This window comes from Flagellimonas yonaguniensis (assembly GCF_029193885.1).
GTDB lineage: Bacteria > Bacteroidota > Bacteroidia > Flavobacteriales > Flavobacteriaceae > Flagellimonas > Flagellimonas yonaguniensis.
This window is the reverse complement of sequence record NZ_JARFVB010000011.1, coordinates 1-115,343: the sequence shown is the minus strand read 5'-3', so window position 1 is coordinate 115,343 and position 115,343 is coordinate 1. Positions and strand designations below refer to the sequence as shown.

Sequence of the window (115,343 nt, the reverse complement as noted above, 5' to 3'; positions counted from 1 at the left end):
ATGGAATTTTACACATACAAAACCGTGACCAAACTTCGGCTGATTTCAAATGAAGATATGTTATCAGCCATCACACAGATAGGCAGTTATCTTAGAACGGAAAATTCAAACGGTTTAACCACTCGAGAAGCAGGGAAAAACAATAAGAATAAGTTTGAAAAATTTTTTTTGCTTGCTTGTAAAATTTTAATGCATAATTTGAAGTAAGTTGTCCCATTTTATAGTTGTCACGATCATCAGTATTGGTTCAGGTATAGGTGTTTGGGGCGCATGCAGCGCAAATCAAGGTGTCACTCGCCAGTTGAATAATATTATAATTTAAACACAATTCTGACAAGTTCCGGTTACCACGCAGTTTGCCTTTTCCATTACAAATCCCGGAGGTAAGTTAAGTTGTACTTCTTGATCCAAACAAGATATGGTCTTACACTTGGTGCAACTAAAATGGAAGTGAAACCCTGATGGGGCAATTTCGGAATTATTGCATAAGGCAAAATAATGTTTACCGTCATTTGCAACGATAGTATGGACCATGCCATCCTCACAAAATTGGTTTAATATTCTGTAAATGGTGGCTCTGTTGATGTCCATTTCCAATTGACCTTCAATGGCATCATGGCTCATTGCCTGTCCAGACTGTATCAAAACATCCAATACAGCTTGTTTTGATGGGGTGTTCCTTCTTTTCATAAAAATATTAATGCGACATTGTTGCAATAATATAAATTATTCATAAGTTTGGCAAATATTTCAATGTAATTGCCCAATATGAAAAAGAAAAAGACATACGATGTTATCATAATAGGAGGGAGCTATGCCGGCCTTTCTGCGGCTTTGGCCTTAGGGAGGTCCTTAAGGAGGACATTGGTCATCGATGGCGGTAAGCCGTGCAATAAACAAACCCCTCATTCCCATAATTTCTTGACACAGGACGGAAAGCCCCCCAATGAAATTGCCGCTTTAGCCAAAAAACAGGTAGCACGTTATGGGAGTGTTGAGTTTATTGACGGTTTCGCCTCAAAAATAACCGCCTCCGATTATGGTTTTTCCGTTAATGTTGGTAGTGGAGATGAATTTGAGGGACATAAAATAATTTTGGCCACCGGCGTCAAAGATTTGATGCCTGAAATCCCTGGGTTTAAGGAATGTTGGGGGATTTCCGTGATACATTGCCCTTATTGTCACGGATATGAATACCGTAGTGAAAAAGTGGGTCTGATGGCTCCTCCTGAAAAGGCATTTCATTTGGCTTCCCTATTGCTCAATCTAGGCAACGACATTACTATTTTGCAAGAAGAGCCTTCAAGTTTTACCAAAGAGGAGTTGAAGTCGCTACATAAGTACAACGTTAAAATCCTGAACCATAAAGTAGTCTCGATCGAGCATAAGGATGGATACCTTGAACAGGTACAGCTTGATAATGGAGAACTACTTTCTTTCACAGCTATTTATGCAGGAATACCTTTTGAGCAAGATTCAAATATTTCCATTGACTTAGGCTGCGAGTTGACGGAACAGGGGTATATTCAAACAGATCATTTTCAAAAGACCTCCGTGCAAGGTGTCTTTGCCTGTGGTGACAACTGTATCCCCATGCGATCTGTGGCACAAGCGGTGGCATCTGGTAACATAGCGGGTGCCATGGCCAATATGGAACTTTCCCAAGAATTATTTTAAACAAAAAACATGAAGATAAAAACACCGACATTTGACATAATCGCCCTTACAAGTTCACTTATCTGTGCCATACATTGTGCGGCAGTTCCCATTGTACTTTCATTTTCATCCTTATCAAGTCTTCATTTTTTGCACAACCCACTTATCGAATGGTCGTTTATTGGACTTGGTGTTGTATTTGTATTTGTTTCCCTATGGCCAAGCTACAGAAAAGCACATCATAGATCAAGACCTTTGCTCATTGCTGCCATTGGGTTTGGTTTAATTGCCTTGGGCAGATTGGATTTGAATGAAGCATGGGAAATCATAAATACAGTTGGGGGAGCACTAATGGTTTCGGTTGCCCATTTTGTGAACTGGAAACTGTTGAGGTCTTCCTGCAAGCACAAACATTGAATTAATAAGTTATAAATATTGACTGGCCATGTGATTTTTTACGATAACTTTACGGTACGATGAAACGAAGTTCCCTCAAAGTCAGTATCTCCATCCTGTTCCTTGCCTTATTTTTAATGGCAAGAGTAGGGAGTGGCATCCATCATTTGGCCCATCATGGGGAAAAAGGCCATATATCTCATTGTGACGTTTGCGAGTTGGTCATGGCCAATCATTATTTTCCAATAGCCCCGCTGGAGTTTTATGAATACACCTATAAAAATCTAGAAATCCCCAATCACAGGGACAGATTTGAAGGGTATACATCTGTTCATCACAACAAAATTTTGATAAACCGCCTTTTTTCAAGGCCTCCTCCTTTCCGTATATAATCCCACTCTATTTTTCCAGAAGCAATGAAAGCGTCTTATGGGTTTCTTTCGTCACTTTTTTGGCGTAAAAGAAATTCACTTAAGGGCTATCATAAACTTAAAATCCAGTTGGGACTTTCATTTCCAATAGTTCAACATAATATAGTAATTACCTGCTAGCATGTTAAAAAGGATTCTGGGACATGTAGCAAAACTTATTATCACGTGCGATAATAAACTTTAATCCAACAAAAAAATGAACCAAATAAAACATTGCCTTTTATTATTAATCATATTTCCATTTATCACATTCACTGAACTTTATGCTCAAGATGATACAGCTGTGGTATCTGGTACGGTCAGCTCCAACGGAAATGCCGTTGCCTTTGCGGCTGTTTATGTAAAAAACGGAACCATTGGGGTGAACACGGACATCGATGGACATTATCAACTTCAAGTACCCATTGGGACCCAAACGTTGGAAGTAACCTCACAAGGGTACAGGAAGATATCAAACACCATTACAATCCATAAAAATGAAAGTGTTACGTTGAACTTTGAATTGGTTGAAGACGCTCTTGGCCTTAATGAAGTAGTAATAAGTGCGACCCGTAATCGAGTGGAACGTAGGGACGCGCCCGTCGTGGTTTCTTCTTTAAAACCACGATTATTGAATGCCACACAATCTGTTTCTGTTGCAGATGGACTCAATTTTTCACCAGGGGTTCGAGTTGAGACCAATTGTCAGAATTGCGGTTTTACCCAAGTTCGTTTGAATGGACTTGAGGGTGCCTATACCCAAATATTGCTCAACAGTAGACCTGTATTTTCATCCTTACTAGGTGTGTATGGTTTGGAACAAATTCCAACAAATATTATCGAACGTATCGAAGTTGTACGAAGTGGGGGTTCCGCATTATATGGATCTAATGCCATTGCCGGTACCGTGAACATTATTACGAAGGATCCAATTCTAAACACATGGGAAATTGGAAGCACATTGGCCTCGGTAGATGGAAAATCAGCCGACCGAATCCTTACCTTCAACACTTCCATAGTAGCCGATGACCTGAAGAGCGGGGTCACCCTTTTTGGAAATTACCGAAACAGACAATCCTATGATGCCAATGGTGATGGATTTACCGAAATGGTTGAATTGCACAATAATACCGTTGGGGCCAAAGCATTTTTAAGGCCCAATGACCTCAGCCGTATTTCGGTTAACCTGAATGCCATAAGAGAAACGCGTAGAGGTGGGGACAAATTAGATCTTGCGCCGCATTTTACCGACATTACCGAGCAATTGGATCACGATACTTTTCTAGGAGGAGCCGATTACGAATTGTACAACAAGGACAGAAGTGCCCAATACCAAGTGTACACCTCTGCCTCCAACACCGATCGAGACAGCTATTATGGTGGACTTGGTGGAGAAAGAACCTACCAGGACAGTATCTCGGCCAACAATGCCTATGGGAATACCAAAGATTTGGCATGGGTAAACGGGTTTCACTACACCAAGAACTTTAAAAAGGATGTCCTTACCACAGGGGTGGAATATAACCACTCCAACACTGAAGATGAAATTAAAGGGTATGACCGATTGATCGATCAACAAGTGAATTCCCTTGGTGTTTATGCCCAATATGAATGGAAGCCCAGCGATACGTTTACGGCCTTGATAGGTGCTAGGTTGGACAATGTTTCCGTAGACGGTGAATATGCCATCGGAGGAATCAATAGAGATGTTGACCTTACTCAAACCGCTTTTTCCCCAAGATTGACCCTATCCTACCAATTTACGGAGGAGTTGAAATTTAGAGGTGGTTATGCCCGTGGATTCAGGGCTCCTCAAGCTTTTAACGAGGACCTGCATATTTCCAGCGTAGGTGGTGAGCCTATGTTCGTGATTCTTTCCGAAGACTTGGAAACGGAATATTCCAATGCTTACACAGGATCGTTCAATTATGCTGTCACCAAAGGATTGTTGCAGATGGATATCCTTTTGGAAGGGTTTTATACCGATATTGAAGATCCCTTTACCACCGTAAGTACAGGGTCCACTTTGGAAAATGGTTCCATTTTGGAAGAAGTACGAAACGGTTCCGGGGCACAGGTGTATGGATCTAATTTTGAATTTGGTATTTCCCCCGACCCAAAATGGCAAATGCAGTTGGGGGGCACCCTGCAAAAATCCAAATACAAGGAGCCCCAGACCCTTTTCGAATCTGATGGAACTCCGGGTGAGGACGACATCATTATTGAAGAGTTTGTTCGTAACCCTAACCTCTATGGCTACTTGAACGTTACTTGGTTGCCAAGTGAAAAATTCAATATGGATATTACCAGTACGTATACCGGTGGCATGACGGTTCCCCATGTGATCAGCGATTCAGGATTTATGGATTTGGTGGAAACGGATGCATTTTATGATCTGAACCTAAAATTGGAGACCCACTTTGACGTGAACGATAGTTTCGCGATTACACTGTCAGGTGGGGCCAAGAACATTTTCAACAGTTACCAAGATGATTTTGATATGGGTGCCGGAAGGGATTCCGACTATATTTATGGGCCAAGTGCACCAAGAACATTCTTTATAGGATTAAAGTTTGGAAAATTGCACTGAATTAAACGTATGGAATTTAATTATAAGACCACATTCCTTAGAGAATTTAAATTCTGGTAATTCAAAAAACAAAAAGGGAAGGTCTTTTCTAAATCATGTTATGTTAGTAAAAAAAATTCTTTTATCCATCTGTTCCATTTTCATGGGGACAGCAACTTTTTTTGCACAAAGCGAAGAAATTCGTTGGATCAAATTTGAGCAATTGGAAGACTCTCTTTTTGTTAAACCCAAAAAAGTATTCATTTTTTTCAATGCCGAATGGTGTGGTTATTGCAAAAAGATGGAACAAGCGGCATTTAAGGACCCCAAGATTGTTTCCTTGCTCAATTCAAACTACCATACTGTTAAAATGGATGTTGAAACAGCGGATACCATAGTTTTTGATGGGCAACGTTATATAAATAATGAGCTTGGCAAAAAAAGAGCACCTATCCATCAAATACCCAAATTGTTGGCCTCTAGGGAGACTTTGCCATTTTCAATACCGGCAATTATACTATTGGATGCCGAATTTATCGTCCAAAGCCGATATTTCGAATATATGTCACCCAAGCAATTGTATTCTATACTGGCAAAACGTAAAACAGGTTATTCGCGAGCAAAATAATCAGCAATAGAGAATATTACATCAAAGGTTTTAACTCTTTTTTAAGACATCTAAAATTTTGGCCAACCACGTTTTTTAATAAGTTTATGACTAAATGAGATTGAGCTACATTCAAAATAGCATTTCGTTCCTGTTTCTCGCTCTTTTCCTTCTGGTGAAAATGGCTGGACTCCATGTACTTGCTCATGACGGTGACCTAGACCACTACGCCCATTGTATAGTTTGTGACCATATTGTAAAAAACCAACATGCCCCAGAAACACCTCCTGTGGATTCTGAATTCTTGGTTTTGATTGTTGAACCAAAACCACAAGAGCGAATTTCCAAGGAATATGAATCTCTTTCTGATAGTATACAGGACCCATATCAGTTATTCTCCAGGCCTCCTCCACTTTCTTAGCCACTTACCTTATTTATTTGTTTTTTGATTTAAAAGAGAACCTATACATCTGACTCGGTGTATTGTATATCGGCTGTCTGACAAAATCAAATTTGTAAAGAAAATGAGGATATTGTTTTTCTTGGGAACACATTAAGGTTTGGAGGTCAAGCACATACTCCACGACTTATATCTTTTCCAAGGTAAAACAACAAATCCTTAGCTACTTATTTCCATCAAAAGCGTATAGGCCTTACGTGATCAAAAATCAACACTTAGTTCATTCTTGAATATTAGCCTAGATAAATGGATGCTATCCAAAATCAAGATTGATTACTTAAAACTTTAAAATGACCACTATGATAATTACAAACAACCTAACCAAACAATTCGGTGACTTTACGGCAGTGGACAATCTTTCCCTTTCGGTAAAGGAAGGTGAAATATTATGTCTGCTCGGAGCTAATGGTGCCGGAAAATCCACTACCATCAACATGCTTTTGGGTTTTTTAAAGCCAACCTCTGGAGCGGCCACCATAAACGGTCTGGATGTGGTGAAAAACGAATTAAAGACCAAAGAGTTCATTACCTATATCCCCGAAAACTTGATGCTGTACCCGACCTTAACTGCAATTGAAAACTTGGATTATTTTTCAGGGATAGCAGGCAAAAAACTATCCACAGAAACATTGATTGGGTTTTTAAGGGAAGCAGGTTTACAGGAAGATGCTTTCCAAAAACGGATTTCAACCTTTTCCAAAGGAATGCGACAAAAAGTGGGTATTGCCCTTGCCCTCGCTAAGGACACAAAAGTCCTATTGTTGGACGAACCCACTTCTGGCCTAGATCCAAAAGCAAGCAACGAATTTGGTGAATTGCTTCAAAAATTGAAAAACAAAGGGGTGGCCGTCTTGATGGCCACCCACGATTTGTTCCGTGCCAAAGAAGTGGCCACTCATATTGGAATTATGAAAAACGGTAAGCTGCGACAACAGTTTGTTGCCGAAGATATTTCGCTTCCTCAATTGGAGAAGGCTTATCTGGATACCATGAACCATTTAGAAGTCATGTCATGATTTTAAAAACCTTTTTCAAAGAATCAAAAGAGCTTTTGCGAGATGGCAGGGTTCGAGCTGCTTTTGCCATTGTTATCATACTTTTGGGCATTGCCGTTTGGATCAGTGCCCGGCAATATCAAAATACAAATGAGCAATATCTTGTGGCCGAAGCTGCCGAAAGGGAAGTTTGGGATAATCAAGGTGAAAAAAATCCACATTCCGCATCCCATTACGGAACCTATGCATTCAAGCCCAAATACCCACTCTCCTTGATGGATCAAGGAGTTGATAAGTATATGGGGGCATCCATATTTTTGGAGTCCCACAAACGAAACGAAGCACAGTTCAGCGCAGCAGCGGATCAAACTGGGTTGGCCAGATTTGGCGACCTTACCCCAGATTTCATTTTACTTTTCATTATTCCCTTGCTTATTATCCTTTTGGGGTACAACAGTTTTACCAAAGAGCGGGAAATGGGTACGCTGACCTTATTGAAAAGTCAAGGTGTTCGACCTTGGAAATGGGCCGTTGGCAAATGGTTGTCGCTGTTCTTTCCTATTTTTATGGTAACGGCCATTTTATTTTTGATAGCAGGAATCCTTTTATCCAATTTACAGGATTTTGGAGTGTTCAAATGGGGATCTTTACTTGCCATGTTCATCGTTTATGTAGGCTACTACATCATTTTCATCAATATCATACTGTTTATTTCGGCCAAGGTGGAAAAGTCGGGAATTGCCTTGGTACTTTCCCTGTCCGTTTGGATTTTGGCCTGTTTGGCCGCTCCAAAGGCTGCCAGTAACCTAGCCGAAACAAAACATCCATTTCCTACCCGCCAAGAGTTTGCTGCCAATATTTCAAAGGACAAGCAAGAAGGTTTGAATGGACATAACCCATGGAGCAAGGAATCCAAACTGTTGGAACAAAAAGTATTGGCAGAACATGGGGTGGACAGTATACACCAACTCCCTTTCAATTTTGATGGGTACAGAATGCAAAAAGGCGAGGAACATGAAGCGGAAATTTATTTTAAGCACTACAACTATTTAAAGGAGCAGTATGCACAACAATCGGATGTTTATAAAGGTTTGGCGGTCATATCGCCCTATCTGCCCACCCGGTTTTTGAGTATGGCGATTGCGCAGACCGATTATGGCACCCATTGGGATTTTTCCGATGCGGCAGAAGAGTATAGAATAGCCACACAAAAATTTCTGAACGATGACTTTGCCCAAAACTCTACTTATGGGGATTGGTCATACCAAGCCGACTCCGATTTCTGGAAAAAACTGCCCCAATTTGAATATGAGCCACCACAATTAGGTAGCATCATACGCTCGAATGCTTCCAGTATATGGATTTTGGGAGTATGGATTGTTCTTTCTTTCAGCATATTTCTCTTAACCACCAAAACCATTTAAGCCATGTTTCGATATAACTTTATTTATGAATTGAAACTCTTGTTGCGAAGTCGTTGGATCCAACTATTGAGCATATTATTATTATTACTTTTTGGTTTTTCCACCATAAATGGTAAAAGTAAGGTAGTAAAAAGAGAGGTGGATATATCAGTGGCCAAGCAAGAAGTTGAAGAAACGGACAAAGCCATGTTAAAACTCTTGGATTCCGTGGAACAGGGACTTGAAGTTAGTGTCCCTTCTTGGACCATTCCCTCCAGTCCCATGGCAGTGGGGAATTACCACCCAAGGGTAGCGGCTATGGACCCGCAGCCCATGGCGTTTATTTCTACGGGACAGGCCGATCTTTTCACCCACTACATCAAACCAACGGTTTCCGGGGATGATTTTGCCCTAAACTTTACGGAAATGACCAGTCCCGTCCAGCTACTGTTCGGTTCTTTTGATCTGGCTTTTGTAATTGTTTATCTCTTGCCTTTGCTCATCATCGCATTTACCTATAATGTATTGTCATCAGAAAAGGAGCAAGGTTCGCTGCGCTTGTTGGCTTCCCAACCTATTTCCCTCCGTAAATGGGTCTTTCAAAAATTGATGCTGCGCTTCTTTTGGCTTTCCTTGTTGGTAACACTTTCCTTGGTCGTTGTTATTTTAGTGGCAGGTGTACAACCATTGCAATGGAGTGGCATTTTGATTTTGTTGGGATTGGCCCTTTGCTATATGCTATTTTGGTTTGCATTGGCATTCTTGGTCAATATTTTTGTGGATAGTTCTGCGAAAAATGCGGTTTCCCTGATTATGCTTTGGGTTGTTTTTGTCCTCTTGATGCCATCCGTGCTCAACCAAGTGGGAAATACTTTGTATCCAATACCATCACGAACGCTTATGATCAACGAAATGCGTGAGCATAAGGCAGAGGCTACCAAAAGACAAGATGAAATTTTGGATAACTTTCTTCGGGACCATCCAGAATATGCCATTAATGATTCTACCCAATCCAGAAACTTCTACCATAGGTACATGGCCTCACAAAAAGTAGTGAAGGAGGAATTGAAACCTATTGTTGATGCCTATGAAACCCAATTGCAAAAACAACAATCCTGGGCACAGAAACTCCAATGGATATCACCGACCATTGTGGTACAGGAATCGTTGAGCCAATTAGCTGGAACCTCAACAGCGGATTATGGGAATTATCGAAAACAGGTCATGGCTTTTGCAGGGCAATGGAGGGCGTATTTAACGACATTTCTGTACAACAACACTCCATTTAGCCAAAAAGATTATTTGTCTTTACCACAATTCAATTACCAAGCAGCTAAAAGCAACTCGGTTTTTACGTCCATGCTTGTACTGCTTTTGATTGCAATACTCTTGATAGGATTTGGATTTGCGGTTCAAGGTAAAACCCAACAAAAAGGAATTTTAAGCAATTAGATAAATGAAAAAACTACCAGTAACAGTACTCAGTGGTTTTCTCGGGGCGGGAAAAACCACCTTGCTCAACCACATATTGCACAATAAAGAAGGTTTAAAGGTAGCCGTGATCGTCAACGATATGAGTGAGGTAAATATTGATGCCCAATTGGTCGAAAATGAAAACACGCTCTCTCGAACGGACGAAAAATTGGTGGAAATGAGCAATGGCTGTATCTGCTGTACCCTTCGAGAAGATTTGATGATTGAAGTGGAGCGGCTGGCCGCCCAGAACAGGTTCGATTATTTGCTGATCGAGAGCACTGGAATCAGCGAGCCAATTCCCGTGGCTCAAACCTTTACATTTGAAAGTGCCGATGGCAATATAGACTTAAGCCGATTCAGTTACATCGACACCATGGTCACTGTGGTGGATGCGTTCAATTTCTTGAAGGATTTTTCAAGTTCGGACTACTTGGCCACTCGTGAACTCACTGATATTGAAGGAGACGATAGAACCATTGTCAACTTATTAACAGATCAGGTGGAATTCGCCAACGTCATTATACTGAACAAAGTTGATTTAATAACCGAGGAAGAACTCAAGGAACTGTATGCCATTCTTCAAAAACTGAATCCAGAGGCCCGTATTCTCCCAGCCAAAGAGAGCAATGTTCCTCTAAGCGAAGTAATACATACGGGTATGTTCGATTATGAAAAGGCAGAAGCCTCTGCTGGGTGGATCAAAGAGCTTGAAAATGAGCATGTTCCCGAAACAGAAGAATATGGTATTGGTTCAATGACCTTTAGGAGCAAGAGACCTTTCCATGCTGAACGGTTTCTAGATTTTGTCAATAAGCAATTCCCGCAAAATATAATCCGTAGCAAAGGACTTTTTTGGTTGGCCTCTAGACCTGACCAAGCCTTGGTATGGAGTTCGGCCGGGGGGTCCTGCAAAGTGGATGCAGCTGGTGTTTGGTGGGCATCAATGCCATTTGGCGACCGTATCGGGAACCCGACTTTTGTTCAAAACCAAAAGCAGATAGAGTCAAATTGGGATACCGCTTTCGGGGATAGAAAGAATGAACTGGTTTTTATTGGCCAGTATTTACAAAAGGATAAACTGGAACAGGAACTGAAGGATTGCCTTCTGACGGATATGGAAGTGGAATTTTGGAAAAACGGCCTTTTGGAACAAGAAGATCAATGGCCCGTTCCTGTCTATAAGTAGTATAATATGATAAGGACAAAGCGCCTCACATTTAAATATAATAACGAAGACACCGTCTTCAAGTTTCCGGATATTTCCCTGAACAAAGGCCAAAACCTTTTGGTTCTTGGAAAATCAGGCATAGGAAAAACAACTTTGCTGCATCTGTTAGGGGGATTGTTACGACCAATGGATGGTAGTATCGAAATTGACCAGGTTCCTGTCCATTCACTGTCAAATAAAGAGCTGGATAGATTTAGAGGGCGGAATATTGGACTTGTGTTCCAGAGCAACCATGCCATACAATCGCTCAATGTCATAGAAAACTTGAAGGCCAGGTTGTTCTTCGGTAAAAAAACCATTTCCCAAACTGTTATCATAGACTTGCTGGAACAGCTTGATATCTTGGAATGCAAAAACAAGAAGGTCAGGGAATTAAGCGAAGGGCAATTACAACGGCTAGGTATCGCCATGGCCATGGTGCACCGGCCAGGGATTATTTTGGCCGATGAGCCCACTTCAAGTCTGGACGACGACAACTGCAATAAGGTAATACAACTTTTGATTGAACAGGCAGAGATAAACAAGGCCAATTTGATTGTTATAACACATGATCAGCGGATAAAACCTTTGTTCACAAACAAACTGGAGCTATGAACATTTGGAAAATCAGCATACGAAATTTTAGGTTCAAGCCCCTTTACACCTTTTTGGGCATCCTTACGCTTTCAGTAAGTATAGCGCTTCTTGTCGGAATCCAGCAAATGGACAAATCTTTCAGGAACCAGTTGGACAATAATTTAGGAGAAATCGATATGGTCGTAGGGGCAAAGGGAAGCCCCTTGCAATTGGTACTTGCATCTGTGCTCCATATAGACAATCCTACGGGGAATATTCCTTTTGAAGAAGCCAAAGGTTTGATGAACAATCCAATGATTGATAAAGCCGTGCCCATCTCATACGGTGATAATTATAAAGGATATAGAATTGTAGGTACCACCCATGATTTCCCAGTGTTTTACAATGCGGTCATAAAAGAGGGTAGATCGATGGAAAACCCCATGGAAGTGGTTCTTGGAGCTACAGTGGCCGAAAAATTCGGATTTCAGATAGGGGATACGTTCCAAAGCTCCCATGGACTGGCAGAAACGGGTGGTCACGAACATGCAGCACCTTTGACCGTTGTGGGCGTCTATGAACCAACGCATAAGGTAATGGACCGTTTGATCATTACAGGACTGGAAACGATTTGGGAAGTACATCATCATGAAGAGGGGCCTATTGATAATGAACATGAAGTTAATGATGATCATGAGGAGGATGACCACCACGAAGCCAAAGAGGAACATCACCATGATGAAGAGAACGGAGTTCACGAAAATAATGAAAAGGAACACCATGACGATCAAGGGCCCGGGCAAGAAATCACATCATTGCTGGTTTCGTTCAGGAACCCCATGGCCCTTTTGAACATTCCCAGGACCATTAACGAAAACACAAATATGCAGGCGGCATTGCCCAAATTTGAATTGGAACGATTGTACCAGTTCACGGGTGTTGGGGTAAAAACGATTACTTGGATAGCCTATGCGATTCTGGTCATTTCCTGCATTACCATATTTATAAGCCTTTATAGAATGGTACGTGATCGGGCTTTTGATCTTGCTCTGATGCGCAGCTATGGAGCCAACAGGTTCCAATTGGTCAAAATGATGGTGTACGAAGGCTTTATGATTGCAGGGACGGCTTTCATCATAGGGGTGTTGCTTTCACAAATTGGGGTCTACTTCATTTTTGAAATGATAACGGACCAGTACAAGCAAACAATGTCGCTCCAACTTGAATACAAAGAACTGTTTCAAACGGCAGGTCTTGTAGTCCTTATGGTTCTATTGTCAATTGCGCTTGCGATTTATCCTATCACTAAAATGAACATATCAAAAATACTGAGTCATGAAAAATAACATATTGATAGCTTTTTTCTTTTTATCCTCTGTGGCCTGTTTCTCACAAACAGAAATAAATTGGTGGGATTTGTCCAGAATCGATTATACAGAGAAGTTTTTCCCGGCCTATGGGGAAAATTTTTTGTATCCGGAATTCAGTGATTACTTGAAATCCCTTGAAGGCGAAAAAGTGGCCATTATGGGATATTTTTTAAACATTGACCCTAGTGGCAAAATATTCATCCTGTCCAAAAACCCTATGGCCTCTTGCTTTTTTTGCGGAATGGGAGGTCCGGAGACTGCCATGGAACTTCAATTTAAATCGAAACCTGATTTTACCACGGATGATATTTTGTACGTCACGGGCACGCTAAAACTCAATGCTGATGATGTACAGCATTTTAATTACATCTTAACCGATTGTGTAGCTCAAAAAATGGATTGAGAATCAATAACAAAAATAAAATGAACAGAAGAAAATTTTTTAGAAATGGGGCCTTATCGGCTTTAGGGGCTTCCCTTTTTACTCCTTTTGAATCTATAAGGGCATCAGATTTTGAGAGTGTTTGGAAACGTAAAAAGGCCAAGAACATCATTATGCTCGTTAGCGATGGAATGAGCACGGGCACCCTGAATATGGCCGACCTCTATCTTTCCAGAAAAAAGGGAAAAGGTAGTAACTGGCTAAACCTGTACCGAGAAGATAAAGTCTCCCGTGCCCTTATGGATATGGCATCGGCCAGTTCCATCGTTACCGATTCCGCAGCGGCGAGCTCATCTTGGGGAGGAGGGACCAGAATCAAGAATGGTGGGCTCAACATTGGTCTCAATGGTGAACCACACCTTCCCATTTGGCAAAAGTTCAAAGCTGCGGGCAAAAAAGCAGGTTGTGTTACCACGGTCCCTATTACCCATGCCACACCCGCAGGATTTTGTGTCAATCAAAAATCCAGAAATGATCAGGAATCCATCGCAGAAAAATACTTGGAGCACGGTTTTGATGTGTTGATGGGAGGTGGCAACGAATACTTTTCAGCAGATAAACGAAAGGACCGAAAGGATATGTACGCAGCCTTTGAGGGTAAAGGCTATTATGTGGCCCGAACCAGAAGAGAAATGTCAACCGCTCCGAAAGGAAAATCCATCTTGGGAGTTTTTAACGATAACGGTCTCCCATATGCCAAAGACAGGGAAAACAATGGTGAGTTAAAGGAAAATACACCCAGCCTAGCCGAAATGACCAGCAAGGCCATTGAAATTTTGAAAGACAGTTCCCAAGGATTTGTACTTCAGGTAGAAGGTGGTAAAGTGGATTGGGCAGCCCATGCAAACGATATTGCGGGATTGATCTATGATCAAGTCGCTTTCGATGAAGCTGTACAAGCTGCGATGGATTTTGCGGAAAAGGATGGGGAAACCCTGGTGATCATCACAACCGACCATGGAAATGCCAATCCTGGGGTGATTTATGGAAAATATGCGAACGATGAATTTGACTCCATCCAAAATTATAAGCATACCAACGAATGGATTTTGAACGGCATCGGTAAGGAAACATCGATAAATAGTGTAAAAGAACGGGTCGAATATGCCAATGGATTTGCATTGACGGATGAGGAAGCCACTACACTTTTGGGCTACTACGGCTCCCTCGATGCTGAAGATGGCCTTTATAATCCGAAGCATTTGCCCTTCAGTGTCTTGGCAGAGATTCAAAAACAGCACAATTCGGTCGGTTGGATCAGTATGCAACATTCCGCGGACTACGTGGAACTTGCCATGTATGGTCCCGGAAGCCAATTATTGAAACCTTTTGTGAAGAATACAGATCTGCATTATCTCATGCTTGAAGCTGCCGAAGTGGAAAATGCTTTTTGAAACTAACCGACTAATATCAACCACCAATTTTGAAACCATCAAAACCATTGCTCAAAGTCCATTTCCTTTGGATTTTTGCTTTGATCATACCTGGGCCCATGTTTGCACAGGAGGAAAAATCCAATTTTCCCCCTCCTGAAAACCCAATTGCCATATCCGCAACAAAGGTCAAGGGAAAAATATCCATTGATGGCAGGTTAAGTGAGCCTGATTGGGAAAAAGCGGAAATCGTTTCAGATTTTTTTCGGGTAGAGCCCGTTCAAGGCGGGAATATTAAAAACTCGACATCGGTTAGGATTCTCTATGATGACCGAAACCTTTATTTTGGTGTTTTTTGTATGGATTCACTTGGAAAGAAAGGTATTCGGATGCAAGATCTTCGTCGAGATTTTGACAATGGAGAAAATGATGTTTTCGGTATTCAGATTGATGCACAGAACACGAGGCAATACGCAATTTCGTTTCAAACTACTCCCTACGGAAATCAATTAGATCAGCAGAGTTTTAACGACTCCAATACAGATTCCGATTGGAATGCCTTATGGAGCGTACGAACACAACGGACCGATGAGGGGTATTACGCAGAATTTGCCATTCCGTTCAAGTCGATTCGTTTCGATAAACCTATTCAAGGAATGCCCAGTGAATGGGGCATTACATTTTATCGAATGGCCCGAAAAGATTTTGAAAAAACGGTGTTTCCGGCCATTCCCCAATCATTTTCCGAAAATAGAATGACATATGCGGCCAAATTGACCAATCTTGATGTTCCACCTCCTTCTGCAAATATTAGGGTAGAACCCTACACGCTTTATCAGTACGAAGAACTAAAATCTGGAGAACAGATTACGGAGAAATCCAGTGAACCAAAAGTTGGTGGCGATGTCAAGTGGGCCATAAACCCAAATACTGTTCTAGATCTCACGATCAATACTGATTTTGCCCAAGCTGATGTGGATAGGGCTGTAAATAACTTGGAGCGATTCAACATTTTTTTTCCGGAAAGGCGACAGTTCTTTTTGGAAAACTCGGGAATTTGGGCTGGTGCGAGCAATGTTCGGGTACGCCCATTTTTTAGCAGAACCATTGGTCTTTCCAATAATTTTAATGCAGCACCGGCACCTCTGGATGTGGGAGCACGCTATACCGATAGAGATGAGAACCGAACCCTTGCCGCTTTAGCTGTTCGTCAAAGGGGAACCGATAATGGTCCGGGCAGTACATTTGGAGTGGCCCGCTATACTAAAAACTATGGCAAAGAAAACAATATAGGGGCTATGGTAACCCATCGATTGGATGATTCTTTTGGGGATTTGGGGTTGCAAAGCCAAAACAACACCACAATTTCTATTGATGGGTTGATTCGTCCAAAACCGAATATTACGTTGACCTACTTGTTATCCTCATCGCTGGATAGTGAAACTGGCAATACTGGTTTTGCGGGAAGAATATCTGCAACATCTCAGACTAATGCCTACTACATAGGCTATGTTTCTGATATAGTGAGTTCGGATTATATCCCAGGGATGGGATTTATTTTTCAGAAAGATGTCGTGACACACAGTCCAGGAGGTTATGCCATTGTCAGGCCAGAGAAGTCGACCTTTGTCCGACGTTGGGATCCAGGAATCTTTTTTGACTATAACCATGATTTTGAGGATTTTGGGAGGTTTCAACAGGCGAGTCTATATATTTTTCCCATTTATACATGGTTCAAGGACAATAGTTTTTTGGAAATATCATTTACACCTACATGGCAGAACATCAATTTTGATTTTGCCCCATTGGGGTTAGAGTTAGGGAGAGGAGATTATAGATATACCCGTTATTTGATGCGTTATAATACGGATCAATCCAAAAAAATTTCTGGATTGGTAAGTTATGATCTAGGGAAATTTTATAATGGATCTAGAAATACCCTTACGCTCGGAATGCGCTATGCACCATCTCCACATATTGCTCTTTCTGCCAATTATGAACGCAACAACATCAATAATCTCGGTATCTTGGAAGAAGATTTGGATACCGATCTATGTTCCGTCAATTTGAGATTGGCCCTCAACCCGAGAGTGCAATTGTCCACATTCTATCAATACAATAGTTTTGATCGACAGGGGCGTTGGAATGTTCGTTTTAGTTGGGAATACCTGCCCTTATCCTTTATCTATCTTGTTTTTAATGATACCCAAGTGGATATTTTTGATCCTGTCCAACGTTCTACACAGTTTATAAGCAAAATCACTTTTTTAAAGCAGTTTTAAGTAATGCTTGAAAAGTTATTATATGGCAGAACTGCATTTGTCATGTTCAGCCTGAGAAAATTATGGAAAGAAAAGGCCGGAATTTCTAGTTTTCTTTATTCTTGTGATATTCCAATGCACATAAGGGTTTCTCCTTGGTTCACGGGTGGGGTGCCAATTTTATATAAGATGGTGCCAGTTTCAGGGGCTTGGATTTTTTCGAGGACTTTACCGTATTCGTTGGTTATATGGCCAACAACTTGTCCTTTGGAAACCGAATCCCCTGCTCTCAATTCACTATAAAGTATCCCGGTCACAGGAACCTTTAGGTAAGCCTGATTATTGTATTTTACCAGTTTTTTGGGTAGGTCTAATTGGCTAGTGTACATCCCCAATTGGTCAAGAACCTGATAAATGCCATTTTTGTTCAGTCTAACCGCCTCCTCTTGCACATTTCCCAGTGCACCAGCTTCAAAGCTAATACCAATTTTACCATCTTGTACCGCTTGTTTGAAGGCATATTTAGCGGGTTCATTATCTTTTAGGTGGTATGGATAGGAAACCACATTTGTGAAACCACTTGACTCAGATAAAAGTTTTGCATGTGCAGTGGCATCGGGTAGAGCTTCATTATTGTAGTAGCAAACAAAAGGAATCAAATCTTCACTGGCATCTCCTCCATGGATGTCCAGGAAAACATCAGAAATTGGGATAATGTTCTGCGTAATGTAATATGCAATTTGTTCGGTAACCGTTCCGTCCAGTTTTCCAGGGAATGCGTTGTTCAGATTGACCTCATCCTGCGGATTTTTAAAAGGAGACCTGCCATAAAAAGAAGCTTTGTTGGCAATGGGTATCACAATGAGATTCCCCATTAGTCTTTCAGGTTCTATTTCTTTGAGTAACGCCTGAACGGCCATAATGGGAGGGTATTCATAACCGTGTACACCGGCCAATATGGTTAAGGTCTTTCCTATTTCCTTTCCTTTGATGATTACCATGGGCAGGTTGGTGGAATTACCCAAGGTGTCTTTAAAACCAATACTGTTCTTTAAAATCGTTGCTGATGGTAATTGCATTATTTTGTCATCTAAATTGTTTTGGGCATTCCCATAAAATGCCAGACAAAAAACCATACAACCGAGATAATGATGTAAATATTGGGTCTTTCTCATTCTTCTATAATTAAAGATCATACAAAATTAGACAATTGCTGAAGTAATCTAAAACTATAGTAAATCGGAACCGTTTTTAAAAAAACTTGGGTGGATGTGCCAAAATCATTAAAAAGTACTGAATAGTATCCAAAAGTTTCAACTCTTAGATATTTTCAACAAACAATTTTTGATTCTACTGCAAATACTATACTGAGTCTGTTTGGTACATCATAATCCGTAATTGTAATCGTTCTAACAAATTTTGGAATTCAATTTGATTTGAATATTGCGTTATTGTTACTTGGTTAAATTTGATTCTACGAAGTAAGATTACAAAAAGTGGTCTGGATTCGGTCAATAACAAAAATATGGGCAATGATAAACCTAGTGAGCATAAGGTTGGCGAGTTGGGTTTGAATCCTTCTGCAATTTCAAAAAAAAGCCCCTTTTTGAAGGGGCTTTTTCATTCACTATAAAAACCTAGAACTTACATTTTCAACCGCATAAAAAGTTCATGGGTATTGTTGTCCAAACCGTCAATGGGGTTTTGGATGGAAGTTTCGTAGGCGTAGCCCAAATTGAAGCCATTACTAATATTGAATAGGAACAATCCACTGATGCTCTCGTCGTACCTATAGCTTGCCCCGAACTCAAAGCGTTCGCCAAAATCCAATATTCCTGTCACTTCCATGGATATGGGCGATGCGTCCACATAGCGAAACATGCCCATGGTCTTCAGGTCCAAGGTCCTACCCAATAGAAAGGTATAACCACCGCTCAAGTAGGCGTGCATACGGTCCACACCAAGGTAGGCATTACCATCACGTTCTTGGAGACGTTCCGGGGTCAATAACTTTGGGGCGGACAGGGATGCAAAATACCTATCGTGTTTTAAATAGATGCCGGCACCTACATTGGGGGTAAAACGGCTATCATAATCCACCAAGGCTCCATCCTGGCCCACACCATAGGTCACAAGACCCTGGGTATTGGCATCATAGGAGTTGGCGCTTCCCTTGATCCCGAAATAGAGCATGTGCTCATCATCCAATTGAATGTTATATGAGACATCAATGGCCACCCATGTTTGCTGTTCAATAAAGGTCTTGTCATTGAGTATGGAAGCTCCAAGTCCTATGTTCTTGCCTACGGGCATTCCAAAAATGGCGCTTTGGCTCTCAGGTGCCCCTTCGATTCCCGCCCATTGGCTGCGAATTCCCAAAGAGAACTCAGCAGCCTCTGAACTCCCCGCAAAGGCAGGGTTGTAAATGTTCATATTGTAGCGGTAAAAGGTATAGTTCGGGTCCTGTTGTGCACTTACCGAGACGGAAAGTACAAGGAACATGACCAGTATTTGTATGTTATTGAAAAGTTTCATCTGTTTTGTATGGTGTTTTTTGTTTTGTTGGGATTAATAGTTGATGAATATCCATCCTTGTAAAGGTGCACTGCCATCGCCTAAGTTGATGATGTACATATACGATCCTGCAGGTAACTTCTCGTTTCTGTTTTTATAGAAACCTTCCCAGTTGTTTCGGTACGATTTGGTGCCAAATACTTCGTGGCCCCATCGGTTGTAAACCTTGACCACATTGTTGGGATAGTTGTCTATCCCTGGTATGACCCAAGCATCGTTGTTGCCATCACCATTAGGGGTAAAAGCCTGTGCAGGTACCAATGAAGGCTCTTCACTTGTAGGGAATGCATCATCAACGTCTGCAACACCATCATTGTCGTCATCCTCATCCGTGCTGTCAGGGATACCATCGCCATCGGTATCCAATGGGGTGCTGGATGCATCCGTAGGGTCGGTTCCTTCGGTCAATTCCACTTCGTCGGAATAGCCATCGCCATCGTCATCAGTATCGGCATTGTCACCTGTTCCGTCTCCATCTGTATCGATGGTCTCGGAGGCATCATTTGGGAAATCATCCTGATTATCCGGTATGCCGTCGTTGTCATCATCGTTGTCAACGTTGTCGCCAAGACCGTCTCCGTCCGTATCGGTATCAGTAACTCCATCATTGTCGTCATCAGTATCGGAATTATCCCCAACACCATCACCATCAATATCGGAATCTTCGTTTGGATCATACGGGAAAGCGTCCTCATTATCCGGGGTACCATCATTATCGGCATCATCATCGGCATTGTCGCCGGTTCCGTCGCCGTCGGTATCGGTGTCCTCTGAATCATCCTTAGGGAATGCATCCTCGGAGTCGGGAGTACCATCGTTGTCATCATCCTCGTCGGCATTGTCGCCTGTTCCATCGCCATCGGTGTCTGTATCCTCTGAATCATCCTTGGGGAATGCATCCTCGGAGTCGGGCGTACCATCGTTGTCATCATCCTCGTCGGCATTGTCGCCTGTTCCATCGCCGTCCGTGTCTGTATCCTCTGAATCATCCTTGGGGAATGCATCCTCGGAATCAGGGGTACCATCGTTGTCATCATCCTCGTCGGCATTGTCGCCTGTTCCATCGCCGTCCGTGTCTGTATCCTCTGAATCATCCTTGGGGAATGCATCCTCGGAGTCGGGGGTACCATCGTTGTCATCATCCTCGTCGGCATTGTCGCCTGTTCCATCGCCATCGGTGTCGGTATCTTCGGAAGGATCCAATGGAAAGTCATCTTCATCATCAGGTGTACCATCCCCATCATCGTCCTCATCGTCTTCATTGGGTATGCCGTCACCATCAGTATCCTGGGCGGCATTGATGCCCGCTGTGTGTGTAGTCGAGCTTAGAGCATCATTTCCATCCTTTACTTTGAAGGAGAAGGAGGTATAGTCTTCGCCGTATCCTCCATTTGCCGTGGTAAAAACAAGTAAGGTTACGTCATCGATCATATCATTTGCTTGAACAGGGGATCCATTGTATACCAAAGTACCCTCCGTTGGAAGTGTGATGATTTGGATACCATTGAACGCATCTCCTGCATCATCATCGGAGAAGGTAAAATCAGTCGTTTTGAACATATATCCTGCATCTTGAAGTACGTCCAAGGTAATGTCCCCCCCTTCAGGAGCATCGTTCACATTGGTAACGTTCAATGTGACAGTGACGGTTTCCGAGAAGGAAACAGCATCTTCGAAATTATAGGTAAAGCTGTCCGTTGCGGATTCATCGCCATTATGCTCATAGTTAAAAGTACCATCAGTATTAAAGATAAAAGAGGTTGCATAGGATGGGTTTGTAATGATGTGATAGACTCTTTCATCATCATCCACTTCAATATCGTTTGTGGATACATCCTCGTTCAAGGTGGCATTTTCATCCAAAATGAAGGAATCCGCTACAGCTGTTGGAGTATCATCCACAGCGGTAATGGACAAGGTAAGTGTTGCAGTTACCTTGGTTCCTGCATCATCCAGTTCATAGATGACGGCATCACTTCCGAATTCATTCTCATTTGGGGTGTAGATGATTTGGTTGTTTTCATCCACCACAGCGGAACCTTTGGCTCCTTGAGTAGTGATACTAACTGTTGGTGTATTGTTGGTATCGTACACATCATTGTACAGCACATCGATGGGGTCGGAAACGGTATCCTCATCCAATACAGCCAAATCGTTCTTTGCACCGACCACCAGGGCTAGGTCAAACGGACCAAAGGAGGCGGTTCCTGTATTCCCTGCATTGTCCTTCGCCTCTGCATGGATGTACCATCCGGTACCACCACTGGAAAACGAAGTGGTTTTGGATTGACTATTGCTCCAAGAGGACCAAAGGTTGCTATCCGTTGCGGGTGGATTGCTATTCTGAATCAACACATAGCGTTGAACGTCAAATCCACTTCCGTCATTTTCATCTTGAAAGGTCAATAAAATATTGGTGTCCGTATCAATGGACCCATTATTTGGTGTGGCCGATAAGGTAGGTTCGGTCGTATCGTGGGTAATGGTCAATGTTCTGAAGAACGGCTCTGACCAAACCCCTGTACTGGTCTGTACCCGCAAACTAATGATGTATTCTGCGGTTAAATTGTTGTAACCGGAGAAATCCGTCATCTCGGTAGTGGAGTTGTGGATTTCTGTGTCCGTCGGATTTCCTTCGCTATCGTACACTCTTTGGGTTACAATCCATTCCTCATTGGAAAGTGTTCTTCCGTAGGGGTCGATGGAATTGTTTTCTATATTGATGTACATGGAACCAGAATAGGTAAACAGTGCATCTGGTTGAATATTGAATTGTGCCACAGGCAGATCTTCATTTGTGGAAGAACTACTGCTGTCCACTAATATATAGGCACTTGATGGGCTACTCCATACCCCTTGATGGTCCTGTACGTTCAGCATGACCAAATACTCTCCATCTGCAACTGAATTCTTATCGAACATTCCGGTGGTCCAGCCTGCGGTTGAAGCTGCATCCACAGACTTCCATTTCCATTCGGCTTGTGCAATACCATTGTTGGCACCGCCATCCAAATCATAAGAGGTATCGTTGAATACTCCAGTATCCGAACTGTAGGAGAAGCTTGCCACGGGTTTTCTGTGGAAATAGAGGGTAGTGGGGGAGGTAGGTAGATCTTCGAAGGTAAAGGAGTATTTCCCAGGTTTTTCATAGAATTCCGGAACATCTTCCAAATAAAGGTCGCTCCATGAAACTCTTCCTTGGTTATTGGGGAAGAAGGTTTCATCATGTGTTATTTTCCATCTACCACTTGGGTAGCTTGCATTTGCCGTACTGGTTTTCATTTCGGAAGGATCTACCGCTATTTCGACACTGGTCCCGGCAATAAAATAGTCTCCTTCGGTCACGGTAAGGAACTGGTACTGCTCATAAATATACTGGGCGATATCGTCCATCCAGCTCGACCAGCTTCCCATATCACGGTTTACAAAGGTTCCTTTATTGTTGTTTTGCTGTACAAAACGCTCGAACTGTGCCTGATTGTCGTTAAGTCCCCACCCGATATAATGGATGTCCTCATTGATGGTACGCATCAAAATCTCGGCCAGATCCTGATCGTTGTCGAAATCGGCCACTTCTTGATCGTCAAGGTTCACGTTGAACCGCATGGCACTGTTTCGCCATTGTGGTTCCCTAAGTACATCTTTGAATTTTTTAAGGCTCAAAGAGGTCACTTCAATGTTTTTGAAGGTGGCATAAGGCTGACTGTTGGAAAAGAATCCATAGCTACCGCCGATTTCCTCGGCAGCGGTATAGTCGATAATCAATGCATCATCCATATAGATTTTTACATTTTTACCACTGACCACAATTTTAAAATGATACCAGGTTGTAGTGGAACTAGGATTGAAAATGGTGCTTGAGGCATCTTGCAGTCCCTGAACATAGTGGCGGGGATTTGCGTTGCCATCATCTTTTGTAATCCTGTACAATCCTGATGCAAAACCGTGACTTGGGATAAATTCACTGGTGGTAAATGTTCGTACTGCTCCCGAAAGGTTGAAAAGATAGGAACCAACAGGGCCATTTTCCATTCCAAAGGTAATACCCATGTCATCGTTATCAGAGCCAGAGGTAAAAGCAATGTCAGCCTCCAAAGTATAGTTGGATGAGTCAAAAACAGGGTCGTAAAAACCTGCCATGTAATCATTATTGATTCTTCGGATAAACTTTTCGGCATCTACAAACTCCCAGGTCTCTGGGTTGTAGCCCCAGCGTACCCAATTATTGAAGATATCCGCTGCATCTTCGGAGTTGGAAGAGATGGTAGTTCGTTCAAAACCCTGTACATAGAGTTTGTCGGCGGGGATACCCTTGCTTTCCAAGGCAGCACCAAGGTCTTCTTCAAAGGTATCGATATTTTGGTTGGTGATTCCCACGGTAAGTACTACATCAATGTTGGGGCCTTGTTGCACTTCCATATTGACCGTTTGGCCAAACATGGAGTTCCATCCCAACCCAAAGAACAATAGTGCTATGATGTAAGAATAGTGAAGGTTGATTTTCTTCATTTTGGTTGAATTTGTATTTGGATATTGAAAAGGTTATTCAAAAAGATTGCTGGTTATGGTCAATGGCCTTACCGAATAATCAAAATTGAATTCTTCGTTAAGGTCGTTGCAAGAGGCACAAGAGGCTACATTGAATCCTGTTTGCGAGGATATGTTTTCCAAAAGAGATATCCCTGCGGCGTTTTTGGCCAAAGAGCAGGAGTACACAAAAATGGTCACACCCATGTTGGCACTGAAATCCGATGGATCCAATTGCTCTCCTATGGCTTCGACCGTATAGGATTGCCCACCTAGATTGATGGATGCATCCGCGGATGGTGCGAAAAGATGGATATTCTTGACATCTGGGTTCTTGACCAAGGCCTGCTTTAGGGTTTCGCCCAAGGTAGCAGAGGTTTTGGCCTCAATTAGCGTAATGTTGACAGGTAAGGAAGCGATGAGTCCTCCGCTATTGGGAAAATCGGTATCCACGATTACGGCATCATCTGTTTGGGCCATGGAGACTCCTAAGCTCAGAGAAAAGAAGAGCAGGAAGATCAGTACGGTTCTTTGGTTAAAAAAGGTTTTCATTTGTGAATCTAGTTTAGGTTTTTATTGATTTTAATGCTTTTCGGAAAAGGCATGGGAAGTCTTGGCCGCTTAGTTGCAGCTTTTTTCCATTCCCTTGGATTTAGCTATGCTAAATCAGGTCGACAATGATTTCTTGAAAAATATTATGGTTCGGGAAACGTATTTTTATGTCATATTACAAGTAAACTGGTTTTGTTTTTTGAAAGGATTTTCTAATGTTTTTCCTACAATTAAAATCCGAACATGTACAATTTTTCTTATTGGTCAGTAAGGAAACGGCAGGTGTTCTTTTCTTATTTCAAAAAATCGTGCGTAAAATTGACAAATATCAATTTGAGGTTCTTTTCTTACAGCACATGAAGGTATATCGGCTTGATTTTTTATGTTTTACTGTTTTTGACTTTTATTTTTTCATTGAAGGTAATTGAGTCAAAAAGCATTTGAAGCGGCCTGGTTTTAATACTTTTTTTAAGTTTTAGGTGCGTTACTTTGTTTATTTCCGAACTTTATGTTGCTTCGCCTATGACCGTTTGGATTTTTTTCTAGCAGGGATTCTATTCTTTTTGGCCTTGGACTTTGGTGTCTTTAAAATAAGGACCCTCATGTGATCAGTGGCTTTGGTGCTCATTGAGTTTTCCGATGTGTTCTTCGCTCTGGATAGTGTTGCGGAGATTCTGGCCATAACATCCGATCCCTTTTTGGTGTTCAACCCCTATATTTTTACTATTTTGGGATTAAGGTCGATGTATTTCTTCTTAGCACACATGATCAATAAGTTTCACCAAATTAAAAATAGCTTGGTGGCCATCCTTAGTTTTGTTGGACTTATATTGATTTTTGCCCACCCATATTGAATTTCCCGAATGGATTTTGCTTGGATTTATTGGATCGGCATAGGGTGCTGGAATAATGACCTCTTTGATAAAGAAAAAAGAATGAATGCCTCTTACTTGAATTAGTTGAACAATAGCTGGTCAACCTACCTCTTTCATAAGTCTGGACAAGGTTTCTGGCCTCATGGCCAAATAAGCGGCCAAGTGTTTTCTTGGTATCCGACTTATGATCTGTGGCTTCATGGTTTCCATTAAAAAGGCCAGACGTTTACGGGCATTGGGAATCCTTGCCAAATATACTCTGTGCTCGGCCAATATGTAATAATTTTCCAAAAGTATACGATTGATTTGTCGCATTTCAGGAAAATGGCTCAGGCAGTATTTGTAGTCCTCATATTCTAGATAGTCACAGTACGTCGGTTCTAAACTTTGAATGTATTCTTGGCTCTCTTGGTTTCTAAAAAAACCTGTGATAGAGGTGAAAAGTTCATTTTCCGTGTCTATCCATGTGGTTATTTCTGAGGAATCGCTTAAAAAATAACCGCGTACCATTCCTTTTTTGATTAAGTATAAACGATTGCACACCTCTCCAGCTTTGCTGATGATTTCGTTTTTATCAAAAGTGCAACTTTTGATATGGTCAATGAGATAGTTTTTTAAGCTAGTGCTCAGAGGATAAATGGAATTGAGAAATAAAATGATGTACAGATTCTTTCCAGAGAAATCTTTAGAAGACATGGAATAGTTAGTTTGGTTTTTTATTGATGTTTGGCAGTGCAAAAGTAATGTATTGCTGGCCAATTGAATTTTTGTTTCCAACAAATTAACAGAACTGGCCTTAATTGTTTTATGATGCAGATCATGTGTCAATAAAAAGCTCCCTGATATCAGGGAGCTTTTTATACCTATGTGATTAGAGGGAGCTATTGATATGCTTTGGTACGATTGTCATCGATGGTACCGCCCCAATTAAGGCCAAAGGCAAAATCGTATGCATTTCCATCGGCGTCCGTGTAGGGTTCCATATCCCTTGGGACATCCTCAAACTGTGCTTCTACTGTCATCATATCGTTCGGCATTTGAAAAGGTAGCAACGCAGAAGGTTCTACTTTACCCGAGACAATATCCAGTAGTGCTTGGTCTTGGATTCCCATGTGAACCAAAATGGCATCGGCGGCAGGTTCAATTTCAGCGAAAACCATAGGTTTGGAGACTTTTACGATGACTACCACAGGTTTATTCCCCATTTTTCTCTTCGTATCCGTTACCAAGGCCATATCGGCAATATTGATGGCAGTCATTGTCTTGCCCTTGTAGGATCGGTTGTTCACACCTTCTTCCAGTGGGCTTCCCGCGGCAATACTCTTATCACGGGCATTGGTTGCCGTGTAGGTGCCGTACTGTAAGCTGATGGGGACATATCCATTGCCTCCTTTTTCCTTGTTGCCAATATCGTAACCGACCCCGCCATTCGGATTTTCAATACCGACCATGGCAAAATCCGCTTCACTCGGATCGTCCACCACCTCAAAATACTTGGCCACCACTTCCATGTTGAATGGATGCTCGGTACGTTCTTGCGTAGCCACACCAAACCAGTTTACCGTAGGGGCAACGTAGCGTTTTGGTACGAAGACTTTTTTCTTGTTTTCAACAGGAAGGGTTTTAGCATTGTTTTTGAGCATGACAATGGATTTTAGCTGTGCACGGTAACCAGCTTCCATAAATTCCGCATTGCCCACGATTTCTTCTGTTTGGGCTACATCCAAATAGGGGTTTTCGAAAAGTCCTGTTCTAAAAATGTTTTTGAGCAACCTGACCGCGGAAGTTTCAAAACGTTCGCGCATATAGGCTTCTCCATGTTCCTCAACACCCATTTGATAGGCTTCGATAACGGGTTCCATATCATTATTCCCACCAAATTGATCGCAGCCCGCTTCAATGATTTTGTAGTGTCTTTCAGCCACACTTAAGGTTTCAACTCCCCATGGTTTACCTCTGAATTCGTAAACGTTGGGTGCATCGCCTGTAATCCCCCAGTCGGTACATACTACGCCATCGTACCCGTATTTGCCTCGCAACAGGTCGGTGATCAAGTATTTGTTGTAAGCATTCCCCACATTTTCTCCATTTTTGGTATCCTGATTAAAGGAAATGGTATAGTAGGGCATAACGGCCGTGGCCATTTCAGTGGGGCCTTCCAGGTCAAATGCCCCTTCGGTAAATGGTTTTAAATGGTCTTCAAGGTTTTTTCCTGGGTAAACGGCATACGAACCATAACCAAAATGACCATCACGGCCACCTTCTTCGGGCCCTCCTCCAGGCCAGTGCTTTACCATGGCATTTACACTTTTGTTGCCCCAATTGCCATTTTCAGAAGCTTGGAAACCTTCCACATAAGCCCTTGCCATATCTGCGGCAAGTTCGGGATCTTCACCCATGGTACCATCAAAACGGGACCAGCGTGGCTCCGTCGCCAGATCTATTTGCGGCGAAAGTGCTGTGGCTATTCCCAATGCCCTATATTCTTGGGATGCAATTTCACCGAACTGCTGCATCACATCAGGATCAAAGCTGGCGGCAATCCCCAATGTACTGGGCCACATGGAAATTTTCCCTCCCGCACCGGCATTGAACTCAGCATAAGAATCACTTCCGTGCCTTGGATCGGAACTGGTATTGATGGGAATGCCCAGCCCAATTCCCTCTACCATCGCCTGTGCATTGTTGTTCCATTGTGCGGATATACCTGGGGATTCCACACTGGTGATCAGTACATGGCGTAGATTATCCTCCAAAAGAAATTTCTTTTGTGCATCGGAAAGGTCACTTGGTTTGGCTCCACTTTCCTTGTAGGGTTTTCCATTGTAAGTAACCGCTCCAAAAAAGCTATTGCCGCCCCCAGGTATGGATTGATGGGCGCTGTAGAGCATAAGCCCAGCGATTTGTTCCACGCTCATTTTTGAGGCAAGATCGTTGGCCCTTTCGGTTGCAGACAGCCTCCAATCCTCATACGGGTCCAAGGAGTCATTTCTGTTCAGGTCTTTGAATGCTAAACGGTCAACGGTTAAAATGGATACTTCGGATTCTGGACTGTATCCTAGGGTTTCCCCATTTTCGTTGTGTACAAGATTGAAACCATCCTTGTTTTCTTCGGTAAATTTGGGGCTACAGCCTATAAATAGTGTCGCCAGGAACAGACTGCCCCATCGGAGGTTTTGTTGTAATGTTTGCATATCGTTATCTAGTTATTAATGTGCTGGATCAGAGTATTAAAGGTAATCAAGCCAATCGATATTAAAAAATTGGTCATGTGGCCATATCGTTACTGGTACCTTGATCAAAATGTTTAACCAAACCAACTTGGATATAATGTCTCCTGTTCAATCTATGATCACAATTACCCTACGATATCTTGTAAGGGCTGGAAAACCAGTGTCTGTACCTTCAACTATCACATGAAATTCTTCTCCCGTTTGAGCTGTATAGGGAATCTGTATGGTCGCTGTGTTTGTTTCAAGTGTTACGGTTGCCATACCATCTCCTGCTTCGGCGTAGGGCCAAACCTTGAAATAGACGGGATGACCGTCCACATCTTCGTAGGATAAATTGATTGGGATAACTTCTCCAGCAACTGCATGTATGGAATTCCCTTCAACCACTTTGATTTTTGGGGGATGATTGGCCTCTTCAAAAGGTTTGACGCACCAATCGGCACGTGCGGCAAAATCGAGTTGCATGGGCTTGATCCAACGGGTTTGGGGATAGCTTTTGTCCATTTCCCCCGTCTCTGGGTTCAAATCAGCGGCAGCATCGCCATCTTCATAGCGATAAGGATTCTCCTCTGATTGTTCAAATCGACCACTCCAACCCCCTCTGGAAGGATCCTTGTAATTGTCCAACCCCACATTCACTAAATGTAAAAACGCAGGGGAATCCCCTTCGGAAATAAAATCGTACTTGGAAAAACTGCCACGTTCGGTTTGTGCGATTTTTGAAATATCCCCCTCAAAATGATTGGGGTCTCCTTCTTGTTTCTGCCCATCCCCGTAGGAATAATAATTTTGAAGCAAGGGACCATGGCCATTGATGATGTTCGAGCCCATAAAACTGCCCTCCAAATAAGGTTGTTGGCTTTTGGGAACGACGCGTTTCCAAGGATAGGCAAAGCACCAAAACTGGTTGGCATTGTAAAACACCCGAATGTTCGGCCAATTTGGACCAATATACTTTTTATAGGTGGCATCTTGGTCCATTATGGTGTAGATAATGGCCTTTTTGGATACCTTCTCCTTGATTTCCTTCCAGTTTTCATGGTTCGAATAGTCCTCTTCAATGGATCTTAATGCTCGTGCAATGGTATTGGTGCCGCCCCACGCCTGCAGAAAAATTTCCCGAGAGTCATCATCCAATAATCTTTCGGCAATCCACTTGGATCCTTCGGTACGTTTGTCCATTTCCCCTTCAAAATCTATGTTGCCTACTTTTACAACGGCCAAAAGCTCTTCGGCGGAGGGATAGTTTTTATCATGCAGTAATAAATTGTGATGCACCTTGGCATAATCGGACAGTAATTCCTGGATCCAAGTCGTACCGGGCCATCTAAGTTCGCTGCGCTCCCCATAGATATTTCGGGTCATTTCCATTTCGGAGACCATGGTGGTCCCTTTACCATCCCCCTTCCAGTGCCACATGGAGCTTGAATAGATTAAGCCTTCGGTGTCAAATTCGTTGGTGTACATTAAAAACCGTATAAAAGTGTCCACGTCGTCAATTTCTCCATCCGTGGTAACAATGGTTCGCTTGTTTTGTTGGGCAAAACCCGAGGTAAACAGAAGTACCAAAGGTATGATGAGACTGATTTTTTTCATGGAAAAGCCAATGTTTTGTAATTGAATTTTAATTTCATAAAATAGACTCGGACGGATGCTGCCATGGTCCACGGTATTGTTTTTTCAGTAGTTCGGTGGCTTGGGCATCATTAACAATAATCTGTTGTTGAGGATTGTAGACCAACGGCCGCCTTAATTCCATGGCAAGATTGGCCATGATACAGCTGGCTGTGGAAATATGTCCTTGTTCCACATCGGCAACGGGGAGCTTATCCCTTTCTATGGCATTCAATAAATCCAACATATGGGCCCTTGTTGCAGGTGCTGTATGGAGTTCGATGCCATCTTCCTTTAAATCCTCAGGGTATTTTTCCCGCTCGTAAACCACTTCTTTTTTTATGGTTTCCCCATCCCCATTGGGTACAAACTCGTATTGATGAACGCTTCCTTTAAAAGTCCCTTTATCCCCATAAATAAAGAAGGCCCATGGGTATTCGGGGTCTGTCGGGGAGCCCCAACTGCGATGCTGCCAGATACAATTGAGCTCATCAAATTCAAAAACCGCAGTCTGCGTATCCGAGATATTCGCTATGGAATCCTTTTGCACATAAATTCCACCTGTGGAACTTACTTTTTTGGGCCATCCGAGCCCTAGTATCCAACGAACGGCATCCAACATATGAACACACATATCGCCAACAATGCCATTTCCATATTCCATAAAGGCACGCCAGCTTCTGTGCGGTAGTCCGATGTAGGGTCTTAACGGTGCCGGCCCCGACCAAAAATCATAATCAAAATGATCGGGTACTTGCTGCACAGGGGGATTGGCGTTCCATCGCATATGATAGTAACAGCACATTTCCACATGGGAGATTTTTCCCAACAGCCCTGCATCTATGATATTTTTTTTGCCCTCGACCAAATGGGGCGTGCTTCTCCGCTGTGTACCAACTTGCACTTTTTTTCCCAATTTTCTTGCCGTGGCCAATATCGCTTCGCCTTCCAACACATCCAGACTGATGGGTTTTTGTAGGTAAAGGTGTGCTCCGGATTCCATGGCTTCTATGGCCTGTAACGCGTGCCAATGATCAGGAGATCCGATCAGTACAATATCTAGGTCTTTTTCGGCCAGCATTTTGCGATAATCACGGTACAATCGTGGTTTTTTGCCCGATTGCTGGCGTTGGGCAACGAGATGGGCAGCTTCTTCCAAATGTTTTTGGTCCACATCACAAAGTGAAACCACTTCCACAGGGGCCACCTGTATCAGTTTGAAGAGGTCACTTTTACCATACCAACCGCAGCCGATAAGGCCTACCCTCCATTTTTTTTGGGAATGGACAAGCTCCAAACCATAAGCACCAAAGGATGAAAGTGCCATGGCAGCGGCCGAACTGGCCAGAAACTTTCTTCGGTTGATATAAAAAGACTTGGAATCCATGTTATAGGCTCCATTTATTGCCCACATCGCTCAATGGAATACAACCGTGATAGGCTCCCGGGATGGGGTCATAGTTCAATACATTCTCACCAATTTCCTCTGAGGTAAAATAACCCCAAAGCGCTGTTGATTTTAAACTTCGATAGAATCCGACAGGTTTTGGGTTGCCTACTGTGGTTCCCCAAACTCCACTTCCGAATTGACCTGAATTTTCTTCGGCCTTTTCCAAAACCTTAATCTGGTCCGATTCTGAAAGATTTACAAATGAATTACCAAAATCGGAGATGCAATCGGCATTGAACTGTTCGATTTCGTTTCTGATATGCTCCTGACCATTCGCATCGTACAATTTGGCGTAGACCTTATCGATAAACATATCCACTTTGACATCCAGGGCTCCAGGGGTTTCGGTGCGTGGTAAGATCATATCGACGATCTTGGATACAAATGTGGCTTCGTCCACGGTTAAAAACAGCGGTTGCCAATCGATTCGTCTTTCATTTTTACAGGATTGTAACAAGGATAATAAAGAAGGCCCCGCAACAGCAACTGCGGCCATATTCCCAGTAAATTTTAAAGCTTTTCTACGGTCCATGATCAAATGTTGAATTTTTTTAGTTCTTCTACGGCATGATTGGCTGCTCTCGCGGTCAAGGCCATATAGGTCAATGATGGATTTACACATGAGTTGGAGGTCATGCAGGCTCCATCGGTAACAAACACATTGTTGGCACCGTGTACTTGATTGGTCTCGTTCAAAACCGAGGTTTTAGGGTCCCGTCCCATACGGGCCGTTCCCATTTCGTGAACACCGTATCCCGGTTCATGTTCGTTATCAAACCCTATTACGTCTTTCAAGCCTGCTTTCTCTAACATTTCCACGGCATCTTCTTGGATCTGTTTGTTTTGGGCCAACTCATTTTCCTTGTATTCGCAATCAATGGACAGGGTGGGTTGTCCCCACTTATCCGTAACTTCTTTGTTGAGGTAAACTTTATTGTCATGATATGGCAAACACTCGGCAAAACCTGTGATGAAGAATTCCCAAGGTCCTGGTTTCATAATGCTGTCCTTGTAATCCCCTCCAAATGCTTTGCGGTTGGCTGCTTCGCTATTGCCCATGCGGTATCCACCTCCTTGAAAGCCAAAACCTCTCAGGAACTTGTCAGATTTTGAATTTTCATCAATGTTCCAATAACGGGGTATGTAAATTCCGTTGGGTCTGCGACCACTGTAATATTTGTCTTCAAATCCATCCACCTTGCCCAGGGCGCCAACGCGATAGGTATGATCCATCAAATTGTGACCCAACTCCCCGCTATCGTTACCCATACCTTCGGGAAAACGATTGGAGGTGGAGTTCAACAAGATTTGTGTGGTGCTCAATGTGGAAGCATTGCAAAACACGATTTTGGACTTGAACTCGATATCTTCATTGGTTTCCGCATCTATGATACGAACTCCCGATGCTTTGCCCGTCGCTTCATCATACATAATGGACTGTACAATGGAATAGGGTCTGAAAGTTAGGTTTCCAGTGGCATTTGCTGCTGGTAAGGTCACGGCATTGCTGCTGAAATACGCACCATAGGGACATCCACGGCTACATCTGTTACGGTATTGGCATTGCCCTCTTCCATTTAGCGGTTCGGTTAAATGCGCAACACGCCCTATGATCATGTGCCTTCCGGGAAAGTCGCGTTCTATGCGCTGCTTGATGTGTTTTTCCACACAGTTCAGTTCCATAGGGGGGAGGAAGTGACTATCGGGAAGTTGAGGTAACCCAAGGGCTTCTCCACTGATACCGGCAAACTTCTCGACATAGGTGTACCATGGTTCCAAGTCTTTATACCTGATGGGCCAATCCACTCCGTGCCCATCCTTGGCATTGGCTTCGAAGTCCATTTCGCTCCAACGGTAGGTCTGTTTTCCCCACAATAAGGAGCGTCCACCCATTTGGTGTCCGCGAATCCAAAGGAATGGTTTTACCTCGGTATATGGATTTTCCTCGTCATTGGCGTAAAAATGCTCGGTATCCTGTCCAATGAAACCGGAACGAATGGCTTTATAATGTTTTTTTTGTTGTTCTGGGGTAAGTCCGCCCCGAAGTTCCATGTCCCATGGATCCAGGTTGGCAGTAGTATAATCTTTGGGATGTTCGACAACTGGGCCTCTTTCCAGTACAAGGGTTTTCAACCCTTTTTCGCACAGCTCTTTTGCGGCCCAGCCCCCACTGATTCCCGAACCAATTACAATGGCGTCGTAGGTGTGATTGGGGTCTGCATCAATATTAAAATTTGGCATTTTGGTATTTAGTTTAGGTATTAAAGGTTATGATTATTTGCCAATTTCTTGTAGCGGCACTGCTGTAATTTTATGTTTTGTTCGCTTTTTTCTTGTTAAAACTGTAGAGATATGGTGCTTTGTTTGCTGCACCGGTATACAATTTTTCGTGTCTTGTTAAAATGTCCATGCTAAGCATTTTACGTTGGAAGGTAGTACGGCGTAGTTTTTTGTTCAGGATGGTTTCGTATACCTTTCGCAATTCCTTCATGGTAAATTTTTCAGGCAAAAGATTTGTTCCAAAAAGTTTTGTTCCCAGATCGTTCCTAATGGCTTCCAACGCTTTTTGAACAATTTCCTCATGATCCATCATTAGGGGTGGCAGATTATTGATACTGTACCAATTGATGGAGTCAGAGAATTTATTGGGAGTTGGGCGTACTTGATTGTAATCTATCAAGGCATAATAGCCGATTGTAACGAATCTGTCCAATACCCAGTGGTCATTTGGCATCTCATACCCTAAGCCTTTGGCAATTGTTTTTGATGATTCTGGATCTGATCGGTTCAATTTTCCAAAAGTGTGAAATTGCTCCAATTGAATCTTTTTTAACCCTGTACGTTTCATTACACCTTTCTTGGCCGCATCTAGTAAGTTTTCATCACGCCGAATATAACCTCCTGGAAGAGCAAATAGCCCGGAGTTTTGGTATTCAAGGATTAAAATCTTTAGCTCTTCACCAGTAAATCCGAAGATTACGGTATCAAAAGAAACGTTGGTTAGGTATTTATTTTCTGAAGGCAACATATTGTAAACATCGCAAAAATTACATTAAAAAAATATAAAAATAAAAAAATAAGGGTTTTATTGTAGCAAATTGATACAATAATGGAAATGTTTGATTTTGTTTCAGTTTACAAGTATTCGATATAAAATGACTTTAATGAAAGCTTATTTTTTGAAAGATGAAAATCGTAGTGTCAACACAAAGAATCACTAATCTCATGAGTCCATCTTGTTTTAATGGAATTCTTCTTAATCACATATGTTGAAGCAGGGTAGGATCGGCGACTTGATACTAATTCGCGGTCAAATGTAACAGAGAGGCAATATTTTGTTGTTTTTTTCTTTCTCGAAATTTAGTGTCAACTACCCTTTTAAAGTCTCAGCCCGCTCTGGGCCTAGGAAAATTAACGTTTTCTTAGCATTGGTAAATTTATATTTTTAAGTAAATAATTTTATCATATTCAATATTTACTGTTAAAATATTGCCAATTCTAAAATTTTACCTATTATTGTTCCTGATTGAGACAATATGCACGGTCTCAATCAAGGTAAATAACTAAACTAAATAGACTATCTATGAATCGAAACAAAGTTCAGACTTTGGCGCGATTGACTGGATTCGTAAAAGTGATCCAGACTTTCGTTTTGTCAATGACAATGTTGTTTGCGGGTGAATTTGCAATGGCTGCAACCCCAGAATTGGATGAAGCTACTTCACCCCCTTATCAGGTTACCATAACAGGTACAGTTGTGGATAACTTTGGAGCTCCGCTACCAGGTACCAATGTGATTGTAAAAGGTACTACCAATGGTACACAAACAGACTTTGATGGGAATTATACCATCACGGCTGCTTCCGATGCGACTTTGATTTTTTCCTATGTTGGTTTCAAGACCACAGAAGTTCCTGTAAACGGGAACAGCACTATTGATGTTACCATGGAAGAAGATGCGGCTGCCTTGGATGAGGTGGTTGTAACAGGTTACGGTACTCAAACAAGAGGTGAGTTGACAGGTTCCGTTGGAACTGTTGATGTGGCTGAGGCCACCAAAACACCTGTTGTAAATGCCGCAGAAGCATTACAAGGAAGGGTTTCTGGTGTTACGATAACCAATAACGGTTCCCCTGGTTCTTCACCAGTGGTACGTGTAAGGGGTTTCGGTACGGGTAACAGTAACGACCCCCTATATATTATTGATGGGGTTCAGACTGATGACCCAAGTATCCTGAATTCCATTAATTCTGCCGACATCCAACAAATGAACGTACTTAAGGATGGTGCAGCTGCTATCTACGGTGCTAGGGCCTCCAATGGTGTTGTGATCATTACTACTAAAAGTGGGGGGTATAATCTGGATACCGCAAAGGTTTCCTTGGATATGTACACAGGGTTTTCCACTCCTACCAATGTACCTGACTTGCTGAACGCCCAACAACTTGGGGAAGTATTTTGGCAAAGTATGTTGAATGATGGGAACACGCCCTCACATATTCAGTATGGTGATGGTCCAAGCCCTGTTGTTCCTTCAACGATACAGGGAAGTGTTCCTGTGACCATGAACGTTAAACCCAATGGAACAGATTGGTTGGATGAAATTTACAGAACAGCAATTGCACAAAATGCTTCCATTACCTTGGAAAATGGTAATGAAAAATCAAAATTCCTTTTCTCTGCTGGATATTTGAACAGGGAGGGTATCCAAATACACACGGGATATAAAAGAGGAAGTGCAAGATTGAACTCCGAATTTAAAATAGGGAATAGAATACGTATAGGTGAGCACGCCAATATCTCTTTTGACAGGCGAGCTGGTGGGCAATCTTGGTACAACTTTGCTACCAGAATGTCCCCGTTGGTTCCTGTCTATGATGCTGATGGCAACTTCGCAGGTAGTTACAGTAATGCCAATGGCCTTGCCAACCCAAACAACCCTGTTGCAGAGGCTACAAGGCAAAAGGATGATTTCCAGAAAACCTTTAGGGTGTTCGGTGATGTCTATGCCACATGGGATATCATAGATGGTTTGCAGTTTAAAACATCTTTGGGTGGTTCCATAAGAGCGTATAACGATAGACGTTTTAGGGCATTGATTCCAGAATCTCCCGAACCGCTTTCAACAAATACATTGACTGAGGCCGACCAAGATACCTACGAATGGGTATGGACCAATACCTTGAGTTATAACAAAAACTTCGGTGACCATAGTATCAATGCACTAATAGGTATCGAGGCATTGGATACACACGGAAAAGGAAAAGAAATTTCCAGAACCGATTATTTCTTCGAAACACCTGACTACTATTTGTTGAGCAACGGTGGTGGTGCTCCTAACGTAGCCTACGCCTATGACAACGCTTCATCTTTGTTCTCTCTGTTCGGAACAGTGAATTACGATTATGATGGTCGTTATTTGTTGACTGCAACAGTTCGTCGTGATGAATCTTCTAGATTTGTAGGCGACAACAAAAGCGATATCTTCCCTTCATTCAGTGCAGGATGGGTAGTAAGTAACGAAGATTTCTGGCCAGTTGACTCTTTTATGAGTCGATTGAAGTTGAAAGGGTCTTGGGGGCAATTGGGTAATCAAACATTGCCAGTGGACAACCCAACCGTAAACTTTTCCATCTTAAGTGAACAATATGCAAATTACGCTTATACAGGTAGTAGTGCAGGTATAGTGCAAGGAGCAATATTATCGGCAGCTGGAAACCCTGATTTGAGATGGGAAACCAGTGAGACCACAAACTTTGGTGTGGAACTTGGGTTCTTTGACAATAAATTGAACCTTTCCGCGGAATACTTTACCATGACTACCAAAGACTTGATCAATCAAGATGCCAGTCTGTATAGTTCAACAGCACTTGATGCAGCTCCTCCTTATGTGAACTTAGGTTCCATTCGCAACAAGGGTGTGGATGCAACTTTGAGCTATAGGGACGAAACGAGCTCTGGATTTAGCTACGGAATCGATGTCAACTTCTCCAGTTATAAAAACGAGGTGCTTGAATTGATCAGTGCTTTCCAGACAGGTTTTGGAGGTTTCAGAAATACAGGAACCGTTACAAGAACGCAGGAAGGACATCCAATATCATCCTTCTATGGTGCTGTGGTTGAAGGTATTTTCTCTTCCGAATCAGAAGTGGCCAACGCTGCAGATCAAGGGTTTGCAACAAATGCTGATGGTGTGGGAAGGTTTAGATATGCAGATTTGAACAACGATGGTGTCATCAATGATGACGATAGAACCTTTATCGGTTCTCCCCACCCTGATTTCACCTATGGTGTTAACTTGACAATGGGGTATAAGGGCTTCGATATGTCCGCTTTCTTCCAAGGTTCCCAAGGAAACGAAATATTCAATAACGATAGGGTATATACGGATTTCCCAACTTTCCCCAATGCCAATAGAAGTACAAGGGTATTGGACTCTTGGACACCGGACAACACAGATGCGGAATTGCCAGCACTAAGCTGGAGTATTTCCAATAATGAAAGTAACGCAAACTCGTTCTTTGTGGAAGATGGTTCCTATATGAGATTGAAGAACCTGCAAATAGGATATACTTTTACTGAAACAGTTTCCAGCTATTTGGGAATGGATAGTGTTCGTTTTTACCTACAAGGTACCAACCTGTTCACTATAACCGATTACAAAGGTGTAGATCCTGAATTACCACCAAGATATGTGAATGGTGCGATAGATAACCTTACCATAGGGGTTTCTGATAACAACTATCCGATAGCGTCAATTTATTCCTTCGGGGTTAATCTAAAATTTTAAAAAAATGAAAAAGAAGATATTATTTTCAACAATAGTCGCGGGTCTATTGCTATGGGCCTGTAGTGAAGATTTTACGGAAAAAGCCGCCACGGGAAATATTCCCAATGAAGATTTGCAAACAGCCGTGGGTGTTAACCTTAAGTTGACGGCAGCGTATTCAGCTATGGATGGCGAACGAGTTAATAGACAGGGCGAAGGTGTGGCTGCCGGTGGAGATAACTGGTGGGCAGATGTGGTTTCTGATGATGCCCATAGGGGAAGTAACGATGGAGATAACGATGCCTTGCGTCAAGTGGAAACTTTGGATTGGCAAACTGGTAACAGCTGGTTTTTAGGGAGGTGGAGTGCCCTTTTTGGAGGTGTCAACCGTTGTAATGCAGTTTTGGATTTGATTAGCCAAATCGAAGGAGGTGATTTTACATCCCAAGAAGGTGAAGCATATTTCTTACGAGGTTATTTCAATTTTGAACTTCAGAAATTTTACGGTAATGTTCCTTTTATCTCAGTAGAGAATTTGGTAAATGAAGAATTCAACCAACCTAATCCAGGCCCAATTTGGGCAGAAATCGAAGCCGATTTCAATGCAGCAATTCAAAGATTGGGTAATGACATTGTTGTGGGTAGAGCCAATGCATGGGTAGCCAAAGCCTTTTTGGCTAAAGCTTATTTGTACCAAGAAAAATATGCGGAAGCTTTACCATTATTCAACGATGTGATCAACAATGGTCCCTATGCTTTGAACGAAGAGTTTGTGAACAACTTTAACGCTGTTGGGGAAAATGGACCTGAATCCCTTTTTGCCATTCAGTTTGCTTCTGATAATGGACGTTCTTTCAACGGAAATGGTGCAGGTACCTTGAACTTTTTAAATGGTGGGCCATTGGGGACTTGTTGTGGTTTTTATCAACCAACCCAAGACTTGACCAATGCTTTCCAAACTGACGGTTCCGGATTGCCTTTATTGGATTCTTATGCTGCAACCGATGTGGCTAGCGATTATGGAATTAACAGTGATGAAGCATTTGACCCACATTCAGGACCATTAGACCCACGAATTGATTATACTATTGGTAGACGAGGAATCGATTACAATGGTTTTGGTCTCAATCCAGGAAAAGAGTGGATAAGGGCTAACTTTACGGATATCTCTGGACCTTATTTGCCCAAAAAGAACATGTACCAAGCCTCTGAGGTCGGTGACAACCGAGGTATTGGTGGTTGGGGCTCCGACTGGTCCGGTATCAATTATAACATCATGCGTTTTGCCGATGTTCTATTGATGGCTGCTGAAGCCGCCGTGGAACAGCCCAGTCCAAACCTTCCTATGGCTTTGGATTATGTAAACAGGGTTCGTAACAGAGCAAAGAACATGAGTTATGTACAAGCCCTTGATGCTAACAATAACCCCATTCCTGATACGGATGCGGCAAATTACCAAATAGAGCCTTATGCATCTTTTCCAGATCAGGCCTTTGCTAGAAAAGCAGTGCGATTTGAGCGTCGTTTGGAGTTTGGTATGGAAGGACACAGATTGTTCGATTTGAGAAGGTGGGGCAATGCTGAGGAAATCATTAATACATACATTCAAAATGAGGGACAAGACTTTGATCAATCCAATTATGATACTAAGTTCAAAGAATATGTATCCCCTAAATACGATTTGTTCCCGATTCCTATCAATGCTATCGACCAAAGTGGCGGTATCTTGGAGCAGAATACTGGATACTAATAATATGAGTAGTCTGAGTTAGTTTAATTTAATTCGAGTAGAGAGATAGGTTGTCAATATTATTGGCAACCTATTTTAATTAGAGACATATCCCGTTAATTAAAAATTAATACTTATTAATCGGACATTAACCGTCAATGGTTCAAATGCAGTATTTGAATTTGTATTTTTAAAAAACTTGGGTGTAACTATCAGCCTTAAAAATAAAGCGTATCCATATTTGATTAACCGTGGTCTTGCACCCTGTGATCATTGGTGATAAATGGCTAACCTATAAAAACTTCAGCACAGTGACTAAAAATTATTTTCTAATTGCACTAGTTTCAGTACTGGTCGTTTCTTGTTCCAAGAAAAAGACGGATACTTTGTTCACCAAAGTAGAATCCAAGGACTCCGGTATTGCATTCAATAATAAAATAGTTGAGACCGATAGTTTCAACATCCTTACCAGTGAGTATATCTTCAATGGGGGAGGAGTGGCCGTCGGCGATTTTAACAATGACGACAAGCCCGACCTTTTCTTTACAGGGAATCAAGTGACCAATAAGCTATACCTCAATCAAGGCGATTTTAAGTTCAAGGATGTTACCAAGGCATCAGGGGTTGAAGCAGCCGATAAATGGAAGACCGGTGCTGCGGTTATTGATATTAACAATGATTCACTCCTTGATATCTATGTCTGTGCCGCGATGTACGAAAGCCCAGAGGAAAAGGCAAATATGCTTTACATCAACCAAGGAGTGGATGATGACGGAATTCCCATTTTTAAGGAAATGGCAAAGGAATATGGAGTGGCAGATACCGGGAACACCATGAATGCCGCTTTTATCGATTACAATAAAGATGGTCTTTTGGATTTGTATGTGCTCAACAATGTGGATATACACATACTGCCTGCCAACTATAGGGAAAAAATCACGGACGGCTCATCCGAAAGCAATGATCATCTATATCGTAACAATGGCGATGGTACTTTTACCGATGTTACCATGGAAGCGGGCATAACCATTGAAGGCTACGGACTTGGTGTGGCCATTTCCGATTTGGATTATGACGGTTGGCCCGATATTTATGTTAGCAATGATTACTTGAGCAACGACATTATGTACATCAATAATGGCGATGGCACCTTTACCGATAAGATCGGTGAGTTCGTGAAGCACCAAAGTAAGTTCTCCATGGGCTCCGATATAGCCGATTTCAATAACGATGGCTATCTCGATATTCTTACCCTTGATATGCTCGGCGAAACAAATTACAGGTTGAAAACAACCATCAAGGCAACCAAATACAACGATTACTACATGAACGACAAGTATGGCTACGACTATCAATATATGCGTAACATGCTTCAAATGGGACAAGGTCCCGATATGCCCTATAGCGAAATAGGCCTGATGGCGGGAATAGCCAAAACCGATTGGAGTTGGTCGCCACTTTTTGTGGATGCTGACAACGATGGACGAAAAGACCTATTGATTACCAATGGTTTTCCACGGGATATTACCGATTTGGATTTTGGGGAGTTTAATTTCAATGTTCAAAAATACCTCAGTACCGCCCAAATTTTGGATTCGATTCCAGTGGTAAAAATACCTAACTACGCTTACCGTAATGAAGGAAACGGACAGTTCAAGGATGTTGGCAAGGAATGGGGACTCAATATCCCATCGTTTTCAAACGGAGCGGCATTTGCCGATTTGGATGGTGATGGCGACTTGGATTATGTAGTGAACAACATCAACGATGAGGCATTTGTGTTCAAAAACAATCTTGACACCAAGAAAAATGAGGACAAAAACTTCCTTAAACTGGATTTGAAGGGACCCAACAACAATCAGTCAGGTCTGGGTACCAAGGTGGCCGTACGTTTTGAGGATGGCACTTTCCAATATTACGAACATCAAGTGAATAGGGGGTACCTCTCCACCGTACACAGTATGGCCCATTTTGGCTTGGGACCCCAAAAACAAATTGCAGCACTGGAAATCGTTTGGCCAGATGGAAAATATCAGGTCGTAAAGGATGTGTCCATCAATCAAACGGTATCAATCGATTATACTGAGGCAGCACCTTTGAACGGACAGGAATTGGCGTTTCCCCTGGCACCGAAAAAAACCAGTCCCATTTATCGGGAAGTGTCGGAGCTAGTGGGTGTCGATTTCGTACATCAAGAAGCGGATAAAGCGGATTTTTATGTACAACCGACCTTGCCCCATAAACTGACCCAAAGTGGACCACGTCTGGCCAAGGGTGATATCAACGGGGATGGTTATGAAGATTTCATCATAGGAAGTTCCTCAGGGTACTCTCCCATGATCTATATACAAGATTCCCAAGGGGTTTTTACCGGTACACCATTGTTCGAGGATGAGGAGAATAAAGACCATGAAGAGACCAGTATTGCCCTTTTTGATTTGGACAACGATGGAGACCTTGATATTTATATGGTTTCCGGTAGTAACGAGTTTGATTTGGGTTCTCCTTTTTACCAAGATTATCTGATGATCAATCAAGGCAACGGCAATTTTGTGAAAAACACGGATAAATTGCCAGAGATACAGTCAAGCGGTTCCGTTGTAGAGGCCGAGGATTTTGATGGAGATGGTTATGTGGACCTGTTTGTCGGAGGCCGGACGCCTTTTTCACAATATCCCAAACCGGACCATTGTTATCTGCTTAAAAACGAACAGGGCAGATTGGTCGATGTGACCGAGACCTACAACAAGGCACTCAGGACCCCGGGAATGATAACCGATGCCAAATGGGCCGACCTTGACCATGACAATTTGAAAGACCTTATTCTGGTGGGGGAGTTTATGCCCGTGACCATTTTCATGAACAAGAAGGATTCCTTTCAGCAAATGGATCAAACAGGTATGCAGCAATTATCAGGATGGTGGGAATGTGTCTTGGCTGAAGATTTTGATGGCGATGGCGATGTGGATTTGATTGCTGGGAATTTGGGTAAGAACAACCTGTATAATCCTTCGAAGGAAAGGCCGGTTACCATGTTGGCCAAGGATTTTGACAACAATGGGGCCATTGACCCCGTAATGTTCGCATACTTCAAAAGCGACCTCGAAGACGATACCTACAGGGCCTATCCCGTTAATTTTTGGGGCGATCTCATGAGCCAAAGTCCCATGTTCAGGAAAAAGTTCAATTATTTTAGGGAATTTGCCTCAACCACCAAAAGTGGATTGTTCACTCAGGAAGAGCTTGAAGGAGCCGATGAGTTGATGGCGAACCATGACCAGACCACTTATTTTGAAAATAATGGAAACGGACAGTTTACCATGGGAGAGCTACCGTGGGAAACTCAATCCGCACCCATCAAATGTATGATAACCACCAATGCAGGGGCAAATGCCGCAACCGATGTGTTGATGATCGGAAATGACTTTGGCAACGAAGCTTTTATCGGTAGGTACGATGCATTCAATGGGGGTGTGCTACTTGGGGATAACAAAGGTGGTTTTGATTTCAAGAACGCTGAGGAGAGCGGATTTAAGGTCATTGGAGATGCCAAGGACATGGTGCAGGTGGAAAGGGCCAATGGAGGAAATCCCTACATCGTGGTAACACAAAATAGGGGTAAAGCGTTGGTGTTTTCCAAGTCTGAGTAATTAAGAATGACCCACCAGCAAAATTATTTCGGCTTTCAAAAGTACTTTTGCTGCACATCGAAGATTTGAAGCCTTTTTGGCGACATTTTGCCCTATGTAGAGATGAAAGGGCTCTTCGAGGTGCAGCTATTGTGTTTAATGAAGAAATGCCTCTCAGCTATTTTTTATTCTGTCTTGGTAAACCAAAGGTTGCGAACCCTATTGTTTGATATGTGGGCACCCTTGATTTCACCATCTTCTCTCAGGAATCTTATATGGGACAAAACATGGTTGCCCTCCAATAGGTCTTTCTTCTTTTGATGCAATACTATTTTCCCATGTCGAATATGGTGGGCGTATAATTCGCCGTCTTCAAAATGGATGGTGTATGCTGTTTCAATTTCTGGACTGAAATAAGTACCCACATACTCTTCAGCCAGTGCTGTGGAAAGTTCCTCATTGACCAATTTAGAGAAAACCTTGGGTTTTCCACTTTTGGGGTAATAGATCATGGAGCCATTTTTGAACTTGATCTTGGCATCATTCCCAGATTGAACCGCGGTAAATACATCATTTTTGATGGGCAAAAAAGAAGTTCCTCCCAACAACAAGGTGTCTCCACTAATGAATACCTTGTTTTCCCTATAGGTTTCTCCGTCCCAATACGTGCCGGAATAGGATTCCATTTTCTTCTTGGGAATTTGTGCCACATCGATATTTTTATATGGGGAGGTCTCCCCAAAAAGTATTTTGGCAATCTTATTGGATAGACTAGAAGGTCCCGAATTGGAAAAATTGGTAATGATGGCAATACTGGTTTTGTCGTTGGGAAAAACGGCAACATTGGACCTGAACCCACCAATGGAACCCCCATGGCCCACACGCTTTTTACCATACAGTTCATCTACGTTTACCCCAAAGGCATATTGATTGAAACTGCCATCGTTGAGTAGATCTAGGGTCTGCATTTTGTCAAAGGCAGCTTTCCAACCCGGTAATGGGTCATAATAATTCTTCAGGTATGTGAGCAGGTCTTTTGTAGTAGTATGCATATTGCCTGAACCCACATATCCCCAATATTCCACAGCACGTACAAAACCATCCTGTGTCTTGTCGTATGATGTGGCATTGTTGGGAACCACACGGTCATATTCGGCCTCTACATAAGTGTCGTCCATCCCTAAAGGAGCAAAAACCTCGTCTGCCATATAATCCACAAAGGATGTACCGGTCACTTTTTCAATAATATTGGCTAAGAACATATATCCTGTGTTGCAATACATATATTCGGAACCAGGCTCAAAATTGAGCTCTGTTTGTTTTGCAATGATTCTATCCAAATCGGTATTGGTTCGCGTATCGTCGCCTCGCCAGCCGGCCAAACTGAAAAGGGTATGTAGGCTTCGCAATCCACTGGTGTGGTGGAGCATATGTCTTATGGTAACCTTACTGCCATAAGGGGGAAGCCAATCCATATATTTGTCTATGGTGTCATCAATGGAAAGTTTACCCGCTAAGTGCAATTTTACGATGCCCAAGGCGCTGAACTGTTTGGATACGGATGCCACATTGAACCGCGTCCCAGTGGTATTGGGCACTAAGTATTCCATACTCGCTAGTCCATAGGCTTTGGAGAAAACCACATCATCGCCTTGCATAATGGCAATGGCACCACCCGGATGATTAGGCCTGTTCCACTTGAGGAACAGACTATCTATCTGGGCCAATTGTACATCAGTGACCTGACCGTTTACCGAAGTGCAAATCGTTAGCGCAAGTGCTAAAAATAATTTTGGAAACAACTTTTTCATCATCTTATTTATCAAGTCCCGCTTGGGACAATGTTATCAATAGTGCCAATTGTATGGATTCATCACTTTCCTCATCGTTCAAGTACCATTCGTGAAGGGAGTGGGCACCACCACCTTTTCCGCCCCTGCCGATACAAACAGCGGGAATTCCTTTGGCAACGGGAATATTGATGTTGGTTGAACCGCGCCCCAGACTCGGGGTTGCACCAAAAAATTTGGTGGCCGCCATGGTTCTCTGTATCAAAGGTAGGGAAGGAGGCAATTCCCCAGATGGTCTATTACCTATTTTAATAAGCTCAAAAGTTACTTTGCCACGGACACCACTGGCATTGTATTCCGTTATGGCTTTTTCCATGGATTTTTTGAAAATGATTTCAATCTCATCCAGGTTTTTTGGGTCAATGGCACGCATATCCACTTCCATCCAAGATTCAAACGGAATGGAGTTTACCGAGGTGCCCCCACCGATTCTACCTACATTGAAACTGGTTTTTGACATAGTGCTGGAAGTGTATTCCCAAGCTGCCTCTGAAAATATATCGATGGCTTTTCCAAGGGCATGATGCGGATTGGCCAACCCAAATGAGCCCCAAGAATGCCCGCCTTGTCCTTTAATGAGCAGTTTGTATCGTTTTGAACCCAATCCGGCATTACTGATACGGCCCAGACTACCTCCATCTATGGCAATCCAGGAATCAATATTCAATCCAGATTCATTGAACATATATTTCATGCCGCGCAGGTCACCGAGACCTTCTTCGCCCACGGAACCAACGAACAATATGTCTTTTTCGGTCTTTATCCCGGATTTGTTCATGGCCTTGAGCATACTTATGACCATGGTCAAACCTCGGGTGTCATCCCCTATGCCCGGGGCTTTTAAGGTATCTCCCACTTTTTTAACAGAGACATCCGTCCCTTCTGGAAAAACAACGTCCAAGTGGGCATCCACGCCAACATAACCGGATTCCCCAGAAGTGCCTTTTCGCAGCCCGATAACATTTCCCACCTTGTCCGTCCAGATGCTGTCAACACCAGCTTCTTCCAACATCTTGGCAAACACCTTACCTCTTTCCTCTTCCATGAATGGAGGAGCCAACACTTCTGTTAAGGTTATCAGGTCCGCTGTGGTTTGGTCCATTTGGGCCTTGATCTGCGCAAATGCTTCCTTGACCTGCTTTTTCTTGGCCAAACGCTCTATTTCCTTAGTGTACTTTTTTTGAATTTCTTCTTGGGCTATCATGGAACTGGACAAAAGTCCCAAAACCATAAGGATGACGAATGCGGGTTTTTTCATGATAGGGATTTTATGATTTTTTCAATAATTGGTTCCTAATCCGATTTAAAGTGTTGATTGTGTCGAATCCATCATTCTTAGTTCAGCGAATGCTTCCTGTAACTTTCGGGTTATTTTCCCTACATCATCATTACCATAAAAAGTATGCTCTCCCAATTGTGCTATGGATGCCACTTGGGTCGTAGTACCCGTGAAAAAAGCTTCGTCCATATCGATAACCTCATTTTCAGCCACAGGTTTTTCAATAACGGGAATTTCCAAGTCCTTGCAGAGTTGGAACACAATCTGTCTGCTGATACCGTTCAAAATGTGTTCATTGGCAGGATGGGTAAGGATTGTCCCGTTTTTCACAAAAAAGATATTGGTATGTGAACCCTCGGTGATCACCCCATTTCGTATCAAAGCAGCTTCATTTGTATTGGCCTCCATTGCCGATTCATTCGTCATGATATTGCCAAGAAGTGAAATGGATTTAATATCACATCGGTGCCACCTGAAATCGGGTTCCAAAATGGCTTTCATGTGTTTTGGATTGATAGGGGGAAGTGTATAAGGAAGGGCATACATCATTACCGTAGCAGGTACTCCTTTGGGGTACGAGTGTTTTCTGGGAGCTACCCCACGAGTGACCTGCATATAAATTAAGCAGGATTCATTCGATAGATTGGATGACTCCAGAAGTGTTTCCAACTGATCATCAATTTCCTTTACATTATACGGGATGCCGATTTTAATCAGATTCTCTTGTAATCTGTCAAGATGGGCTTTTTTGTGGAAAATGCCATTTTCCAATTGTACCATTACTTCGTAGATGCCATCGCCGAACAAAAACCCGCGATCAAAAACCGATATTCGGGCATCTTCTACCGATACTATTTTACCGTTCAAATAGACTTTTTCAGGAAAGTTTCCTTTGGGGAGCATGTAAGGTTGGTTTTGAGTGATTCTTCCTGTGAAGGTAATCGTTATTTATATAAATAAAAATTCAACCTCTATGTTTGGTAAATGGGTTGATGGATTTTGTGAAATATCAGAAAAACAAATGGTCTTTTTGAGAAATCCATGATGGTTATCAATACATTTATTTTAATTTTTGGAGAGTTTTATCGTACTTCACGAAAAAAGAGAATACATGACCATTTTTGTGGATATGGACGAAGTGATTGCAGATGCATATCATGCCCATTTGGATATTTATAACCAAGAATTCAATGCTCAAATAAAACTGGAGGACTGTTTTGGAAAGGAATTTTGGCAATGTGTCCCAGAAGAGCATCAACAATCCATAAAGGACCATACCAGACGTGATGGTTTTTTCAAGGATTTGAAGATTATCCCCGATAGCCAGGAGGTGCTTGAAGCGTTAAGTAAAAAACACGATGTGTACATTGCCTCCGCAGCTATGGAGTTTCCTCAATCCTTACGGGAAAAATCAGATTGGTTGGACAAGTTCTTTCCCTTTATTCCGTGGCAAAACCGAATTCTATGCGGAAACAAACACGTTTTAAAAGGCGATGTCCTTATCGATGACCGTAGTAAGAACCTAGGACCTTTTGAAGGTAGGTCCATTATGTTCACTTCACCACACAATACCCGTGTGACCATTTTTGAAAGGGCCGATACCTGGAAAGATATAGCGGACAAACTTTTGTAACTTGTGGCCACAATGCGAAAGAAATTATTCAACCTCCTCCTATTGGGCGCTACATTGGTGCTTCAGGCCTGTGCCGCACAATCCCATTTGGTGCAGGACGAGTTGGAAACGGTAACCAAGGAAAACTTAAAGTACTATTTGTACTACCCTGAGGATTACTTTTCATCGGAAAACACGGATTTTGGCCTATTGCTCTTTCTCCATGGTGGAGGAGAATCTGGCAGAAATGTGGAAGAAATCAAAGATACCGGACCGCCTAAAATGTTGGCCGAGGGCAAACAATTTCCTTTTTTGATCTTGGCCCCTCAAAATTCCCATGCAAAGAAATGGTGGAACACCGATGCCGTTGTCCAATTATTGGATTCAGTGGTCGCTGCCAACCGAGTGGATAAAAACAGGATTTACTTAACGGGATTGAGTAGGGGAGGTAGTGCATCATGGGAGTTGGCTACGCAATATCCCGAAAAGTTCGCCGCTATGGCCGTTGTGTGTGGCATGACCCCATTGCCGTATGCCCATTGGATAGATAAAAATATGCCCATTTGGGTTTTTCATGGCGATCAAGACGATGTGATCGATGTGGAGGAATCCGATAAAATGGTCATGAAGTTAAGGGAAATGGGGCACGATGTCCGTTATACAAGATACAAGGGTGTAGGGCACAATGCATGGAATAAGGCCTATACCACGGATTCCCTGTACACATGGATAGCCAAACAAAAACGTATAAATTAGTTGAGATGAAATACCCAATAGTTTTATTGATTATCCTTTTGGCGATAAGTTGCCGACAAAAACCTAAAACAGCCCCAAAGGAATCTGTACAAGAAACAGCGACAGTTGTGGATTCTGTTACTGTGGACATTGTAAAAGATGAAGAACCAACGCTGAAAACTTTTGAAGGGTTGGCCGATACCACTTTTGTGCGACTGGCAGATTTCAGTGAAGACTTTGCGTATGATATGCGCTATGCGACCGAAAACAATTTCTTAAAAGCCAAAGTGTACGATTGTGCCGAATGCTATACCAGAGTGAAAACGGCTAAAGCCTTGATCGAGGCCAATAAGGATTTTTTGAAAGAAGGTGTGAAAATCAAGTTTTTTGATTGCTATCGTCCCAATTCCGTTCAATACAAGATGTGGGAGATTGTTCCCAATCCACAATATGTGGCCAACCCGGACAAAGGATCAATTCATAACAAGGGAGGGGCCGTGGATATTACCTTGGTGGATATGGAAGGCAATGAACTCGATATGGGAACCGATTTCGATTACTTCGGCAAAAGGGCCTATCACGACAACATGGATTTGCCCCAAGAGATTTTGGACAATCGAAAATTATTGAAAGAGACCATGGAAGCCCATGGCTTTTGGTCCATTAGGACGGAATGGTGGCATTATAATCTTTCTGCAGCTTCCAATGATCGTGTGGCCAATTTTAAATGGGAATGCAACGACTGAGTTAAAAATCAAACAGAATAATGAAGGCACATGGAAAATTAAGTTTACTTGTTGTATTGTTTTCAATGGGAATGTCCGCTCAGGATACCATTATGCCATTATGGCCCAAAACCATACCGAACCAAGTGGAATCCTTGGAAAAGGAAGTGGTGGAATATACCAAGGATGGGATTATTTGGATTACCAATGTGCAAAAACCCACTTTAGAGGTGTATTTGCCCGCAAAGCGAAATGCAAACGGAAAGGCAGTGGTCATTTTTCCAGGAGGCGGTTACCATGGTCTGGCCTATGATTGGGAAGGTACGGAAATCGCGAAGGCACTCAACGTAAAAGGCATAGCGGGCATTGTGGTAAAGTATCGCTTGCCATGGTCCAAATCCATTACCAAAGGTAAAAATATGGTTCCCTTGCAAGATGCCCAACGCGCCATTAGATTGGTAAAGTCCAAGGCGGCTGATTGGAATATATCCGAAAATAAAATCGGAATCATGGGATTTTCAGCTGGAGGCCATTTGGCATCCAGCTTGGGAACCCATTACAGCGATATAGTTTACCAGAAGCAGGACGAAATCGATGATTTGTCCGCACGACCCGATTTCATGGCTTTGATCTATCCCGTGATCACACTTGGGGTGCCAAGTACCCATACAGGCTCCAGGGTTTCCTTGGTAGGGGAGGACCCGACCGATGAAGAGGTCGATTATCTGTCCAACCAAAAGCATGTGGATGGTGAAACTCCACCCACTTTTTTGTTGCACGCCATGGACGATGAAGCAGTGCCTGTTGAGAATACCACTATGTTTTTTGATGCTTTAAGAGCGCAGAAGGTCCCCACAACCATGCACATATACCCAACGGGAGGACATGGGTTTTCCTTGGCATTGCATGATGAAAAACTGAAAAACTGGATAGATCTACTTTTTGATTGGCTTGACAACTTGGATTAGCCAATCACTTTTTCACAGTCCAAAACCCATAAAGAATCGTTGGCGGTCTTTGTAAAGAAGAGGTAACGATTGCCCCCATCCTTGATTTTATGCTTTTTGCGAAGCTCAGCGACCGACATGGGGAAATTCCGTGTCGTGATATTGGCTTTTGAGACCACCATTGATTTCAAGGACTTTTTGGAATAGGGGAGTGATCGCTCAATGGTAAACCTCCTCCCGGGAAACTCCACTAATTTATCTGATGTGTACAAATGGGAATGGGGATGCAATTTGATTAAACCAAACGTCTTCGCGATTGATTTGAATCCTCCGGACTTTAAAATGGCCGCATTGGGTTCGTACAAGTATGAAGACGGTTCTCCAAAATAGGTCTGGACATCTTGTTCTTCTTCCAGTTCAAAATCAAAGTAGCTGTTTTGTCCCTGCAATACATCAACGGTCTTTATTTTGATACTTCCACTGTACCCTTTTTCCAAAACAAAGAGGAGTTCTTTTACTTCATTATGGACGGCCACTACATGAACCTCTTTTACAAAATCCAATTCCTCAATCCCTTTTTTTATATCCAAAAGCGGGGAAGTTTTTACTAGGACATTTTGCGTTTTATCAAAAAGTAAAGGAAGATGTTCAGGTAAATTTGGGAGGCAATCCTCCAATAAAAACACCTTACCCTTTTTATCGTTTCTTCGGGATGGGTCGACATAGATCCAATCAAATTTTTTTGTTGATTTTTTCAAAAATGACACCCCATCTTCTGCATGGCATTCAATATTTTTCCGCCCTAAAATTTTAAAATTATAACGTGCAATTTCACTCAATTCCAGATTGATTTCGCAATGCGAGATCCGGTCCATTTTTTTGGAAAAAAAATAGCTGTCAACACCGAATCCACCTGTGAGGTCAACCAAGGATTCTCCACTCACGATTTTGGCTTTGTAGGCCGCTGTGATTTCCGAACTGGTTTGTTCGATATTGAGTTTGTTGGGGTAATAAATCTGAGGTGCATTGAACCAAGTTGTAAGCTTGTCCCTGCACTTTTTCTTCGCTTCAATCTGCTCGGCCAACTCTTTTTGCGTGATTCCCTCAAAAACCGGTCCCGCAAGCAAAACTGTCATGATGTCAGATGATAAATTTATTAAAATAAACTCCTGTACACCAGTATCTAATATCAATTTATTCAAACTAAAACTATAAGTTTTTGGTCAACTTTTTCACAAACGAATATTCTGCTAAAAACTCCTTTAAAATCACTTTTATGGCGGTATATCCAGGCACGGCGACCACCATTCCAATTACACCGAAAAGTAATCCGGCTATGATGATGATCAGGAAGATTTCCAAAGGATGTGACTTGACACTGGTGGAAAAAATAAAGGGCTGTGAAAAGAAATTATCAATCAACTGACCTATGGTCAAACCAATCAAAACGTACATGGCCTTAGGCAAAATCACGGTGCTGAAATCCGCCCCCAACGAGCTTGTCATGGTCAGGGTGATCATTATCACTCCACCTATGATCGGACCTATGTAGGGGATGATATTGAACAGTGCGCAAAGGAATGCGATGACAATGGCATTTTCTACCCCGACGATCAACAATGCGATGGTGTATATCACAAAAAGAATAAATAGCTGAAGTAGAATTCCGGCAAAGTATCTTGAGAGCAGGTTATTGATCTTATCAATGGATTTGACCAAGTTACTTTCCTTGTCATTGGGCACAAAGGTCAAGATGCCGGTTTGCATCAATTTGCTGTCCTTTAAAAAGAAAAAGGAAATGAACAGCACGGAAAAAAGTCCAATACTGAAATTGCTCAGTGCGTTGACAAAAGAATTAAGAAAGTTTGGGATAAAACCTAAATCCAGCCCTTGCAATACATTTTCTTCAATATGGGATTCGTTCAACAAGTTGTTGAAGCTCCCAGTGGAGGCACCGAAATAGTCTAAGGTTTGCAGGTAGAGCGTGTTCAAGTCCCCTTTGAGTGCTTCGATGTCCAATAAGGACAGATTTTTACTTTGCTCGGCTATCAATGGAATAAATAGGGCGAGGATCCCTAGGAAAATGGACAACATAAATATCATGGTCGCCACTACTGCCAGTGTGTTGGGAAACTTAAGTCTTTTTCTCAAAAACAGTACGATAGGTCTTCCCAGTAAGGCCAAGACAGCCGCAATGGCCAAGTAGGCCAATACGGATTGGATTTTATAGAAGAACCAACCCAAGATCACGACCCCTGCGATAATGGCTACGGCCCGTAGTATTCCATTGGCGATTGTTTTTACGTTCATAACTTAACTTTTAAAAGCATATTCCACAATATTTGCACCCATTTGCAGGGCTTTTGTCCTAACTTCTTCGGGGTCGTTGTGTACGCTTGGGTCTTCCCAGCCATCCCCAAGGTCACATTCGAAGGTATACAGTAAGACCAATCTACCTTGTTCAAATATGCCAAAGGCCTGAGGACGTTTTCCATCGTGTTCGTGAATTTTGGGCAGTCCGTCTGGGAATTTGAATTTTTGTGAAAAAATAGGGTGGTCCGTACCCAGCTCTTCCAATGGTTTATCGGGAAAAATCTTTTCCAATTCCCTTCGTAGATAGGGTTCCATGCCGTAGTTGTCATCAATATGAAGAAAACCGCCAGACAACAGATAGGTTCTCAAGTTCTGTACTTCTTCATCATTGAAAAAGACATTGCCATGCCCGGTCATGTGCAAAAAAGGATATTTGAAAATGGAAACGTTGCCAGCTTCCACTGTTTCCGGTTCAGGATTGATCTTGGTGTCAATATTGCTGTTGCAAAATTGAATCAAGTTGGGAAGCGCTGTAGGATTGGAGTACCAGTCGCCACCACCACCATACTTGAGAATGGCAATCTGCTGGGCATTAGATGCACTTACAGCAAAAAAAAGCGAGACCACCAAAAGTACTTGTTTTTTCATGTAGAAGCAGTTAACCAGCCGCTCAAAAATAGGATATTACTTTGTAAATAATGAAGTATGCCCCTATTAGTTGTTGATAATGGCCACGGTGGTACAGGCAACAATGGCAGCTGTCTCGGTTCGGAGCCGATTTCTTCCCAGGGAAACGGGTATGTATCCTTTTTCCTTGGCCATATCGATTTCCTTTTTCGAGAAATCCCCCTCGGGGCCAATCAAAATAGTGACATCGTTGTCGGCGATCACTTTGCGCTTCAACTCCATTTTCTCCCCTTTTTGACAATGGGCAATAAATTTGAGACCTACGGAATTATCAGACTCTAAAAACTCTTGACCGGAAATGGGTGGGTTGATTCTTGGCAGAAAGGTCTGTAAAGATTGTTTCATGGCAGACTGCAACACACGTTCCATACGTTCCAGTTTGATGGTTTTTCGTTCGGAGTGATCACAAATGATCGGGGTTATCTCATCCACACCTATTTCCGTTGCCTTTTCCAAAAACCATTCATACCGGTCGTTCATCTTGGTGGGGGCGACCACCATGCGAAGCTTATATCTTCTGGGAATGGATTTGCTTTGTGAAATGATATGTGCTTTGCACCTTTTTTGGTCGGGCTCCAAAATCTCGGCTTCGAACAAATAGCCTTTGCCATTGGTAATGTGCACGATATCCCCTTCAGATTTTCGGAGTACCCGTGCTATGTGTTTGCTCTCATCGGGCGGAAAAACAAACTGTTTGGCACTATTGTCCAATGAGGGATTGTAGAAAAGCTGCATACGAAAGGTTTATATTAATTGGCACCGATGGCGTAGCGCGCCTTGGCGGCAATGCTTTGGTCAGTGAATTTCCCTTTTTCAAATTTAAGGTAACCCACGATTCCGATCATGGCCGCATTGTCCGTGCAATACTCAAATTTAGGAATAAAGGTTTGCCAGCCCAACTTTTCTTCAGCATCCTTGAGTCTAGCACGGATTCCGGAATTGGCCGCAACCCCTCCGCCAATGGCTATTTGCTTTATGCCTGTCTGATTGACAGCTAGTTGAAGCTTTTCCATCAAAATTTCCAGAATCGTGTGTTGTACCGAGGCACAAATATCGGTCATGTGCTCTGAAACAAATTCGGGATTCTTTCGGGTTTCACGCTGCAAAAAGTAAAGAATACTGGTCTTTAGCCCGCTAAAACTAAAGTTGAGCCAGTCAACCTTTGGTTTGGGGAATGGAAATGCCTCGGGATTGCCGAGCTTCGCGTATTTGTCTATGAGTGGTCCACCGGGGTAGGGCAGTCCCATCAACTTGGCACTTTTGTCAAAGGCTTCGCCCACGGCATCGTCCAGCGTTTCCCCCAAGACCTCCATGCTGAAATAGTCTGTCACCTTTACAATTTGTGTATGCCCACCACTGATGGTCATCCCCAAAAATGGAAATGTGGGGGCGGTCTGGTTTTCATCCTCGATAAAATGGGCAAGGATGTGGGCTTCCATGTGGTTGACCTCGATCAATGGAATGTCCAGTCCCAATGCCAGGGACTTGGCAAATGAGGTACCCACCAGCAAGGAACCCATAAGTCCAGGCCCTCTGGTAAAGGCTATGGCGGATAGTTGTTTTTTGTCGATATTTGCCTTGGCCAAGGCTTGGTGTACCACGGGAACAATATTTTGTTGGTGTGCCCTTGAGGCCAGCTCTGGCACAACACCTCCATATTGCTTGTGGATTTCTTGTGTAGCTACCACATTGCTCAGTACTTTTGTACCGCAAAGAACGGCAGCAGAGGTATCATCACAGGATGATTCAATCGCAAGAATGTATTTTTTTGGATTTTCCACAGGTTTTGGAACAAAAATTGGTCGTCAAAGGTAAAACATAAAAGCCCTATCAAAAAACTTCGTAAAATACTGTTGCGTATCCTTCTGGCCATCATCCTTATCTTGGTATTGGGTTCGCTGGTACTTTCCATTCCGGCCGTACAGACCAGATTGGGCCGATATGCCACGGATACCTTGAACGAGGAGTTCGGGACCAATATCCAGATCGAACGGATAAGCATGTCCCTCTTCAACCTGAATGCGAACATAAAGGGCATTTATGTGGAGGACTACAGGCAGGATACCCTTTTCCATATCCATAAATTGTCCACATCCATTTTGAACCTTCGAAATATGGCCAACAACAAAATGGAGTTTGGCGATATGGAATTGGATGGATTGACATTTAATCTCAAGACTTATGGAGGGGAGACGGACACCAACTTGGATGTGTTTGTGGATAAATTGGATGATGGTAAGCCCCGGGCACCAGGAACCCCACCGTTTTTTCTGTCTGCTGATGAAATCGAAATACATAATGGAAAGTTTCGGCTCGTTGATGAGAACCTAGAAAAGCCCGAAGTGTTGAATTTCTCTGAGATCGAGATCGCTTCACACGATTTCCAAATATTGGGTCCGGATGTTTCCCTGAATATAGACGATCTTTCCACTTTGGCAAAGCGCGGCATACGCTTGAAAAAATTGGCAACGGATTTCAAGTATACCAAACAGCAAATGCGGTTTGATGATTTGCTCATCGATACCGAACAATCGGAGCTGAAAGGAAATCTGGTGTTCAATTACGAAAGGGAGGAATTTGCGGACTTCGTCAATTTGGTGAACATCGATGCCAATTTCACGGAATCCTCGGTCTCGCTGAACGAAATCAATGCGTTTTACGATGAGTTTGGCCAAGACAAGACCGTAACATTTACGGGTAACTTTAGCGGAGTGCTCAACCAACTTCAGGTGGATGATTTGTTTTTGTTCACAGACAATACGGGAATCCGGGGAGATTTTAGGTTCGATAATATGTTCAGTGAACAAGCACCTTTTGTGTTACGGGGCGATATAGACAACCTAACCTCAAGTTATTATCAATTAAGGAGCATTTTGCCCAAGATTCTAGGGCGAAACATTCCTGAATCGGTTCAAAAGCTGGGGCAGTTTACCGTTCGTGGAGATGCCGAGATCACCGAAACCTCCATCGATGTTACCGTTAACCTGAACACCGCGGTGGGCGATAGTTATGTGGACCTACAGATGACCAATGTGCAGACCATAGACGAAGCCTCATATATTGGTTTTATTTCATTGATTGACTTTGATTTAGGGGATTTTATCGATAATGATGAGTTTGGTCTGGCCTCTATGGATATGAACGTGGAAGGGAAGGGATTTGTGGCGGAGAGCTTGAACACCGAGATTTCAGGGGATGTTTACAAATTCGAGTTCAATGATTACGAATACAACAAAATAAAGGTTTCGGGTATTTTGAGGAACCAACTGTTCGATGGGGTGCTCTTGTGCAACGATGATAACTTCAGGTTTGATTTTCAGGGATTGGCGAATTTTGGGGCGCGGCAGAACAAGTTCAATTTCGAGGCCGCTGTGGATTATGCCGATCTAAAGAAACTGAATTTTATCAACGATAGCATTTCCATTTTCAAGGGACATGTGGACATGGACATTGAGGGCAATAACCTGGATGATATGGCAGGACAGTTGCAGTTTACCAACACGACCTATCAAAATATAAACGATACCTATTACTTTGAGGATTTCAATGTGACCTCTTCTTTTGAGCGTGATACCATCCGAACAGTGGAAATCAATTCTCCTGATATCATCACAGGTTATATGCGAGGAAGCTTTAAAGTGAACGAATTGGGCAAATTGGTGCAAAATTCCATCGGTAGTATTTATACTAACTATCAGCCCTTTGAGATTTCCGAACGGCAGTACCTGGATTTCAACTTTAAGATCTACAACAAAATCGTGGATGTTTTTGTGCCCGAGATCGCTTTTGACCCCAACACCTACATTAGGGGTTCCATACAGGCGGACCAAAGTGATTTTAAACTAACCTTTAAATCGCCAAGTATTGAGGCCTTTGGCAATACCTTCGACAATATCGAACTCAAAATAGATAACAAGAACCCACTTTTCAACACTTTTGTGTCTGTAGAGGATATGTCCACGGTCTACTACGACATCAAAGACTTCAGTTTGATCAATACCACAATCAAGGATACCCTCTTCTTTAGAACAGAGTTTAAAGGTGGGAGCGAGTACAATGATAGCTATAACCTGAATTTTTACCACACCTTTAATCAAAACAATCGCTCGGTAATCGGTCTCAAAAAATCCGATGTGAGCTTTAAGGGCAATACGTGGGTGCTCAACAAGAACGGGAACAATAAGAACAAGGTAATCTTCAACAGTTCCTTGGACAGTATCCAGATAGAGGATGTGGTCATGGACAACAACAACGAAGAGCAGATTCGCTTGAGGGGAGAATTTGCGGATTCCACATATAAGGATATAGACCTTCAATTCAAGTTGGTGTCCCTCGAAAAAATAACGCCCGCTATTGACAGCCTAAAAATGAACGGGCAAGTGGATGGATTTCTCAACATCTTGCAGAAGGACGGTAACTATCTTCCCACTTCCAGTTTAAATATCCAAAATTTCAGTGTCAATGATATGCGCATGGGCGATTTGGAAGTTGGAATCTATGGAAACAATGACCTTACGGAATTTGGCGTAAGCTCTTGGCTGAACAATGATGGTAAGGAATTGATGAGCATCAATGGAAAGGTTACCAATATTGACGATAAACAAGAACTTGATTTGACGGCCAATTTTACGGATTTTGCCTTGGAGCCGTTCAGACCCTTGGGGGAGGATATCATTTCCAATATCAAGGGCAGGGTCAGTGGGGATGCCGTGGTCAAGGGGGATGTCAACAACCCGTCCATTAACGGCTTATTGACCCTGAACGATGCTGGTCTTGGAATTCCTTATCTGAACGTGGATTACGACTTTGCACCACGCTCCCAAGTCCGACTTTTTGACCAAACCTTCTATTTTGAAAATGTGGAGTTGTCGGATGTGGAAGAGGGCACCACAGCAATCTTGGACGGTACCATAAGCCATACAGGTTTTGATGATTGGTACCTTGGCCTTGATGTGGATACTCAAAACGACCGTTTTATGATCCTCAATACCGAATATGATGAGGAATCCCTGTATTATGGCACCGGTTTTATCAATGGTACGGGAAGTATTTATGGCCCAACGGATGCCCTGACCATCTCCGTGGACGCTACCACGGCGCGAGGCTCCTCCCTTAAAATCCCTTTGAGCGATGTGACCAGCGTTGGGGATTACTCTTTTATCAACTTCATAGAAAAGGATGGAACCGGTTCCTTTGAAGAAGAACGGGTTTTGGAGGAATACCAGGGTCTGGAAATGGCCTTCGACCTTGTGGTTACTCCCGAGGCCGAAGTGGAGATAGTGGTGGATCAAAGTACAGGAAGTTCACTAAAGGGAACAGGTGAGGGTATTTTGTTGATAGAGATCAATACGAATGGAAAATTCAATATGTACGGAGATTTTGTTGTGGTTACCGGAGAGTACAACTTCAAATATGGCGGGGTAATTGATAAAAGGTTCAAAGTGCGTCCCGGTGGCACCATCCTTTGGGAAGAGGATCCTTTGGCTGCCCAGTTGAATTTGGAAGCGGTGTACGAACTCAATGCCAATCCCGCTCCGCTTTTGGACAATGCAGGGTATACGGGAAGAATACCCACCGAAGTGGTCGTTCGTCTGGATGGGGAATTGGAGAGTCCGAACATTAACTTTGATATAGAATTTCCAGGAACCAACTCTGTGGTGCAGTCCGAGTTGGAATATCGATTGCAGGACCCTACGATCAAGGAACGGAATGCGTTTTTCCTATTGGCACAAGGAACTTTTGTCAATCCGCAATCGGGAGGCATCAATCAGCAGGCCGTTACAGGAAACCTCATACAGACCGCTTCGGGGCTCTTCAATCAAATACTATCAGGTAATAATGATAAGCTTAATTTCGGAGTCTCCTACGAGCAAGGTTATAACGATCCCAATGCCGATGTTGCCACTGAAGATAGAATAGGGGTAACGGTTTCCACCCAGTTGTCCGATCGTATTTTGGTCAATGGAAGGGTAGGGGTACCGGTCGGTGGTGTTTCCGAAACGGTGGTGGCCGGTGATGTCGAGGTCCAGGTGTTGTTGAACGATGAGGGGACATTGAGTGCCAAGATTTTCAATAGGGAAAATCAAATACAGCAGTTTTTGGCCGAAAGGCAAGGATATACCCAAGGAATCGGACTATCATATCAAGTGGATTTTGATAGTTTCAGGGAGTTGATGCAAAAAGTCTTCAACAAAAAAGAAAAGGAGCAAAAGAAGGAAGAACCATCAGTTCAAAAACAACCTTCACAGGTCATGGGAAAAGACAGCTTGATTCGTTTTTCTGAAAAGCCGATAAACCGCCTATAATCAACCCGATAAATTTTATATTTTTAAGAGTTTTTGTATTAATTTATTACGAAAACGTTTGAGGAAGCCCTTTAAAACAAATAAATTATTAAGATATTCAAAATTTGAATAAAGTTTCCTAGCTTTGATCTCTTAAAAATTTGAATGGCTTCAGAAATTAAAAAAATAGGAGTTTTTACGTCTGGCGGAGACTCTCCTGGAATGAATGCCGCAATTCGTTCCGTTGTCCGTACTTGCGCATATTTAAACATTGAATGTGTTGGCATCTATCGAGGCTACCAAGGTATGATGGAAGGTGATTTCAAGACCTTGGATGCACGTAGTGTAAACAACATCATCAATAAAGGGGGGACCATTTTAAAGTCCGCTCGCTGTGATGAATTCAGGACGAAGGAAGGAAGACAGAAAGCTTACGACCAATTGACCAAGGAAGGAATACAGGCCTTTGTGGTCATTGGAGGAAATGGAAGCTTTACCGGGGCCCTTTTGTTCACGGAAGAATTTGATTTTCCAGTAATTGGAATTCCCGGAACCATTGACAACGATATTTTGGGATCATCCTTTACCATTGGTTTTGATACAGCGATCAATACCGTTGTGGATGCCATCGATAAGATTCGTGATACGGCAAGTTCCCACAACCGCCTCTTCTTTGTTGAGGTCATGGGCAGGGATGTTGGCCATATTGCGCTAAATGCAGGTGTAGGGGCCGGTGCAGAGGAAATTTTGATACCCGAGCAAAATCTTGGATTGGAACGTCTGTTGGATTCCTTGAAGCGGAGTAAAGCTTCTGGCAAATCATCCAGTATCGTAATCGTTGCGGAAGGTGATAAAATCGGAAAGAATGTTTTCGAGCTAAAGGAATATGTAGAAGAACATTTGCCTATTTACGATGTACGAGTGTCCGTATTGGGACACATGCAGCGGGGGGGTAACCCAACTTGTTTTGACCGCGTTTTGGCCAGTAGGATGGGGGTAAAGGCAGTGGAGAGCATATTGGAAGGTAAATCAAATCAAATGGTAGGTATCAGGGATACCAAATTGGTGCTCACACCATTGGCCGAGGCCATAAAGGCACATACAGAAATCGACGAAGAGCTCATTAGAGTTTCGGATATAATGACAACTTAATTTAAACACAAAAAAGAAGAATATGTCAAATTTGAAAATAGGAATCAACGGATTCGGTAGAATTGGAAGGTTGGTATTCAGGGCAACCGTTAGTAGAGACAATGTGGATGTAGTGGCAATCAACGATTTGTTGGATGTGGATCATCTAGCATACCTACTGGAGTACGATTCGGTACACGGTAAGTTCGATGGAACCATCGAAGTAAAGGATGGTAACCTTGTAGTGAACGGAAAAACAATTAGGGTAACTGCTGAGCGTGACCCTAAAAACTTGAAGTGGGACGAAGCAGGTGTGGAAATCGTAGCCGAATGTACCGGTATCTTTACCACGTTGGATATGGCGCAGAGCCATATTGAAGGAGGAGCCAAAAAAGTTGTTATTTCTGCTCCATCCAAAGATGCCCCTATGTTTGTTATGGGAGTAAACCATAAAGATGTTAAGGCAACGGATACCATTATCTCCAATGCTTCTTGTACTACCAACTGTTTGGCGCCCATCGCCAAAGTTCTTAACGATACGTTTGGTATCGAAGAAGCTTTGATGACTACGATCCACGCTGCTACATCAACACAGTATACAGTGGATTCGCCATCTAGAAAAAATTACAGATTGGGACGTTCTGCTTTATTGAACATAATCCCAACTTCGACTGGTGCAGCAAAAGCTGTTGGTAAAGTTATTACCGACCTTGATGGTAAACTAACAGGGATGGCATTTAGGGTTCCCACTGCCGATGTATCCGTAGTTGACCTTACTGCACGATTGAAAAAAGAGACTTCCTACGAGGAAATCAAAAAAGCAATGAAGGAAGCTTCTGAAGGAGAATTGGCCGGAATCTTGGGCTACACGGATGAAGATGTGGTTTCCCAAGACTTCGTAGGGGATACTAGAACTAGTATTTTCGATGCTGAAGCTGGAATTGAATTGAGTTCCAACTTTTTCAAAGTGGTATCTTGGTACGATAACGAAACCGGTTACTCCAATAAATTGGTTGATTTGGCATTGCACGCAGCTAGCCTATAATTTTTTATCTCATAAATTTTTTATCCTGAAGGGCGCATCCCGCTCTTCAGGATTTCAATATAATAATCTCGACGTATGGTTTTAATTGTGGATAGTGGTGCCACGAAATCCGATTGGATTGCCCTGGACGATAAAGGGGAGCAGTTGTTTGTGACCCAAACTTTGGGCCTTAGCCCAGAGGTGCTGACCAAAGAAGTAATAGAGGATCGGTTGGCCAACAATTTTGAACTTTCCAAAAACAAGGATAAAGTACGTCAGTTGTATTTCTACGGTGCCGGATGCGGAACCGATAGAATGAAGAATTTTTTGAAATCCATTTTCAAGGATTTTTTCCCCAATGCCAAGGCAGAGGTTCGAGAGGATACTTACGCGGCAATTTATTCCACCACAAAGATAGGCAGGCAAGGTATCGTTTGTATTCTGGGAACAGGGTCGAACTGTAGTTATTATGATGGCCATCAGTTGATCCAAAAAGTGACCTCTTTAGGATATATTTTAATGGATGATGGAAGCGGAAATTTCTTCGGAAGAAAACTGATCCGTGATTACTATTTCCATAAGATGCCACAGGACCTTGGGATGAAATTCGCCAAGGAGTACGATTTGGATGCGGACGTGATCAAAGATCATCTCTACAAGCAGCCCAATCCCAATACCTATTTGGCCACTTTTGCCAGATTTATCATCGAAAACAAAGAGCATCCCTACTGCAAGGGTGTCATTGAAAAAGGGCTACAACAGTTCGTGAACAATTACATCATGCAATACGAACTGGCCACTAAAGTGCCCGTGAGCTTTGTGGGCAGTATAGCACATTTCTTAAAAGATGAGCTTACCGCCTGTTTGGAGCGCAACGATTTGATTTTGGGTGTTATCCGCCGAAGACCTATCGAAGGTCTCGTGGAATTCCACAGAGAGACTATTTAACCGCGATCATCGAGATTTCCACACGGACAAACTTCGGAAGGTTCGCAACCTCCACAGTTTCCCTTGCTGGAGCGGTATCGGCATCAAAATAGGTGCCATATACCTCATTGATCTGTGCAAACTGGTTCATGTCCTTGATGAAAATGGAGGACTTGATCACATGCTCAAAAGTCATGCCTGCTTCTTCGAGAACGGCTTTTAAGTTTTCCATGGATTGTTTGGTTTCGGCCTGTATATCGCCTTCCACCAATTTCCCGGTTGCCGGATCAATCGGAATTTGTCCCGAAATATAGAGTGTATCCTTGATAAGAACCGCTTGATTGTACGGACCTATCGGAGCTGGAGCTTTTGAGGTGTTGATTATTTTTTTCATGCTACAAATTTTGATGGATGAAGGTAACGAATAAAAGCAATAGCTACTAGCGCTGGCTTCTGTTTTCCCATTTGATATCGCTCAATATGGAACTCTTTATCCCAATAAAGAAATACCAGCGTTCATATCTGCCAAAAGGAGTCCAGTCAAAGCTTAACCTAAAGCTGCCCAAATCACGTTTAAAGGCAAATCGGGTATCGGTAAAACCTTTGTTCTTTAAATCGTACCCTGAGTTAAAACCGACTTCCCATTTGGGTGTCAGTTGTACGTTCCCAGAGAACATTAACGAGTGATTGGTGATTTCGCTTTGCCGATTATTGTTGTTGTACGAAGCCACATAGGTAAATCGGGCATCCCAAGGGAGTTTATTGTTGTAAATGGGCTGGTCTCCATCCGCATTCTTGTCCTCTCCACCTCTATTGTTTCCTCTGTCGAAATTAGAGCTTTCGCCTCTTACATCATCCATGGCAAACGGGTTGTCACTGAAATTCGATTGTCTCTCCTCATCATCCGTTTCCTTTGCCCCTCCTTTTTGGAACATTTCGCTGTTCAGGGAGAAACTGGTATTTATCCTAGCAGAGGTCAAACGTGCAATGCCACCACCGTTTTTGATGTTCAATGTATTGATTCTCCTTCCGTTGTTATCGATGGCATAGGGATCGAATGAGGCCGCAAAGTTGATGGGCACATTTTTAATGATCTCCGTGGCACCGCTCATGCTTATGGGGCTTAATTTGAGCGAATCCGCTTCTAGGTTATAGCTTGCGGAAAAGGAAAGGTTGCTCAGGATTTTGACTTTTTTGGGTTCTGTGGCCGTGGAATCCTTGTCCCTGATCTTGGCTTCCAATGAGTTTTGAAGGTTGAAGCTAAGGGAACTTCCCTTATTCAAAGAAGGACTGCCATAAATACTGGTTTCATAAGGGGTATATTCCACTTCATCCCCATCCCCATCCACATAGGACTCGTAAAATTGCTCAAAAGAAGGCGTGTAACTATAACTGATGGAGGGACGCATCACGTGTCGCAACGCCTGAATCTTTTTATCCTCCCCCCGATTCCAAGTTCCATAAACCGTGGTACCTATACTGGTTCCAAAACTATATCGGTTGAACCGATCGAAGCCTGCAATGGTATCGGTGACCACTTCTTCCAGCTCTTGGTCATATTGTCTTCGAATGGTCTCCATGGTCCAAACATCCTCATAGCTTCCATTTAAACTCACACTTAGATATTTGGCCAACTTAAAGTTGGTGGCCACTGGGATCCTGTGACGTGCACCGATTCTTGCATCATCGAACATCCCGCTTTTAAAAAAGTTTTCCTCTGTAGTGGTAATGCTGTTCTGGGCATTGACATCATACTGGAAATTGATGTTCTCAAAAACCCCTTTTTTGACCGCGTCCCGCTTTACAAAAGGATAGATACGTTCCATACTGGCCTGAAAGGTGGGCAAAGACATATTTATGGTCTGTGTCCTTGAGTTTTGGGTGTGGCTTACCGTTAAACTCGTGTTTACCGACGGATAGTTGGGGAAGGTCTTTGAGTAACTTATGGAGGAGGCAAAGGTGTTGGTCTGTGAGTTGTTCCGGTTGACCTGGTTCAGCGAGTTGGTGTAATATTGGCTGGACCCCAAATTTACCGATGCCGAGAATCTGGAATTTGGACTGGCCTTGGTATCCTGGGAGTGCGAAATCCGGATATTGTAATTGCTCGTTCGGCTATAGTCATCAAACCCCTTTTGACTGGTTACCAGATTTTCGTAACTGATATTGATGTTGCCCTTGAATTTATATCTTTTGGAGTAAATGGATCTTCCTTGCAGCCCATAGCTGCCATTGGTATAGTAATCCCCTGTGATACTCAGGTCTACATAGTCACTAATGGGCAGGTAATATCCTCCATTTTGGATAAAATACCCCCTTCTTGGATCGTTTCCGAAGGTGGGGAACAAAATTCCCGCCACTCTTCCCGTAGTGAGCGGAAAATACGCAAAAGGCAAGGCTATGGGTGTGGGCACATCCATAATGTACATATTACTGTAGCCCGCTATGATTTTCTTTTTGGGGACAAACTTGGCTTTTCTTACCCTGATATAGTAGTCGGGGTTGACCGTATCCTTGGAGGTGGTCAGTTTGCCCTCATTCAAGAAATAGACCGAGTCGTTCTCCTTTTTGGTCTTTTCGGCATATACTTTCATGGCGTCACTTCCCAATTGTCCCAAACCTGCTTCCTGCTCGGTCCTTGAGTTCCAGATAAGTGCCTTTTCGGTGTCAAAATTAAACCGAATGGAATCGGGCCGGACCTCTTGATTCCCTTGTTTGAAATAAGGCAATTGGGAATAATTGCCCAAGGAATCCTTCATTCGTCCGGCATAGACTTCGTTTTTAACATAGTCCATTACGATGACACCAGCTTTGAGCTCGGTATCCTGATAATAAATCTCAGCTTCATCGTACAGATAAATTTTATTGTCCTTTTGACTGAGCTTTACATAATCTTTGGCTTTGTACTTTATGTTGTCCAACAGCAACGGTTGCTTTTTTGGCACGGTATCTGTTTCAACAGAATCGGTCCTGATGGAGTCGTTGAGAATGTTCGGGGGGAGCAAAGGAGCATAGATCGTATCCTTGATGGCCTTGATGGGCAAAGGAGTAATTGGATCTTCCTGAGCACTTAAGGTAGCGATGCCACAAAGAAGAACAAATAGGAAAAGTGAAAGATGTTTATTTGGTTGCAACGTGATAAATCCTATTTTTGTGCTAGTCGGCCCAGTTTTTGGGGTCAAACTTACATATATTTTTTGTTCTACTTATTGGGGATTACAATATTTTTAACCAATTAGGAAAGCTATAATTACTCAGTTCTTATGAATAAAAGCCGGTTGACATTTTTAGTTTCTCTACTACTGGTCCTCCCTTTGACCTCTTTCAACAAAAATGATACCGAGGTTCAACACAAGGATAAATTTGTTGTTGTTTTGGATGCAGGCCATGGAGGACACGATCCGGGAAACCTCGGTAATGGGTATTTAGAGAAGAACATTGCATTGGGAATTGTATTGAAGGCAGGAAAAGAACTGGAAAAATATCCAAGCATAAAAGTGGTATACACACGTGATGATGACACCTTTGTGGATTTGTTCGAGAGAGGACAGATTGCCAATCAGGCCAATGCCGACCTTTTTGTATCGGTACACTGTGATTCCCATAATTCCGATGCGCATGGAGCAGGGACCTTTGTTCTGGGGTTGCATGCCAATAGGCAAAACTTCGAAGTGGCCAAAAAGGAAAACTCGGTAATCTATCTGGAAGATAATTACGAACAACGATATGCCGAGTATGATATCAATTCCCCGGAATCCATAATCGGGTTGACCATTATGCAAGAGGAGTTTTTGGAACAGAGCATTCAATTGGGAAAAAAGCTTCAGGACAACTTTACCAAAAAACTTAAAAGAAAGGACAGAAAGGTAAAACAAGCAGGTTTTATTGTGCTACACCAAACATTTATGCCAAGTGTTTTGGTGGAGTCTGGTTTTTTGACCAACAAGAGCGAGGGAAGCTACCTCAATTCCCAAAAAGGACAAAATGAAATGGGAAAAGCCATTGCAGATGCAATATTGGCTTATAAAGAAGAAATCGGTTTTACGGCCAGTTCCATATCCACCCCCCCTAAAATTGAGGATACCAAAGTAAATTTGGATATAAAGGAAGAGGCCCCAAAAGAAAAAGTAGTTGAAGTCGAGTCCCCGAAACAGACATCCAATACCAATGAGACCATTGAGGAGACGGAGGACACAGCCACGGACTCAGGAGTGGTATTCAAAGTACAATTGATGGCCAGTGGAAAAAACATTGCCTTGGAAGCAAGCAACTTCAATGGTTTGAGCAAACTGTCCAAGGAGCCCTACAAGAATATGTTTCGATATATGTATGGGAATGTAAGTACATTTGAGGCAGCCAAGAAGTTAAAGCAAGATGCGGATGCAAAAGGATACACCACATCGTATATCGTGGCATACAAAAATGGGGCAAGGGTTCCGATTACGGACGCATTGAAGTAGAATCATTTCAAAAAACACTCTTGTTATAATTATTCCTAAATTTGTTCAAACCATAAACCGAATCTTTTGAAACTATCCAGGGAAATCAAAACTGGGATTATCGTAGTCGCAGGAATTGCAGCCTTTATTTTTGGGCTCAGCTACTTAAAATCCTCTCCTCTTTTTGAAAACAATAAGACTTTTTATGCTGTTTACGATGATGTTGGAGGACTTCAACCAGGAACCCAGGTCTCCATCAATGGATTCAATGTGGGAAATGTGACCGATATAGGTTTCAAGGACAGTTCGGGCAAACTCTTGGTAACCTTGACGGTCAACAACGATTTTGAATTTTCAGAAAACAGTATAGCGGAACTTTTTGATACGGGTATCATCGGAGGTAAAGCAGTACAGATTGTCCCGGTTTTTGATCAAGCCCCACAGGCAAAGTCAGGGGATACCTTGCAGTCCAAAATAAAACCAGGAATCACGGAATTGGTGCAACAGAAGCTTACCCCTTTGCAAATGAAGGTTGAAGGTGCGGTGTCCAATGCCGACTCCTTACTGATGAACGTCAATCAAATACTGGACGACCCCACAAAACAACAATTACAAGAGACCATAGTTTCATTGAACCAATTGGTGAAATCCTTCAAAGGAAGTGCCGATAATCTGAATGCTTTGTTGGATAACAACAAAGCGCAATTGGACAGTTCCTTGAAAAATGTTAACCATATCACGTCCAATTTCTCCAAACTTTCAGACTCTTTGGTCAATGCTGATCTGGGCGGAACCTTGACCGAGTTCCAGAGCACAGTAAGCAAATTGAACGGTATCCTTGCCAAAATAGAGGAAGGAGAAGGCTCTTTGGGTAAATTGCACAAAGATGATGCGCTCTACAACAACTTGGCCGAGGCATCAAGAGAGTTGGATTTACTGTTGCAGGACTTTAGACTGAATCCAAAGCGTTATGTCAATGTTTCCGTCTTTGGCAAAAAGCAAAAGGACTATACCCTTCCAGAAAACGATCCCGCTGAGCAGGATTCCATTCAACAAAAAGAAAATCAATAGATGGAGTATTTACCCAACATCATATTTGCCGTGGCCCTTATCCTGGGCATTGGTTTTTTTGCCCGTAACGTAAAAAAGCTGTCCCGAAACATCAAGCTTGGAAAGGATGTCGATGTAAGTGATAACAAAGGGCAACGATGGAAAAACATGGCAAAAATAGCCTTGGGTCAGACCAAAATGGTCGTGAGGCCCATAGCCGGTTTGATGCACGTGATCGTTTATGTGGGATTCATCATTATCAATATAGAGGTGTTGGAAATCATGCTGGACGGTCTTTTGGGAACACATCGACTCTTCTCACCATTGGGTTCCGTCTATGATTTCTTGATCGGTTCTTTTGAAATCCTTGCACTTTTGGTCATCGTGGCCGTTGTGGTGTTCTGGATCAGAAGAAACATCATCAGGATACAACGATTTGTCAAGCCCGAAATGAAGGGTTGGCCCAAGACCGATGGAAACATGATTCTTTACATCGAGTTTGTATTGATGCTATTGTTCCTGACCATGAACGCAGCGGATTTCCAACTACAACAATTGGGAGCAGATCATTATGCACAGGCGGGAGCATTTCCCGTAAGCCAATTTATTGTGCCCTTGTTGGACGGGCTATCTGAATCTTCATTGATCTTGGTGGAACGAACAGCTTGGTGGTTGCACATTTTGGGCATCTTGGCCTTTTTGAACTACCTCTATTATTCAAAACATTTGCATATCCTTTTGGCTTTCCCGAACACCTATTACGGAAAAGTAAAACCGCAGGGGCAATTCAATAATCTGGCCTCCGTTACCAAAGAGGTGAAATTGATGATGGACCCCGATGCAGACCCTTTTGCGACCCCTGCCGAGGATGATGTTGCAGAGCCCGAAAAATTCGGTGCTTCAGACGTCATGGATTTAAACTGGGTGCAATTGCTCAACGCATATACCTGTACTGAATGTGGTCGTTGTACCTCGGAATGTCCCGCTAATCAAACCGGAAAAAAATTATCGCCACGTAAAATCATGATGGACACCCGTGACCGTTTGGAAGAAGTGGGCAAGAACATGGATACCAATAAGGGCGAGTTTGTTCCCGATGGCAAACAGTTGCTGGGCGATTATATCAGCCATGAGGAATTATGGGCATGTACCACGTGCAATGCATGTGTACAGGCTTGTCCCGTGAGCATTGACCCCTTGTCCATTATCGTCGAGATGCGCAGGTATCTGGTCATGGAGCAATCCGCAGCTCCCATGGAACTGAACAATATGATGTCCAATATAGAAAACAACGGAGCACCATGGCCATACAATCAAATGGACCGTTTAAACTGGGTTAACGAATAAATCAAGAGGGATGAGCGAACAATTGAAGGTCAAGACCATGCAGGAGTTTATGGCAGAAGGAAAACAGCCAGAAATATTGTTTTGGGTGGGTTCTGCCGGCAGTTATGATGATCGTGCCAAAAAAATAACCAAGGCCTTTGTGAAATTATTGAACAAGGCCGCTGTGGATTTCGCCGTTTTGGGTACCGAGGAAAGTTCCACGGGGGATGTGGCTAAAAGAGCAGGGAATGAATTTTTGTTCCAGATGCAGGCCATGATGAACATTGAACTGTTGAACGGTTATGAAATCAAAAGAATAGTGACCTGTGATCCACATTCGTTCAACACCATTAAAAATGAATATCCCGGTCTGGGCGGCAACTACGATGTGGTCCACCATACACAATATCTTAAAGAATTAATCGACAATGGCCGACTGACCCTGTCAGGGGATGGATATAAGGGCAAACGAATCACTTTTCACGACCCTTGCTATTTGGGAAGGGCCAATTCCGTTTTTGATGCGCCTAGGGAAGTCCTCGCCAAATCCAATGCCGAGCTGGTGGAAATGAAACGCCACAAAAAAACCGCCCTATGTTGTGGAGCGGGAGGGGCCCAAATGTTCAAAGAACCCGAAAAAGGGGATATGGACGTGAATGTATTGCGTACAAAGGATGCGCTGGAGACCAGCCCAAATATCATTGCCACGGGATGCCCTTATTGCAATACGATGATGACCGATGGTATCAAGGCCCACGAGAAAGAAGATAGTGTAACCGTTTTGGATGTGGCCGAAGTATTGGCGAACTCCCAAGGGTTATAGATTGAATTTACAAATATCAGGTCGAGCCTGCCTTTGTCGGCAGACAGGCGCAGTCGAGACCAAAATGAAAAAAAATATGCTAGCGGATTTTAATGAATTGCCCGAACACTCCAGAATTTGGATCTATCAGGCCAATAGGAGTTTTACCGAGGAAGAACTACAGGAGTTGGAGGAGAGCCTAACGGCATTCCTAAAGGAATGGACGGCCCACGGCAGTGATCTGCATGCGGGCTTTGAAATAAAATACAAGCGCTTTATTGTAATCGGATTGGACCAGACCAATGCCAGTGCATCAGGTTGTTCCATTGATGCTTCTGTGCACTTCATTCAAAGTTTGGAGCAAAAGTACAATGTCGAACTGTTGGATAGGATGAACGTTTCCTTCAAGCAAGGGGAGTATATCGCTTACAAACCCTTAAAGGATTTCAAAAAGATGGCCAAGGCCAAATCCGTATCGGCAAATACCATTGTGTTCAACAACTTGGTAGCGACCAAACAAGAATATTTAGAGAATTGGGAGGTTCCAGCGAGTGAAAGCTGGCACTCCAGATTTGTATAGTAAACATTTAATTTATCTTAATTTGCATACATTCTTCGATGAAATGCAATATTTTTATTGGCACTAAGTTCAGGTCATAGACACGATATTTATGCGGATAAACCTTTTCCTCACCCTTTTACTGTGTATTTGTTTGCAAACCTTTGGACAATATAACCCATTGGTCGTTAAAGATTCCGTGGCCCAGATGGCTTGGGTCGAAAATCGTTATGCGAATCTCTCGCTTGAGGAACGGATCGGACAATTGTTTATGGTGAGCGTTGCATCCAATCAGGGTAGGACGGCCACCGATAGGGTCAGGGACCTCGTTAAGGAAGAAGGTATTGGAGGGGTTATTTTTTTGGTGGGAGGACCTGTCCAACAGGCAACATTGACAAACGAATACCAAGCGGCTTCCAAAGTACCTTTGTTGATTGGTTCTGATGCCGAGTGGGGCATGGCCATGCGTTTGGATTCCACTTATGCTTTTCCTTGGAACATGACCTTGGGGGCCATTCAGGACAGTACCATTGTGGAAAAAGTGGGGTATCAGATAGGAAAACACGCCAAGCGTCTGGGAATTCATATCAACTTTGCACCCGATCTGGATGTCAATAACAATCCACAAAACCCGATTATCGGTAACCGTTCGTTTGGCGAGGACCCAAAAAATGTGGCCGAAAAGGGACGTGCTTTTATCCGTGGTATGGAAAAGTCCGGGGTGCTCTCGAGTGGCAAGCATTTTCCAGGCCATGGAGACACCGCAACGGACTCCCATAAATCCTTGCCCATCATCAACTCCTCCTTGGAACGACTGGACTCCATAGAACTGTATCCCTTCAAAAAAGCAATGGAAGCGGGTCTGAGCTCCACCATGGTGGCCCATTTGGATGTGCCGAGTCTGGAAAGTAGGGAAGGACATCCCTCAACCTTGTCAGAAAGCATTGTGACCGGCCTATTGAAAAACCAAATGGGCTTTGAAGGTTTGGTCATTACCGATGCCCTGAACATGAAAGCGGTCTCTGAGTTCGCTCCTGAGGGAAAAGTGGAACTGGAAGCGTTTTTGGCAGGAAACGATATGCTCTTGATGCCTGAAAATGTACTCAAGGCCAAAACAACCTTTGTGCAGGCCTACAATGAAGGTGTGATTACAGAGGAACGTTTGGCTGAATCCGTCAAAAAAATATTGATGGCCAAGTACAAGGTAGGCCTTTACAATTATCAGCCGGTGGATTTGGAACATCTGCTTGAGGATTTAAATGGAATTGAGAATGACGTCGTCTATGAGGAGGCCATTGAAGGGGCCATTACCGTTGCCAAGAACAACTTCTCCTTGATGCCCATCAAAAAATTGGACAACAAGAAAATAGCCTATGTGCATTTTGGGGATGATTCCGGTGCCGTTTTCCATGAATCACTGAACAATTATTTCAAAGTAACCCATATCAAGGCCAAGGATATTGCCGAGTACAAGAAGGAATTGGCTAATTATAATTTGGTGATCATTGGCTTCCATAAAGATAATTCCAGCCCATGGAAGGGCTATAAATTCTCCAAAAATGAGCTTTTTTGGTTGGAGGAGATATCACGATTACGTACCAGCAACACGATTTTAGCCCTTTTTGCCAGACCGTATGCCTTGCTGGATATCCTAAATTTTGATACCATGGATGGAGTAGTGGTGGGCTATCAGAACAGTGAAATTGCACAGGAAAAAGTAGCCGAGGTAATTTTTGGAGCCATTGGAGCAACAGGAAAATTGCCCGTATCGGCCCATGGAGAGTTTCCCGTGGGAACGGGAGTGGGCGTGAAACCCATACAACGCATGGGGTACAGTGTTCCTGAACGTGTGGGCATGAGCTCTGAAATGTTGGCCGAAGTAGATACACTCGTACAACACGGATTGGATTCTTTGATGTTTCCTGGAGCACAGGTGTTGATTGCGAGAAGAGGTAAGGTAATTTACAACAAGAATTTTGGTAAGCCTACCTATCAATCCAAGGATAGCATCACACAGGAATCCATTTATGATTTGGCTTCCTTGACCAAGATATTGTCCACACTGCCCATGATCATGAAGATGGAAGAGGAGGGGGAGATCACTTTGAACGATACCTTCAAGGATTTGATTCCCGAGTATGCTGATACCGATTTAAAGGATGTATCTGTCCTTAAGGCCTTATCACATTATGGACGTTTGCCTTCTTGGATTGCATTTTACTTGGATACCCTGAACAAGGAACGAAAGCCATCATCGGAATTTTACAGACAGAATCCATCAGAAGCTTTCCCGTATAAGGTTGCAGAACACCTCTATCTCACAAGGTCATTTAAGGATTCTATTTATAATAGAATTGGCAGGCAGAGCCTAAAGTCCAATAGGTATCGTTATAGTGATGTAGGGTATTACGTGTTCAAAGAGTACATAGAAAATACCTATAACAGACCTATCAATGAGTTGGTCGATGAATTTTTGTATAAACCTATGGGATTACAGCGGACCACGTTTAACCCATTGAACAAATTTTCAAAAGAAGAGATAGTTCCTTCCGAAGAGGACGACTATTATAGGTATCAGACGGTGCAGGGCTATGTCCATGATATGGGAGCGGCCATGCAAGGGGGTGTAGGAGGCCATGCCGGACTGTTCAGCACGGCCAACGAGGTGGCAAAGATCATGCAGATGTATCTGCAGGGAGGTTATTATGGTGGAGAGCGTTTTTTTAATGCACGTACGGTAAAGCGATTCAATACATGCTATTTCTGTAACAAAAATGTGAGAAGGGGAGTAGGTTTTGATAAGCCTCAATTAGAAGAAAAAGGACCGACTTGCGGATGTGTTTCAAGAAATAGTTTTGGACATAGTGGTTTTACCGGAACCTATACATGGGCAGACCCCGATGAGGAAATTGTTTATGTGTTTCTCTCCAACCGAACCTATCCGTCTGCAACCAATACATTGTTGATCAAATCTGGTTTGCGAACGCGTATTCAGCAGGCCATTTATGATTCCATTATCAATTAGGTACAAAATATTGCAGTAGATTTGTTCTTATGAAAATAGCGATTGTATGTTACCCAACCTTTGGCGGTAGTGGTGTTGTGGCCACGGAATTGGGTATTGCCCTTGCAGAACGGGGACACGAAGTTCATTTTATCACGTATCGTCAACCTGTTCGTTTGGAGCTTTTGGGCAACAACATCCATTTTCATGAGGTACACGTGCCCGAATATCCCTTGTTCCATTATCAACCTTATGAGCTGGCACTTTCCAGCAAGTTGGTGGATACCATCAAACTGTACGATATTGAACTGTTGCATGTGCATTATGCCATTCCCCATGCCTATGCAGGCTATATGGCCAAAAAGATGCTTCAGGAATATGGAATCTTTATTCCGATGATTACCACCTTGCACGGGACGGATATTACCTTAGTGGGCAAACACCCATTCTATAAGCCAGCGGTTACCTTCAGTATCAATAAATCCGATGTGGTAACTTCAGTTTCCGAAGCTTTGAAAAAGGATACCTTAAAGCTTTTTGATATTGAAAAGGAAATAGAGGTGATTCCCAACTTTATCGAAACCACCAAATACAAGAATACTTACACGGATTGCCAGCGTACAATGATGGCCAAGGAAGATGAGCGGATCATCACGCACATCAGTAACTTTAGGAAGGTCAAGCGTATTCCCGATGTCATTAAAATATTCAATCGTATCCAAAAGGAAGTGCCTGCAAAACTGATTATGGTAGGTGAGGGGCCCGAAAAGGAAAAAGCAGAAGATCTCTGCGATTCCTTGGGACTGAAGGATAAAGTGCTGTTCTTGGGAAACAGTAATGAGATCGATCGCATCCTTTGTTTCTCCGATATGTTTCTTTTGCCTTCGGAAACCGAAAGCTTTGGATTGGCGGCATTGGAGGCCATGATCAACAAAGTGGCGGTGATTTCCAGTAATACAGGAGGTATCCCAGAAGTGAACATTGACGGGGTATCCGGTTATTTGGCCGATGTTGGGGATGTGGAGACGATGGCCAGCAAAGCCATTGAAATCCTAAAGGATGATGATACCTTGGAAAAGTTCAAGAAAAATGCCTTCAATGTGGCATCCAAGTTTGATATTGTCCACATTCTTCCTTTATATGAAGATCTTTATGAAAAAGCCTACAAATCACGTTTCAAAAACACCTTTTGATCATTAGACATCTATTTTTCATAGCATTGACCTGCTTGCTTTCCTGCAAGGCCCAAAAAGATGGGCATACACTAGTTGGAGAACCCATGGAAGATATGGTATTGTTGGATCATGATAGTTTTACCAATATTGATTCTTTTGAAGCACGGGTCATACGGGATGCAAAATCCTTGAATAAATTTTATAGGGAAATCAATAAAACACGTAAACCTGGACTGCCCGTTCCCATGGTGGATTTTTCCAAGGATATGTTGGTTTTGATCTGCTTGGGCGAACAAAAAGGAGAAAAAACACCGATTTTATCCCAATTAAAGGAAAGTGATGAAGAAATTTTGATTGCCTTGGAGGTTGTGGAAGAAGAAAAAAGCGGAGAAATAATGGTTCAACCCATTTACTATCCATTTTACCTGTACAAATTACCGTTGGTCGATAAGCCCTTCACTTTTCAAAAAGTTGATAAATAGGACTTTTATGATAGTTGTTACCTGTTATCGAAAATAAACGCACTTTGAGGGGCAAAGTTCTATTTTTGAAAAGCATCATATAGATTTGAAGTCGATAACCTCAAATCGAATAAAATGAATATTTCAAAACCTTTAACCATGATGGTCATGGCATTTTTTTCCTATGCTTTGACTTTTGCCCAAGACCTAGAATTGACCAAAAAGGACAGTATTGTACAAAGCTACTGGTTGGTTACCGTTGGAGCCAATGCTGTGGATGACTCAGGACATGAATTCAATAGGCTTTTCGATTTTGATGGTGCTTGGAATATAGCTCCATACCCATCTCGGGTAAGTATAGGCCGATACTTTAAAAGTGGTATTGGTCTGGAGGCGATTGGAAGCTATAACCAGTACAAGGAAGGCAAAATCGTAGATAAAGTGGTCATGCAAGAAGATGTGGATTACTATGGATTTGATTTTAGAGTGAGCTACGATTTGAACATGATTTTGGGAGAGACCGGTTTTTTTGACCCATACGTAGGAATTGGTGCTGGATATACAGATGCCAACAACCAGGGTAGGGGAACTTACAATGCCGTTTTAGGTTTCAGAACATGGTTTTCCGATCATTGGGGAATGGATTTCAACTCTACAGGGAAATGGGCCATGGATACCGAAAATGCTACAAACCATATTCAGCATGCTGTTGGTGTTGCTTACAGGTTTGATGTTGAAAAAGGACTTTCCAGAAAAGGGGAAGAGAAGTTGGCTTTGTTGCAAGAAATGGAAAAAGAACAAAAAAGGGTTCAAGACTCCATTGCCAAGGCCGAAGAGGAAGCAAGATTGTTGGCAGAACGGCTACAAAAAGAGAAAGAAGCAGCTGAATTGGCCGCTGCGGAGAAGGCTAAAAGAGAAGCAGAAGAAGCCAGGAGGGCTAAACTTCAAAATAAAATCAATGAGTTGGGGAATGTATACTTTAAACTCAATTCCTCTTACTTGACTTCAAAAGATAAAGAATTGTTGGATCAGTTGGTTGTTATTATGGAAGATGAACCTAATTTGACCATTAAAGTAACAGCGCATACCGATTCAAGAGGAACCAAAAAATACAACCAATGGCTATCGGAGCGAAGGGCTGAACGAACTGTGGGTTATGTGATTTCCAAAGGAATATCCGAAGATAGAATCAGTCATGAGGCATTTGGCGAAACCCAGCTGACAAATGAATGTGCGGATGGGGTGCGCTGTACCGAGGAGCAGCATTCAAAGAATAGGAGGTCTGATTTCCAAGTGATTTGGAATTAGGATTAACCATAATTAAGCTAGTCGTTAACGATTAACTTGAAAATAAAAACATCAAAATTTAAGGGTTTAGTTTCATGTGTTTGCACCTCAGTATGTAGCACAATATAAAAGTATAGTATGAAAATAAGGTTGACCCCACAGGAACAAGCAAAATTCAAGTATGTATCATTTGCATCCAAGAAGAAAGATATAAAAGGTAATTTTCCAGATTTTTTAATTGTGGGGCCCCAGCGAACTGGAACTTCATGGCTTGCTGAAAACTTAACTTTTCATCCAGAACTAGGTATAGCGATTCCTAAGGAAATATATTATTTTAATAGATTAAGAAAGAAGAACAGAAGATTTTCGCTTTTTCATGAGTATTTCAGACGTAGTCTTAATAATATAAGCACTGTTGGATTGTCAAGGGTTTTTCGTGAATTATTAAAAGTGATTTACTTTGATTTTTTGATTACAAGGAAGTATCATGCCCACCGATTGGAATGGTATCTTAGTTTTTTTAAGATGAACTCCTTCATATACTGGAAACGGGGCATGAGGATGAAAAAAATAACAGGAAAATCTTACAAACCACAAATAATAGGCGAATGTACGGCCTCTTATGCTGTCTTGGATGAAGAGATAATTGATGAAATTGTAAAGTTAAACCCTGATATCAAGGTTATCCTTATGATTCGAAACCCATTGGATAGGGCCTGGTCCCATGCGATTAAGGACTTAGTGAAAATTCCAAACAGAGAATTCAAGAATGTTTCAAACGATGAAATCATAGAATTTTTAGAGGGAGGTTTTCCAAAGAAATGTGGATTCTATTCTGTACAGATTAAAAACTGGTCAAAATATTTAAAGCAGGGTAATCTTCATATTGGTCGTTTTTCCGATGTCTCTGATAGGCCAGTAGAATTACTTAAAGAAGTATTTAATTTTCTTGATGTTAAAGTAGCTGATAGTTATATTGGAGACGAAGTTAAAGAAGTTGTTTACCCCACGTCCAAAGGGCAAATTCCAAAAGAGGTAAAAGAATATTTAATTAAAACTTACCGTGATGAAATTAAATATTTGAATAAAGAATATAATTTTGATTTCTCTGATAAAATCTAAATTCTAGCTTCTTTATTGGATTCTATTTTTACGGTTTAACGTATTTCAATGTTTTGGCCTAGATATTTTTTATGATACCTATGTAATTAGCTAAGAAACAATTTTGTATACTGTTTTAGAATAGGTTCTCGGCTAAAATCTTGTATTCGTTGGGCTAATTTTGGCTGACATTCCTCCAAAAAAAATGGATTCTTGATAACGTATGCGATTGCTTTTTGCATCAGTACCACATTATTGACGGGAGAGAGAATACCATAATCCGTAAACATGATATCATCGGTTTTGGCCTCTTTGAGTTCCATCATTTCATCGGGACCCGACTTGCAGTTGGTGCTAACAATGGGGAGACCACAGCACATGGCTTCCATGAGTACATTGGGAAAGCCTTCGTTGAGCGAACCGAATAAAAAGAAGTCAGCTGCTTTCAAGTATTGGAATGGATTGCTTTCAAACCCCATCAAAAAGACCTGCCCTTCCAAACCAAGCTGTTTTATTTTTGCTTCGATAGTGAATCTGAGCTCACCTTCGCCAAAAATGTAGAGGCGTAGGTTTTTAAAAGGTACAACAGCTTCCAACAGAAAACTGTGGTTTTTTTCAGGAACCAGTCTACCAATGCTCACAGCGTTGACATAGTCTGGATCGAAGAAACCTTTAATTTTGTCAATGTTGTTGATTTTGTCAATATCAATGGGATTGTAAATGGTTTGGGTTCGCTCCTTGGCCACTCCAAAATTATCCACCAAATCTTGGGCACTCGCTTTGGCATTGCTTACCACTAAATCAGCTTTTGGATATAATCTTTTTACAAGAAAACTGTTGATACGGGCTTGCAGAGCACTCCCACCATATTGAATGCTGGGAAAGTTCCGCTCACTGATCATAAGTTTATAGGAGTGGTCAGTGAACCATCTTGCCATAATATTCACGTAACAGGGCCGTGTTAAAAGACTAAAGGAATGGGTAATGTTTTCTTTTTTTAAAAACTTGGCATATTTATACGCCAACCATGGGAGCCTAAGCAATTTTACAACTCCAGATTCATTTTCTTTTGCCTTGGCCAAAAAATGAACAGGAACTTCTTTAGGTATGGAATAATCCAACTTATCCTCTGTAAGTACAAGAATCACGGAATGCCCTTTTTTAACCAAATAGGGAAGGAGGTAGAAGGTTACCCGTTCGGCACCTCCGCCGGCAAGGGAGTTGATGTAGATTGCGATCTTCATTTAACCTCTCTATTTTCTAAAACCTTGGAGAAAAGATTATCCCATTGCTCACCTATTTTTGAGACGTCAAATTTTTTGCTTGCTGCTATGGCATTTGTTCCAATCTCAATTCTTAAATCCGGGTTTTCCATTAATGAAATAAGCTGTCTGGCCATTTCTTTTTTATTCTGGTTTTCAACAAGTATTCCAGTCTTGCCATGATCAATTATGTCCGATGGTCCAGATATACAATCATATGCTATGCATGCTACTCCTTGTGAGGTAGCTTCGATTAAAACCATTGGTAATCCTTCGAAGCGAGAACTTAAAATATAGATGGAAGAGTGTTGTAATAGATTTGCGATATCACTTCGAAAACCTAAAAATTCAACACTTTCAGTAATGTTCAACTCTTCTACTTTTTTTTGTAAAAAGTGCTTTCCTTTTTCACCTTCACCTACAATTTTAAGTTTCCAATCTTTTTTTTGTTCAAATACTTTTTTCGCTATATACAATAGGTTATCGAAACCCTTATGTTGGTAACGGTCTAAACTACCTATCGCCAGAATTGATTTTTCCCTATGTGTGTTCTGGGTTTTGATGGCTTTGAAAGAACTTGGATTATGTATTACAAGCACTCTTTTGTTTCTTTTTCTGAAAAAGGGCAGGTCATATTTTGTCAAGACGGTTACAGCATCCGCATACTTATAAAGAAAATTCCATAAGAATTTTTTTAACAGGGTGATTTTTTTGCTCGAATGATTATTGTGCTCGGAGACTATTATTGGAATTTTGTAGAATTTGGCAACTGGGATGGTAGCAAGGCCAACCCTGTCTATATGTGAGCTTATGATATCAGGTCTGTTTTCTGGCTTGGCATAATACTTCATTAAATAGATAAGAGCTCTTACCAAGGTATAGTTAAAAACAGGAAGGTTTTTATGAAAGCGTAGTCTTGTTACTCTTTTATCAAGCTTATATTTTTCAACATCCTTAAATGTAATGACACGAGTATCATATTTTTCAGCAAAATGATTTCCTAATATGCTGACAACTCTTTCAGCTCCTCCACTTTGTAAGTTTCCAATTATTAAGTCGATTTTCATGTTGAAGAATAGTAAAATAGAATGTTAATTGAAGAGTTTAAATTCTTGTATTGGATTATGTCAGATTCACTCTCACTCCGGTATTACCCTCCAATTCTCTAATTTTTAAAAAGACAAATATTGAAAGACTAATGCTTTGATAGTTAAAAAAATAAGTGTGACTCGCCATTAAGTTTAACAGAATTACAACTGTCACATAAATTAAAGAAGGTTCCTTTTTAAAATAGGTAATACTTTTTGACAACAAAAAAATATATATGCCTATAAATATTAAAAAGGGTATGATGCCACCTTCACCGAATACCATAATATAAGAGTTGTGCGCACCTGGCAAAGTTCGTGTAAACCTTTGAAAGGCCATAAAACCATGACCAAAAAAAGGTTTCTCCAATACTAAGTCATAATAATATGCCCAAGTTTGACCTCTGGTATCTTTATTTACAGTTTTGCTTTTCACTTCACCGTCAGTAACAAAACTTGATAATGCATCAAACCTGTCCGAAGCAAAAATATTTTTGTCCGTAAAATTCAATACTATTGTCATGGCCAAAATTCCAATAATTGGAACCATAAGATTTTTACGGTCGTTTATTATGGCGATTATAATTAATATAAGCCAAACTACTAAAAAAGTCCTAGATAACGTTAGGAAACCCGCGAATGTAAAAATAGCTTGCCCAAGATATTTCCAAAAAACATTTTTTACAGAATAAGAAAGTGCCATACCTAGTAAACAAACTATACCTGCTGTATTTGGGTTCAATATAAAGCCACTAAACCGTCCACGAACCAACCCATAGAATTTATTAACTTCTGGAAATACCAGGGCATTAATAATTATACTTAAACCTGCTAATAATAATACATAAAAAATATCACTATAACTTGATTTGTGCATTACTTCTGTCATACCAATTACCACAATTGAAAAACGTAGGAATTCTTTTAAAAAGTAAATATGATCACCTGTATAATTAAACCCGCTAATAGCGAAAAAGAGGACAGTGAATAATATAAACGGAAGAGCTGGTTTTTGTTTGTCTTTGGCAATAAAATAGTATAATATTAAAGACAAAGATGTTAGGTAGCTGGCAGCTGATCCTAAAACAGGCCCAAAATAGACCAAAAGGAAGCCAGGAATGTTACATAGCACTAAAAAAAGAACCAGATATTTAATTAAATTTCTCAGCAATTGGTTAAATCTTTGAATTAAAATTCTCTGTCGACTCCATTACTTAACGTTTCTTCTCGGTAGTTTATTTAAAAGGACAAAAGCTAGCTTGTAATCCTTCGTTAGTACTTGGATTTATTTAAAAATAGTTTGTCATTAGAAATAGGATCTCATACAAATCATATTACCCTTTCTTACTTGTCATATCAATATTAAGCAGTTTACCAAAATATAGGTCATAAGAATCTGGAATAAACTTCCCATAGCCTGATTCTGAATTAAAAGTAAGCTCTCCAAAGAAAATAGATCCACTTACGATATAGAAGTCAACTCGGACATATGTGAAGTCAGATGCTATTTTTTCGGCCAAATCTTTCATTTTTGCATAGTTCAAAGGTTTGGGTATATCATCTCCATTTTCATATATCCACCTACATGGTATTCTTTTCCATTCTATGTCGTAAAGATTTCTTTTGTGGTTTTTATGCCTTTCTAAATCTACTTGGGTAAATACCAATTTACCATTAAAGCAATGTAGTTTATAATCCTCAGGTATATTTCCTGAGGAATCCATAAGCAACTTTTCCACTACAATTTTAGGCTCTATATTTTTATACTGCCATTCTTTACTTTTTAGGTAATAATTGATTTTTAGTCGTCTCTGCAATGATTCTTGCAGCTTGGTATAATCAATATCATTTTTATCCCTTATAATAAAAACTCCTCCACTGTCGTGGTTGGTTTTTACAACAACGGGAATATCAGGTAATCTTTCTAATTTAATTTCTGATGGGTCTTTTGTTGAAAAAATCAAAGGAACCAAGTATTCTTCCCCAATTTTTGAAGAGATATAATTTCTGACCTCCAGTTTATCTGCGCAAATCGTGTATATAGGGTTTCTGTTGTTAAGTTTTAACCAATTTATTTTTTCGTTAAGTGTTACAGGGTGGGAGAGATTCAAACTTTTGCCTAAACGTCTTTTATAGTCTACTTTCACCACTAGTTTATCAGGCCAAATTCTATCTTTGGTTAGATGATACAAGAATCTAATGAGGTTTCCGAAAAGTGTTTTATGATAAAACTTGTAAAATAGATTTTTCAAGATAGTTTAGTTTTTAATGGCTAAACGGGATGTTTTTTATTCTTAACGTATAAATATACAAAGTTATGCATTTACCAATGGTAATAATCGTTGTACAGATGGCTAATCCGAATACCCCATAATATTGCATCAAGATATAATCAAGTATAATATTTAAAATCAAAGCCACTAAAGATACGTAAGCCATAAAACTGTTTTTATTAATACTGATTAAAAAATTCACTAAAATCATCCCAACTAATTTAAATGGAATGTATGCCAGCAATATTTGTTGGATTGTTGCCACCACCGCGGTGTTTTCTGCTGTAAATTCTTTCCTTTGGAAGAGCAGCTCAATAACAAATTCTGAAATAAGTATTCCAATTCCACTGATTATGACCAAAAGTAGGAAAACACGTTTTAGATTCACCATTAACATTTCAAATGCTTTCTCTCTGTCCTTAATCACCAATTTAGTAAAATAGGGCAGCAAAACATTCGCAAATGCTATCATGAGTATGTTGGTCAAAAATACAGGGATCTTAACACCATAGTTGAGTGCGGCAATTGAACCTACCACGAGTTGGGCGGCAAAAAATTTGTCAACTACCCCCACCATGGAAGCAAGGAATCCAGAGGATATTTTTGCGGGCAGCTGGCTGAATGTCAACTTTATATTCTCGTTTTTGAAATTGACTTTGCCAAATGATATTACATTCTTTTTTAATGCGATACCAACTAAATATATACAGCTTAAGATAGAACCAAATAAGGTGCCGTAGGCCAGAAAGTTTTTGGGAAGATTGGAGCTAAAACTCAGGAACCCAAAAATAATGCATATGGGAGCAAAAATATCTGAAAAGGAACTGAACTTATACTCATTGTTCACATATAAAATGGCCCCAACCAAAGAATTAAAACCCCATAAAAATATACATGGGGCAATAATATAAAACTGCTCCTTTACCATTCCGTAATAGGTTGCGGACTTATTTGGGAACAACAGTTCCAAAAAAGTATCTGTCCCCAAAATAGCAAGAAGAATAAAAAGAAGGCTGGTTAAGAGCGTTATGATAAAGCTTGTTGTTTGAAAACCTCTAGTGTCCCCCCCGCTATGGGATTCATTAATGTAATTGGGGATAAAAACACTCTTATAGGAACCAAGAAACACGGTGTTTATAAATCCAGGAATAAGCATTGCAATCAAAAAGGTATCCAACTCTTGGTCCAGCCCATAATTGGCAGCTACAAAGGTTTCCTTGACAAAGGCTATTATGCTAACAAATAAGGTAGCACCACTGACCAAAGTTAGGTTTCGTAAAACCTTTTTTGAAGAAAGATTTGTAATCCTTTGTTTAATGGTATGAAAACTTACTTTGTCCATTTATTTAAGACTGTCAGCTATTATACCTTTCCAAAGATTTGATATATTATCTTCTTCCAGGTGTTTGACGCTTAAATGAGCATTTTCACCCAATTCTTGCCGTAATTGATTATCGGAAATAAGTTTTGCCATCTTTTCATGGAGCTCCGAAATATCATCCAGAGGAATCAGAAAGCCATTTTGGCCATTCTGTATTAATTCTGATGGCCCGGTAGGGCAGTCCGAAGAGATAGAGGGCAGTCCCATATACATTGCTTCGGTTAAGGCGTTTGGAAAACCTTCATAACGAGAGGGAAACACAAAAATGCTGGACTTTAAGTAGTAATCAGAAACGTTCTTCATCCTTCCCAATAATTTTATCTTATCCTTTAGACCAAGTTTTGCGATAAGCTCTTCATAACTTTTCCTTTTAGGACCTTCACCTAAAAGAAGTAACTCCCAGTTGTCCAACTTTAGTTCAGCAAACGCTTTAATGGCAATTTCTTGACCTTTTTGATCACAAAGTCGACCCACATGCAAAATGACATTTTCCCTGGAAGTTTTTTGAGCGTATCTTAAATGGTCTGTATACGACCTAGCAATGGGGTTTTGAATTACCTCAATCTTTTTTTTGGGGATATATGGTCTATAGAAGTCAGCGATTGGTTTAGTCTGTACAACTAATTTATCTGTCCATGGATAAGTTATTCTTCTCAGTGCTTTCCAAAATTTCGGGGTTATATCCAATTGTGGGTTGTTTCGTTCGCTAATAATAGTGGTCACCCCAATTTTTTTGCCACATAGAACTGTCAATACATTGGATTGGGTCATAAATCCAATTAATAAGTCGAACGAATGTTCTTGCGCAAGTTGACAAATACGCCTGTATAGTTTGAAATTTAACCTAATCGATTGAAAAACATTTTGGCTTGGCTCAATATCCGTTATACAATGTTGGACACGAACATTATTATTTAGTTCATAAAAAGGTTCTGATTTAATAAATGTTACAATGGTAACCTTGTAGGTGTGAGACAGGTTATTGGCCAAAGTTGTAACTACCCTTTCAGCCCCTCCCGAACCAAGGGAATGTATTACAAAAGCAATGTTCTTCATTTATACGCGAATAGATAGATTCTAAAATAAACTATACAGCTTATTAGCGTTGTGGTAATAAAGGTATAGCCTTGTCTCCACAAGACGTTAAACTATTCGGTGAAAGTAGTTTTTTTGGGGTTTATGTAATAAGTAGTAGAGAGGAATATTTTTTATATACCTGCCGGAACAAATGCTAAAACCTAATGACACCGACAATAATAAGTATATAAATTTTCACACCGTTGCGAATCAATCTATAGGGTCTATTATAAAGTTACGGTCAAGCTATGAAGAAATTCTTCCAAGTTAGTATAGCCATCTCCATTTTCGTCCTCGTTATGTTTTTTCGACAATGTTCCGAAGGTTCGTATTTCCCAATCATCAGCCATCCCATCATTGTCGGAATCATAACTTGACTCTCTTGTTTTCAAACTTAAACTTGAATAACCTCCAACTTCATTTTCGTTAGAAATATAATTGCCAGCCAAGTTACTTATGTTATTGAATATCCTGTTGTCATTACTGTCGTAATGTAGGTTGTCTCCAACATCTCCCAATAGAGAATCTTCCAACTCAGAGTTTGGTATGATAGGTAATCCAGTATTATGGTTTGGTGAAGAAGTAAGATATTGTTCAGTAATGGGATTATAACTATTATCAGCATTAATTCCATCATCGGTATTATCATTTAAGTAAATTGAAGTATATGCAGGGTCAGCATCAATATCAGATGCAGCCGTTCTAAAAGCATCATCCGAATACCTGCCATCAGAATGTATAGAGTTCATTTGATTTCCTATAAAGTCCACTAAATTGCCTACTCTGAACCAAGGTCCCCAATGGCTAAGATGCATCATATTATTGACGACTTCTACACCTTCATTTTCAAGACTGGATATAGCTGGTACTCTATCCCGGTTTGCATAGAAAATATTCCGATATATGGAAACATTATAGGCTCGATATACTAACATCCCAAACCTTTTAGATAAATTTTCTGCAAGAAGGCAATTTTGAATAGTAATTTCAGAAGTCACAACGGATGGATTGGTGGGTGCTTCAATATCGATAATTGAGTCATGGCTCCAAGAGAAAGTACAATGATCAACAATAACATTTGTAACATCGCCATCACCTTTATAAGAACGTATTCTAAAAGCATCATCCGGCTCCCAATCAGGGTCACCCGCACTATAATTACTATCTGGATTATACGCGTTGACCCCAGGTCTTATTTTTAGATATCTAACAATAACATTGCTGTCATGAACCCAAATAGATGCACCTCTGATAGTAATACCATCTCCTGGAGCTGTTTGGCCGGCAATGGTAACGTCTCCATAACCATACCTGATTTTTAGAGGAGTATCTATATCAATGTAGCCTGAGACATCAAATACAATAGTTCTGGGCTCTGCGATAGATTCCATTCCATATCTAAGACTTCCTTGACCATCATTATTTAAGTTGGTAACATGGTAAACAATACCACCTCTTCCGCCAGTAGTGAATTTTCCATAACCTTCAGCCCCAGGAAAAGCTTTTAATTCGCCCATTTCGGTACTTCCGTATTCTGTGTTGACAACAACAGTAGCTTCTTTTTCTTTCTTACCTTGATTGCCTTTTCCTCTTACCTCCAAGGTGTAGGTAAACTGGTCAGTGACCCTTCCATTGTTGCCCGCTTTATTAGCAGATTCCGAATGTGGTGAGTATGTTATGGTATTGTCATCATTGACCATTAAACCACCCTCCAGGGCATCGCTTACCGCAACAATTTGGTAGCTTTCCAGATCTTGTTCGGGGATGTCGTCATTTTTTAATACATCGAGCACTGTGGACTCAACTGCACCAGAAATAGTGAACTCATCATCTTTGGCTTCGAAGGAAATGGATGGGATGATATCTCCGTTTTCATCCAGTTCATCCTCTATTTGACCTTGGATAGTATCCTCGAATAAATCATTGTCTTTACTACAAGAAGAAAGTGTCAAGGAAAGAAAAATCAATAAAATAGTCACGTACGAAATGGTTTTGTGGGGCGCCATTTGAATAGGGGGTTAAGTGGGTTAAAAGTTTACTGATTTCGACTTGGGAAACAAATTTAAATTAATCATATGTTTAATCGATGAAAATTCGATTTTTTTCGATGAAATACACTTTTTAACTAATTGATTTTCTGTGGTCAAGTATTTTTTTTGATGAAAACCTATTTTAATCAGATAAAATGCATTTAAAACAAAAGTAATACGGTAGTAGTTATCCTTTTGGATGTCCAATCCAATAATTTTCGATAAAGTGCACCGTTTTCTAATGTTTCAATGTTGTTTTGTCTGAACATGTTAACGTAATCCATTGAAGGGCCTTAAATGGGAAAGGGTATAAATTAACTAGAAACCTATTCATAAAATTATGAAAGCAAACTTTTTATTAATCTATCAAAGTTTACTTGGCTCCGACCAATTTTCGACCGAAGCTTGAGGCCATGAAAAAATGGCCTAGTACAAATGAAATTGTAAAAGAAAAGATAAAGGCAAATATTACTACATAAATTCCATTAAGGCTGGTTAATGCTTGCCACTTGAAGAGTAGCATTAAAACAGGCTGATGAATTAGATAAATATAATAGCTACTATTATTAATGCTTGAAATTAAGGGGGGATACTTATAGAAGTCTACCTTGCCAAGTTTTGAAAAGGCTAAATATGTAAATATTATGGATAATAAACCGAGGGGCAACTTCATATACCCCGCAATAAGGTTGGCAATCAATAATGAATCAATATTATTAAGCAACTTGGGAACAAAACTGAATAGTACTAAATGACATAGAAAGAACCAAATGAATTTTCCTTCTAACTTTTTGTATATTATAGCATTATTTGTGTGGAAAAAATAGCCTACATAAAAGAAAACTCCATATTGTAAAGCTTTCGAAATAGGTATTAAATTAAACTTTGCAAATATCGGAAACAATAAGAAAAGAAATGAAACCAAAAAGAAACCTAATAGTGGTCTCTTTTTAAAGAAAGCTTCGAAGGGATAAAAAAATAGAAATACCGCGAAGATCATGGTAAGAAACCAAAGGTGGCCCGTTGCCCCGCCAAAAAATTCAGGAACAAAGTCTTTTATGTTGGTTAAGCCCAAAATAAAATAAATATAGATTGGAGCAAAGATTATATATGGCTTTATTAAACGATTGTACTTTTTTTTGATTAAGGTTTTATAAGTGGGATATTTTTTTAGGTTGTTTCTCAAATAGCTGAACAAAAGCCCTGATATAAATACAAATAAGGGCATCGAAATTGAGGAAATATATCGTCCTGAAATATCAAGAAAATTTGAGTAATTATAGAATTCACTGATTGGCCAAGCTCCAGTATATGGAGAGAAACAGTGTCGCAAGACTACTATACTAATCGCAAATACCCTTAATAGGTCTAAATGCTCAATACTTGAAGCGCTTTTCTCCTTTTTTGTTGCATCGATATTTTTTTTTGAATCCTTCAAAACATATTATTTGATTAGTAAATAATAATTTTAAAAATAAGAATTGTACCAATCCACAAATTCCTGTACGCCTTTTTCGATAGGGGTGTCCGGAGTGTAATCGTAATCTCGAATCAATTCGTCGACATCGGCCCAGGTACTTTCTACATCGCCAGGCTGAATGGGCATCAAATCTCTTTTAGCTTCAATACCCAAGGAAGACTCGATGGCATCGATAAAATCGGTAAGTTTTACTTGCTTGTTATTTCCGATATTATAGATTTTGTACAATTCGTCTTTTCTTTTGCTCTCCGAAACAGGGGTTTCAATAATCTTGCTCATACCGCCTACGATGTCATCCATATAGGTGAAATCCCGTGCCATATTCCCATAATTGAACACCTTGATGGGCTTTCCTTTTTTTATGGCATCCACAAACAGGAACAGGGCCATGTCGGGTCTGCCCCAAGGACCATAAACGGTAAAGAATCGAAGTCCTGTTGTGGGCAATTGATACAAATGACTGTAGGTGTGCGCCATAAGTTCATTGCTCTTTTTGGTGGCAGCATATACACTGATGGGTCTATCCACGGTATCCTCAACAGAGAAGGGAACCTTTTTGTTCAAACCATAGACGCTGGAACTGCTTGCGTATACCAAATGTTTGACATTGCCATGCCTACAACATTCCAAAAGATTGTTGAAGCCTACAACATTGCTTTGAATATAGGCATCCGGATTCTCCAAGCTATAACGCACTCCTGCCTGAGCCCCCAAATTGCAGACAACATCAAAAGTATTTTCCTTGAAAAGCTCATCTAACCCATGACGGTCGGCAAGATCGAGTTTGATGAACTTCATTTGATCACCGTGCAGTGTGCTGGAGGATATTTTCGCCTCGATTTCGGCCTGAGAGCGTGAAATGCCCAATTGCTCCAAACGAGCATATTTCAACCCCACATCGTAATAATCGTTGATATTGTCCAGACCAACTACGGTATGCCCGTGTTTGACCAAAACCTCACATAGGTGATATCCTATAAATCCTGCCGCTCCAGTTACTAAGATGTTCATGGGTTATTTATTGTTTATTTCTTTTCGTGATTTATTTGCGCTGATTTTTTCTGTAATATATCCTTTATGTACTTCTCCGTGGCCGTAGCCATTTGATGCGTTGAAAAAGTATTCAGGAATGTCTCTCTTGAATTTTTGCCCAACTGCTTTATCAATTCCCTGTCCTTAATCAAACTACTGAGCTTACCCGTTAAATACTGGTGGTCTTCCTTTGGAATCAAATAGCCGTTATAGCCGTCCTTTACCATTTCATTGACACCCCCTACATCGGAGGCTACGATGGGAACCCCAACGGACATGGCTTCACATATGGATAACGGTAGTCCTTCGAACCTTGATGTGAGTACAAAAATGTCCGATTTATTTAAAAATGAAGGAATATCGTTGCTCTCTCCATGGAAGGTAATCAAGTGATCGATTTCCATTTGTTTGGAGAGTTCCACAAATTCTTCAAATAAATCACCATGTCCCACCAAATCTACGTGTATGGACTCATTTTTTAAACTTTGCAAGGCTTTGAACAAGGTCAAATGGTCTTTTTGGTATGAAAAACGGGCCGTCATGAGAATTGAGATAGGGTCATTGGGTTCCGTTTTCTTCCCTTCCAAAAAATCGGGACTGCCGTTATATATGACACGTATTTTGGATTCAGGAACGATATGGTTCTTTTTACCCAGCCTATAATCAAATTCCGAGACCGTTATCAGGTGATCGGTAAACCTGCCCATGAACTTTTCAATGCCAAGATAGATGTATCGTTTAACTCCCTTAATGCCTGGAGTGAAGGACCAACCGTGAACTGTGAAAATATTGGGGATTCCAAGTTTGTAACAAGCAAGGCGGCATAAGATTCCTGCTTTTGAGGAATGTGATATGACAATGTCTGGACGCTCTTGCTTTAACAGCTTACCTATGGCCTTATAGCATTTAAAATCATTCTTTGGCAAAATCTCCCTTTTGAGGCTTGGTATACAGGTAACCTTGACATTGAGTTTTTCAAGTCTTTGTGTCAAAGTCCCTCTTTCCCCAGTCACAACATGAACATTGTGCCCATTGTTAATGAGCCCCTCCGTGTTGTTGAATAGGACCATTTGAGCCCCACCAATCGGTTCACTAAGTGTAATAACCTGAATAATGTTCATTTACTTATACCGAAGTTTATGTGGATGAAAGGGGACTTCCACTTTTTATACCTCAAAAGGATATATTTGATTTTTGTGTTGTGCTGCCAACAGTAATCAGTCGTTTGTTTGCCCTATCTTATAAAATTTAAACCCAATCCCATTCATTTTTGCAGGGTCTAAAATTCTACGACCATCAAATACAAAGGCTGGCTTTAACATGATGTCATAAATTTTTTGCCAATCATATTCCTTGAACTCATCCCATTCTGTCAATACAGCAATAGCATGTGCATCTTTTGCTGTTTCCATGGGATCATTCAATACAGTTACCAAGTTTTCTATTTCTTCCCGGGACTTGTTTCCAAGGTATTCCAAGTCTGAATAAATGGTTTCTTTGGAAACTTTTGGATCGTAAACCACAATATGGGCGTTCTCTTCCAATAAGGCATCTGCTACATAAATCGCAGCCGATTCCCGTGTATCGTTTGTGTCCTTTTTGAAGGCCCAGCCGTAGAAAGCTATTTTTTTACCGGAGACGGTGTTGTACAATGTGGAAATGATATTGTCTGCAAAACGTCTTTTTTGGTAATCGTTCATAATGATTACCTGTTCCCAATAATCGGCAACTTCCTGTAATCCAAAGCTCTTAGCAATATAGACCAAGTTCAGGATATCTTTTTGAAAACAAGAGCCTCCAAATCCAACAGAGGAATTCAAGAATCTTGATCCAATACGCGAATCATAGCCAATGGCCCTAGAGACTTCGGCTACATTGGCATCTGTTTTTTCACAAAGAGCGGATATGGAATTGATGGAAGATACTCGTTGTGCCAAAAATGCGTTTGCCACTAGTTTGGAAAGTTCGGAAGACCAAACATTGGTCTGTAAAATACGCTCTTTTGGTAACCAATGTTCGTATACCGAGCTCAGTGCATTTTTTGCTTCTTGTCCCGATGGGGTTTCGTCTCCCCCGATCAAAATACGGTCGGCATCCAATAAATCTTCAATAGCGGTTCCTTCGGCAAGGAATTCAGGATTGGATAGAATTTCAAATTTCACACCATTCCCTGTGTTGTGTAATATACTTTTTAATGTTTGAGCCGTTCTAACGGGAAGTGTTGATTTTTCGACTACTATTTTATCGTCCACGGCCACTTTTGCAATGTTTCTGGCACAGAGCTCGATATATTTTAAATCTGCAGCTTGTCCTTTTCCCTTACCGTAGGTTTTTGTGGGAGTATTTACAGAAATAAAAATCATATCCGCCTCATCTATGGCACTATCCACATCCGTTGAAAAAAACAGGTTTTTCCCCCTGGCTTCCCCAACAACTTCTTTCAAACCTGGTTCGTAAACTGGAAGCTTGTCAAGGTCTTCATGGTTCCAAAGGTCGATTCTTGCTTGGTTTATATCAACAACGTTCACTGTTATTTCAGGACACTTGGATGCGATTACGGACATTGTTGGACCACCTACATAACCTGCGCCTATACAGCAAATATTTTTAATTGTTTTCATGTTTAATTTTAGTTGAGTTCAAAGATGATAAAAAAAAAATAAGATTAATACTTGATTTTAGACCAAGTCACGGTTTTTTGGATGAACGGAAAGTTACCTTGTTCAACGGACCGATCAAATCAAATTTATTTTGGATTAAGAGACGAATTTTGATTGAGAACTTTGATATAAACAGAGCAAATTCTGTGTTTTGGTTCTTTTGAACGATTTTTCATAAGCTTGAACGAAATTTAATGGGGTGTGTAGCTGACTCTGAATAATTTTAGAAATGAATTATTGGATGTTTCCAAAACTTAATCGCCCCAAAAATATTATATGAACACTCAAGTAATTTCTGATTTTTAATGATTAATGGAAAACAATGACTTTTTACATCATAGCCGAGACTTATCATTTTATTTTCCCGCAGGCGCTATTAATCTATACCAAATAAGATGAATTATTGCCATAAATTCGGTTTCTTTGGTAAATAAAGTAGTCGTGAATACGTTAAAGTAAAATATTAAACATCTAACCTATTATATAGCATGAAATTTCAACCTCGTAAAGCAACCCTGTTCTTAGTAGCCATTATATTTCTAGGATCCTGTGCATCCAAAGAGGATGTGGTTTATTTTCAAAATGCGGCTTTGTCCGGCCTTGAAACACAAGTAAAAGAGAGCACATCCTCCACAAGGTTCAAGGTGGACGACCTGATCAGTATTTATGTCTCAACCCTGGACCCCGAGGCCAGTGTGCCTTTTAATCTTTTCAGAGGGGTACAAGAAGGAGGGATGAGACCGGAACAGGTGGACTACCTTGTGGACAAAGAAGGGGAAATAGATTTTCCGGTTATTGGAAAGATGGAAGTGGTGGGGCTCACTCCGGAAGAACTACGGGTTAAACTAACAACCAGTTTGTCTGACTACCTTAAAGACCCGATCATTAATATTAGATTAAAAAACTTTACTGTCACTGTTCTTGGAGAGGTAAAAAGGCCTGGCACCTATTTGGTCAATGGCGAACAGATTACCATTTTTGAAGCTTTAGGGCTTGCCGGGGACATGACCATTAAGGGTAAGAGAAAAAATGTTTTGGTGGTCAGGGAGTTCGATGGAACAAAGGTATATTATAGAATTGATTTGACCAGTAATATGGCAGCGGAATCCCCAGTATATTACCTGACACAGAATGATGTTGTATATGTGGAGCCCAATAAATCCGCTATTACTTCCAGTGCTTTGGATAATAGAGCCACTATTACAGTGTCAATCTTATCCGTTCTCATAACTTCTACGGTACTTTTATTGACAAGGAATTAATTTAAAATTCAAAATTCCACTTTATGGATAACCCAAATATGAACTTAAAGAGTCATAAAAACAGTTTAAAGGAAGAACTGGAAAAATATCTTAAGTATAAATATTGGTTCATACTTTCCTTAATAGTTGCCATTACCTCAGCTTACCTATATATAAGATATGCAACACCACTGTATCAGGCCAATACAATAATTCAAATTGTGGAAGAGAAGAGTTCACCATCCGAACTAAGTCTTTTTAGTGATTTAAATTTATTGCCAGGTGGTTCAAAGAAAGTCGAAGACGAAATTGAGGTGTTACGTTCACGGACCAACGTACGGGAAGTGGTCAAAAACTTGGGACTGGATAAAAAAGTAATGCATGTAGGGCGGGTAAAAAATTCTGAAATATATGGCAAGGTACCAGTGAAGGTGTATGTGGACTCTGTGGTCAGGGATGTCAAGTTCAGTTGTTACATCTCTCCATTGAACCAAACCAAGTTTTTATACTGGACCGATGAAAACGAAGAACAACAAGAAAGAACATTTGGAGACGAAATCATAACGGAAAGAGGAAAGATAACGATTTTTCCCGAAGATAGTAAGAATTTAAAGCCATATATCAAGGAGAAGCTCCTGATAGTTATTTCTCCTATCGATGATGTTACATCTAGCTACCAAAAAGGACTCGGTACTACTTTAGCTGATGAATATTCTTCCATTATCAATTTGACCATTCAAAGTCCCGTTCAGCAAAAAGGGATGGATTTTCTCAATGAGTTGATCAATATTTATAATCTGAACGGCAAAAACGACAAAAAAATAATTGCAGACAGGACAGCAGAATTTATCGATGCCAGGATTGCTGATATATATAGTGATTTGTCCGAGGCCGATCAAAGTGCCGAAGATTTTAAAGCGGGTAGGGGGATTGCGGATATTCAATCTCAATCCAATATTAATTTAAATGTCAGTGCTGCAAACCAACAGGAATTACAGGATGCACAGATTCAACTACAGATTGCCAATAGTGTCAGTGATGAATTGGAGAGCCAGGAAGGGTATGGGATTTTACCTTCCAATATTGGATTAGCAGACCCTTCCATTATCAATACGACAGCAATATACAATCAAAAGGTTCTGGAGCGTGAACGCCTGTTGAAGAGCTCCAATGAAAAAAACCCCGTAATCGTTAATATCGATAGGCAATTGGAGAACCTTAAAAAAAGCATGCAATCCAGTTTGAATAGTATGACCAATAATTTGAACTTAAGGGTGAACAACCTTAGTTCGCAATTGGCCACGATCAATTCAAAGATTTATTCCGCTCCAAGGAATGAGCGTGCGTTGCGAGAAATTACACGGAAACAGCAAACGGTAGAGGGTTTGTATTTGTATTTATTGCAAAAAAGAGAAGAAGCTCAAATCGCATACGCCTCAGCTTCACCGAATTCAAAAATCGTGGATTCCGCTTTTCCGGCAAGCAAATTTCCTGTAGCCCCAAAAAAGAGTATTATTTATTTGGCATCATTTTTATTGGGACTTTTGGTACCTGCGGGAATTATCTATGCTTTGGACATCATGGACGATAAAATCCATAGTGCCCATACTTTGGAAAAATTGGTGTCCAGCGCAGGAGTTCCTGTAATAGGGGAGTTGCCAAGACTCAAGAGCAAATCGGTGAAAACAGTGGCCAAGGAAGACCGCTCCGTATTATCGGAGGCTTTACGAATTATCCGGACCAACATGGATTACCTGCTAAAAATCGAGTCGAAAAATGAAAGTTTAAAAAATATAATCTATGTGAGTTCCAGTTTGCCAAGAGAGGGAAAGACTTTTTTCTCGACGAATTTAGCTTTGATATTGTCGAGTACCGGAAAAAAAATATTATTGGTTGGGGCCGATATACGAAACCCTAAATTTTATTTGTTCTTTAATAACGGTAAAGAGTCGGTAATAGATCAAAAAGCTGATTTTAAAAATTCTGCCGGTCTAACGGATTATTTATTTGATGAGAATCTGGGCTTGAAGGATATTATTAGTACCAACGAACTTAATAATAACACTGTGGATGTAATCCATTCGGGCAAAACATTTCCCAATCCTTCGGAATTATTGATGAGTGAAAGGTTTGGGAGCCTAATGAAGGCTGCCTCCCTACAATATGATTATGTTATTGTGGATACTGCTCCAATGATGCCGGTAACCGATACCCAGCTTATTAGTGAGTACGCCAACCTATTGATTTATGTAACCAAAGCAGGCAAAACAAGTGTTGGAGATGTGGAATTTCCATTGAAACTTAGAAAGGAAGGCAAAATAAATCACTTGGCCTTTGTGGTAAACGGTGTGAAAACATCAGAGCTGGGTTATGGAGGTAAGTATGGCTATGGCTATGGAACCAAGGCTAGGAAATGGTGGCATTTTTAGTGCTAATCACTCTAACAGACGACCTAACAAAGACTTCTTAAGGGTGCTATCTAATTTTTATAGGAAATCAAAACTTCAAATCACAATCAGTTTGTAATGGAAAATACGAAACATGCATATTTGGTTATGGCCCATAACGAACCAGAACTGTTGTGTAAGCTTATTAAAGTGTTGGATGATAAAAGAAATGATATATATATCCATCTAGATGAAAAATTCAATGCCATTACAGAGGAGGAGATAAAAAAGAAATGCAGTTTTTCCAATGTTTTCTTTATTGAAAGAAAGCCGATTTATTGGTCAGGGTACAGCCAAATAGATTGTGAGCTGCGATTATTGAAGGCTGCAATTAAAGGAAATTATGCATATTACCACTTGATTTCCGGAGTGGACCTTCCTATAAAGAGTCAAGATTATATACACGATTTCTTTAAGGAGAATCACGGACAACAATTCCTGTCGGTTACTAAGGTAACTACTTGGAAAATTGCCAGTCGTTTTAAATACTATCACTTTATCAATATTAACAAAAGACTTCCCAGAAAGTGGTCGCGTTCTCTACGTTATCCCTTTGCAGCTTTGCAAGCATGTTTGTTCATCAATAGAAAAAGAAGGATGGATATAAAAGATTTTTATTGGGGACAGGCTTGGTTCAGCATTACCAACGATTTTGCGAAGTATATTGTAGAAAAGGAGAAGTTCATTGCAGAAAACTTTGATAATGGATTTTTCAATGATGAGGTATTTATGCAGACACTTTTGATGAACTCTGAATTTAAAGATAGTCACTCCTCATCCATGAGTTATGCACGATTGATTGATTGGGATCGAGGAAAGCCCTATACATGGACCAATGCTGAGTTTGATGAGCTTATGGCTTCCAAAGCCCTGTTCAGTAGAAAGTTTTCGATGAACAAGGATTCAAAGGTAATAGAAAGAATTCTGGATAAAATCCAATAGGGTACCAGAAACCTTTTCAATAACCTGACGTAATATTTATTCCAAGCAGATTTAGCGTATTGCAACGCAAAATAAAGATTTGCCATTTACATTCTGCCTAGTGTTTTTTACATACTCAAGGATGACCAACCGCCCATTCCTTCTATTTGTTTTTTGTCCAAATAAAGGGAACCTGTTTTTCCAAAAGGGACTTGGTCATTGAACGATAAAGCATTCAGTTTAATCGAATAAAAACCATCATATTGAAGGGGGGGGGGCTAATCTATTATTTTTGAGTGTTAGAAAGAATTCTGGCCTTTTGCTATGAACGATACCAATACCATGAAAAAAAATTACTTTTCCTATGTACTTAGGGTTTCTATTGGAACCCTCCTATTTTTATCCAGTGCTTTTTATTTTGATGCTCAAGCACAGATCAATTTTGATCAGAGTGAGTTGAATTTTAACGGGAATGCTCCTTCTGGGGTTACGTCTTTGATGTATGGCCCGGATGGAAGGCTATATGTTGCGGAATATCCCGGCACTATTTTGATTTATGACGTCGAAAGAATCAGCTCAACCAATTATAGCGTAACTGGGGTTGAGTCACTATCAGGGGTAAAGAACATAGTTAATCATGATGATGATGGAACCCCTTGTAGTGAATCTGGGTCCGATTGTTCCAATAGGGAGACAACAGGCCTTACAATAGCGGGTACTGCTTCTAATCCAGTTATCTATGTATCTTCAAGTGATTTTCGGATTGGTGCCGGTAGCGGCGGAGGAAACGGAGATGTGGATTTGGATACCAACTCAGGGATAATTACCAGATTTACTTGGAACGGTAGTTCGTGGGATGTCGTGGATTTGGTAAGAGGTTTGCCACGATCCGAAGAAAACCATGCCACAAATGGCTTGGAGGTAACTACCATTGGTGGAAAAGAATATTTAATTGTGGCCCAGGGAGGGCATACTAATGGGGGAAGTCCTTCTGAAAACTTTGTGTACACCAACGAATATGCACTTTCCGGAGCTATTTTGTCCATTGATCTGGATGCCATAAATGCTTTGCCCGAACAAACCGATTTAACTGGTCGCAAGTATATTTATGACCTTCCCACTTTGGACGATCCAACCAGAGCCAATGTCAATGGCATTGAAGATCCTGATGACCCGGCTTATGATGGAGTGGATGTCAACGACCCATTTGGGGGTAACGATGGGTTGAATCAAGCCATGGTTGTGTCCGGTGGTCCGGTCCAAATTCTATCACCTGGGTTTAGGAATGCCTACGATATTGTGGTAACTGAAAGTGGGGCTTTGTATGTTACCGATAATGGAGCTAATCAAGGATGGGGTGGATTCCCAGTTAATGAGGGTACGCCCAATGTAACCAACGCCTACGATCCATTAGAGCCTGGTAGCCAATCCCCAACAGCTGACGGGGAATATATTAACAATGAAGATCATTTAGAATTGATTACTACCGATCTTCAGTCTTATATTTTTGGAAGTTTTTATGGAGGACATCCTAATCCAATAAGGGCAAATCCTACAGGAGCTGGGTTATATACGGCGCCAAACCAAAACGGAACTGATGGAGCTGTATTTCGTACAGAAGTATATGACCCGGACGGTTCAACGCCTGGATCAACCTCAAATCCCGATATTGCTCTACCTGCCAACTGGCCTCCAGTACAAACCGCAAATAGTGTGGAGGGAGATTGGAGAGGACCTGGTTTGGTTAACCCTGATGGGGATGATGATGCCCCAATCGTAGTATGGGGTACGAATACCAATGGAATTGATGAATATACAGCGACTAACTTTGGTGGAGCCATGCAAGGTGATTTAATTGCTGGGGTAAACACTCAAGTTTTACGGAGGGTAGAGTTAAATGCCGATGGTACACTGGAAAATTTTACTCCAAAGTTTGCTGAAGGATTGGGAGGAAACCCTTTGGGAATTAGTTGTAATGGAGACTTTGAAATATTTCCTGGAACAATTTGGGCCGGTACACTTGGAGGGAAAATTATAGTTTTTGAACCACAGGATTTTATTGAATGTGATGATCCCGCTGGTAATCCTTTAGCTGATTTCGACAATGATGGATACACCAATCAAGATGAATTGGATAATGGAACAGATCCTTGTAACGGAGGTTCCCAACCTGCAGATTTCGATAAGTCAGCTGGAGCACCATTTGTTTCAGACCTTAATGACGACGATGACGATAATGATGGAATTTTGGATGAAAATGACCCTTTTCAGTTAGGAGACCCTGAAGTCGGGGGTAGTGATGCCTTTACTATTCCTATAAACAATGACCTTTTTAATGATCAACAAGGTTTGGGGGGAATATTTGGTTTGGGCCTAACTGGGCTTATGAACAATGGAGATCCCAACCCCAATTATTTGAATTGGTTGGATAGAAGAGATAATCTAAATGATCCTAACCCCAATGATGTATTAGGAGGAGCTCCAGGGCTTATGACATCCCATATGACCTCGGGTACCGCAAACGGGATCACAAATACACAAGAAAAAGGGTATCAATATGGCGTTCAGGTCGATCAAAATACCGGAGTATTTACAGCAATAGGAAATTTAATAAACTTAGAAGGCCCTTTGCGTATTTATGGAAACACAGCAGCAGTTGGAGGTGAGTTGGGGCATTTTATAGGGGATGGAACGCAAAGTAATTTTATAAAAATGGTGGTTACCACCGATGGAATCACGGCACTTCAGGAAATCAATGATGTGCCACAGCCACCTATCAATATCACCATAGCGGAAGCTGATCGCCCAAGTAGTGAAATCAGATTTTATTTTATGGTCGACCCATCCAATGGTGAGGTTACTTTGCAATATGAGTTAGATGGGGGAGGCCGAATAAATGCTGGTACTATTACAGCACAAGGAAGTATTCTTGATGCCATCCAACAATCCACACAGGATTTAGCGGTTGGTTTTATTGGTACTTCTGGCACACCTGGTGTGGAATTGGAAGGTACATGGGACTTTCTTAATGTAGTGGGTGAAGAGCCAACCCTGTCCCAAGAGATTCCAAATATTACAAGGATGGTGGATTCTGCAGATGAAATCATTGATTTGGATAACTTTTTTGCAGATGACTATGGGGATGCGAATCTTACTTATTCTGTAGAAAACAATTCCGACACCAATGTAAGTACGGCACTAAACGGAAATGAACTGACCCTATCATTTCCCTCAGTAACTGCGATTTCGGATATTACCATTAGAGCAACAGACAATGATGGGTATTTTGTGGAGGACACTTTTAACGTGACCGTAAGTGATGCTCCCGTAGTCTTATATAGGGTAAACGCCGGTGGTCCTGAACTGGCTGCTATAGATGGCGGTATGGTTTGGGGAGCAGATGAGTTGTTGAATAGTTCGCCCTATCTGTTGGACCCAGGGAACGACCGGGTTTATGAATCTTCTACAATGCCAGTGGATGGTTCGGTGAACCAAACAACGACACCTATGGAAATATACGCCACAGAACGTTTTGATAATATTTCCGGATTACCGAATTTAACGTATGCTTTTCCAGTGGCCGAACCGGGAAACTATGAGGTTCGACTATATATGGGAAATAGTTATTCAGGAACTTCGGAACCTGGGGAACGAGTTTTTGATGTGGGTATAGAGGGAACCATTTTACCACTTTTGAATGATGTTGACCTTTCCGACACATACGGGCACCAAACAGGAACGGTAATTACCCATACTTTAAAAGTAACTGATGGAACCATTAATATAAGCTTTTTTCACGGTGCTGCAGAAAACCCATTGATCAACGCCATAGAAATCCTTGATGCTTTTGAGAATGATACCCCAATATATGTGAATCCAATTGCTGATCAGATAGGAAATGAAGGGGAGCAACTTAATGGGAATTTGGCAGTGTCAGCTTTTGGAGGTGATGGAAATAGACAATATTCAGCTACAGGCTTGCCACCAGGATTGGTCATTGAACCAACCAATGGACAAATAGGAGGAACAATAAGCGAAACAGCAGCAACGGGAAGTCCTTATAATGTTACCATAACCGTGGATGATAGTGATGGGTTGACCAGTGATGCGGTTTCAGTGGATTTCACTTGGATCATAACCGAAACTTTTGCCATTCGAATTAATGCGGGGGGAAATCAAGTGAGCCCCACCGATATTGGTCCAAAATGGGAGGATAATTCCACAAATGGAGCTCAAACTGGTGGTAACTATTCGGTTAACACAGGAAGTATTACCGATTTTGAAGGAACAATATTTGAGAATAGAGACAGTTCCATACCTGCTTATATGGACAACTCAACTTTTGCAGCTCTTTTTCAAGAAGACCGCTATGACCCATCCAGTGCACCTGAAATGGAATATACCCTTGACCTTGACAATGGGGATTACGTTGTCAACTTGTATTTGGCCAATGCATATGATGGAGCGAATCAGATAGGCGATCGGATATTCGATATATTAATTGAAGGGGTATCAGTGGAAAGCGATTTTGATGTAATCGATCGTTTTGGTCATGAAGTGGCGGGTATGTTATCCTATCCAGTGGAAGTGACTGACGGCGAGTTGAACATTTTGTTTAACCATGGTCCAATGGAAAATCCATCTGTCAATGGAATCGAGATATTTAAAGTGGATTCCAATAATCCAACGTTGACATTGGCAAGTATTTCGGATAAGATTAATGAAATTACCAACAGTGTTAATATAACCGCCTCGGCAACAGGGGGAGACCCTAATGAGGATGTTGTTTACTATATGTCCGGTCATCCAGATGGGGTTTCAATTAACCCTTCAACTGGAGAAATCACAGGAAATGTGACAGTTGCCGCTGCAAGCGGAGGTCCTAGTAATGATGGTGTTCATACGGTTGTGGTAACAGCCATGAAACCTTTATCCGCACCATCAAGTCAAGTATTTACATGGACTATCGATTCACAGTACCTGTGGAACGATAAAAATGAGAATGAAAATTATACCGCAAGGCATGAAAATTCCTTGGTACAGGCTGGAGATAAATTTTATCTTATGGGAGGTCGTGAAAACGCCAAGACCATTGATATTTACGATTATACCAGTGATACATGGACTTCCTTGGTGGATTCGGCTCCTTTTGAATTCAATCACTTCCAAGCAACCGAATACAATGGACTCATTTGGATAATCGGAGCATTTAACACAAACAACTTCCCTAATGAGGTTCCTGCCGACTATATCTGGATGTTTGATCCTGAAAGCCAAGAATGGATTCAGGGACCAGAAATTCCGGAAAGCAGAAGGCGCGGTTCTACAGGATTGGTAGTATATAATGATAAATTTTATATTGTAGGAGGTAATACAATTGGCCATAACGGTGGGTATGTACAGTGGTTTGACGAATACGATCCGGCAACGGGAATATGGACTCCCCTTGCGGATGCTCCCATAGCAAGGGATCACTTTGCGGCCGTTGTTATAGCTGATAAACTGTATGTGGCTGCGGGTAGGCAATCTGGAGGCGAGACTACATGGAAGCCTACCATACCACAAGTGGATGTATATGATTTCACGGCAGGAACATGGAGTACGCTCCCTGCTGGACAGAATATCCCAACAACAAGAGGTGGGGCATCTGCGGTAAACTTCAATAATAAGCTTGTCGTCATCGGTGGAGAAGTACAAGATGAAGAAGTCTATGGAGTACTTACAGACGATGCATTGAAAGTAACGGAGGAATACGACCCGGTCACTTCTTCATGGAAACGATTGCCCGATATGAATTATGAAAGACACGGGACTCAGGCTATTGTTTCAGGTCCCGGGGTGCATATTTTGGCCGGAGCTCCAAGTAGGGGCGGAGGAAACCAAAAGAACATGGAGTATTTAGGAGAGGATAATCCCGTGGGTACACCAAGCGTTGCAAGTACATTGTCCGTCCCGAGTACCGTGGTCATCAACGATGGAGAGACAGTGGATATTGACCTTTCCTTAATAGATGGTAATGTAGGCGTGTTCGTGAAGTCGATGGAAATTACAGGTGCCGATGCAGCCGACTTCAGTATCACTTCAGGAGAATTGGAGAATGCAATTCTTCATCCAAATGACACCAGAACAGTAAGTGTGGCCTTATCGGGAACAGGGCCAGATAGGACCGCAATCCTGACCATCAACTATGGAAATTCGGGTACGGCAAGTATAGCCCTTACCAATAATCCGGACGCTGCGTTTGGGGTTACCAATCCGGGCGACCAGTATAATTATGAAGGAGACGCCGTTTCACTCCAGATTGAGGCTACCAGTCCGAATGTTACAACATATAGTGCTACAGGACTACCTCCAAACTTGAATATTGATGAAAATACGGGAATTATTTCCGGTACTATTGATGATGGTTTTGTAAGTGATGGAAGTAATGTTTTCCAAGAAGATGGTGGACTTTTGATCATTGAAGCGGAAACAGATTTCAATGATACCGCGGGAGGTTTTGATATTTTGACAGAATCTGAAACCACTTATTTATTATCAACTACCGATCATTTTGGTAATACTAATGGACAAACGGTTTCGTATGAATTCCAAATTGATAATCCAGGAGTTTATCGCTTTCATATGAAATCAGATTATAGTGGGGGTAGTTCTACTGATAAAAATGATATTTGGTTTAAAATAGACAATACTCCCGATGTGCATTTTTTCACGGTGCAAGGAGGTAGTTTGACCAGTACTACAGAATTCGAAAACATTCTTGGTGGCGGTGTCTCCAGTAAGACCATATATTATCCAGCAGGAAACGCGGAAGGGAGACCTGATTATGGAAGTTTGAATCCAGGGGTCAATGGCTTTTTCAAATTATATAGGTCAGGTTCTGGAGGTAACAAATGGGATGGACAAACAATTGATAGCAATGGTTTTCCTGTTTATGTCTATTTTCCAAGTACGGGGACGTATACCATTCAAACCTCGGAGCGTTCTGAAGGGCATAAGTTGGATAGATTTGCACTGGCACATATCGATTTAGTTGGTACAGGTGAGCCCATTGATACTTTGGATGGACCTGAATCACAGCAAGGAGAGGGAACTCAAAACCCTGGAGCAGCTGTGGATAGCCCATACAGTGTATCGGTCAATGTAACGGATAATGGCGACCCTGCAGGCAATGAAACAGTTGATTTCTTATGGTACATAGGTGTATCCGGTGAGTTGATAGCAGTCCCAGAAGCTGATGTTGTTAGTGGTGTTGTTCCATTAACGGTTAATTTTACGGGAAGTAATTCCTTGGACGATGCTGGAGTGACCAGTTATTTATGGAGTTTTAACGATGGTACCGGCACAACATCCAGCCAGGCAGACCCAACCTATGAATTTACAGAAATAGGAACTTACGTAGTGGACCTGACAGTGGAAGATGCTGATGGAGGTTCTGACACCAACACTATTACCATTGATGTAACCGGAACCGGGGTAGCGCCAACAGCCGTAGCCTCTGCCGATATTACAGAAGGCGAAGCAACCTTGGAAGTTATCTTTGACGGCAGTGGCTCAACCGATGATATACAAATTGAAAGTTATGCATGGGATTTTGGGGATAGTAACACTGCTACCGAACAAAACCCAACACATTCTTACACCACACCAGGTATTTATACGGCGGTATTGACCGTAACAGATATTGAAGGACTGACCGATACAGCCGAGTTGACCATTACGGTAAACCAACCGAATGAAGCTCCTACAGCTGTAGCTATGGCTTCTCAAGAATCTGGACCAGCACCTTTACAAGTAGAATTTATGAGTGCAGGCTCTTCGGACGACATAGGTATTATTTCCTATGCTTGGGACTTTGGTGATGGAGGCACATCTACAGAATCGAACCCTACTTATATCTTTAATACAACGGGCGTTTATGATGTTGTCCTTACCGTGACAGACGGAGGTGGTTTAACGGGAACCGATACGATTACGATTACCGTAACAAATCAAGACCCTATTGCGGTTATTGCCGCCACTCCCGACAATGGTGAAGCACCTTTGGAGGTTTCATTTACCGGAAGTGGTTCTACGGACAACATTGCAGTTGATTCGTATGCATGGGATTTTGGTGATGGAGCTACGTCTACAGAGGCAGATCCAGTCCATACCTATACCGATCCGGGCAACTATAATGCTGAACTTACAGTAACGGATAATGAAGGAGCTACCGCTACGGTATCAGTATTGATTCAAGTGACTCAAGTTGGAGGAAATCAAGCTCCAGAAGCAGTTGCTACAGCCAACCCAACAGAAGGTAAGGCGCCACTCCCCGTTATTTTTAACGCCGGTGGTTCTTCTGACGATGTGGGTATTGATTCTTATTTCTGGGAATTTAGTGATGGTAGGACTTCGGTTCAAATGAACCCAGTTCTTACCTTTGAGAATGCTGGAACTTATGATGCCACATTGACTGTTACAGACGAGGCTGGATTATCAGATTCGGTTACCATACAGATTGTGGTGACTGAAGCAGTTGGAAACCAGGCCCCAGAGGCTATTGTTACAGCAACTCCAGAAAATGGTAATGCTCCACTAGAGGTAAGCTTTATGGGAGGAAATTCACTTGATGATGTTGCGATAGTGAGTTATGAATGGGATTTTGGGGATGGCAATTCATCAACTGAAACCAACCCGAAACACACATATACTACACCTGACACTTTTACGGCATCGTTGACTGTAACTGATGGAGAAGGTTTGACGGATACTGCCACGATAACCATCCAGGTAACCGAAGAAGGTGGAAACCAGGCCCCAGAGACGGTTGTTTCTGCAACACCTGAAAGTGGTAACGCACCCTTGGAGGTTACTTTTACAGGAAGTGACTCTTCGGACGATGTTGCCGTGGTTGCATACGCATGGGATTTTGGAGATGGAACATCCTCCTCAGATGCTAACCCGGTTCATACATATAGCGAAGCAGGTAATTATACCGCAGAGCTTACAGTTACAGACGGGGAAGGTTTGACGGATACAGCCACAGTGGAAATTGAAGTGATAGAGTCTGAATCAGAAACTGATGCTACGGCAATAATAGCTCCGAATCCGGTCCCCATTACAGATGAAACGGTAAGTATTCAAATGAGTGAATTGCCAGAGAGTATAGTGGTAACTACGATACACTTGCATGATTCAATGGGTAGACTTGTAGGTACATTCGACCCGGGCCAAACGTATGACAACAGTTTGGATGCTTACAGAGTTCCTGTCTTTAATTTGAGAAGTGGATTGTATTATGTTACTCTTGAGTTAAGTGATGGGGATCCCATAGGAATTAAGTTTCTGGTATCCAATTAGAAAGTATAATAAGAAAACCTTTCATATAGCGAAAAGGCTTCCTTTAAGGAAGCCTTTTTTATTGTGACAAATACTCTTGTTAACTTAACTAGGTTGTTGTAATATGATTTACGTATAAGATTTTGCTCTTATCTATAACCAAGGGGGAATCAGTAGATAGAAACTGTATTTGTTAGTGGTTGTGTTTTTTAATGTACTGAACACTCCTATACGCCTCTAGAGAATAGTATAGTTGAGAGCGTCTTGAAAATGATTCGTAAATCTAGAACAACAGATTTGTTTTTAATATAATACAGATCATACTCTAGTTTTCGTATAGAGTCTTCCAAATTTTCACCATATTTATATTTCACTTGAGCCCAACCTGAAATACCAGGCTTTACTAAATGCCTTACATTGTAAAATGGGGTTACTTCGTTCAATTTATCAACAAATACCTTTCTTTCCGGTCTTGGTCCTATAAAAGACATGTCCCCTCGAATAATGGACCATACCTGAGGCAATTCATCAACGCGGAATTTTCGCAATACTTTGCCGAATTTCGTAACTCGCGCATCATTTTTGGTGGCCATTTTTGCCCCTTTCTTTTCGGCATCCACCACCATGGATCTAAACTTAAATACCTTGTACTCTTTTCCGTGTTTACCAACCCGTAATTGGGTGTAGAATAGCGGCCCTGGGTTAAAAAAGATGTTCAATAAGAAAACAAATGGAATGGACAGTAAGAAAGCTAAACCAGATATGAAAGTTAACAGAATATTGAATGAAAAGTTGGTTATGCCCTGAATGTAATGGATTTTATTATTGCTCAACTGCAGAATCTCATATAGACTATCGTTATGAGAGTCGATAGGAAGGGCCTCGTAGGTACTTTCGTAAAAGGAAGTATAGGTTAGCACTTCTTTACCCGACAATAGGGAGTTTACCAGCATGTTCTCCATCTGCTTGGAGAAATGGTTGTAGCTTCTGGTGTTTATGATGCACGAATCAATGTTCTTTTCCAATAATTTGTTTTCATTGATTGGATTACCATCATCAGAGTTCAAATATGTGGATACAACTTTGTAGTAAGTCTCATTTTCCTCGTTACCATTAATATTATCTAGGTTTTTTTGTAGTGAGTGCTTTGTGGTCTCATCATAAATATAAAGTGCCTTTTTTACCGTGGGAACAAATTTGAAAACGTAGTTGAAAAGCAATCGCCATAGGGACAATTGAATAGGGCAAAATATGATGAACACCAATAAATACACCTGCCAATAGGCAAAAGCAAAGAAAAATGTGGTAATGCCCACAATGGATATAGTGAACAAAAAAGTAATGGTAAAGATTCGTATGATCGAATAGGTGACTGACTTGGGAACCTTTTCCAAATTATAGGTTTCAAAAATATATGCCAACAAGAAATAATTGAGTACGCCGATACTAACAATCGCAATTTGATAGAACAGTGGGTCCTCATTTTGATAGTCCACAGCTCTTATAACGAAGTTCCTAAGGGAGATTCCTATAAGTATTAAATCACCTATAAACAGTATAGACTTTCTTTCTAGTGTATTCAATAGCGGTTTTGTGCTCATGTTTTTTGACCAAATTGGAGCTCAACAATTATGTTTTTTCACACAATCACTGAGCTAAATTCTAATAAACAAACGCTCATTATTTCAGATTAATATACGGACACCCGATTTTTTTGACGTTTGACGAAAACAAATCCGAGAGTTCCTAATGAGGGTTTTTTAGTTTTAAATTTGGATAAAACCATCATTCATTTTGTTATGACCAAGAACAATCTTCGCATCAATAAAATGTTCCCCGTAAGGTTAGTTTTTATAATCGATATCCTGTTGACCAGTGTATCTTTTGTACTTTCTTACTTTCTGTGCTCTCTTATTCTGCCAGATATATGGAGCCATGGAATGTTGATTCAATTACCAATTATTGTTGCCCTTACTTCTTTGATATTTCTATTCATAGGTATTTATAAAGGTTATGTAAAGTACAGCACTGTACGTGAAGTCTACAGTATTTTCAATGCCATCTGTCTGGCTAATATATTAACCATTGTACTTGTGGTGGTTAATGGCAAATTATTTATGGAACAGGACCTTATGGTTCCGCTGTCCATTATTATTGTGCACAGTATCGTAAGTTTTACTGCTTTGGCTCTTTCCAGGTACTTATACAAGTACTTTACATTTAGAGCTTCAAAACATATAAAGGATTCCGCGGTGTTGGTCTATAATAATACCTTGGAGGTAAAGAAATTGAAGTCCATGATTTCTCTCCTCGAGGAACGTAATGGAGAGAACAACCAGTTCTTGGTTTTGAATAGTGAACACTTTGTAAAACGTTTCAGCGATAAATATATGTCCAAATTTACTTCGTGGTATATACACGAAGATTTACTCAAAAATGATGATGACCAGTACATGGAATTTATTGATAAAATTTTAAACAATAATGAAACCGTGTATTTGGTCAATTTGGTAGCTAATAGTTCTGAATCAATAAAATATCAGTTGACCTTGATCAATGTTAACGAAAATGGCGTTTTGATCAATAAAAATCAAAAGATTCAGGACCCTAAAATTCACACCGAACAGAAGACTAGTGCGAATGAAAACCTTACCATACCTATAGGTAACAATCCCAATTACCTGAACCAACAGTCCGTTTAGGCTGGGGTTTATGCTCTTCATGCTGGTTGGTTGTATTTTCCCTGTATATTTTTCCCATAATTATCTAATCCTTCTTAAACTAGTTTTTCAAGTCCTTTAACACGAATATCTTTACAAATCATAATGAGTTGATTGTAAGGGTCATGCTTCAAATTGAAGTTTATCGATTTTAATGGTAGTTAGTCTAATTACCACCGACCATTCATGCAGCTTAAAAGCTGTGAATTATATTCGTAACGTTCCCCAAATGTAGTTCAGATTGGACATTATTAATCAGAATAGTTGGGGAGTATTTCTCTCCGCATAACGCAATACACTTCTTTAACCAAACCAACACCAAAATGAAAGAAAACTACTCCACAGTGAATAGGCTTGTGGGACTCCTCTGCCTATTTTTATTGATTATTTATTCTTCTTCAGTTTCGGCCCAGGTCAGTTTCTCACAAAACTTGCTCAATTACAACGGAAATCAAAATTTAAGTGGAGGAGTTACCGGAATGATGTTCGGACAGGATAACCGCCTTTATGTGACCTCGTTACATGGCAAGGTCAATATTTTTACCATTGAGCGAAACGGAACCAATGATTATGATGTGCTCAATGTGGAGGTGTTGGATGATATTCAAGGCATTACCAATCATGACGATGATGGAACACCCTGCAGTGGAAGTTACTCCCAATGCCATACACGGGAAACTATTGGCATCGTGGTAACCGGTACTGCACAGAATCCTGTTTTCTATGTTTCTTCCAGTGATGTTCGAATTGGCGCTGGTTCTGGAGGTGGTAATGGGGATGTTGACCTGGATACCAATTCAGGGGTCATTACCAGGTTCAGTTGGACAGGTACGGAATGGGATATTGTTGATATTGTGAGGGGGCTGCCAAGGTCAGAAGAGAATCATGCGACGAATGGCCTGGATTTAGCAACAATAGGAGGTAAGGAATACTTATTGGTTGCGCAAGGAGGGCACACCAATGGAGGAGGCCCTTCTGTTAATTTTGTGTTTTCTACAGAGTATGCACTTTCAGCAGCTATTTTAGCCATAGACCTTGAGGCCATAAACGCTATGCCAGTGCAATTGGACAATGGCCGACAATTTATCTACGATCTGCCCACGTTAGATGATCCCACGCGGCCAAATGCAAATGGTATTACCGATCCGGATGTTCCTGGGTATGATGGCATAGATGTCAATGACCCCTGGGGCGGTAATGATGGTCTCAACCAGGCTAAAGTGGTTCCCAATGGGCCAGTCCAAATCTTGTCACCAGGCTACAGAAATGCCTATGATCTTGTAGTTACCAAATCGGGAGCACTTTATGTGACCGATAATGGTGCTAATGGAGGTTGGGGAGGTTTTCCTGTTAATGAAGGTACAGCTAACGTAAATAATGATTATGATCCCAATGAACCAGGTAGCCAATCCTATTCAGGAGGGGAGCATATCAACAATAAAGACCACTTGCAACTGGTGACCACAGATTTGTCCACCTACACATTTTGGGAATATTACGGTGGCCACCCCAATCCGGTACGAGCGAACCCTTCTGGAGCAGGTTTATATACGGCCCCCGGCGATGGAAATATAGGGGCTGTCTTTAGGACAGAAACGTACGACCCTAGTTCACCAGGCCTAGGATATACGAGCAATCCAAATGTAGCGCTTCCCGCAGATTGGCCTCCCGTTCCCGTTGAATTGGCTAATAGTGTTGAAGGGGATTGGCGTGGACCCGACGAGGACAACCCAGATGGTCCTCTAGATGGTGAAATTACTGTTTGGAGTACGAATACAAATGGAATAGCCGAGTACCAGGCCTCCAATTTTAATGGTGCCATGCAGGGAGATTTGCTCGCAACCGCAAGCAGTGGTAACATAAGAAGGGTTCAACTGACGGCTGACGGACAATTGGAAAGCTTGAACCAAAGCTTTTTATCAGGTACCGAGGGTTATGTTTTGGCAATTGAGACCACTGACGATGACGAGATTTTTCCAGGGACTATTTGGACAGGAGATCTGAGCGGTAACATTCAAGTATTTGAACCTTTGGATTTTGTGGAATGTGTATTACCTGGAAACCCAGGGTACGATCCATTGGCCGATAATGATTTTGACGGTTATACCAATCAAGATGAAATAGATAATGGTACCGATATTTGTAATGGGGGGTCGCAACCTTCCGATTTTGATAGTCTTCAAGGGGGAACGTTAATATCCGACTTGAACGATCCCGATGATGATTCCGATGGTGTTCCAGATGTGGATGATCCTTTCCAATTGGGTGACCCGGCCACAAACGGAAGCGATGCCTTCACATTACCCGTTTCCAACGACTTCTTTAATTACCAGCAAGGCTTGGGGGGTTATCTTGGCTTGGGTTTTACTGGATTTATGAATAATGGAGCTGGTAATGGAAACTGGCTGAATTTTACCGATAGGCGTGATGACCCCAACGACCCCAATCCTAATGATGTCATGGGAGGTGCCCCCGGAATTGTGACCATGCATATGACATCGGGGACCGCTTTGGGAACAACCAACACACAAGAAAAGGGACTTCAATATGGTGCACAAGTTGATGTTACTACGGGGAAATTCCGCATAACAGGCGGTATGGTCGGGTTTACAGGATCTTCCCGTTTATACGGTACTACAGCAGCTACCGATGGTGAGCTTGGATTTTTTATTGGGGATGGAACACAATCCAATTATATCAAATTCATAGTCAATACGAATGGTTTTGTCATACAGCAGGAAATAAACGATTTGCCCAGTGCGCCCATAATCACACCCATTTCTATAGCAGATCGCCCTGAAACGGGAATGTTGTTCCATTTTATGGTAGACCCTTCAACTGGGGAAATTACTTTTGAATATCAAATTGATGGGGCAACACCCGTTGAGATAGGTAGTTTGACTGCTCAGGGAACTATTTTGCAAGCCATTCAAAACCAGGGTTCCGATTTGGCCCTTGGACTTATAGGTACTTCCAACACTTCAGGTGTGGAGTTAGAGGGTAGTTGGGACTTTCTAAATATTAGTGGAAGTTCTCCGACCATAGTAAAGCAAATTTCCGATTTGGAAAGAATCATCGGCTCTTTAGATGAAACCATAGATTTAGATACCGTTTTTGATGATAATCAAGGTGTCGAAAATTTAACTTATACCGTTGCGAACAATACCAATCCCGGCATAGATGCAACTATAGTATCCAACATGTTGACAATCGTATTTCCAGATACGTCGCAAGAAAGCACAATTACCATTCGGGCTACCGATAACGAGTCTTTATATGTGGAAACGTCCTTTTTGGTAAAGACTGTTGAGGAAAGTATTGTACTATACCGTGTCAACACCGGAGGACCAGAAATAGCATCCATCGACAATGATATGGTTTGGGCTGCAGATCAGGCCCCCACTAATTCACTTTTTTTGATAGAACCAGCGTCCAATAACACCTACAATGGCACAATAACGAGTCTGGATAACACGGTTGATGCGAACAGTACACCCTTTGAAATATTTGATACAGAACGTTTTGATGAGGTAAGCGGTGCTCCTAACATGGCCTATTCTTTTCCCGTCTCCAAAAACGGAAATTATGAAATACGACTTTATATGGGCAACGGCTATTCGGGAACATCCCAGCCGGGAGAGCGTATTTTCGATGTACGTATCGAAGGAATTGATTTGCCACTTTTGACCGATATTGATCTTTCGGAGGCCTTTGGACATGCAACGGGAGGTATGATAAGCCACATTGTGAAAGTGTCGGATGGAGCCATTACCATTGAATTTTTGCACGATGCCATCCAAAACCCCTTGATTAATGGAATTGAGATTTTGGATGTTTCGGATACTAATACCCCAATTTATGTGTTCGATATTCCAGATCAGATCAGCAGTCAAGGAGAGCAGCTAAATGGCAGCTTGATTGTCGATGCCGTTGGAGGCGACGGTAACCTTTCCTACATGGCGCAAGGGTTGCCTCCCGGAATCTTTATTGAACCTACAAATGGACAAATAGGTGGGACCATTGCAGCAGATGCCGCAGAGGGAAGTCCTTATACCGTTTCGGTAACGATAGATGATACTGATGATGTCACAGAAGACGCAACGACAGTAAGTTTTCAATGGGATATTGACGGCGAGTATTTTTGGACCGATAAGAATGAGAACCTTGATTATACTGCACGACATGAAAATTCATTTGTGCAGGCCGGTGATAAATTCTACTTAATGGGAGGTCGTGAAAGTGCACAGACCATCGATATTTATGATTATGCAACCAATACTTGGTCATCATTGTCTAACTCTGCCCCATTTCAATTCAATCACTTTCAGGCCACAGCGTACAAAGGCCTTATTTGGGTAATCGGTTCATTTCAGACCAATGCATTTCCCAATGAAATTCCCGCAGAATTTATATGGATGTTCGATCCTGCCCATCAAGAATGGATACAAGGTCCGCAAATACCTCAAAATAGACGTAGGGGGTCGGCCGGATTGGTGGTCTATCAAGATAAGTTCTACGTAGTTGGTGGAAATACCGACGGCCATGATGGAGGGTATGTACCATGGTTTGATGTTTATGATCCATCAACGGGTACCTGGACAACCCTCACTGATGCCCCAAGGCCTCGGGACCACTTTTCAGCTGTAGTAATTGGTGACAAGCTATATGCAGCAGGGGGAAGACTCTCTGGTGGAGCTGAAGGGGTTTGGGCACCAACTATAGCAGAAGTCGATGTTTATGACTTTACAACCGAAACCTGGATTACCTTACCCAGTGAGCAAAATATTCCAACACCAAGAGGGGGTGCTGCTGCGGTAAACTTCAACGATAAACTAGTGGTCATTGGAGGAGAAGTGGAAGATGAAGTGGTTTATGGTGTTTTGACCGATGATGCCCTTAAGGTGACCGAAGAATACGATCCACTTGCAGGTGTATGGAAGCGATTGCCAGATATGAACTATGAACGTCATGGCACACAGGCTATTGTCTCGGGACCTGGAATCCATATTTTGGCCGGGGCTCCGAGTCGAGGAGGAGGAAACCAAAAAAACATGGAATTTTTGGGAATAGATGCCCCTGTTGGAACAGCTAGTCAGGCTAGTACATTGCAGGTTCTGGAGAACGTTTCTTTTGGAGATGACGAAACCCTTGACATAGATTTGTCCGTAGTAGGTGGAAACGTTGGTATATTTGTTCGCTCCGTGGAAATCACGGGTACCAATGCTTCAAACTTTGATATAAGTACGGGAATTCTTGCCAACGCTTTTATCGGCCCAGATGAAACCCATACCATAACCATATCTTTAAATGGTAGTGCCTCCGGTATAAACGCAACGTTGAACATAGTCTATGGAAGTGCAAATACAGCTAGTATCGAACTCACGGGGACTGGAGTAAATAGTGAAGGGGTGGTAAGTTTTACCTTGGTCGATGCCAGTACGGACACCGACCTGTTTAACCTTTTCAATGGCCAACAATTGGACTTGGGCCCCACGGGCGGACAGTCGCTCAACGTTCGGGCGAACACCTTGGGAGGACCGGG

78 protein-coding genes are annotated in these 115,343 nt (G+C 41.6%); 42 read left to right on the top strand and 36 right to left on the bottom strand.

Going from position 1 to position 115,343, the window contains the following annotated elements:
• Window positions 1-318: 318 nt before the first annotated feature.
• Window positions 319-690 (bottom strand): Fur family transcriptional regulator, encoded by a 372-nt coding sequence (locus PY092_RS15050; protein ID WP_275616634.1) that lies wholly within the window; start codon window positions 688-690, stop codon window positions 319-321.
• 78 nt (window positions 691-768) lie between these two features.
• Between PY092_RS15050 and PY092_RS15045 the strand changes: the two genes are divergently transcribed.
• From PY092_RS15045 to PY092_RS15025, 5 genes are all read left to right on the top strand, one after another.
• Complete coding sequence (locus PY092_RS15045; RefSeq protein ID WP_275616633.1) at window positions 769-1,677, top strand: NAD(P)/FAD-dependent oxidoreductase; 909 nt, start codon at window positions 769-771, stop codon at window positions 1,675-1,677.
• A gap of 9 nt (window positions 1,678-1,686) precedes the next feature.
• The gene (locus tag PY092_RS15040; protein WP_275616632.1) at window positions 1,687-2,073 is read left to right on the top strand and encodes a MerC domain-containing protein; all 387 of its coding nucleotides are present in this window, start codon (window positions 1,687-1,689) and stop codon (window positions 2,071-2,073) included.
• Window positions 2,074-2,132: 59 nt separating this feature from the next.
• Complete coding sequence (locus tag PY092_RS15035; RefSeq protein WP_275616631.1) at window positions 2,133-2,444, top strand: hypothetical protein; 312 nt, start codon at window positions 2,133-2,135, stop codon at window positions 2,442-2,444.
• 235 nt (window positions 2,445-2,679) lie between these two features.
• Entirely contained in the window at window positions 2,680-5,052 is a 2,373-nt protein-coding gene (locus PY092_RS15030; protein ID WP_275616630.1) for a TonB-dependent receptor, read from the top strand.
• A 100-nt stretch (window positions 5,053-5,152) separates the two neighbouring features.
• Window positions 5,153-5,659: a thioredoxin family protein gene (locus tag PY092_RS15025; RefSeq protein ID WP_275616629.1), complete on the top strand. Its 507-nt coding sequence runs from the start codon at window positions 5,153-5,155 to the stop codon at window positions 5,657-5,659.
• A 50-nt stretch (window positions 5,660-5,709) separates the two neighbouring features.
• Here PY092_RS15025 and PY092_RS15020 read toward each other — a convergent pair whose 3' ends face one another.
• On the bottom strand, window positions 5,710-6,063 hold the full coding sequence (locus tag PY092_RS15020; RefSeq protein WP_275616628.1) for a hypothetical protein: 354 nt from the start codon (window positions 6,061-6,063) through the stop codon (window positions 5,710-5,712).
• A 334-nt stretch (window positions 6,064-6,397) separates the two neighbouring features.
• On the opposite strand from PY092_RS15020, the gene PY092_RS15015 reads away from it, so the two are divergent.
• The 9 genes from PY092_RS15015 to PY092_RS14975 are packed head-to-tail and all read left to right on the top strand — an operon-like array spanning window position 6,398 to window position 17,222.
• Entirely contained in the window at window positions 6,398-7,114 is a 717-nt protein-coding gene (locus PY092_RS15015; RefSeq protein ID WP_275616627.1) for an ABC transporter ATP-binding protein, read from the top strand.
• Window positions 7,111-8,517 (top strand): ABC transporter permease, encoded by a 1,407-nt coding sequence (locus tag PY092_RS15010; RefSeq protein ID WP_275616626.1) that lies wholly within the window; start codon window positions 7,111-7,113, stop codon window positions 8,515-8,517. The genes PY092_RS15015 and PY092_RS15010 overlap by 4 nt, the downstream gene beginning before the upstream one ends.
• Window positions 8,518-8,520: 3 nt before the next feature.
• The gene (locus tag PY092_RS15005; RefSeq protein WP_275616625.1) at window positions 8,521-9,948 is read left to right on the top strand and encodes a DUF3526 domain-containing protein; all 1,428 of its coding nucleotides are present in this window, start codon (window positions 8,521-8,523) and stop codon (window positions 9,946-9,948) included.
• 4 nt (window positions 9,949-9,952) lie between these two features.
• Entirely contained in the window at window positions 9,953-11,158 is a 1,206-nt protein-coding gene (locus PY092_RS15000; RefSeq protein ID WP_275616624.1) for a GTP-binding protein, read from the top strand.
• Between the two features lie 6 nt (window positions 11,159-11,164).
• On the top strand, window positions 11,165-11,794 hold the full coding sequence (locus PY092_RS14995) for an ATP-binding cassette domain-containing protein (protein ID WP_275616623.1): 630 nt from the start codon (window positions 11,165-11,167) through the stop codon (window positions 11,792-11,794).
• Complete coding sequence (locus tag PY092_RS14990; RefSeq protein WP_275616622.1) at window positions 11,791-13,101, top strand: ABC transporter permease; 1,311 nt, start codon at window positions 11,791-11,793, stop codon at window positions 13,099-13,101. Before PY092_RS14995 ends, PY092_RS14990 begins: the two co-directional genes overlap by 4 nt.
• Window positions 13,091-13,528: a hypothetical protein gene (locus tag PY092_RS14985; RefSeq protein ID WP_275616621.1), complete on the top strand. Its 438-nt coding sequence runs from the start codon at window positions 13,091-13,093 to the stop codon at window positions 13,526-13,528. The genes PY092_RS14990 and PY092_RS14985 overlap by 11 nt, the downstream gene beginning before the upstream one ends.
• A 20-nt stretch (window positions 13,529-13,548) precedes the next feature.
• Window positions 13,549-14,961: an alkaline phosphatase gene (locus PY092_RS14980; RefSeq protein ID WP_275616620.1), complete on the top strand. Its 1,413-nt coding sequence runs from the start codon at window positions 13,549-13,551 to the stop codon at window positions 14,959-14,961.
• Window positions 14,962-14,990: 29 nt separating this feature from the next.
• Window positions 14,991-17,222: a DUF5916 domain-containing protein gene (locus PY092_RS14975; RefSeq protein ID WP_275616619.1), complete on the top strand. Its 2,232-nt coding sequence runs from the start codon at window positions 14,991-14,993 to the stop codon at window positions 17,220-17,222.
• Between the two features lie 95 nt (window positions 17,223-17,317).
• Here PY092_RS14975 and PY092_RS14970 read toward each other — a convergent pair whose 3' ends face one another.
• The 5 genes from PY092_RS14970 to PY092_RS19695 form a co-directional block, all read right to left on the bottom strand.
• On the bottom strand, window positions 17,318-18,376 hold the full coding sequence (locus tag PY092_RS14970; protein ID WP_275616618.1) for a succinylglutamate desuccinylase/aspartoacylase family protein: 1,059 nt from the start codon (window positions 18,374-18,376) through the stop codon (window positions 17,318-17,320).
• Window positions 18,377-18,845: 469 nt separating this feature from the next.
• Window positions 18,846-19,736 (bottom strand): PorP/SprF family type IX secretion system membrane protein, encoded by an 891-nt coding sequence (locus PY092_RS14965; RefSeq protein WP_275616617.1) that lies wholly within the window; start codon window positions 19,734-19,736, stop codon window positions 18,846-18,848.
• A gap of 33 nt (window positions 19,737-19,769) precedes the next feature.
• Window positions 19,770-24,284, bottom strand: coding sequence for a T9SS type B sorting domain-containing protein (locus tag PY092_RS14960; protein WP_275616616.1), 4,515 nt, complete (start codon window positions 24,282-24,284; stop codon window positions 19,770-19,772).
• Window positions 24,285-24,317: 33 nt separating this feature from the next.
• A complete protein-coding gene (locus tag PY092_RS14955) occupies window positions 24,318-24,854 on the bottom strand; it encodes a DUF4347 domain-containing protein (protein WP_275616615.1) in 537 nt (178 codons plus the stop codon).
• 520 nt (window positions 24,855-25,374) lie between these two features.
• The gene (locus tag PY092_RS19695; RefSeq protein ID WP_313790229.1) at window positions 25,375-25,563 is read right to left on the bottom strand and encodes a hypothetical protein; all 189 of its coding nucleotides are present in this window, start codon (window positions 25,561-25,563) and stop codon (window positions 25,375-25,377) included.
• Here PY092_RS19695 and PY092_RS14950 point away from each other — a divergent pair.
• A complete protein-coding gene (locus PY092_RS14950) occupies window positions 25,475-25,708 on the top strand; it encodes a TerC family protein (protein WP_313790228.1) in 234 nt (77 codons plus the stop codon). The two genes, PY092_RS19695 and PY092_RS14950, sit on opposite strands and share 89 nt — an antisense overlap.
• Window positions 25,709-25,828: 120 nt before the next feature.
• Here the strand turns inward: PY092_RS14950 and PY092_RS14945 are convergent, their stop codons facing one another.
• From PY092_RS14945 to PY092_RS14915, 7 genes are all read right to left on the bottom strand, one after another.
• Window positions 25,829-26,425, bottom strand: a complete 597-nt coding sequence (locus PY092_RS14945; protein WP_275616614.1) for a Crp/Fnr family transcriptional regulator — start codon at window positions 26,423-26,425, stop codon at window positions 25,829-25,831.
• Between the two features lie 185 nt (window positions 26,426-26,610).
• A complete protein-coding gene (locus PY092_RS14940; protein ID WP_275616613.1) occupies window positions 26,611-28,923 on the bottom strand; it encodes a glycoside hydrolase family 3 protein in 2,313 nt (770 codons plus the stop codon).
• Window positions 28,924-29,070: 147 nt separating this feature from the next.
• Window positions 29,071-30,558: a DUF1593 domain-containing protein gene (locus PY092_RS14935; RefSeq protein WP_275616612.1), complete on the bottom strand. Its 1,488-nt coding sequence runs from the start codon at window positions 30,556-30,558 to the stop codon at window positions 29,071-29,073.
• 34 nt (window positions 30,559-30,592) lie between these two features.
• The gene (locus tag PY092_RS14930) at window positions 30,593-31,963 is read right to left on the bottom strand and encodes a Gfo/Idh/MocA family protein (protein ID WP_275616611.1); all 1,371 of its coding nucleotides are present in this window, start codon (window positions 31,961-31,963) and stop codon (window positions 30,593-30,595) included.
• A gap of 1 nt (window position 31,964) precedes the next feature.
• Window positions 31,965-32,558 (bottom strand): gluconate 2-dehydrogenase subunit 3 family protein, encoded by a 594-nt coding sequence (locus tag PY092_RS14925; protein ID WP_275616610.1) that lies wholly within the window; start codon window positions 32,556-32,558, stop codon window positions 31,965-31,967.
• 2 nt (window positions 32,559-32,560) lie between these two features.
• Complete coding sequence (locus PY092_RS14920; RefSeq protein ID WP_275616609.1) at window positions 32,561-34,267, bottom strand: GMC oxidoreductase; 1,707 nt, start codon at window positions 34,265-34,267, stop codon at window positions 32,561-32,563.
• Window positions 34,268-34,337: 70 nt separating this feature from the next.
• Complete coding sequence (locus PY092_RS14915) at window positions 34,338-35,054, bottom strand: NUDIX hydrolase (protein ID WP_275616608.1); 717 nt, start codon at window positions 35,052-35,054, stop codon at window positions 34,338-34,340.
• A 555-nt stretch (window positions 35,055-35,609) separates the two neighbouring features.
• On the opposite strand from PY092_RS14915, the gene PY092_RS14910 reads away from it, so the two are divergent.
• From PY092_RS14910 to PY092_RS14900, 3 genes are all read left to right on the top strand, one after another.
• Window positions 35,610-38,816 (top strand): SusC/RagA family TonB-linked outer membrane protein, encoded by a 3,207-nt coding sequence (locus tag PY092_RS14910; RefSeq protein ID WP_275616607.1) that lies wholly within the window; start codon window positions 35,610-35,612, stop codon window positions 38,814-38,816.
• Window positions 38,817-38,820: 4 nt separating this feature from the next.
• Window positions 38,821-40,545, top strand: a complete 1,725-nt coding sequence (locus PY092_RS14905; protein ID WP_275616606.1) for a RagB/SusD family nutrient uptake outer membrane protein — start codon at window positions 38,821-38,823, stop codon at window positions 40,543-40,545.
• 290 nt (window positions 40,546-40,835) lie between these two features.
• On the top strand, window positions 40,836-44,174 hold the full coding sequence (locus tag PY092_RS14900; RefSeq protein WP_275616605.1) for a VCBS repeat-containing protein: 3,339 nt from the start codon (window positions 40,836-40,838) through the stop codon (window positions 44,172-44,174).
• Window positions 44,175-44,338: 164 nt separating this feature from the next.
• Here the strand turns inward: PY092_RS14900 and PY092_RS14895 are convergent, their stop codons facing one another.
• From PY092_RS14895 to PY092_RS14885, 3 genes are read right to left on the bottom strand one after another with little or no spacing between them, the layout of a single operon-like run.
• Window positions 44,339-45,967 carry a serine hydrolase domain-containing protein gene (locus PY092_RS14895; protein WP_275616604.1) on the bottom strand — a complete coding sequence of 543 codons (1,629 nt, stop codon included), beginning with the start codon at window positions 45,965-45,967 and terminating at the stop codon, window positions 44,339-44,341.
• Window position 45,968: 1 nt separating this feature from the next.
• Window positions 45,969-47,261 (bottom strand): M20/M25/M40 family metallo-hydrolase, encoded by a 1,293-nt coding sequence (locus PY092_RS14890; protein ID WP_275616603.1) that lies wholly within the window; start codon window positions 47,259-47,261, stop codon window positions 45,969-45,971.
• Window positions 47,262-47,306: 45 nt separating this feature from the next.
• Complete coding sequence (locus tag PY092_RS14885) at window positions 47,307-48,185, bottom strand: aminotransferase class IV (protein WP_275616602.1); 879 nt, start codon at window positions 48,183-48,185, stop codon at window positions 47,307-47,309.
• A gap of 169 nt (window positions 48,186-48,354) precedes the next feature.
• Here PY092_RS14885 and PY092_RS14880 point away from each other — a divergent pair, with 169 nt between their 5' ends.
• The 4 genes from PY092_RS14880 to PY092_RS14865 are packed head-to-tail and all read left to right on the top strand — an operon-like array spanning window position 48,355 to window position 51,322.
• The gene (locus PY092_RS14880; RefSeq protein WP_275616601.1) at window positions 48,355-48,915 is read left to right on the top strand and encodes a 5' nucleotidase, NT5C type; all 561 of its coding nucleotides are present in this window, start codon (window positions 48,355-48,357) and stop codon (window positions 48,913-48,915) included.
• A gap of 12 nt (window positions 48,916-48,927) precedes the next feature.
• On the top strand, window positions 48,928-49,650 hold the full coding sequence (locus tag PY092_RS14875; protein ID WP_275616600.1) for a carboxylesterase family protein: 723 nt from the start codon (window positions 48,928-48,930) through the stop codon (window positions 49,648-49,650).
• 5 nt (window positions 49,651-49,655) lie between these two features.
• Window positions 49,656-50,375, top strand: coding sequence for a M15 family metallopeptidase (locus PY092_RS14870; RefSeq protein WP_275616599.1), 720 nt, complete (start codon window positions 49,656-49,658; stop codon window positions 50,373-50,375).
• A 20-nt stretch (window positions 50,376-50,395) separates the two neighbouring features.
• Window positions 50,396-51,322, top strand: coding sequence for an alpha/beta hydrolase (locus PY092_RS14865; RefSeq protein WP_275616598.1), 927 nt, complete (start codon window positions 50,396-50,398; stop codon window positions 51,320-51,322).
• On the opposite strand, the gene PY092_RS14860 is transcribed toward PY092_RS14865, so the two are convergent.
• The 5 genes from PY092_RS14860 to tsaD form a co-directional block, all read right to left on the bottom strand.
• Window positions 51,319-52,503: a THUMP-like domain-containing protein gene (locus PY092_RS14860; protein WP_275616597.1), complete on the bottom strand. Its 1,185-nt coding sequence runs from the start codon at window positions 52,501-52,503 to the stop codon at window positions 51,319-51,321. The genes PY092_RS14865 and PY092_RS14860 overlap by 4 nt on opposite strands.
• A 7-nt stretch (window positions 52,504-52,510) precedes the next feature.
• The gene (locus tag PY092_RS14855) at window positions 52,511-53,611 is read right to left on the bottom strand and encodes an AI-2E family transporter (RefSeq protein ID WP_275616596.1); all 1,101 of its coding nucleotides are present in this window, start codon (window positions 53,609-53,611) and stop codon (window positions 52,511-52,513) included.
• Between the two features lie 3 nt (window positions 53,612-53,614).
• Window positions 53,615-54,262 carry a DUF4159 domain-containing protein gene (locus PY092_RS14850; protein WP_275616595.1) on the bottom strand — a complete coding sequence of 216 codons (648 nt, stop codon included), beginning with the start codon at window positions 54,260-54,262 and terminating at the stop codon, window positions 53,615-53,617.
• A 66-nt stretch (window positions 54,263-54,328) separates the two neighbouring features.
• Window positions 54,329-55,036: a 16S rRNA (uracil(1498)-N(3))-methyltransferase gene (locus PY092_RS14845; RefSeq protein WP_275616594.1), complete on the bottom strand. Its 708-nt coding sequence runs from the start codon at window positions 55,034-55,036 to the stop codon at window positions 54,329-54,331.
• Window positions 55,037-55,050: 14 nt separating this feature from the next.
• A complete protein-coding gene (tsaD, locus tag PY092_RS14840; RefSeq protein ID WP_275616593.1) occupies window positions 55,051-56,082 on the bottom strand; it encodes a tRNA (adenosine(37)-N6)-threonylcarbamoyltransferase complex transferase subunit TsaD in 1,032 nt (343 codons plus the stop codon).
• 48 nt (window positions 56,083-56,130) lie between these two features.
• Here tsaD and PY092_RS14835 point away from each other — a divergent pair, with 48 nt between their 5' ends.
• The 4 genes from PY092_RS14835 to PY092_RS14820 all read left to right on the top strand — a co-directional run bounded on the left by PY092_RS14835 (window position 56,131) and on the right by PY092_RS14820 (window position 63,688).
• Entirely contained in the window at window positions 56,131-60,606 is a 4,476-nt protein-coding gene (locus PY092_RS14835) for a translocation/assembly module TamB domain-containing protein (RefSeq protein WP_470300426.1), read from the top strand.
• 144 nt (window positions 60,607-60,750) lie between these two features.
• Entirely contained in the window at window positions 60,751-61,737 is a 987-nt protein-coding gene (pfkA, locus tag PY092_RS14830) for a 6-phosphofructokinase (protein ID WP_275616591.1), read from the top strand.
• A 22-nt stretch (window positions 61,738-61,759) separates the two neighbouring features.
• Window positions 61,760-62,761 (top strand): type I glyceraldehyde-3-phosphate dehydrogenase, encoded by a 1,002-nt coding sequence (gene gap, locus PY092_RS14825; RefSeq protein WP_275616590.1) that lies wholly within the window; start codon window positions 61,760-61,762, stop codon window positions 62,759-62,761.
• A 75-nt stretch (window positions 62,762-62,836) separates the two neighbouring features.
• On the top strand, window positions 62,837-63,688 hold the full coding sequence (locus PY092_RS14820; protein WP_275616589.1) for an N-acetylglucosamine kinase: 852 nt from the start codon (window positions 62,837-62,839) through the stop codon (window positions 63,686-63,688).
• Here PY092_RS14820 and PY092_RS14815 read toward each other — a convergent pair.
• Together PY092_RS14815 and PY092_RS14810 are read right to left on the bottom strand one after the other, a co-directional pair.
• Window positions 63,681-64,061, bottom strand: a complete 381-nt coding sequence (locus tag PY092_RS14815; RefSeq protein ID WP_275616588.1) for a RidA family protein — start codon at window positions 64,059-64,061, stop codon at window positions 63,681-63,683. The genes PY092_RS14820 and PY092_RS14815 overlap by 8 nt on opposite strands.
• Before the next feature lie 46 nt (window positions 64,062-64,107).
• Complete coding sequence (locus PY092_RS14810; RefSeq protein ID WP_275616587.1) at window positions 64,108-66,798, bottom strand: putative LPS assembly protein LptD; 2,691 nt, start codon at window positions 66,796-66,798, stop codon at window positions 64,108-64,110.
• Between the two features lie 129 nt (window positions 66,799-66,927).
• Between PY092_RS14810 and PY092_RS14805 the strand changes: the two genes are divergently transcribed.
• The 10 genes from PY092_RS14805 (at window position 66,928) to PY092_RS14760 (ending at window position 78,889) form a co-directional block, all read left to right on the top strand.
• The gene (locus PY092_RS14805; protein ID WP_275616586.1) at window positions 66,928-68,124 is read left to right on the top strand and encodes an N-acetylmuramoyl-L-alanine amidase family protein; all 1,197 of its coding nucleotides are present in this window, start codon (window positions 66,928-66,930) and stop codon (window positions 68,122-68,124) included.
• Between the two features lie 66 nt (window positions 68,125-68,190).
• Window positions 68,191-69,174 (top strand): MlaD family protein, encoded by a 984-nt coding sequence (locus tag PY092_RS14800; protein WP_275616585.1) that lies wholly within the window; start codon window positions 68,191-68,193, stop codon window positions 69,172-69,174.
• Window positions 69,175-70,500: a 4Fe-4S dicluster domain-containing protein gene (locus tag PY092_RS14795; RefSeq protein WP_275616584.1), complete on the top strand. Its 1,326-nt coding sequence runs from the start codon at window positions 69,175-69,177 to the stop codon at window positions 70,498-70,500.
• 10 nt (window positions 70,501-70,510) lie between these two features.
• Window positions 70,511-71,302 (top strand): (Fe-S)-binding protein, encoded by a 792-nt coding sequence (locus tag PY092_RS14790; RefSeq protein ID WP_275616583.1) that lies wholly within the window; start codon window positions 70,511-70,513, stop codon window positions 71,300-71,302.
• A gap of 76 nt (window positions 71,303-71,378) precedes the next feature.
• Window positions 71,379-71,861 carry an ABC transporter ATPase gene (locus tag PY092_RS14785; RefSeq protein WP_275616582.1) on the top strand — a complete coding sequence of 161 codons (483 nt, stop codon included), beginning with the start codon at window positions 71,379-71,381 and terminating at the stop codon, window positions 71,859-71,861.
• A gap of 91 nt (window positions 71,862-71,952) precedes the next feature.
• Window positions 71,953-74,865: a glycoside hydrolase family 3 N-terminal domain-containing protein gene (locus tag PY092_RS14780; protein ID WP_275616581.1), complete on the top strand. Its 2,913-nt coding sequence runs from the start codon at window positions 71,953-71,955 to the stop codon at window positions 74,863-74,865.
• Window positions 74,866-74,894: 29 nt separating this feature from the next.
• Entirely contained in the window at window positions 74,895-76,037 is a 1,143-nt protein-coding gene (bshA, locus tag PY092_RS14775) for an N-acetyl-alpha-D-glucosaminyl L-malate synthase BshA (protein WP_275616580.1), read from the top strand.
• On the top strand, window positions 76,034-76,501 hold the full coding sequence (locus PY092_RS14770) for a hypothetical protein (RefSeq protein ID WP_275616579.1): 468 nt from the start codon (window positions 76,034-76,036) through the stop codon (window positions 76,499-76,501). Before bshA ends, PY092_RS14770 begins: the two co-directional genes overlap by 4 nt.
• 114 nt (window positions 76,502-76,615) lie before the next feature.
• Complete coding sequence (locus PY092_RS14765; protein ID WP_275616578.1) at window positions 76,616-77,788, top strand: OmpA family protein; 1,173 nt, start codon at window positions 76,616-76,618, stop codon at window positions 77,786-77,788.
• Between the two features lie 117 nt (window positions 77,789-77,905).
• Window positions 77,906-78,889, top strand: a complete 984-nt coding sequence (locus tag PY092_RS14760) for a sulfotransferase domain-containing protein (protein WP_275616577.1) — start codon at window positions 77,906-77,908, stop codon at window positions 78,887-78,889.
• Window positions 78,890-78,975: 86 nt separating this feature from the next.
• Here PY092_RS14760 and PY092_RS14755 read toward each other — a convergent pair whose 3' ends face one another.
• From PY092_RS14755 to PY092_RS14705, 11 genes are all read right to left on the bottom strand, one after another.
• A complete protein-coding gene (locus PY092_RS14755) occupies window positions 78,976-80,112 on the bottom strand; it encodes a glycosyltransferase (protein WP_275616576.1) in 1,137 nt (378 codons plus the stop codon).
• Window positions 80,109-81,197 carry a glycosyltransferase family 4 protein gene (locus tag PY092_RS14750; protein ID WP_275616575.1) on the bottom strand — a complete coding sequence of 363 codons (1,089 nt, stop codon included), beginning with the start codon at window positions 81,195-81,197 and terminating at the stop codon, window positions 80,109-80,111. The genes PY092_RS14755 and PY092_RS14750 overlap by 4 nt, the downstream gene beginning before the upstream one ends.
• A 55-nt stretch (window positions 81,198-81,252) precedes the next feature.
• The gene (locus tag PY092_RS14745; RefSeq protein WP_275616574.1) at window positions 81,253-82,389 is read right to left on the bottom strand and encodes an O-antigen ligase family protein; all 1,137 of its coding nucleotides are present in this window, start codon (window positions 82,387-82,389) and stop codon (window positions 81,253-81,255) included.
• Between the two features lie 163 nt (window positions 82,390-82,552).
• On the bottom strand, window positions 82,553-83,470 hold the full coding sequence (locus tag PY092_RS14740; protein WP_275616573.1) for an ATP-grasp fold amidoligase family protein: 918 nt from the start codon (window positions 83,468-83,470) through the stop codon (window positions 82,553-82,555).
• A gap of 13 nt (window positions 83,471-83,483) precedes the next feature.
• Window positions 83,484-84,833 (bottom strand): murein biosynthesis integral membrane protein MurJ, encoded by a 1,350-nt coding sequence (murJ, locus tag PY092_RS14735; protein ID WP_275616572.1) that lies wholly within the window; start codon window positions 84,831-84,833, stop codon window positions 83,484-83,486.
• Window positions 84,834-85,928, bottom strand: a complete 1,095-nt coding sequence (locus PY092_RS14730) for a glycosyltransferase family 4 protein (RefSeq protein WP_275616571.1) — start codon at window positions 85,926-85,928, stop codon at window positions 84,834-84,836. It abuts the gene before it with no gap.
• 248 nt (window positions 85,929-86,176) lie between these two features.
• Window positions 86,177-87,928, bottom strand: a complete 1,752-nt coding sequence (locus PY092_RS14725) for an Ig-like domain-containing protein (RefSeq protein WP_275616570.1) — start codon at window positions 87,926-87,928, stop codon at window positions 86,177-86,179.
• Between the two features lie 424 nt (window positions 87,929-88,352).
• A complete protein-coding gene (locus PY092_RS14720; RefSeq protein WP_275616569.1) occupies window positions 88,353-89,417 on the bottom strand; it encodes an acyltransferase family protein in 1,065 nt (354 codons plus the stop codon).
• A 30-nt stretch (window positions 89,418-89,447) separates the two neighbouring features.
• Window positions 89,448-90,470, bottom strand: coding sequence for an NAD-dependent epimerase (locus PY092_RS14715; protein ID WP_275616568.1), 1,023 nt, complete (start codon window positions 90,468-90,470; stop codon window positions 89,448-89,450).
• A gap of 14 nt (window positions 90,471-90,484) precedes the next feature.
• Complete coding sequence (locus tag PY092_RS14710) at window positions 90,485-91,612, bottom strand: glycosyltransferase family 4 protein (RefSeq protein WP_275616567.1); 1,128 nt, start codon at window positions 91,610-91,612, stop codon at window positions 90,485-90,487.
• Between the two features lie 96 nt (window positions 91,613-91,708).
• Window positions 91,709-93,112 (bottom strand): nucleotide sugar dehydrogenase, encoded by a 1,404-nt coding sequence (locus PY092_RS14705; protein ID WP_275616566.1) that lies wholly within the window; start codon window positions 93,110-93,112, stop codon window positions 91,709-91,711.
• A 527-nt stretch (window positions 93,113-93,639) separates the two neighbouring features.
• On the opposite strand from PY092_RS14705, the gene PY092_RS14700 reads away from it, so the two are divergent.
• The 4 genes from PY092_RS14700 to PY092_RS14685 all read left to right on the top strand — a co-directional run bounded on the left by PY092_RS14700 (window position 93,640) and on the right by PY092_RS14685 (window position 107,102).
• Complete coding sequence (locus tag PY092_RS14700; RefSeq protein WP_275616565.1) at window positions 93,640-94,413, top strand: polysaccharide biosynthesis/export family protein; 774 nt, start codon at window positions 93,640-93,642, stop codon at window positions 94,411-94,413.
• A 23-nt stretch (window positions 94,414-94,436) separates the two neighbouring features.
• Window positions 94,437-96,821: a GumC family protein gene (locus tag PY092_RS14695; RefSeq protein WP_275616564.1), complete on the top strand. Its 2,385-nt coding sequence runs from the start codon at window positions 94,437-94,439 to the stop codon at window positions 96,819-96,821.
• Between the two features lie 96 nt (window positions 96,822-96,917).
• Window positions 96,918-97,781 (top strand): beta-1,6-N-acetylglucosaminyltransferase, encoded by an 864-nt coding sequence (locus PY092_RS14690; RefSeq protein WP_275616563.1) that lies wholly within the window; start codon window positions 96,918-96,920, stop codon window positions 97,779-97,781.
• Between the two features lie 321 nt (window positions 97,782-98,102).
• The gene (locus tag PY092_RS14685) at window positions 98,103-107,102 is read left to right on the top strand and encodes a PKD domain-containing protein (RefSeq protein ID WP_275616562.1); all 9,000 of its coding nucleotides are present in this window, start codon (window positions 98,103-98,105) and stop codon (window positions 107,100-107,102) included.
• A gap of 206 nt (window positions 107,103-107,308) precedes the next feature.
• Here PY092_RS14685 and PY092_RS14680 read toward each other — a convergent pair whose 3' ends face one another.
• Complete coding sequence (locus tag PY092_RS14680) at window positions 107,309-108,682, bottom strand: sugar transferase (RefSeq protein WP_275616561.1); 1,374 nt, start codon at window positions 108,680-108,682, stop codon at window positions 107,309-107,311.
• 198 nt (window positions 108,683-108,880) lie between these two features.
• Here PY092_RS14680 and PY092_RS14675 point away from each other — a divergent pair, with 198 nt between their 5' ends.
• Window positions 108,881-109,783: a hypothetical protein gene (locus PY092_RS14675; RefSeq protein WP_275616560.1), complete on the top strand. Its 903-nt coding sequence runs from the start codon at window positions 108,881-108,883 to the stop codon at window positions 109,781-109,783.
• A gap of 341 nt (window positions 109,784-110,124) precedes the next feature.
• A partial coding sequence (locus PY092_RS14670) for a Kelch repeat-containing protein (RefSeq protein ID WP_275616559.1) occupies window positions 110,125-115,343 on the top strand: 5,219 nt, incomplete at its 3' end.

Bases quoted from the DNA above. Each gene is read 5' to 3' on its own strand.
- PY092_RS14925 (WP_275616610.1), bottom strand. From the start codon at position 32,558: ATGGACCGTAGAAAAGCTTTAAAATTTACTGGGAATATGGCCGCAGTT.
- PY092_RS14755 (WP_275616576.1), bottom strand. From the start codon at position 80,112: ATGAAGATCGCAATCTACATCAACTCCCTTGCCGGCGGAGGTGCCGAA.
- PY092_RS14815 (WP_275616588.1), bottom strand. From the start codon at position 64,061: ATGAAAAAAATAATCAACACCTCAAAAGCTCCAGCTCCGATAGGTCCG.
- PY092_RS14940 (WP_275616613.1), bottom strand. From the start codon at position 28,923: ATGCAAACATTACAACAAAACCTCCGATGGGGCAGTCTGTTCCTGGCG.
- PY092_RS14760 (WP_275616577.1), top strand. From the start codon at position 77,906: ATGAAAATAAGGTTGACCCCACAGGAACAAGCAAAATTCAAGTATGTA.
- PY092_RS15050 (WP_275616634.1), bottom strand. From the start codon at position 690: ATGAAAAGAAGGAACACCCCATCAAAACAAGCTGTATTGGATGTTTTG.
- PY092_RS14805 (WP_275616586.1), top strand. From the start codon at position 66,928: ATGAATAAAAGCCGGTTGACATTTTTAGTTTCTCTACTACTGGTCCTC.
- PY092_RS14970 (WP_275616618.1), bottom strand. From the start codon at position 18,376: ATGAGAAAGACCCAATATTTACATCATTATCTCGGTTGTATGGTTTTT.
- PY092_RS14715 (WP_275616568.1), bottom strand. From the start codon at position 90,470: ATGAACATCTTAGTAACTGGAGCGGCAGGATTTATAGGATATCACCTA.
- PY092_RS14765 (WP_275616578.1), top strand. From the start codon at position 76,616: ATGAATATTTCAAAACCTTTAACCATGATGGTCATGGCATTTTTTTCC.
- PY092_RS14865 (WP_275616598.1), top strand. From the start codon at position 50,396: ATGAAGGCACATGGAAAATTAAGTTTACTTGTTGTATTGTTTTCAATG.
- PY092_RS14930 (WP_275616611.1), bottom strand. From the start codon at position 31,963: ATGGATTCCAAGTCTTTTTATATCAACCGAAGAAAGTTTCTGGCCAGT.
- PY092_RS14985 (WP_275616621.1), top strand. From the start codon at position 13,091: ATGAAAAATAACATATTGATAGCTTTTTTCTTTTTATCCTCTGTGGCC.
- PY092_RS14915 (WP_275616608.1), bottom strand. From the start codon at position 35,054: ATGTTGCCTTCAGAAAATAAATACCTAACCAACGTTTCTTTTGATACC.
- PY092_RS14980 (WP_275616620.1), top strand. From the start codon at position 13,549: ATGAACAGAAGAAAATTTTTTAGAAATGGGGCCTTATCGGCTTTAGGG.
- PY092_RS14820 (WP_275616589.1), top strand. From the start codon at position 62,837: ATGGTTTTAATTGTGGATAGTGGTGCCACGAAATCCGATTGGATTGCC.
- PY092_RS14875 (WP_275616600.1), top strand. From the start codon at position 48,928: ATGCGAAAGAAATTATTCAACCTCCTCCTATTGGGCGCTACATTGGTG.
- PY092_RS14945 (WP_275616614.1), bottom strand. From the start codon at position 26,425: ATGTCTTCTAAAGATTTCTCTGGAAAGAATCTGTACATCATTTTATTT.
- PY092_RS14705 (WP_275616566.1), bottom strand. From the start codon at position 93,112: ATGAAAACAATTAAAAATATTTGCTGTATAGGCGCAGGTTATGTAGGT.
- PY092_RS14920 (WP_275616609.1), bottom strand. From the start codon at position 34,267: ATGCCAAATTTTAATATTGATGCAGACCCCAATCACACCTACGACGCC.
- PY092_RS14965 (WP_275616617.1), bottom strand. From the start codon at position 19,736: ATGAAACTTTTCAATAACATACAAATACTGGTCATGTTCCTTGTACTT.
- PY092_RS14680 (WP_275616561.1), bottom strand. From the start codon at position 108,682: ATGAGCACAAAACCGCTATTGAATACACTAGAAAGAAAGTCTATACTG.
- PY092_RS14690 (WP_275616563.1), top strand. From the start codon at position 96,918: ATGGAAAATACGAAACATGCATATTTGGTTATGGCCCATAACGAACCA.
- PY092_RS14990 (WP_275616622.1), top strand. From the start codon at position 11,791: ATGAACATTTGGAAAATCAGCATACGAAATTTTAGGTTCAAGCCCCTT.
- PY092_RS14895 (WP_275616604.1), bottom strand. From the start codon at position 45,967: ATGATGAAAAAGTTGTTTCCAAAATTATTTTTAGCACTTGCGCTAACG.
- PY092_RS14955 (WP_275616615.1), bottom strand. From the start codon at position 24,854: ATGAAAACCTTTTTTAACCAAAGAACCGTACTGATCTTCCTGCTCTTC.
- PY092_RS15025 (WP_275616629.1), top strand. From the start codon at position 5,153: ATGTTAGTAAAAAAAATTCTTTTATCCATCTGTTCCATTTTCATGGGG.
- PY092_RS14710 (WP_275616567.1), bottom strand. From the start codon at position 91,612: ATGAACATTATTCAGGTTATTACACTTAGTGAACCGATTGGTGGGGCT.
- PY092_RS14675 (WP_275616560.1), top strand. From the start codon at position 108,881: ATGACCAAGAACAATCTTCGCATCAATAAAATGTTCCCCGTAAGGTTA.
- PY092_RS14850 (WP_275616595.1), bottom strand. From the start codon at position 54,262: ATGAAAAAACAAGTACTTTTGGTGGTCTCGCTTTTTTTTGCTGTAAGT.
- gap (WP_275616590.1), top strand. From the start codon at position 61,760: ATGTCAAATTTGAAAATAGGAATCAACGGATTCGGTAGAATTGGAAGG.
- PY092_RS14730 (WP_275616571.1), bottom strand. From the start codon at position 85,928: ATGAAGAACATTGCTTTTGTAATACATTCCCTTGGTTCGGGAGGGGCT.
- PY092_RS15030 (WP_275616630.1), top strand. From the start codon at position 2,680: ATGAACCAAATAAAACATTGCCTTTTATTATTAATCATATTTCCATTT.
- PY092_RS14750 (WP_275616575.1), bottom strand. From the start codon at position 81,197: ATGAAAATCGACTTAATAATTGGAAACTTACAAAGTGGAGGAGCTGAA.
- pfkA (WP_275616591.1), top strand. From the start codon at position 60,751: ATGGCTTCAGAAATTAAAAAAATAGGAGTTTTTACGTCTGGCGGAGAC.
- PY092_RS14885 (WP_275616602.1), bottom strand. From the start codon at position 48,185: ATGCTCCCCAAAGGAAACTTTCCTGAAAAAGTCTATTTGAACGGTAAA.
- PY092_RS14695 (WP_275616564.1), top strand. From the start codon at position 94,437: ATGGATAACCCAAATATGAACTTAAAGAGTCATAAAAACAGTTTAAAG.
- PY092_RS14780 (WP_275616581.1), top strand. From the start codon at position 71,953: ATGCGGATAAACCTTTTCCTCACCCTTTTACTGTGTATTTGTTTGCAA.
- PY092_RS15005 (WP_275616625.1), top strand. From the start codon at position 8,521: ATGTTTCGATATAACTTTATTTATGAATTGAAACTCTTGTTGCGAAGT.
- murJ (WP_275616572.1), bottom strand. From the start codon at position 84,833: ATGGACAAAGTAAGTTTTCATACCATTAAACAAAGGATTACAAATCTT.
- PY092_RS15040 (WP_275616632.1), top strand. From the start codon at position 1,687: ATGAAGATAAAAACACCGACATTTGACATAATCGCCCTTACAAGTTCA.
- PY092_RS14935 (WP_275616612.1), bottom strand. From the start codon at position 30,558: ATGAAAAAAATCAGTCTCATCATACCTTTGGTACTTCTGTTTACCTCG.
- PY092_RS14785 (WP_275616582.1), top strand. From the start codon at position 71,379: ATGCTAGCGGATTTTAATGAATTGCCCGAACACTCCAGAATTTGGATC.
- PY092_RS14995 (WP_275616623.1), top strand. From the start codon at position 11,165: ATGATAAGGACAAAGCGCCTCACATTTAAATATAATAACGAAGACACC.
- bshA (WP_275616580.1), top strand. From the start codon at position 74,895: ATGAAAATAGCGATTGTATGTTACCCAACCTTTGGCGGTAGTGGTGTT.
- PY092_RS15015 (WP_275616627.1), top strand. From the start codon at position 6,398: ATGATAATTACAAACAACCTAACCAAACAATTCGGTGACTTTACGGCA.
- PY092_RS15000 (WP_275616624.1), top strand. From the start codon at position 9,953: ATGAAAAAACTACCAGTAACAGTACTCAGTGGTTTTCTCGGGGCGGGA.
- PY092_RS14905 (WP_275616606.1), top strand. From the start codon at position 38,821: ATGAAAAAGAAGATATTATTTTCAACAATAGTCGCGGGTCTATTGCTA.
- PY092_RS14890 (WP_275616603.1), bottom strand. From the start codon at position 47,261: ATGAAAAAACCCGCATTCGTCATCCTTATGGTTTTGGGACTTTTGTCC.
- PY092_RS14700 (WP_275616565.1), top strand. From the start codon at position 93,640: ATGAAATTTCAACCTCGTAAAGCAACCCTGTTCTTAGTAGCCATTATA.
- PY092_RS14910 (WP_275616607.1), top strand. From the start codon at position 35,610: ATGAATCGAAACAAAGTTCAGACTTTGGCGCGATTGACTGGATTCGTA.
- PY092_RS14845 (WP_275616594.1), bottom strand. From the start codon at position 55,036: ATGCAGCTTTTCTACAATCCCTCATTGGACAATAGTGCCAAACAGTTT.
- PY092_RS14870 (WP_275616599.1), top strand. From the start codon at position 49,656: ATGAAATACCCAATAGTTTTATTGATTATCCTTTTGGCGATAAGTTGC.
- PY092_RS14795 (WP_275616584.1), top strand. From the start codon at position 69,175: ATGGAGTATTTACCCAACATCATATTTGCCGTGGCCCTTATCCTGGGC.
- PY092_RS15045 (WP_275616633.1), top strand. From the start codon at position 769: ATGAAAAAGAAAAAGACATACGATGTTATCATAATAGGAGGGAGCTAT.
- PY092_RS14790 (WP_275616583.1), top strand. From the start codon at position 70,511: ATGAGCGAACAATTGAAGGTCAAGACCATGCAGGAGTTTATGGCAGAA.
- PY092_RS14685 (WP_275616562.1), top strand. From the start codon at position 98,103: ATGAAAAAAAATTACTTTTCCTATGTACTTAGGGTTTCTATTGGAACC.
- PY092_RS15010 (WP_275616626.1), top strand. From the start codon at position 7,111: ATGATTTTAAAAACCTTTTTCAAAGAATCAAAAGAGCTTTTGCGAGAT.
- PY092_RS15035 (WP_275616631.1), top strand. From the start codon at position 2,133: ATGAAACGAAGTTCCCTCAAAGTCAGTATCTCCATCCTGTTCCTTGCC.
- PY092_RS14960 (WP_275616616.1), bottom strand. From the start codon at position 24,284: ATGAAGAAAATCAACCTTCACTATTCTTACATCATAGCACTATTGTTC.
- PY092_RS14855 (WP_275616596.1), bottom strand. From the start codon at position 53,611: ATGAACGTAAAAACAATCGCCAATGGAATACTACGGGCCGTAGCCATT.